Raw genomic sequence first — 112,063 nt, 5'->3', positions numbered from 1 at the left:
ACTTCCCGCCGGGAGAAAACATCGTTCAGGTCTTCCCGCTCGGCATCGGACAGCTGGGGCTGGAAACGCCGGTCACGACCACGCGCGTGAGCCAGAAAATCCCGAATCCTACCTGGACACCCACACCGGGCATCAGAGCACGTTCTCTGGAGCAGGGAATTAAATTACCTCCGGTGGTGCCTGCCGGGCCCAATAACCCCCTGGGACGCTTCGCACTGCGTTTAGGCGTGGGCAATGGGGAATATCTCATCCACGGCACCAGCGCACCGGACAGCGTCGGCCTGCGGGTCAGCTCCGGCTGTATGCGGATGAATGCCCCGGACATCAAAGCCCTGTTCGAACAGGTGCGGGTGGGCACGCGGGTACAGATCATCAATGAACCTGTTAAGTTCTCTGTGGAGCCGGATGGTAAACGCTTTATTGAAGTCCACCGCCCGCTGGCGCAGGCTGAGGGAGAAAACCCGCAGGTCTCGCCCATTACCCATTCCGCAGACTTTGCGACCTTTGTTTCTCAGGCGGGAAGCGATAAGGCGCTGATTGATAAAGCCCTGTCACGCCGCGCCGGGATCCCGGTTATCGTGTCGTCAGGCAGCGGCCCGTCAGCCAGCAATAGCGTGTTGTCGGTGCAGAACAGTCGGGTGTCCGCAGCGGTAGCGGAAGATGAAGGGGAGAAGGTGACGCAGTAGTGGTTTGACGCAGGCAAAAAAAATGGCGCACAATGTGCGCCATTTTATTAACAGGTACTATTACTTACGGTATTTAGTAGCCTGGTTGTCCAGACGCTGGTTAGCGCGAGCTGCGTCGTCTTTAGCAGCCTGAACGTCGGAACGCATTGCGTTCACGTCGTTGCTCAGCTGGTCAACTTTAGCGTTCAGAGTCTGAACGTCAGAAGACAGCTGATCGATTTTAGCGTTGCTGGAGCAACCAGCCAGCAGAGTAGAACCCAGGATTACCGCGCCCAGTACCAGTTTAGTACGATTCATTATTAATACCCTCTAGATTGAGTTAATCTCCATGTAGCGTTACAAGTATTACACAAAGTTTTTTGGGTTGAGAATATTTTTTTGATGGGAATACACCTATTTTTGATCGTTCGCTCAAAGAAGCATCGAATCAGCCCTTTTCAGGCAAAAATCTAAGTAAAAAAAGGCATTTATCATCGGATTCATCTTAGATAATTCGCAATTAAATAGAAAAACCCGATTTGCAATTTGAATGACTTTGGCTAATGCGAGGAATAAAAAAAGCGCCCGGCGGGCGCTTTTTATCAAAATTAATTCGTTCGGGAATTATTACAGCACGTGAACAGATGCGGTATTGGTGGTGCCGCTTGGTACCAGCGCACCAGAAACCATGACCACAACGTCACCTTTCTGTGCCAGACCACGATCAACCAGCTCCAGCGCCACTTCTTTACCCAGACGGTAGAAATCATCCGTAGACGCGATCTCTTTCACCAGGTGAGGGATCACGCCTTTGCTCAGCACCAGCTGACGGGCAGTGGTTTCGTTAGTGGTCAGCGCCAGGATAGTCGCATCCGGGAAGTATTTACGCACCGCGCGAGCAGATTTACCGCCCTGGGTGGCAACCACGATCAGTGGCGCTTCCAGTTTCTCAGCCGTTTCTACTGCACCGCGGCATACTGCTTCGGTGATGCGCAGCTTGCGGCTGTCGTTGTTGTAGTCCAGACGGCTTTTCATAACGCGGTCGGTACGTTCGCAGATGGTGGCCATGATGGACACCGCTTCCAGCGGATATTTACCTTTCGCGGATTCGCCTGACAGCATAACGGCATCAGTACCGTCGAGGATGGCGTTTGCCACGTCGCCTGCTTCTGCGCGGGTTGGGCGTGGGTTTTTGATCATGGAGTCCAGCATCTGCGTTGCGGTGATAACCACTTTACGCGCGCGCACGCATTTCTCGATCATCATCTTCTGCGCGAAGATCACTTCTTCGACCGGGATTTCTACGCCCAGGTCGCCACGTGCAACCATGATGCCGTCAGACGCTTCGAGGATTTCGTCGAAGTTGTTCAGGCCTTCCTGGTTTTCAATTTTGGAGATGATCTGGATCTTCTCGCCGCCGTGGGCTTTCAGGTGCTCACGAATTTCAACCACGTCGGAGCGCTTACGGATGAAGGAGGCAGCAACGAAGTCAACGCCTTGCTCGCAACCGAAAATCAGGTCCTGTTTGTCTTTTTCAGCCAGTGCTGGCAGCGCGATGGAAACGCCCGGCAGGTTAACGCCTTTGTTTTCGCCCAGGTCGCCGTTGTTCAGCACTTTACAGATAACCTTGTTACCTTCGATCGCGGTGACTTCCATACCGATCAGACCATCGTCTACCAGCACGGTGTTACCGACGGACAGATCGCTGGTGAAGCCTTCGTAGGTCACTGCAACGATTTCGCTGTTGCCGACAACAGTTTTGTCGGTGGTGAAGGTGAAGGTCTGGCCCGCTTTCAGAGAGACGTCGTTACCGCCTTCCAGTTTGATGGTACGGATTTCTGGACCTTTGGTATCCAGCAGGATCGCGGCTTTTTTACCGGTCTTGCTCATTACGTTGCGCAAGTTCTGGATACGCTGACCGTGTTCTGCATAATCACCGTGGGAGAAGTTCAGACGCATCACGTTCATGCCGGCGTCCAGCATTTTGGTCAGCATCTCTTCAGATTCGGTTTTCGGGCCGATAGTACAAACAATTTTCGTCTTTTTCATGACAGTCTTAGTCTTTAAGTTGGGAAGGATATGGAAATCTCGCTCCGGGGGCGCACCGCCGCGGAGTCAAACCTGTGTTGCAAAAGAGTATATGACACGCACTAAGGATAGGAGACATCAAATGAGCGTGCAGAAGAAAGTGTGCCTGAGTGACAGCCCAACGAAGGAGTGGAGAAGTTGTACGTTGTTTTTTGTATTCCAAGCGCTGAAACCATTCACCAGGGATTTGGCGCGCATTATACGCTGATTTTAAGATAAAAGGAAAATGGAAACGGTGTTTCAGAAATAATCTGTGCTGTTTCTCATAATATTGTTATCAAGGCGTTAAGCCATGATGACAACTTGTGGCGGCAGGTGATGGACCTGCCGCCATTTGCTTATTTCTGCAGCGCCTGACTGAGGTCGGCAATCAGGTCTTTGGGATCTTCAATCCCGACTGACAGACGGATCAGCTGCGGCACAATGCCGTTTGCCAGGCGTTGCTCCAGCGGAATCGAGGCGTGCGTCATGCTGTAAGGTTGGCTCACCAGACTTTCCACGCCGCCGAGGCTTTCCGCGAGGGTGAACAGCTTCAGGCTGCGTATCACCTCGGTGGCGCGTTGCGCATCGCCTTTGACCACGACAGAAATCATCCCGCCGGGCAGGGCCATCTGCGTACGGGCAAGCTGATATTGCGGATGTGATTCCAGGCCGGGATAGAACACCTTTTCGACCAGAGGATGCTGATCGAGCCATTGCGCAATCGCCAGCGCGTTGGTGCTGTGCTTTTCGACCCTCAACGCAAGCGTGCGAATACCGCGCAGCGTCAGGAAGCTGCTGAACGGATCCAGTACGCCGCCCACCGCGTTTTGCAGATAGCCCAGCTTATCCGCCAGTTCCTTGTTGTCCCCGACAATCGCCAGCCCGGCCACCACGTCAGAATGGCCGTTCAGGTATTTGGTGGCGGAGTGCACCACAATGTCGAAACCCGACTCCAGCGGACGATGGATCACCGGCGACGCGAAGGTGTTATCCGCCACGCTGATGACGTTATGACGACGGGCGATTGCCGCGATGGCCGCCAGATCCGCCAGCTTCAGCAGCGGGTTGGTTGGCGTCTCGACCCACACCATGCGGGTATCCGGGCGAATGGCGGCCTCAAGCCCGGCTAAGTCGTCCGGTTTAACCCAGCTGACCTGCAGGCCGGTGCTGCGCTTGCGCACGTTCTCGATCAGACGGTATGTGCCGCCGTATACGTCATCAATGGCAACGATGTGGCTGTCTTTATCCAGCAGTTCGAGCACCGTGGAGATGGCCGCCAGACCGGAGGCAAAGGCGTAGCCGCGCGTGCCGCCTTCCAGTTCGGCAATCGCCGTTTCCAGCGCATGGCGGGTAGGGTTGCCGCTGCGGGAGTACTCATAGCCGGTATGCTCCCCGGGCGCGGGTTGCGCAAAAGTCGATGTGGCGTAAATCGGCGGCATGACGGCGCCGTGCTGGTCGTTAAACTCGCCGCTGTGGACGCTCAGGGTAGCCAGGTTTTTCATCATCTATTCCTTTATTGCTGAAGACGGTTGCGCCAGGCGGTCAGAACGTCGCTGCGCGTAATCAGACCGAGAAAACGGTCGTTGTCATTAATCACGGCCACCAGACCGCGGTCGAAGATGGCGTTCAGGGCGCTTTCCGGCGCGTGTTTATCAAGGAACTCCACCTGACGCGTCATGGCTGCCGTCACCGGCAGCGCGAAGCGATCGCCGTCGCCGCCGATATGCCGCAGGAGATCCCACTCGTCGATAATGCCCACCACCTTGCCGTTCTCCAGCACCGGCAGCTGGGATATGTCATACAGGCGCATGCGCGCCAGGACGGTGGAGAGCGTGTCGTCCGGGGCAGCGGTGACGGTGGCGCCTTCGTCGTGGCGCAGGGCGATGTAGTCAGAGAGATCGCCGGCCTGGGGGCGCGTGATGAGTCCCTGCTGACGCATCCAGTCATCGTTGAACATCTTCGAGAGATATTTATTGCCGCTGTCGCAGGCGAAGGTCACCACGCGCTTCGGCGCGGTCTGCGCCTGGCAATACTTCAGCGCGGCCGCCAGCAGCGTGCCGCTGGAGGAGCCCGCCAGAATGCCTTCCGTTTTCAGCAGCTCGCGCGCGGTGATAAACGCTTCCCGGTCGGTGATACGCCAGGCGCGATTCACCCCTTCAATGTGGGCCAGCGGCGGAATAAAGTCTTCGCCAATACCCTCAACCAGCCAGGAGCCCGCGTCGTGGTAGCGTCCGGTCTCCACCTGGTCGGCCAGAACGGAACCGGCCGGATCGGCCAGGACAAACTCCGTGTGTGGAGAGTGCTCGGCGAACCATGCCTGCAGGCCGCCCAGCGTGCCGCCTGAGCCGACGCCCACCACGATGGCGTCGATTTTGCCGTCAAGCTGTTCATACAGTTCCGGCGCCGTGGTGGTGCGGTGCGCCAGCGGGTTGGCTTCGTTATTGAACTGGTCGATGTAAAACGCGCCGGGCAGTTCGTTCGCCAGACGCTGGGCGTAATCCTGGTAATAGGCAGGATGGCCCTTGTTGACGTCGGAGCGGGTCAGCACCACCTGGGCACCCAGCGCGCGCAGGTGGAAAATCTTCTCGCGGCTCATTTTGTCCGGCACCACCAGGATCAGCGAGTAGCCTTTCTGGGCGGCGATCAGGGCCAGACCGAGGCCGGTATTGCCCGCCGTGGCCTCAATAATCGTGCCGCCCGGCTGCAGCTGCCCGGTGCGTTCCGCTTCGTTAATCATCGACAGCGCAACGCGATCCTTAATCGAACCGCCCGGATTCTGGTTCTCCAGCTTCAGGAACAGCGAGCAGGGACCGGTATCAAGCTTATGCAGCTGGATCAGCGGGGTACGACCAATCAGTTCAGTGACGGAGTGATAAATCGTCATGATGTTTTCCTTTCTGGATGTCATGACGGGATGATAGGGCGGTGAAATTTTCTCAATAAAGAACCATTCACTGCTCTTTAGATCAGAAAGGAATATAAATGTCATTTTTGGAAGTCAGGACAGCAAGACGTAAAGTTGTCTGGATGTGAGGATGGCTATATTGGCATGAAATGCTGAAAAAATGACCATTTTTCGCGGGCATTCGCCAGCAGATATGCATCCGGCAGATAATCATTGCTGAAATTGGTCTAAATGCATCCCACCCGGTAAATCCGCTGTTTATTTCCGAAAGTTATAACAAATTCTTTTTTGTTCATTTAAAAGCTGATAACGCCTGTTTACTATCGTTTGGACATCCATACTGCTAAACCGCCATGAGCGGCACGGATAACGAATAAGAATGATTGTACTGAGCAATATTTCGAAGGTTTTTGACAACGGAAAGGTGGCACTCACAGCCGTTGATAACGTCAATTTGACGATAGCACAGGGACAGATATACGGGATTATCGGTTACAGCGGGGCAGGTAAAAGCACGCTGATTCGTCTGCTCAACGGCCTGGAAAAACCCAGCGCCGGTAGCGTCACCATTAATGGACAGGACATTTCGGCGGCAAAAGGTGAAGCGCTGCGTCAGGCGCGCCTGAAAATCAGCATGGTGTTTCAGCACTTCAACCTGCTGTGGTCGCGCACGGTAAATGAAAACATTGCTTTCTCGATGCAGATTGCCGGCGTGCCAAAAGCAAAAATCACCGCCCGCGTCGCCGAGCTGGTGGAGCTGGTCGGCCTGAAAGGTCGCGAGCATGCCTACCCGTCTCAGCTCAGTGGCGGCCAGAAACAGCGCGTCGGCATCGCCCGTGCGCTGGCTAACAACCCTGACGTGCTGCTCTGCGATGAAGCCACGTCCGCGCTTGACCCGCAGACCACCGATCAGATCCTCGATCTGCTGCTGGATATTAACCGCCGGTTCAAATTGACCATCGTGCTGATCACGCACGAGATGCACGTGGTGCGCAAAATCTGCGACCGCGTGGCGGTGATGGAGAACGGTAAAGTCGTGGAAGAGGGCGACGTGCTGAGCGTCTTTACCCATCCGCAGCAGCCGATTACGCAGCAGTTTGTCCGTCAGGTGAGCCAGTACGCTGAAGAAGAAACGTTCAATACCGAACTGGCAAACGATCTGGAAGGCACGGTCATCAGACTGACCTTCACCGGGCACAGCACGCATAAGCCGATCGTGGGTGAACTGACCCTGCGCTATGGCCTGCCGTTTAACATCCTGCACGGGAAAATGACGCAAACCGCCCACGGCGTGTTTGGCCAGCTCTGGGTACATGTAGTGGCATCCGATGAACAACTGAACAATATCCTCGCCGACCTGAAGCACAGCGATATTGAAGGCGAGGTGATTAAACATGGCTGAGGATCTCTTTCCGCATCTCAAGTGGGACCAGCTCTGGGCGGCGACGCTGGAGACGCTGTACATGACCGCGCTGTCCGGCGTGGCGACTTTTGTACTGGGTATCGTGCTGGGTCTGGCGCTGTTTTTAACCGCACGCGGCGGGCTGTTCCACAACCGCACGGTCTACAGCGTCATTTCGATTGTGGTGAACGTGTTCCGCTCGATTCCGTTCATCATTCTGATTGTCCTGCTGATCCCGTTCACCAAGACCGTCGTCGGCACCATCCTTGGTGCCAACGCGGCGCTGCCGGCGCTGATTGTGGGTGCCGCACCGTTCTACGCACGCCTGGTGGAGATCGCCCTGCGTGAAGTGGATAAAGGCGTTATAGAAGCAACGCGCTCGATGGGCGCACGACTGAGCACGTTAGTGTTTCGGGTTTTACTGCCGGAATCATCACCTGCACTGGTATCAGGTATTACGGTGACGCTCATTGCGCTGGTGAGCTACAGCGCAATGGCGGGGGTGATTGGCGCCGGTGGGTTGGGAAATCTGGCTTATCTGGAAGGATTCCAGCGCAACCATGGTGACGTCACGCTGGTGGCAACGGTGACCATTTTAATCATCGTTTTCATTATCCAGTTCTGCGGCGATGTCATTACTTCACTGTTAGATAAACGCTAATAAATACACACAGGAACCACATCATGAAAAAGACACTGACACTGATCGCCGCCGCAACCCTGAGCGCCCTGAGCTTCGCTTCCTGGGCTGACACCCTGACCGTGGGCGCATCCAACACGCCGCACGCCGAAATTCTGGAGCAGGCAAAGCCGATTCTGGCGAAGCAGGGGATCGACCTGGAGATTAAACCGTTCCAGGACTACATTCTGCCGAACACCGCGCTGGCGGGTCATGACATCGACGCGAACTATTTCCAGCACATTCCTTACCTGAACAGCGTGCTGAAAGATCATGCGGGCGATAAAGACTACGATTTTGTCAGTGCGGGCGCGATCCACATTGAGCCAATCGGCATCTACTCCAAAAAATACAAGTCGCTGAAAGACCTGCCGGAAGGCGGCAAAATCATCATGCGTGACGCGGTTTCTGAAGAGGGGCGTATTCTCTCTATCTTCGAAAAAGAGGGCGTGATCAAGCTGAAGCCGGGCATCGATAAAGTGACCGCACGCATCAGCGATATCGTCGAGAACCCGAAAAAGCTGAAGTTCACGCCTAACGTTGAAGCGTCTCTGCTGCCGCAGATGTACAACAACAACGAAGGCGACGCGGTGGTGATTAACGCCAACTATGCGATTGACGCGGGTCTGGATCCGGTTCACGACCCGATTGCGGTTGAGAGCGGTGAAAACAACCCGTATGCCAACATCATCACCGTGCATCGCGGTGACGAGAAGAAGAAAGACATCGTCGCGCTGGTGAACGTGCTGCACTCAAAAGAGATTCAGGACTGGATCCGCACCAAGTACAAAGGCGCGGTCATTCCAGTAAACAACTAATTTACTGATTTTACAGATGAAGCCCGGCGAGTCTCTCGCCGGGCTTCTTTTTTGTATCCGGCTGGAGAATCATTTAAGCTCAACGTTTAACAGGCAATGGAGTGATGACGATGGGTAACGTGACCAAAGATGAAGCGCTGTACCAGGAGATGTGCCGGGTGGTCGGGAAGGTGGTGCTTGAGATGCGTGATTTAGGGCAGGAGCCAAAGCATATTGTCATTGCCGGAGTCCTGCGTACCGCGCTGGCGAACCAGCGCGTGAAACGCAGTGAATTGACAACCGAAGCGATGGAAACGGTAGTTAAAGCGCTGGCCGGGTAAAGCGCCAGCGCTTTGCAAGCTGCTCGAGCGAGCAGCAGAGCAGGTAGTAGACCACGCCCGTAAAGATAAAAATGGCCGCCGGGTAGATTTGCACCCGGTTGTTGACCTGTCCCGCCACCGTGGTCAGTTCCGGTACGTTCACGATAAACGCCAGCGACGTATCCTTCAGCAGGCTGATAAAAATCCCCACCAGCGACGGCAGAATGTTCCTCAGCGCCTGCGGCAGCAGCACGCGCCACAGGGTTTGCTGCGTGCTGAATCCCTGTGACAGTGCGGCTTCGTACTGCCCGGACGGTAGCGCATTAAGTCCGGCCAGTACCGAGTGCATTACGGTAGCCGCCGTAAACCAGGCCAGCGCCAGCGTGACGGTCAGCGCCCCCGGCAGATCGCCCCCGGTAATGAGCGGCAGGAGATACCACATCCAGAAAATTACGAAGATGAGCGGGATACCGCGAATCAGCTCTGCCCACAAAAAGAGGGTCTTGCGCACGAGCCCGGTAAAGCGCCAGGCCAGACACGCGAGCACTATCCCACCGGGCAGAGCAATGACGGCGGCCCCAATCGCCATCATCAACGAGAGCAATACGCCCCCCGGTTCACCCGTTGCCGCGCGTCCCCACAGCAGATAATCGAGGTTATCGGTGATGACATTAAGTCCGGCAATCATGTTTTTCACTCCCTGAGGTGGCGACGTTTGGGCGTTTACGTTTCGCTTCAGGTCCAATGCGAACCAGCACCATCCCCATGACCAGGCCGGTCAGCAGATAGAGTGCGGTTCCGAAGGTAAATGCTTCCAGCGCGTGCGCGTTATAGCTCTCAATCTGCCTGACCTGATAGGTCAGCTCGGCGAAGCCAATCCCGCTGGCGAGCGAGGAGAGCTTCATCAGATTAAGGTACTGGCCAACGACCGGCTGCCAGGCGTTGGCCAGCCCCTGCGGCAGCAGGATGTAGCGAAACAGGCGCCACGCGGAGAATCCCTGAGCGAGCGCCGCCTCCCGCTGTCCGGCAGGTACGGAACGTAAGCCCGACTCCACCTCTTCAATTAAAAACGCCGAGGTAAAGACACCCAACCCCCAGGCAGAACATAAAAATTCGGGCGTAAACCACCAGATGTCGCCGGGCAGAATTGACCAGCTGTGATCCGCGTTCACCGCGTCGCGGAACGCCTGCGGTAGACCGTTCCAGGCGGCAAAATACCAGAACAGCAGCTGCACCAGCAGCGGCGTATTGCGAAACAGCGACACCAAGCTGCTAACGACCGCGTTCCCGAGGCGTCCGCCGGAAAGGCGCAGAAGCATAAAGAGCAATGCGAGCAGGCTGGCCAGCATCATCCCGGCAAGCGTTACCCACAGGGTGGTGAGGAATCCGGAGAGTATCCACTGCAGAGGCTGTCCGGTCAGTACCCCCTGCCAGTCGAGCGCGGGCATTACAGATGCTCCTGATGCAGCGGGTTGAGCACCTTTTGCAGGAACCGCTGCGCGCGCGGATGCGAGGGCCGACTGAAAAATTGCGCCGGCGGCGCAATTTCCAGAATTTGCCCCCCGTCGATAAAGACGACTCTGTCGGCAATCTCCCGGGCGAACTGCATCTCATGGGTTACGACAATCATCGTGATCCCGCTGTGGGCGAGGGCTTTCATCACAAACAGCACTTCACCAATCATCTCCGGATCCAGCGCCGAGGTGGGCTCATCGAACAGGATGATTTGCGGTGAAGAGGCCAGGGCACGGGCAATCGCGACGCGCTGCTGCTGCCCGCCGGAAAGCTCTGCCGGGAAATGGTGGGCTTTTTCCAGCATCCCGACCTTCTCCAGCAGGGCCAGCGCGCGCTCCTGGGCAGGCTGTGGCTTCCAGCCGTGAACGTGCTCCAGTGCCAGGGTGATGTTCTGGCTGGCGGTGAGATGGGCGTAAAGATTGAACTGCTGGAACACAAACCCCACGCGGCTACGCAGCTGACGCAGCCCGGTACCGGAGAGCTTTCCGGTAGGCTTGTTATCGACCAGAATCTCCCCGCCGCTAAGGGTTTCAAGCTGGTTGATGAGACGAATCAGGGTGGATTTACCGGAACCCGACGGGCCGAGGATGGCGACCACTTCACCGGGGGTGATGGTGAGATTAATGTCGTTTAAAACCTGATGGTCACCGTAGCGTTTGTCCACATGACGAAACTCGACGCTGGCCTGTTCCAGATGTGAAAAATCCGCGGCACCGGCCGCGGAGTGTGAAAATAAACCTGAGAGCATAATTATCTGGCTTCTATTTTAAAGGCGCGAGGCTGTGGGGCAGGGGTGCCTGGACCAAACCAGACATCGTAGATTTTTGCTGCCTGACCGTTCTTCTCGAGATTAACCAGCTCGTCGTTAACGGCCTTCAGCAGCGCCGTTTCACCTTTCTTCACCCCCACGCCAATCTCTTCTTTGCTCAGCAGATCGGGCAGGATTTTGAAGTTAGCTTTGTCCGGTGCCTGCGCCAGCAGACCGGCCAGAATGGTGCTGTCCTGGGTAATGGCCTGGACGTTGCCATTGCGCAGTGCGGTCAATGCCAGAGGAATGTCGTCATAAGAGAGGACGCGGGACTGCGGGAAACGCTGGTGCAGCGCCTGCTCGCCCGTCGTGCCTTTGACCGCGCCAATGCGCGCCCGGCTATAGTCATCGAGCTTGTCCGGTGATTTCACCGGAACGAGGAACTGCTGGCCGGTGACGAAGTAAGGCGTCGAGAAATCAATCACCTGCGCGCGTTCCGGGGTGATGGTGATATCTGCCACGATCAGGTCTGCTTTCCCGGACTGCAGCAGCGGAATACGGTTGGCCGGATTGGTGGCAACCAGTTCAAGCTTCACGCCGAGCGATTTTGCCAGCGCTTTGGCGAAGTCCACGTCGTAACCCACGATCTCGTGCGTTTTGGCATCAATCGAGCCAAACGGCGGGTTGGCGTCAAACGTGGCCACTTTCACCACCCCTGCGGCCTTAATATCCGCCAGCTGATCGGCCTGTGCCTGCGCTGAAAGCAGGCTCCCCGCCGCCAGTAATCCCAGAACCAGTGTCCGTTTGGTAAACCCTTTCATATTTGCTGCCATAGTCATACGCCATCCCGTTGTTTTTGTTTTACCCCGCTACGCTCCCATAAGCGAAAGCTATCGCCAAATAAGAAATCGTTCTTTGCTTTGAGCAAAAAAGCATTAGTGAACAAGGTGTTAATGAAGCGTGAAAAGAACGGGAGGCTATTTGCAAATCCTGCACATGGACAGTGGATTTTGGTATTTCACCCGCGCGGCATTTGAGTGCTTAACTGAGGTCAGACACGGCGAGAGAGGGTAAGACGATGAAAAAGTGGATCAGCACGTTACGGCGGTTTTTTGCGACCCGACCAGTGAATGCGGAGAACAGCGCGCAACGTGTTCTTGAGTCAATACTGCCTGTCGCCAGCCTATATGGCGTAGACGTTGCCAACATTGACCCGGAGTGGTTCCATGATAAAACGTCACGCTGAACTGCGCCGCACGCGCGAAACGTACTGGAACGAGGTGTGCGTGACGTTTAACGAGTGAAATAAAAAAGCACCGGTTTCCCGGTGCTTTTTTATTAGATCTTGCAGGCGTCGCCGCAGTCGTCGTCGGCGACAATCGCCTGCGCTTTTTTATCCGCGTCGTCCAGACGTTCCGCATTACGCTCTTCTGCTTCATCCAGACCGTTAAAGACTAAATTATCGAGATCAATTTCCATGTTGCACCTGCTCTGTTCAGTTTTCGATACTGGCACAGTATAGGGTAAAAAAAGCCAGCAATGTACCTCGCAGCACATAAGGATAATCCCTGCCATACTCAGTGCTTTATCGCTGAGGAGAGCACATGATTACACTCTGTAAAACCTGCGGAACGGCTTACGATACACAGCCTGAGAAATGCCCGATCTGCGAGGATGAACGCCAGTATGTCCCCAGCACGGGGCAGGCGTGGACCGATCTCGATACCGTCACCGCCACGCATAGCAACAAATGGCAGCAGCTGGAGCCGCGATTGTTTGGGATCAAAACGGTCCCGGCGTTTGCGATCAACCAGCGGGCGCTGCTGCTGCAAACGCCCCACGGCAATATTCTCTGGGACTGTATCGCCAACCTCGACCCCGCAACCAAAACGCTCATTACCGCCCTCGGCGGCATCAGCGCGATTGCGATTTCACATCCGCACTATTACACCACGATGCAGGAGTGGGCTGCGGCGTTTGATGCGCCGGTGTACCTGCACGCCAGCGACAGCGAGTGGGTGATGCGCGACAGCCCGGCCATTCATTTCTGGGAGGGGGATGCGCTGGAGATTTTCCCGTCAGTCACCTTGCTGCGTCTGGGGGGGCATTTTGCCGGGGGAACGGTGCTGCACTGGCAGGAGGGGAACGGGGTACTGCTGGCGGGCGATATTCTGCAGGTCACGCCGGGTAAAGACGCCGTCTCGTTTATGTGGAGCTACCCGAACTATCTTCCACTGCCGGCCCGCACCGTGGCGTCGGTCGTGAATCATCTGGAAGGCAGAACGTTTGAACGTCTGTACGGCGCGTTCGAAGGGCAGAACATCCTCGCTAACGCGGACGAAATTGTGCAGCGCTCGGGCCAGAAATATATTGCTTGTCTGAAGTAAACCACGATGGGTAAACTTTACGAGTGTGATCTCGATCATACCTAAACTAAAACAGATAAAAGAGACATTGCTATGCAACATATCATTGAAGGTTTTCTCAGCTTTCAAAAAGAGATTTTCCCGCAACGTAAAGAACTCTTCCGCAGTTTAGCGTCCAGCCAGAATCCCAAAGCGCTGTTCATCTCATGCTCCGACAGCCGTCTGGTCCCGGAACTTGTCACCCAGCAAGAGCCAGGACAACTCTTTGTCATTCGTAATGCTGGCAACATCGTGCCGCCGTTCGGACCCGAGCCTGGCGGTGTGTCCGCTACCATCGAATACGCCGTCGTGGCGCTGGGCGTCACGGATATCGTGATTTGTGGTCACTCCAACTGTGGCGCGATGAAGGCGATTGCCGATAACGCGAACCTGGAGCCGATGCCTGCCGTGTCACACTGGCTGCGCTATTCCGACGCGGCGAAAGCCGTGGTGGAGAAAAAAACCTGGGATAAGCCGATCGATAAGGTCAATGCGATGGTGCAGGAGAACGTGTTTGCGCAGCTGAGCAACATTAAGACCCATCCTTCCGTCGCGGTGGGCCTGCGTAATAACTCCATTCGACTGCACGGCTGGGTGTACGACATTGAAAGCGGCGAAATCCTCGCCCTGAATAAAGAGACGAAAACCTTCGTTTCGCTGTCGGAAAACCCGGAAGTCTTCTTCGAGTAATCAGCGACAGCAGGGCACGGATGCCCTGTCAGTTTTCAAAATAGGGTAATCTCCGCCGCACCCCCGACGCGGTTTTTTCCGCCGCTTTCGCCATCGCCTCTGCAATCTCTGCACACTCCGCCAGCCCCTGAACGAAGGGACGATCGTGCATCAGCCACGGTATCGCACCGAAGGTGATGCGCCCGCGAACGGTGTCAGGCGCTTTTAAGGTGTAATCCTCGCCGATATCGGGTATCTCATCGCCGGTCGCTTCCAGCTGTTTTCGCAGCGTCGGGAAGGGCAGATCTTTCGTTTTGAGCGGCTTTTGCCCGCGCGCATCAATAAAAACGTCGAAGCGGTAAACGGTCTCTTGTGTGGTTATCACCGTTCGATCGCTGCCAACGTCGAGCGTGTAGTCGTCACCGAGCGCGGCCACGCTGATGATGCCGGCTTCGCGAAGCGCGAGCAGCCTGCGGATAGACTGCGGAGGGATGGCGGCATAGTTGTCGATAAATACCCGAGCCAGCCCCTGTTTGAAGCGTTCAACGTCTCGATCGCTGAGATGGGGAACGATCTCCTGAACCACTTCATGCAGCCGAAGCACGGTATAGCGCCAGGCCACGGTACGGCGTTCGCGTTTATTTTTCTCAACTTCTTTCAGGTTATCTTCCGCCCAGGTAAAGGGTCCGTGCCGTTTACGATCCTCAAACCAGGCCTCACGAAGGGTGTCCGCATTCAGCGTATGCAGAGACATTTTCTCGCTCCACGCAGGGTCAGCGAGCTGAAGCTCTTTGACCATCAGGACAAAGATACGATCGAGCAGGCCATCCGGTCCTTTGGCAATCTCGCTTTCTAACACGCGTTCGGTCAATATCGACAGCGGCTCGTAAGGAATAGGGCAGTAAAAATCGGCTTCCGGCAGAATGCCCGTCCGGGACATCAGGACAATCTTCAGCGCCTCGCTGCCTTTATTTAGCACAAATTTATCATCGCGAAACGCACCGTGCTGCATTACGACCGCCATGGCCGCGTCGAGACCGCTTAACGATGTCCCCATAATACCGACGCGACAGGGCGGAATACTGGCGTCCATCAGACCGGACCACGGGCTGGGGAAGAACGTGCGCGTGGCTTCATCCTCCTCTGGCCAGACGTGGCCGGTGGCGATAACCGCAAGGTCGAAGCGTTCAGGAAAGGCGCTGCCGTTGACGGAAAGCGTAACGCCTTCTTTCGAGGGCACGATATCGGTGACCTGGGCGGATTTATGGACATCAACCTGAAATCCCCGTTTTTCCGCCTCTTTTACGATGGACCGAAAGCTGTCGCGGAAATACTCACCCAGCAGGAGCCGGGGCAGGAACTGTCGGTCATGCAGGCGGGCTTTATCAACCTTAAAGCGTGCCAGATGGGCTTCGCTCTGGCCTTTGAGCCAGTCGAGGTAGGTCATAAAAATGGGCGGGATTTCAATACTTGCGATATTTGCCAGCATCAGACGAGAGTTATCGTCGTCGTTATAGGGCATACCCACGCCCGCTTCATCACTTTGTTCAAAGACGGAGACCGAAAGCGGCTGCGGGTTTTTAAGAAGGGCGTAAAAGGTATAAATCCCTGTTGGGCCGGAACCGATAATGGCGATTTTCTTCATCGACGGTTGTCCTCTCTTTTTTCCATGAGAAAAGCGTAGCAGGAGAACAGTAATGAAAATGAAGGATTAGGAAAATTCAGGCTATCAGAAGAGGATTTGCACCATTTCAGGACTGAAATGGTGCGTCCGAGTGGACTCGAACCACCGACCCCCACCATGTCAAGGTGGTGCTCTAACCAACTGAGCTACGGACGCAGAATGGTGCGTTCAATTGGACTCGAACCAACGACCCCCACCATGTCAAGGTGGTGCTCTAACCAACTGAGCTATGAACGCAACGTGTTGTCGGTGACAACGGGGACGAATATTAGCGGCACAGCACCGAGGTGGCAAGAGGGAAAATGCAATTTTCTCTCTGATTTCACGCGATTGCTGTATTACCGCGCAAAGTGAAGAGAAAGTAGCCGCCGGGTGGCGGCTACTGCGTATTTAACGGGCAGCGCGTTGCAAAATGATCGTTGATGGCTGACGCTGCAGGAAGCGCATGCGCATCATCATCATAATCGCCGCCGACGTCAGGCCGATGATAAAGCCCATCCAGAACCCCGCCGGTCCCATGCGGTCAACCACAAGGTCGGTCAGGGCCAGAATATAACCACACGGCAGACCCAGCACCCAGTAGGCGATGAAAGTGATAAAGAAAATGGAGCGCGTGTCTTTATAACCGCGCAGCACGCCGCTGCCAATCACCTGGATGGAGTCCGAAATCTGGTAAATCGCAGCCAGCAGCATCAGGTGCGATGCCAGCGTAACGACTTCCGGATTGTCGTTATAGAGCAGGGCAATCTGCTCGCGCAGCGCCACGGTGAAAAGCGCTGTGCAAATGGCCATGCAGACGCCGACGCCCAGTCCGGTCCGCGCGGCGGTTTGCGCATCGAGCGTCGAACCTTGTCCCAGGCGGAAGCCCACGCGAATCGTCACTGCCGCGGCCAGCGACATTGGCAGGACGAACATCAGGGAGCTGAAGTTCAGCGCAATCTGGTGCCCGGCCACGTTCACAATGCCCAGCGGGGAGACCAGCAGGGCAACCACGGCAAACAGGGTCACCTCAAAGAACAGCGCAAGGGCAATCGGCAACCCTAACTGCACCAGACGCGTCATGATGCTCCAGTCCGGCGTGCTGAATCTGTTCTCGTTGCGAATGTCTCGCATGGAGCGGGCGTGCTTCACGAAGGTAAGCATCGAGAAGAACATCACCCAGTAAACGGCGGCTGTCGCCACGCCGCAGCCGACGCCGCCCAGTTCCGGCATCCCGAAATGACCGTAGATAAAGACATAGTTAACCGGGATGTTGACCAGCAGCCCGATAAAACCCATCACCATGCCGGGCTTGGTTTTCGCCAGGCCTTCACACTGGTTACGCGCCACCTGGAAAAAGAGGTAGCCCGGCGCGCCCCAGAGCAGCGCGCGCAGATAGCCCACGGCTTTGTCCGCCAGCGCCGGGTCAATATTATGCATAGCGCGAATGATATGGCCCGCGTTCCAGAGCACGACCATGATCAGCACGGAGACAAACCCTGCCAGCCAGAAACCCTGGCGAACCTGATGGGCGATGCGCTCGCGACGGCCTGAGCCATTGAGCTGAGCGATAACAGGCGTGAGCGCGAGCAGCAGACCGTGACCGAACAGGATGGCCGGAAGCCAGATTGACGTGCCGATAGCCACGGCTGCCATGTCGGTGGCGCTGTAGCCACCTGCCATTACCGTATCCACAAATCCCATTGCGGTCTGGGCCACTTGCGCGACGATCACTGGTATAGCCAGTGCCAATAACTGGCGCGCTTCATTCATGTACTTCTGCACGTGAACACCTTTATTTTGTAGTTATTTGAGAGACTAAAAAAGCCGCCGAAACGGGCAGCAAGAAGAAAATGCAGGGGGGTGCCAGCTATTGTAGCGGGCTTTAGCTATTTATCTAGTGAAAAAATCGCCAGAAAATGCGCTCCGCTGGCAACCTGTTTTTCCAACTGTTATTGTGGAGGGATTAAACGGTGTCATCACCGTTCGGAAAAAACAGGAGTTGTAAGCATGTTTACTGGTATTGTGCAGGGCACTGCCAAAGTGGTGTCCATTGATGAAAAACCTAATTTCCGTACTCATGTTGTTGAGCTGCCGGAATATATGCTTGAGGGCATTGAAACCGGTGCGTCGATTGCGCATAACGGCTGCTGCCTGACCGTGACCGAAATTAACGGCAACCAGATTAGCTTTGATTTAATGAAAGAGACGCTGCGGATCACTAACCTGGGCGAGCTGGTGGTAGGCGATACCGTCAACGTTGAGCGCGCGGCGAAGTTCAGCGATGAGATTGGCGGTCACCTGATGTCCGGGCACATCATGACCACTGCCGAAGTGGCGAAAATCGTGACCTCGGAAAATAACCGTCAAATCTGGTTTAAAATGCAGGACCCGTCATTAATGAAATACATCCTCTATAAAGGATTTATTGGCATCGATGGGATTAGCCTGACCGTGGGAGAAGTGACGCCAACGCGTTTTTGCGTGCATTTAATTCCTGAAACGCTGCAGCGCACCACGCTGGGCACCAAAAAACTGGGGCATCGTGTGAATATCGAAATCGATCCGCAAACCCAGGCGGTGGTGGATACGGTGGAGCGCGTGCTGGCAGCAAAAGAAGCCGCAATGATAAAGACCGCAGAAGAAGAATAAAAAATAACCCCGGATAGCCGGGGTTATTTTTTTAGCGTGCGACACGCAGTCCGTGTTCAATCCCTCGGCTGAATACCACCTGCCAGAGCTGAATATCCCGTGCGCGAAACGCCCCCGCGCAGGCATTCAGATAATAGCTAAACATCCGTTTGAATCGTTCTGAATAGTTGTCCGCAATCTCGGGCCAGGCTTTCTGGAAACGTTCATGCCACGCCATTAAGGTGGTGTCGTAGTCCGCGCCAAAGTTATGCCAGTCTTCCATCACGAAATGGGATTCACTGGCGTTGGCGATCTGGCGAACGGACGGTAAACAGCCATTCGGAAAGATGTATTTATTGATCCACGGGTCAACGTTATTGTCGGTCCGCTTAGAGCCGATGGTGTGCAGCAGGAAGAGCCCGTCCGGTTTCAGATTACGATCCACCACCTCAAAGTAGGTATCGTAGTTTTTTGGCCCCACGTGCTCGAACATGCCGACGGAAACGATCCGGTCGAACTGCTCGTTCAGGTCACGGTAGTCCTGCAGCCGGATATCCACATCAAGACCCTGACAGCGCTCTCGCGCCATTTTTTGCTGTTCCGCTGAAATCGTGACGCCCACTACGCTGACGCCATAGTGCTTCGCCATAAAATACGCCAGCCCACCCCAGCCGCAGCCGATATCCAGCACGCGCATGCCGGGCTGTAGCTGCAGCTTCTCGCTAATCAGACGCAGCTTTGCCTGCTGCGCTTCCTCAAGCGTCGACGCGTCTTTCCAGTAGGCGCAGGAGTACTGCATGAACGGGTCCAGCATACGGCTGAACAGGTCATTGCCGAGATCGTAATGCTCTTTGCCGACGATCCACGCGCGTTTTTTACTTTGCAGATTGAACAGTCGGGCAGAGGCGACGCGCAGGGTGTCTTTCAGATTGCGCGGGAGTTGGTTTTCCAGACCGGCACGCAGCACGCTGGCAAAAAAGGTATCCAGACGTTCGCACTCCCACCAGCCGTCCATATAACTTTCTCCCAGGCCTAACGATCCCTCCCGCAATACGCGTTTAAAAAAGTCGGGATGTTTAACCTGAGGATCGGATGGCGATGATCCATTGATAGTGATGCCTGCTCGACCTAACAGTTCACTGACGATCCGGGACCAGTTATCGTCCGGAACGCTGACTTCTTCTATACACGATGAACTCATAGCTTCTCCATCACCCTGATGTGATCAGAACCTTCAAACAGCGTAGACGCTTTTTTTGGTTTGTGAGAAATCTCACGGTAAATACCGCGAGGCTAATATCCGACGTAGAACAGAGGAAGGGAGATAACCCTTGCCGAAATGCCTTCCATGGTAAAACGGGAGCACTCCGGCTCCCGTTAACACTTAATATTTATCGTATTTAATCGAACCAAATTTAGTATAGGCCTCAAAATTTGGTGATTCAATAGAAAATTGTTAGCAACCTAATCACTGAAATGTAACATGATTTCTGGCGCAATCAGGCATGCGAGGTTTCCACCTGAGCGCCGCTATCCTGCTCACGCTGCGCGGAGGCCTGCATGCGATAGCCCATCACCGCCAGCGCAACGGTGACCAGCATCACGCTGGTGGTGGTTAACAGTGGCGTCGCAATCAGCGCCGAGACCACCAGACTTGCCAGGAAGCACAGACCCAGCTGCAGGGTATTTTGCAGCGCGGCGGCGCGGCCTGTCGCCTGCGGGAACGGACGCAACGCCTGTGCCACCACGATCGGGTAAATCGCCCCGTTCGCCACGGCCATCACGCAGAAGGGAATCAAAATTTCAGCCAGGCCCGCGCCCGGAATAAACCCGACGGCCCAGGTACCGATGACGCTCAGCGCATACAGCACCAGCAGCCATGGCAGCATCTGCTGACCTTCCCATTTTTGCAGCGCCGCGCGGCAGCCGTACCCGCCCACCAGGAACGCGATGGTCTGCGGAACATAGCTCAGACCGATGGCCGCCGGGCTGTAGCCCATATCGTGCAGAATAAACGGCGAACCGGTGAGCCACGCGAAGAAGCTGGCCGAACAGGCGGCATAAATCAGGACATTCCCGCGATACGCCTTGGCGCTCAGCAGGGAGGTGAAGGTAATCGGCTTCGCATCCGCATGCGCCTCTTTTTTATGCGCGGGCTTAAGGGCAAACGCCGGCAGCATCAGCACCAGCGTGATGGCAAACAGCGTGGCAAAAATGGCCTGCCAGTCAAAGTGCGCGAGGATCCAGCTGCCCAGCAGCGGAGCCAGGGCAGGGGAAAGACCCACCAGCGGCATAATGGTGGCGAAAATACGGTTTGTGCGGTTAGCCGGATAGTAGTCGGTCACCAGCGCCTGCCAGGTCACCGCCGCAGCACAGACGCCCACGGCCTGAATAAAGCGCAGCACCAGCAGCCAGGTGGCATCGCGCACCCACAGCATCCCCAGGCAGCCCACGGCAAAAATGGCCAGACCCAGCAGCAGTACCGGTTTACGACCAAAGCGATCCGAGAGCGGTCCCCACAGCAGCTGCGCGAAAGCAAAACCGGCAAGGAACAGGCTCAGGCTGGCGCTGATGGCCGCCGCAGGGGTTTGCAGGTCTTCCTGCATCGCGGCAAACGCGGGCAGGTACATGTCGGTGGCCAAAAAGCCCAGCACGCTTAAGCCGCCGAGCCAGACTAAAAATCCTTTCCTGGGTTGCATTCTCTTATTCTCCTGAGGAGGCAGGTGTACGTTGGCGCAGAGTGTAGGGAGTGCAAAGCCGCTTGTGAAACGCTAATATTTGGCGGGTGCATTCAAATTTTTTGCAGGCAGAAAATGTGGTCAGATTATTCTCTTGAAGTGGTCGATGCTGTCGCGCGTAACGGCAGCTTTAGCGGTGCAGCGCAGGAGCTGCACCGCGTCCCTTCGGCCATCAGCTACACGGTGCGTCAGCTGGAGGAGTGGCTGGCGGTTCCGCTGTTTGAGCGGCGCCATCGTGATGTGGAATTAACGCCCGCAGGGGCGTGGTTTTTGAAGGAAGGGCGTTCTGTTATCAAAAAAATGCAGATCACCCGCGAACAGTGTCAGCAGATCGCTAACGGCTGGCGGGGGCATCTTTCCATCGCGGTGGATAACATCGTTAAGCCGGAACGTACCCGGCAGATGATCGTCGATTTCTATCGTCATTTTTCAGATGTCGAGCTGCGGGTCTCGCAGGAGGTGTTCAACGGCGTCTGGGATGCGCTGGCGGACGGCAGGGCAGAGATGGCAATCGGGGCCACGCAGGCGATCCCGGTCGGGGGACGTTACGCCTTTCGCGATATGGGGATGCTGAGCTGGAAGTGCGTGGTGGCAAGCGATCATCCGCTGGCGGCGATGGAGGGGCCGCTCAGCGATGATACGCTGCGCAACTGGCCGTCGCTGGTGCTGGAGGATACCTCCCGTTCATTGCCCAAGCGTATCACCTGGCTTCTGGACAACCAGCGGCGGGTGGTGGCCCCTGACTGGGAATCGTCGGCGACGTGCCTCAGCGCCGGACTGTGCGTCGCGATGGTGCCCGTTCATTTCGCGCGTCCGCGCATCGATACCGGAGAGTGGGTTGAGCTGACGCTGGAGAATCCGTTCCCGGATGCGGCCTGCTGCCTGACCTGGCAGCAAAGTGATGTCTCGCCTGCGATGGCCTGGCTGCTGGATTATCTGGGAGACAGCGAAACGCTAAACCGGGAATGGTTACGGGAGCCAGCGTAGCTGGCCCCGTAAAGCGATTAACGACGGTAATCGCGGAACGGACCGTCCGCAACGGAACGGCGTTCGATAAGACGCGGGTGAACTTCAATGGACTGCGACTCTTCACGTTTGTTGACGATCCTGTCCATCAGCATATTGAAGGCCGTTTCGCCCAGCGAATCTTTCGGCTGGTGAATGGTGGTTAACGCTGGCGTGAAGAAACGCGCGTTACGCACGTTGTCATACCCGATCACGGAAATATCCTGCGGTACACGCAGACCCAGTTCGTCGGCAGCGCAGAGCGCGCCCATTGCCATGATGTCACCCCCGCAGAAAACGGCGGTCGGACGGTGTGGCTGGGAGACGATCTGCTGCATTGCGCGGTAGCCCGACTCCGGCTCAAAGTCACCCTGCACAATCCAGTTTTCCGGCACGTTGATCAGCGCTTCTTCCATCGCTTTCATAAAACCGGCCAGACGGCCCGCGCCGGTGTTGCGCTCCAGCGGACCGGGGATCACGCCAATCTCGCGGTGACCGCGTTCGATCAGATAACGACCGGCCATATAGCCGCCTTCGAAGGCATTATCGATAACGGAATCAGTGAAATCCGCGCGCGCTTCACCCCAGTCCATGACCACCATAGGAATATGGCGATACTCTTCGAGCATCGACAGCACGGATTCCGGGTACTCGGAACACATTACCAGCAGGCCATCAACGCGCTTTTGCGCCATCATCGACAGATAGGCGCGCTGTTTTTCAATGCTGTTCCACGCGTTGCCCAGAATCAGGGTATAACCTTTCTGGAAGCAGTTTTTCTCAACCGCTTCAATGATCTCGGCAAAATAGGCCGCTTCACTGCTGGTGGCCAGCAATCCAATGGACTTGGTGTGATTAACCTTGAGGCTGCGCGCAACCGCACTTGGCGAATAGTGCAGCTCTTTGATCGCTGCCCAGACGGCGTTGCGCGTCTCTTCCGCCACAAAGCGGGTTTTGTTAATTACATGTGATACGGTTGTAGTGGAAACGTTTGCGCGTTTTGCTACGTCTTTAATTGTTGCCATTAAATGTCACTCCAGACCATATCCTAAACTCCTGAAAAACTTGAAGGTAAACGTTTGCCTTCTCTCACCCTTATCACGCAATCTTGAATTGCGGCACGCCGGGAAAACGACACGGGACGTCAGGAGGGGGTCAATGGCCGGTACGCTAATAAATTTAGCGTGGAATTTTGTCCTATCTTGATGAAAAGGGGAAGAGGTAAAGTGTTTATCAGCCTAAATCCAGGAAGATTTTTGACGTAAATTATGCAAAAATGAGCAGGCTCACTTTTCGTGGGGGGATTAAAAGGAGAAAAATTGATGAGTTCCGATCTGAAGTTTTCGCTGTTCACCACCGTTATTGTGCTGGCTCTGATTGTCGCGGCCGGTCTGACGGCTGCGCTGCACTGATTTACGCGGAGGGAGAGCCTTCTCCCTCCCGATCGACCCGATTGTTACTTCTCTGGCAAAAATCTTTTGCCATTTTGTTAACTTCTCATTTTTTGTGATTGATGTCATGCTTTCCGCTTCTTTGTTCTGTGTCACCACATGACACGGCATCCGGAGTTGACGCATGAAAATCAATTTTCCCCTGCTGGCCCTGGCGATTGGCGCTTTTGGGATTGGCACCACTGAATTCTCCCCGATGGGGTTACTGCCCGTCATCGCCCGCGGCGTGGACGTCTCGATCCCTGCGGCAGGGATGTTAATCAGCGCCTATGCTATCGGCGTGATGGTGGGGGCGCCGCTGATGACGCTTCTCCTTTCGCACCGCGCGCGCCGCAATGCGCTGATTTTCCTGATGGCGATTTTCACCCTGGGCAACGTGCTTTCGGCCATTTCGCCGGACTACACCACGCTGATGCTGTCGCGTATTCTGACCAGCCTTAACCACGGCGCGTTCTTCGGGCTGGGATCGGTCGTGGCTGCCAGCGTGGTGCCAAAACATAAGCAGGCCAGCGCCGTAGCAACCATGTTTATGGGGCTAACGATTGCCAACATCGGCGGGGTGCCTGCGGCAACCTGGCTGGGGGAAGCGATCGGCTGGCGGATGTCATTCCTGGCGACGGCCGGGCTGGGCGTGGTCGCGATGGTGGCGCTGTTCTTCTCCCTGCCGAAAGGCAGCGCGGGTGAACGTCCTGACGTGCGCAGAGAGCTGTCGGTGCTGGTGCGCCCGCAGGTGCTCTCCGCGCTGCTCACCACCGTGCTGGGGGCAGGGGCGATGTTTACCCTCTACACCTATATTTCACCGGTATTGCATGACATCACCCACGCAACGCCTCTCTTTGTGACCGCGATGCTGGTGCTGATAGGCGTGGGCTTCTCGATCGGCAACTATCTCGGTGGGAAATTTGCCGACCGTTCCGTAAGCGGCACGCTGAAGGGCTTCTTAACCCTGCTGATTGTCATCATGATTGCCATTCCGTGGCTGGCGCGTAATGAGTTTGGCGCCGCGATCGCGATGGTCGTCTGGGGAGCCGCCACCTTTGCCGTGGTGCCGCCGCTGCAGATGCGCGTGATGCGTGTTGCGCATGAAGCGCCGGGCCTCTCATCGTCGGTCAACATCGGCGCCTTCAACCTGGGCAACGCGCTCGGTGCGGCGGCCGGTGGGGCCGTGATTTCAGGGGGACTGGGGTACAGCTTTGTGCCGGTGATGGGGGCGATTATTGCCGCGCTCGGCCTGCTGCTGGTGATGATGTCGGGTCGTAAACAGCCTGAAGCAGCCTGCGCTGCGGAATAAACCAAAAACGCAGAAGGGCGAACCCTTCTGCGTGTCTCTTACGCGGCGAAGTTCTTCGTCACAAAGTCCCAGTTAACCAGTGCCCAGAAGTGCTCCAGGTAGTTCGGGCGCGCGTTGCGGTAATCAATGTAGTAAGCGTGTTCCCATACGTCCACGGTCATCAGCGGCTTAGCGCTGGTGGTCAGCGGGGTGCCTGCGTTAGAGGTGGACACGATAGCCAGTTTGCCATCCGCCTCTTTAACCAGCCACGTCCAGCCCGAGCCGAAGTTCTTGATGGCTGCATCGGTAAATTTCGCTTTGAAATCCGCGAAGCTGCCAAAGGCGGCGTTGATAGCGGTAGCCAGTTCACCGACAGGTTCACCGCCGGCGTTTGGCGCCAGGCAGTGCCAGTAGAAGGTGTGGTTCCACACCTGAGCCGCGTTGTTGAATACGCCACCCTCTGAGCTGCGGACGATCTCTTCCAGCGTTTTGCCTTCAAAATCGGTGCCCTTGATCAGATTGTTCAGGTTAGTGACGTACGTCTGGTGATGCTTGCCGTAATGATATTCCAGGGTTTCCGCAGAAATATGCGGTGCCAGGGCGTCTTTTGCATACGGTAGTGCAGGTAATTCGAACGACATTGCTTCTCTCCTTATTGTATTTTGCGTTGCCAATAACCACACAGACAACAGGGACAGGATAGCAAATTGAAAGGGTATGCAAAAGAGGAACTTACCCTGCCACGGGTGTGGCAGGGTAGGGGTTAGCGAATGGTTTTCGGCGTCATTACGCGACGTGCGCCGACGTAATGGCGTACCCAGTAGTCTTCACTGAGAGAGGTGATCTGAATATCCTGGCCGCTACGCGGTGACTGGATGAATTTTCCGTTGCCGACATAGACGCCGACGTGGTCAGCCGTGCCGCGACCCTGAGTGCGGAAGAATACCAGATCGCCGTTTTCCAGCTCACCGCGGTCAACCGGTGAGGCATCGCGCAGGTGGTACATCTCATTAGCGGTACGAGGAATGCGGAACTTGACCAGATCTTTATAGGCGTAATAGACGAGGCCGCTGCAGTCAAAGCCGGTACGCGGCGAGCTGCCACCCCAGTGATAGGGTTTGCCAATCTGCCCCATCAGTTTGTTCATCGCGGTTTTTTGCGCTTTCTGTACGCGCACTTTATGCACTTCCGCTATTTTCGTGACCTTCGTGCATTTCGCCTTATGGCCTTTACGCGTGATGCATTTTTCAGTAACAAGGTTAGCGGCGGTTTGCGAAGCTTTACTTTTGGCGGAGTGGGCAGTACGGGAAGGTTTGGTTTTCGTCTTGCTGGAAGCGGTCTGTTTCGTCTGAGCCGGTGTTTTTTTCTTGTCGTTCTTAGCGGTGGTTTTTTTCTTACGTTCTGTGGCTTTCACCAGATGGTTTTTTTGTACAGCAGAATGCCGCGCCTGCTGAGAGGCGTTTGCCACTGGCGTGAAAGTGAGTGAAGTAAACAGTAAAGCACAGAGCGTGATCGAGATTTTATTTATCCGCGCCACTGGGCAGTCCCCTGATTAATGCAGGTCATCAATAATACCCGCGTGTGATTTACAAAGCCCGTCGATTCTAATCTATAAAAAGCCAGAAAGTTAATAGCATTTTTCAATCTACAATCGTGTTTCGTAAGCAAGTGCAAAAAAATTCATCGTTCTGTCGCTCATTTGCCCATTCCCTAAGCAAAACCCTGACCGCCGCAGGGGTAAACACCATTTGCAATGCAACTTTTCCTGACTCGGAGTAGAATGTATAAACGTGACAAAAATGTTATTTTCCGATGCCAGTCTGAACCGCTACAATGTCAGACGAATGCCGTAACAGAAGTTAAAGGAAGCAAGACATGAGCACCACTATTGAAAAAATCCAGCGCCAGATCGCTGAAAACCCGATTCTGCTGTATATGAAAGGTTCTCCAAAGCTGCCAAGCTGCGGCTTCTCCGCGCAAGCGGTTCAGGCGCTGTCTGCCTGTGGTGAGCGTTTTGCTTACGTTGATATCCTGCAGAACCCTGACATCCGCGCTGAACTGCCGAAGTACGCGAACTGGCCGACGTTCCCACAGCTGTGGGTAGACGGTGAACTGGTTGGCGGCTGCGATATCCTGATTGAAATGTATCAGCGCGGCGAACTGCAGCAGCTGATCAAAGAGACGGCAGCGAAGTACAAAACGGAAGAGCCGGACGCAGAGTAATTTTCTGCGCAAATAAAAAAGCGACCAGATAAGGTCGCTTTTTTTTTATTCTTCGCTGTCATCCATCGGCAGCGGCCAGCCGCCCAGACGCTTCCAGCGGTTGACGATCTCACAGAACAGCTCTGCGGTACGCTCCGTGTCATACAGCGCGGAGTGCGCCTGCGTGCCGTCGAACGGAATGCCAGCCGTAATACAGGCCTTTGATAACACCGTTTGTCCCAGCGCCAGGCCGCTCAGCGCGGCGGTGTCGAAGGTCACAAAAGGGTGGAAGGGGTTGCGTTTAAGCGACGCGCGCTCGGCAGCGGCCATGGTAAAGCTGTGATCGAAGGTGGCGTTATGGGCCACCATAATGGCGCGGCTGCAGTTACTTTCTTTCATGCCTTTACGCACCATTTTAAAAATGGCGTGCAGCGCGTCATATTCACTTACTGCACCACGCAGCGGGTTATGCGGATCGATACCGTTAAACGCCAGCGCTTCCGGCTGTAAGTTTGCCCCTTCGAAAGGTTCAACGTGGAAATGCAGCGTGGTGTCCGGTGTAAGCCAGCCCTGTTCATCCATCTTCAGCGTGATGGCGGCAATTTCGAGCAGCGCATCGGTTTTAGCGTTAAATCCGGCTGTTTCTACATCAATGACAACGGGATAAAAACCACGAAAACGGTCGCACAGACCGCTAAATTGAGCGTTATCGGACATCAGGGTCTCTTACATGGGGAAAAAGCAGAGCGCATTATGGCAAATTTTGCGAGGGGATGCAGTAAAACTACGGGCGCACGTTGCGCCCTGAGGGATCAGTTGCCCAGACCGCGACCGGCGTCTTTGGCTTCAATCAGCTCGATTTTGTAACCGTCCGGATCTTCGACAAACGCAATCACGGTGGTGCCACCTTTTACCGGACCCGCTTCGCGCGTGACGTTACCGCCGTTGCTGCGGATGCGCTCACACGCTTCGGCCGCGTTGTCCACTTCCAGCGCGATGTGGCCGTAGGCCGTGCCCAGCTCATAGCTGTCAACGCCCCAGTTGTAGGTCAGCTCGATCACCGCTTCATCCGTTTCCGGGCCGTAACCCACGAACGCCAGCGAGTATTTGTATTCCGGGTTTTCGCTGGTGCGCAGCAGCTTCATGCCCAGGACGTTAGTGTAGAAATCGATAGAACGTTGCAGGTCGCCAACGCGCAGCATGGTGTGAAGTAGGCGCATAATTTCCTCATTAACCAATGAAATAGACTGTCTTTTTGAACAGAAACGATGTTTTAGTATAGCGGCGAAATATCGCCGCTATCAATGAACAATGGCGAGATTACAGAGAAGGGTAGTCGGTGTAGCCTTCCGCGCCGCCGCCGTAGAAGCTTTCCGGACGCTGCGGGTTGAGCGCTGCTTTTTTCTGCAGACGAGCAACCAGGTCCGGGTTGGCGATGTAGTCGCGGCCAAACGCGACAGCATCAATCAGCCCTTTGCCGATCAGGTCTTCGGCTTTCTCCGGGGTATAGGCGCCTGCACCGATGATCACGCCGTGGAAGCGCTCGCGCACTTTCTGACGGAAAGCATCCGTGTAAGGCTTACCGCCGGCCCAGTCAGGCTCGGACATGTGCAGATAAGCGATGCCACGTTTAGCCAGTTCTTCGATCAGGTACAGAGCATCCGCTTCCTCGTTCGGTCCGTTGTCGACGTTCTGGAAAGACCCGATTGGGGAAACGCGAATGCCGATACGGTCCGGGCTCCACTCCTTGCATACCGCATCCACCACTTCCAGCACCAGACGGGCGCGGTTTTCGACGCTTCCGCCGTACTGGTCGGTGCGATGGTTAGACGACGGCGACAGGAACTGGTGCAGCAGATAGCCATGCGCGGAGTGCAGCTCAATCAGGTCAAACCCGGCTTCACGGGCGTTTGCCACGGCCTGGCGGAAGTCGTTAACAATCCCCGGGATTTCGTTCAGCTCCAGCGCACGCGGCATAGAGGTATCCACGCGGATCGCATTGCCGTTTTCATCGCGCAGGGACGTACGGGTATTGGCGCTCAGGGCCGAAGCGGAGACCGGTGCCTGGCCGCCAGGTTGAATGCTGCTGTGAGAGATACGACCGGTATGCCACAGCTGGACCGCAATGCGACCCTCTTCAGCGTGGACGCCCGCGGTGATTTTCTGCCATGCGGCGATCTGTTCCGGGCTGTGAAGACCCGGCGCACCCGCATAACCCTTAGCCTGAGCAGAAATCTGCGTGGCTTCGGTGATAATCAGGCCAGAGCTTGCGCGCTGACGATAGTATTCACCCATCAGTGGGGTTGGGATGTCACCCGGCTCAATGCTGCGCAGACGGGTCAGCGGAGCCATGAACACGCGGTTTGGCGCCGTGACGGCACCTACTTTCAATGGGGTAAACAGTTTTTCAGCTGACATAAAGACTCCTGAGTAGACCAGTCGACTAGTAATAAGGTAAATAAAAAGCGCCCATTATACGTCAGGCGCAGTAATGCTGTTTTTCACATGTGCCAGCGCGCTTTCCAGCGGCACGGCACTGCGCGAAATTTTTGCCTGCAGGTTGGCCCCTAACCAGAGGGAATAGAGCACCTGAGACTGCATCAAGGGGTCGCCGGTAAAGGCCAGCGTTTTTTCGTCGCGGCCTTTTTCCAGCGCCTGAGCCAGCAGGGCGATCACGCCGCGGGCACCTTTATCCATCGCTGTGCGCATATCTTCAGAAAGATCGCACACTTCTGCAGACAGTTTAACGGTCAGACAACCGCTGATAATGCCCTGCTGACAGAACTGGTTCAGCGTTTCCTGATAGTAGTTCAGAACACGATCCCGGTAGTTACCTTCACCCGATGCAAAGTGGGTCGCCAGACGCTGGTGGTAGCCAGCATAATGACGCTCCAGCATCGCTACGCCGAAGGCCTCTTTGGACCGAAAGTAGTGATAAAACGACCCTTTCGGTACCTCAGCGGTTTTTAATAACTCGCTCAACCCCATACCGGTAAACCCGCGATGCATACAAAGTTGCTCGCCGGTCGCCAGTAGATGTTCGCGGGTATCGTGTTCAGTATTTCTGCTCATGGCCGCACTCTAATAGACCGTTCGGTCTAATGCAAGCGAGTTTACTGACGACATGCGCTCAGTATATCCAGCTGCTGTTGATAAACCATTGATTTCACGTCCATCATACCCAGCACGGTCGAGAACAAATTGTCCTGAGAAACCGCATTTTTTGCTGCATGGTCACGCAAACACTGTTCGTTGATGCCAAAGTTTTTCGCGTAATCCGGTGACAGCCAGAACATAAATGGAATATGCGTTTGCTGCTCCGGCGCCAGCATGTACGGTGTACCGTGCAGATAAATACCGCTTTCACCCAGTGATTCACCGTGATCGGAGAGATAAATCAGCGCGGTGTTCATGCTCGCCTGACGGGCTTTCAGCGCATCAATGGTTTTGCTGACCATGCTGTCGGTATACAGGATGGTGTTGTCATAGGTATTCATCAGCGCCTGATGATCGCAATCCTGAATTTCATTGGTGTCGCAGGTTGGGGTGAATTTCCGGAAAGTGTCCGGGTAACGGCGATAGTACGCCGGACCGTGGCTGCCCATCAGGTGGATAACCAGCACCGTGTCCTGCTTCAGACCATCCAGCACGTTGTCCAGACGGTAGAAATTCACATCATCAATACAGGATTTGTCTTTGCAGAATTGATCCAACTGCCACTGCGTCATGTCGGTATGGGGCACGCGATCGCAGGCGCCTTTACAGCCGCCGTCGTTGTCGCGCCACAGCAGGTTGACACCCGCATGCTTGAGCACGTCGAGCAGCCCCTCGCGATGGTGAGCCAGGTCGGCATCGTATTTGCTGCGCGTCATGCCCGAGAACATGCACGGAACGGAAACCGCGGTTTCGGTACCGCATGAGGAAGCCTGCGGGAAGTTAATCACATCCTGCTTTTTCAGCTCCGGGTTCGTTTCACGATCGTAACCATTAAGGGAGTAGTTCGCCGCGCGAGAGGCTTCCCCAACGACCAGTACCAGAACGGTTTTCTTTTGTTGACCGGTAATCAGTGGCCCTTTATGGGCATCTTCACCAATACGCACCAGCGTTTGATCGCCAGCAAACCAGCGCATTTTGCTGTACTTCACCACGGCGCTGACATAGTTCGCCGGGGTGACCATTTTGACGATGCTTTTGTTGTTGCGGAACAGCGACGCGTAGTCTTTATAAAACAGCGCGGCAATCAGGATAATCACCAGCAGAGCGCCGAGCATCGCGGCCACGCGCGTCAGCAGCGCGTACCACCATTTTCCGGTACGAATACGGGTCAACGCCAGCACCACGGAAGGCACGAGGCCAGCGATGACAATCCACAGAATCATCTGCGGGGTCACCAGGGCCGTCGCTTCCTGAGAGTTAGTTTCGAACACGTTCACAATCATGTTCTGATCGATCACCGCGCCGTAGGTGTACATAAAGTAGGTTGCCGCGGCGCATCCGATCGTCAATACAATCAGCAGCGGCTTGCGGATATAGGGGATATTCAGCAGGCTAAAGACAATCACCCAGCCGCAAAACAGCACCAGCGGTACGGACGCGGCAAAGAAGATGTCGTGCAGATGCGCAGGGGCAATAATGGCCCAGCTGCGCTGGATAAACAGCCCGTTGATTAGCGTAAAGAAGAGTGCACAGCCCAGAGTAAATTTAATGTCGTTACATTGTAACTTTTTGATTAACCACATCGATCGATGAACCTGTCATTATCATGATGGGCCGAGTATAAAGAGGGAAGATTAGTGAAACCTTAATGCCACAAATCTGTGGTACAGGCCTTGCACGTGGCGCGTTTAGCGTCTTCACTGTAGGTGAGAGTGGTTATCCGGAGGTGAGTGTGGCAGAGCAGCTGGAGTTTTTCCCCATCCAGAGCCCGTGCCGGGGGATTTGTCAGGTGGATGAACGCGGATATTGCCGCGGGTGCATGCGTACCCGCGATGAGCGTTTTAACTGGCAAAACTTTAGCGACACGCAGAAGCAGGAGGTATTACGCCTCTGCCGTCAGCGTCTTCTGCGCAAAATACGCGCAAACAAAGCCGGTGAGACCGAAGAACCCCAGCAACCTTCACTTTTTTAACACGGTAATTGCGTATACTCATGACATCACGTCCTTGAGGAAAATGTTATGGTTCAGCGAATTACCCTTGCCCCCCAGGGGCCAGAATTCTCCCGTTTTGTGATGGGCTACTGGCGCCTGATGGACTGGAATATGTCCCCCCTCCAGCTGGCGAGCTTTATTGAAGAGCATATCGATCTGGGCGTCACCACGGTCGACCATGCGGATATTTACGGCGGTTACCAGTGCGAGGCCGCGTTCGGCGAGGCGCTCAAGCTGGTCCCGGCACTGCGCGATCGCATGGAGATCGTCACGAAGTGTGGAATTGCCACCACGGCAAAACCAGAACACGCCCTCGGTCATTACATCACTGACAGCGCGCATATCATCAAGAGCGCCGAGCAGTCGCTGGTCAATCTGGCGACCGATCGTATCGATCTGCTGTTAATCCACCGTCCGGACCCGCTGATGGATGCCGATGAGGTGGCGGAAGCCTTCCTGAACCTGCACCAGAGTGGGAAAGTGCGTCACTTCGGCGTTTCTAACTTTACCCCGGCACAGTTTGCGCTGCTTCAGTCTCGTCTGCCGTTTACCCTGGCCACTAACCAGGTTGAGATCTCCCCGGTACACCAGCCGCTGCTGCTGGACGGTACCCTCGACCAGCTGCAACAACTGCGTATTCGCCCGATGGCCTGGTCGTGCCTGGGAGGCGGACGCCTGTTTAATGATGATGAATTCCAGCCGCTGCGCAACGAACTGGACACTATCGCCCGCGAGCTGAACGCGGAGAGCATCGAACAGGTGGTTTATGCCTGGATCCTGCGTCTGCCGTCAAAACCGCTGCCCATTATTGGTTCCGGCAAAATAGAACGCGTGCGTTCTGCACTGGCCGCTGAAGAGCTGCAGATGACCCGCCAGCAGTGGTTCCGCATCCGCAAAGCCGCGCTGGGTTACGACGTGCCATAAACCGCCAGAAGGTGACTTTCCGGTGAAATCTTTGCCCCTGGTATACACTTAAGGGGCAAAAAATAACCAGCGGAGGTCATATGAAGCGTTTTGCTCTGGCAATGGTCGCGCTGGTTGTTTGCGCAGGGGCGCAGGCAGCCAGCGACGAAGTGGAAATGAATCTCGTCACCTCTCAGGGTGTGGGTCAGTCCATCGGTACGGTGAAAATCACGGAAACCGACAAAGGGCTGGAGTTCGCTCCCAACCTCAAAGCACTCCCTCCCGGTGAGCATGGTTTCCATGTTCACGCCAAAGGCAGCTGTCAGCCCGCATTAAAAGAGGGCAAAGCGTCGGCAGCAGAAGCGGCAGGGGGTCACCTCGATCCGCAGCATACCGGCAAGCATGAAGGCCCGGATGGAATGGGGCATTTAGGCGATCTGCCCGTGCTGGTGGTTAATAACGACGGTAAAGCCACCGATCCCGTTGTCGCGCCGCGTCTGAAAAAGCTGGATGAAGTCAAAGGCAAAGCGCTGATGATCCATGTCGGCGGCGACAATATGTCCGATCAGCCTAAACCGCTTGGCGGCGGCGGGGCGCGCTATGCCTGCGGCGTGATCTGATCCCCAATCGTACCCGGCGGTGGGGCCTGCTCCAGCTGCGACAGCGAGCAGTGCAGCCGCCAGATTATCGAGGCCAAATCACGGGCGGCGGGAAGATGATGTCGTGCAAGCGTATCGCAGATCCGCTGCAGTTCATTCAGCGTGGCTGCCAGCGGCCGCTGCTGAACACCGCGCTCGCTCATTACATCGCGCAGCAGGGAAATACACACATCACGAACCTGCGACAGCGGATCGGAACGCGTTTCCCACGCGCGAAGCTGCCAGACCACGTGCGAGCAGTTCAATAGCACCACGCCCCAGCGCAGCAGCCAGCGTCGGGACAGCGCGTCCTGGCTGTTATTCAGCTGGCTGACGTGGTGATACACCAGCGATTCATACTCGTTTTCACCCAGATGCGGTTTACGGCTGAGCTGGTCTACAAACCCCCGGCGTAACTCCCGGATATGCCTGCGGCTCTTGCGGGCATCGGAGCCGGGACGCAACACCGCGAAAGCCAGCCACGCCAGCCCCACGCCAAGGATTTTCGCCAGGTTGTCATTGAGAAAATCGGCGTAATCGTACACCGGCGGATTGGTCACGGAGATAAACGAGCCCATAAAGACAATCAGCTGTCCCCAGAGGCCCGCCTGTTTTGGCATTTGCAGCTTGAGTAGCTGCATGGTGGTCAACAGCGGAAACAGAAACAGCAGGAACTGCCACAGATCGCTTATCTGCACCATCAGGCCAAACTTCACCACAAAACTGAACAATGACAGCAGCACCAGGGTGCGCAGCAGCAGCGTCAGCGAGTTGAACGGCGAGGCCGCGACGGAGTAAAGCACGCAGCTGATGGCGGCAAGCGTCAGGGCCGCCGTACCGGACTCCCACTGCGTGGTGATGCTCCACGCCCCCACCAACATCAGCGCGCAGAAGGTGCGAAAACCGCTCCACAGCGCCTCCAGGTAGTCGGTATGACGGGCGAGAGCCGGGCTCCCGGGCACGTTGAACTCCGTGACCGGCGTGGCATTCTCAACCGCGTTAATCCAGCGGCTGCTGCGCAGGTACAGTCGGCAAAAGTAATTCAGACGCTGCCAGAAGGCGCGATGGCGATAGTCGTATTCATCAACCGGGGCGAGCGGGGCGATGATCTTCGCAACGGTGTAGATGTCCGCATCCGGGCGCGCAAGGGCCGCGAGCAGTGTTTCGATGACGGCACGGGTGTTTTCCGGCGGCGTCGGCCAGTTGAGCAGCATCCGGCGCAGGCTGGAGATGGCGCTGGTCATACGCAGCTGCTGGTGCAGCAAATAGTTTAGCAGGGTGTTCTGACGACGAAAGCGGTAGTGGCTCCAGAACGCCTGAATACGCAACAGATTCATGGTCAGGATCTGCCCAATCACCTTTTCATGCGCGAGGCGGATCTCATCGCTGGTATCCGGTTGCCACAGCAGGCTCGCGTGCTCAAGCAGCCGTGTGTGCATAGTCTTGAGGGCGGTGATAAGCGCGGTGCCGTCGGAGGTGCTGGGGAGGATCATCATCATGAAGCCGCCGCTAAGGATCCCGACAATGACTTCACAGACGCGCGCCTGCGCGATATCCCACAGCTCGGTGGTGTCGAGTACGTTGACGACCGGGAAGGCGATAATGGCGGCGGTATAGCCCGCCAGCTGGAAAGCGTAGGCGACGTTATTGGTAAAATGGGCGCAGGCCCAGGTACAGCACCCCAGCCACGCCGCCATGCTCAGCAGGAACATCCACGGATCGTTCAGCGTATGGCCGGCGATAATTAACGCCGCGGTGGCGCCGAGCAGGCTGCCTGCGATACGGCCAAGGCTTTTACTGATTACCCCGCCGACCGTGGGAAAACTCACCACCGCGGCAGACGTCATCGCCCAGTAGGGTTCATCCAGGTTCAGGTAGTAGGCGACGGTCAGCGCCAGGCACATGGCAATGCCGTTACGCAGCGCGTAGCGCCACTGGGGACGCGTCGCTTTGAACCACGGCGTGTTTTGCCAGGAGAGTGCCGGCAGCTTCATCACCGGTTTCCGATGGAGACAGTACAGGTGGTGCCGGAGACCAGCGTGATGTCCTGCGGTAAATGGTCAAACTCCACGCGAACCGGCACGCGCTGAGCGAGGCGCACCCAGGGTACGTTCGGCTTAATGTCCGGCACCAGGCCGGAATCCGTTTCAACGCTTTGATCGTAAATGGCGCGGCCAATGCTGGATACGTGACCCTGTAACTTTCTCGAGCCGCTGTAAAGCGTAATCGCGGCGGGGGATCCCTCGCGAATATGGCGAAGCTTGGTCTCTTCAAAATAGCCCACGACGTAGAAGGAGTGGCTGTCGACGAGGGCAAAAACCGGCTGGCCGGTAGTGGCGTAGTTACCCACGCGGGCGGAGAGGTTGGTCACCCATCCATCGACCGGTGCCGTAATCACGGTTTGGGTCAGTTGCCACTGCGCCTGCTTCAGCGTCGCCTCCGCCACGTTGACGCTCGCCTGCATGGCCTTAACGTTGATATTCGCGGTGTCTAAATCTTCCGCTGAGATGTAGTTTTGCGACAGGTGACGGCGGCGGTTGGCCTCGTTGTTGGCCTTTGCCAGGTCAGACTGGGCTTTCGCCAGCTGCGCCTCGGCGTTCAGAATCGCAATGTGGTACGGGGTGTCGTCAATTCGGAATAAAACATCTCCCTTTTTGACGAACTGGTTATCCTTAACCAGTAGCGTCGTGATACTTCCTGACACCTGAGGGGTGATGCTGACCTGTTCAGCGCGAACTTTACCGTCACGCGTCCAGGGCGACTGCATATAAAAATTCCACATCCACCAGCCCGCGACCAGCGCGAGGGCGAGAACAAACAGGGTGGAAAAGTACTTTAGCGTTTTCAGAGGCATAGTCACCACACCATCAAGACAGCAAGGCCCAGACATACGGAGAGGGCAAACAGGGAAAGATCCATCAGCATGGGATGCCAGATTTCGCCGGAGTACATCCAGTCGCGAAGCAGACGATGCGCGATGAGCCAGAGAATAAAGCCCACCAGCACGGCCTTAAACAGGGGGGGAAAGTAGACTGACGCACCGAAGATCAGGTCCTGAAGGGGTAACCCCTCTGAGCGATGAAAAAACGTCACGGGCAGAAATCCTTTGCAGTGAACAGAATGCCGCGTTGGCTTGTCATAGTATGATGAAGCATCACAATTCAGTGTAAGTCATACTTTTAAGTTCGATGAATGCAGTATTGCATTTGTTTTGGCAATACAAATGCTGCACACTATTCTAAAATCAGTATAATAACTTAGCAGGCTAATTATAAGGAGATGAAATTGGAATCGCCATTAGGTTCTGATCTGGCAAGGTTGGTACGCGTCTGGCGTGCTCTGATTGACCATCGCCTGAAACCTCTGGAACTCACACAGACGCATTGGGTCACGCTGCACAATATCCATCAGCTGCCGCCCGATCAGTCGCAAATTCAACTGGCAAAAGCGATAGGCATTGAGCAACCGTCGCTGGTGCGCACGCTTGACCAGCTGGAAGAGAAGGGGTTGATCTCGCGGCAAACCTGCGCGAGCGATCGTCGTGCGAAACGGATTAAACTCACCGAAAAAGCGGCGCCTATCATCACGGAAATGGAAGCCGTGATTACCAAGACGCGCGGTGAAATCCTGTCAGGCGTTTCACCGGCGGAGCTGGAAATGCTCATCAGCCTCATTGGGCGTCTTGAGCAAAACATCCATGAACTGCAGTCGCGAGACTGACAAACAATAAGGCCTTGCAGCAGCAAGGCCTTTTTTTACTTAAAGACGACCACACGGTTACGACCCGTCTCCTTTGCTTCATACATCGCCTTGTCGGCACTTTCCACGCACGTTTCTGCGGTTATCGTTGATGACGTTGCCGTAAACACCCCCATACTGATGGTGATGGGCTCCGGCAACTGACCGCCGCTGCTGGTTTTATCAAAGCTGCTTAGCTTCAGGCGTATGCGCTCGGCCACCTGGTACGCGGAGTCTGACGACGTGTTGGCCAGCATCAGCACAAACTCCTCACCGCCGATACGGGCCGCGATGTCCTGCGGGCGCACGGAATCCATTAGCAGGTTGGCGACAAACTGCAGGACTTTATCGCCCTGGAGATGTCCGTAGGTGTCGTTAATACGCTTGAAGCGATCGAGATCGCTGACGATGACGGAAACGGGGCGATTGGGTCTGGCGATATCCAGCGCCTGGTTTAACGATTCATAAAAATAGCTGCGGTTATAAAGGCGCGTGAGCGGGTCGCGGATCGAGTTCTGATAGGACTGCTGATATTTTACGTGCGAGTCGCGATACAGTCTGAAGACATCGTAAAGCAGAACAAAAATAATCAGCAGCGTGGCGACAGTTTCAAATAACCGGGCGCGGTACCAGGAGATATCTTCGGCATGTCCACCCGCTAACAGCATTGAAAGCGTGACGATATAGCAAACGCACAAAAAATTTCCGCCTACCCAGAATAAATTGCGCACGCGCGTGACAAACATCAGCGCTACTAATGTTATCACCCAGAAAACAATTAAAGATATATTAATGCAATGGCTCCAGAGGACCATAAACTGCCGGGTTTCATTATCAACCAGGTCAATGGATAACAAGGGCGAGTGGCTGGAATATATCCAGGCCAGTCCCACTGTACAGGCGGTAAAAAGAGATGCGCCGCTCACAATTGAGAAATGCGCCAGCCGTGAAAGAGGGTAATCGCGCATGGGATAGAGTATTGCTGCCACGATAAACAGCACCGCCATTAAAAAGTGGCGGAACATATAGTAGATCATCGCATCGTTGTAGTTCACGACGTTGAACTGATAGAGATCCAGCCAGGCGGGGAAGCTGGTCAGCGTTCCGACCATCAGCAGTGCGGACCCGGCAAAGGCAAAGGCGATTGCGACCAGATACAATCGTCTTTTGTCACACCAGTATTTCATCGCCATAAAACAGGCAATAAACAGGTGAAACACCAGAAGAAAAATGGTGAGCGTAGGGAATAAAAGCGGTGAAAAGGACGGAACCCATTCAACGAGTTTTAAAAACAGCGCGTGTAATATCCCGATAACAACAAGGCAACCGAGACAGAACGTAATATAACGGCTCGTTAGAGCGCGACGATTCGCAAGCATAGAATTTTTACAAATTATAATGAATAAAGAGAAGGTGGTTGCGAAGAGTCTAATCAATTAGTGCAATAAATACTTTGCGCAGAAACAATATAAGGCGTGATTAATAATGGATGAGGTGAATGTATTTTGTAATTATATTTGTGAGAGTGATATATATTGTAAATGGATGTGGCCCGAGGACCACATCCACTTTTAATTAACGTGGGGAAACGGTCACCTGGCTTCCGTTGCTCGCCAGCACAACGCGCTGGCCTGCAGAGAAGCGGGTGCTGCCCTGTTTCTGAACAACCATGATAGTGCTGCCGTCGTCTTTACGGATTTCCAGCTCTACGCCCTGGGTTTTGTTCATTGCACCCTGAACGCCCTGGCCGGCTACGCCACCCGCAACGGCACCTGCGGCTGTTGCCAGAGAGCGACCCGTGCCGCCGCCGACGGTATTACCCAGGAAACCACCCAGGACGGCACCGCCAATTGCGCCCATCACGTTGTTTTCATCGCCACCCTGAATCTGTACAGGGCGTGCGTTAACAACGGTACCGTAAGTCACGTTCTGAACCTGTTTCGCTTCAGAAGCGCTGTAAACGTCGCCAGAAAGTGAACTGTCATTCACACAGCCAGCCAGAGTTAAACCAATCAGCGAAACGCCCAGTACACGTAAAATCATTTGAATCTCCTGTTCACCAAAAACGCCCGATTGAGGGCATCCGTTATGGCTAAATTATATGGCATAAGGAGCCATAGTTCATATCTTTGCATTAACAATAGGAAAATTGTACTTGAATTTGACTTAACGAGACATAAACAGGTCCGCCTGTGTTACCCGTCTGACATTGTTAAAAAATATTATTGCCGGATGGCAAAGCGGCGCCGTTTATGGTTGAGTGGATATCCTTAGCCCACGCAACGTAAGGAAAGCGCATGAAATCGGGTCGCTACATTGGTGTGATGTCAGGCACCAGTCTGGATGGGGTAGATGTCGTTCTGGCCGCCATTGACGAAAACATGGTGGCACAGCAGGCGAGCCTGACCTGGCCAATCCCCATTTCACTGAAAGAGGATATTCTGAGTATCTGTCAGGGGCAGAAGTTAACCCTCTCCCAGCTTGGACAGCTGGATGTCCGCCTGGGAGCGCTGTTTGCGGATGCGGTGCAGGCTTTGATGCAAAAAGAACATCTTCGCCCGCAGGATGTGGTGGCCATCGGGTGTCACGGACAAACGGTCTGGCATGAGCCCATCGGAGAGGCCCCGCATACTCTGCAAATCGGCGATAACAACCAGATTGTGGCGAAGACGGGCGTGACGGTAGTAGGCGATTTCCGTCGTCGTGACATCGCCCTTGGCGGACAGGGCGCGCCGCTGGTGCCCGCGTTCCATCAGGCGTTACTGGCGCACCCTTCAGAACGGCGCATGGTGCTTAACATTGGTGGGATCGCCAATCTGTCGATGCTTATTCCGGGACAGCCGGTCCGCGGCTACGATACCGGCCCGGGCAATATGCTAATGGATGCCTGGATCTGGCGTCAGTGCGGCCAACCGTATGATAAAAATGCGGAGTGGGCGAGCGGGGGGAAAGTGATTCTTCCGCTGCTGCAGTCGATGCTAAGCGATCCTTATTTTGCCCTTCCGGCCCCTAAGAGCACGGGGCGTGAATACTTCAACCTGGGCTGGCTTGAGCGTCAGCTGGCGCCATTCCCGGCGCTCGCGCCGCAGGATGTCCAGGCGACGCTTGCTGAGCTGACGGCCGTGTCGATCTCCGAACAGGTTCTGCTCAGCGGTGGGTGTGAGCGCCTGCTGGTGTGCGGCGGAGGAAGCCGTAACCCGCTAGTGATGGCGCGTCTTGCCGGGCTGCTGCCGGGTACCGAAGTATCGACGACCGATGAGGCAGGCATCAGCGGTGATGATATGGAGGCGCTGGCCTTCGCATGGCTTGCCTGGCGCACCATTGCCGGACTGCCGGGCAACTTGCCGTCAGTAACCGGTGCGCGTGAAGCGAGCGTCCTTGGGGCGATTTTCCCGGCCAATCCTCGTCATAATCAGAGTTAACTGAAATTCAGCGCGGCGCGTCGTCGTTAGAATGGAACGAAACAGGGGGGCAGCCATGCCCTCCAGGACCAGGAAAGTCTTCGGAATACGCCCATGAAAAAACTTCTTCTTATTGCCGCCCCTTTGTTGCTGTCAGGATGCAGCGTCTATAACCAGTTCCTTGAGCGCATGCAGACCGACACGCTGGAGTATCGCTGCGACGAAAAACCGTTGACCGTGAAGCTGAATAATCCACGTCAGGAGGCCAGCTTTGTTTACGACAATAAATTGCTGACGCTGAAGCAGGGTATGTCGGCCTCCGGCGCACGTTACTCAGACGGTATCTACGTCTTCTGGTCGAAAGGCGACAGCGCCACGGTCTACAAACGCGACCGTATTGTGCTGAACAATTGCCAGCTCGAAAACCCGAAGCGTTGAGATTTTTACAGGGGCGGCGCACAATAGCGCCACCTACTCTCAATGTCAGCTAACGCCATGTCAGATAACGACGAACTGCAGCAAATTGCGCATCTGCGCCGTGAATACACCAAAGGCGGCCTGCGTCGCCAGGATCTTCCCGCTGAACCCCTCGTGCTTTTTGAACGCTGGCTGAAACAGGCCTGCGAAGCGAAACTGGCCGACCCCACGGCCATGGTCGTCGCGACGGTGGATGAAAACGGTCAACCGTATCAGCGCATCGTATTGCTCAAGCATTATGACGAGAAAGGACTGGTGTTCTACACCAACCTTGGCAGTCGCAAAGCGCACCATCTGGAAAACAATCCGCGCATCAGCCTGCTGTTCCCGTGGCATATGCTGGAGCGTCAGGTGATGGTCACCGGCAAAGCGGAACGTCTCTCGACGCTGGAAGTGGTGAAGTATTTCCACAGCCGCCCGCGTGACAGCCAGATTGGCGCCTGGGTATCAAAACAGTCCAGCCGAATTTCCGCCCGCGGCGTGCTGGAAAGTAAATTCCTGGAGCTGAAGCAGAAGTTCCAGCAGGGTGAAATTCCCCTGCCAAGTTTCTGGGGCGGTTTCCGTATCCCGATTGAGCAGATGGAGTTCTGGCAGGGGGGCGAACACCGCCTGCACGACCGCTTTTTATACCAGCGCGACAATGGCGGCTGGAAAATCGACAGACTGGCACCGTAATCCCCGAAATTTGTTGATTTAAGCGCTAGCGCACACCGCGCTTGCGCTTTATTCTATGGTCCTTTCGCATCAGGCGAAAAGTCGTGTACCGGCAAAGGTGCAGTCGTTTATACATGGAGAATTTGATGGCAAGCAGTAACTTGATTAAACAATTGCAAGAGCGGGGCCTCGTGGCCCAGGTGACGGACGAGGAAGCGTTAGCAGAGCGACTGGCGCAAGGCCCGATCGCGCTCTATTGCGGCTTCGATCCCACCGCTGACAGCTTGCATTTGGGGCATCTTGTTCCATTGTTATGCCTGAAACGCTTCCAGATGGCGGGCCATAAGCCTGTTGCCCTGGTGGGTGGCGCGACCGGTCTGATTGGTGACCCAAGCTTTAAAGCCGCTGAGCGTAAACTGAATACCGAAGATACCGTGCAGGAGTGGGTAGATAAGATCCGCAAACAGGTTGCACCGTTCCTCGACTTCAACTGTGGTGATAATGCCGCCATTGCCGCGAACAACTACGACTGGTTTGGCAGCATGAACGTGCTGACCTTCCTGCGTGATATCGGCAAGCACTTCTCTGTTAACCAGATGATTAACAAAGAGGCCGTGAAGCAGCGTCTGAACCGCGACGACCAGGGTATCTCCTTTACCGAGTTCTCCTACAACCTGCTGCAGGGGTATGACTTTGCCTGCCTGAACAAACTGCACGGCGTTTCCCTGCAGATTGGCGGTTCCGATCAGTGGGGTAACATCACCTCCGGTATCGACCTGACCCGTCGCCTGCACCAGAATCAGGTCTTTGGTCTGACCGTTCCGCTGATCACCAAAGCCGACGGCACCAAATTTGGTAAAACCGAAGGCGGCGCGGTGTGGCTCGATCCGAAGAAAACCAGCCCGTACAAGTTCTACCAGTTCTGGATCAACACGGCGGATGCCGATGTTTACCGCTTCCTGAAGTTCTTCACCTTTATGGACATTGAAGAGATCAACGCGCTGGAAGAAGAAGACAAGAACAGCGGTAAAGCACCGCGCGCTCAGTACGTGCTGGCGGACGAAGTGACCAAACTGGTTCACGGTGAAGAAGGTCTGGCCGCGGCAAAACGTATTACCGCAAGCCTGTTCAACGGTACCCTGAGCGATTTGAGCGAAGCGGACTTCGAACAGCTGGCTCAGGACGGTGTGCCGATGGTTGAGATGGAAAAAGGGGCTGACCTGATGCAGGCGCTGGTGGACTCCGAGCTCCAGCCTTCCCGCGGTCAGGCGCGTAAAACCATCGCGTCTAACGCTATCACCATCAACGGTGAGAAGCAGGCCGACCCGGAATACACCTTCGTTGACGGCGATCGTCTGTATGGTCGCTACACGCTGCTGCGTCGCGGCAAGAAAAATTACTGCCTTGTCTGCTGGAAGTAATTAACAGTCTTCAGGGGCGTGGGAAACCACGCCCCTTTTGTTTTTTCAGGGTTTGGTAAGAAAAAAATGAAGAACATCCTCGCCATTCAGTCCCACGTTGTTTTTGGACACGCTGGCAATAGCGCCGCGGAATTCCCGATGCGTCGCCTCGGCGTCAACGTCTGGCCCCTTAATACCGTGCAGTTCTCTAACCACACGCAATACGGCAAATGGACCGGCTGCGTGATGCCGCCTTCGCATCTCACTGAGGTTGTGCAGGGGATTGCCGATATCGACCAGCTCAAACGCTGTGACGCCGTGCTGAGCGGTTACCTCGGCTCAGCGGAGCAGGGGGAGCATATCCTCGGCATCGTGCGCCAGGTGAAAGCCGCAAACCCGTCGGCAAAATACTTCTGCGACCCCGTCATGGGGCATCCGGAGAAAGGCTGTATCGTGGCGCCGGGTGTAGCGGAGTTTCACGTCCGCCACGCGCTGCCCGCCAGCGATATCATTGCGCCAAACCTGGTCGAACTCGAAATTCTCTGCGAGCGTCCGGTTAACAGCGTAGAAGAGGCCGTAAGCGCGTCCCGCGAGCTTATCGCGCTGGGGCCTGACGTTGTGCTGGTAAAACACCTTGCGCGCGCAGGGCTGAGCCAGGACCGTTTTGAGATGCTGCTGGTAACGAAAGATGACGCCTGGCATATCAGCCGTCCGCTGGTGGATTTTGGCCAGCGCCAGCCGGTTGGGGTCGGAGATGTCACCAGCGGTCTGCTGCTGGTGAAATTACTGCAAGGGGCGACAATGCGCGACGCGCTCGAGCACGTTACTGCGGCGGTGTACGAAATCATGATTGCGACGAAAGAGATGCAGGAATATGAACTGCAGGTGGTCGCGGCACAGGATCGTATCGCGAAGCCGGAGCACTATTTCAGCGCTACCCAGCTTTAAACGATGCCGGGTGGCGCTGCGCTTACCCGGCCTACAAAACCCGTAGGCCCGTGCAAGCGAAGCGCCGCCGGGCAATATTAGCTAAGACCTTCCGCTTTCAGCGCCGCAGCCACCGCAGGACGCTCTGTCACGCGTTTCATATACGCTGCAATATGGTCTAACCCTTCCAGGTTAAGCTTAACCGCGCGCGCCCAGCGCAGCACGGTGAACAGGTACGCATCGGCAATCGTGAAGCGCGAACCTGCAATCCACTGATCGTCTTTCAGCGACGCGTTAACGTACTGCAGCTTTTTCTCAAGAAGGGCGCGCAGGGTCGGTTTGAACTCTTCCGGCGTATCCGGGCGGAACAGGGGGGTAAAGCCTTTGTGCAGCTCGGTGGCAATGTAGTTCAGCCATTCCAGCGTCTTATAACGCGAAATGGTACTGACCGGTGCCAGCAGATGGCGATCGGGTACGCTATCGGCCAGGAACTGCATAATCGCCACGCCTTCAGTCAGCAGAGTACCGTCATCCAGCAAGAGCGCCGGAACTTGTCCTTTCGGGTTGATGGCAAGAAAATCATCGCCGTTTTCCAGACGTTTTTTCATCAGGTCAACGCCATCCAGCGTGAAATCTTTGCCGCTCTCGCGCAGGGTGATATGGGAAGCAAGAGAGCACGCACCCGGTTTGTAGAACAGTTTCATCGGTAACTCCTTTTTGCTGAGGTTTCAGCTATGTTAGTGCGCAAACGGATAAAAAAAAAGCCGCTAATGCATTAGCGGCTTCTGGTCAGTCGTTTCTCACGGAAATCACGCGGTAGCGGTGTTTGTCGCTTTAGCGGTCTTGTCGTCGTCCTGAGTCATACGGTTCAGTTTCGGCGCGGTCAGCAGCATCAGAGCGGCAATTACCGCAGTCGCGATACCAATCTGCATGAACACGGTACCGTAGACGTTCAGGGAAAGTAGTGGATCGGTTACATTTTCCGGAACAGCCATCAGGTTAGCAATCTTACCAGCAATGATTGCCGCACCGGCAGTGGTCAGGAACCAGCTACCCATGATGAAGCCCATCAAACGCTGAGGAACCAGCTGCGCAACCATGGCCAGTCCCAGGCCGGAGATCATCAGCTCGCCGATAGACTGCAGCGCGTAGCTCAGGATCAGCCAGTTAACGGAAACGATACCTGCGTCGGACGCAAATTTGGTACCCAGTGGCAGTACCAGGAAGGCACCAGAACACAGCACCATACCCAGCGCAAACTTGTGCGGCATCGGCAGACGGTCACCCATCTTGTTATAGATAGCGGCCAGAATTGGGGAACCAATCATGATCCAGAACGGGTTCAGTGCCTGGAACTGCTCAGGTTCAAACGCGATACCCAGAATGGAGTGCTCTACGTTACGGATGGCGAAGAAGTTCAGTGAAGTTGGCATCTGGCTGTACAGCACGAAGAAGATAATCGCTTCCAGCATCAGAATGAACGCCACAATCATCTTGCGACGGGCCGCACCCTGCATGGCGAATGCTTCTTTTGCAAAGATGACCACGATACCCAGCGCAACCACGCCCAGAACGGCACGTGCGATACCCTGGTTGTGCAGCAGCCAGGTGGCGATGGCCGCGAGGACAACAACGCCCACGATGGTGGCCAGCAGTTTGCCCATATGCACAGGCTCGAAGTCAGGTTTTGAACCGTAGTCTTTAACCCAGCTGCGGCAGAACAGGAAGTTCACCACGGTGATCAACATACCCACGAAGCTCAGTGCAAATGCCACGCTCCAGCCGAATTTCGCCGCGAGCCATGGAGTTGCCAGCATAGAGAAGAACGAACCGATGTTGATGGACATGTAGTACATGGTAAATGCACCGTCCAGGCGCGGATCGTCTTTGTTGTAGCAGGTCGAAAGCAGAGAGGACGGGTTCGCTTTGAACAGACCATTACCGACGGCAATCGTCGCCATACCCATATACACGACAGCGGCATCATGCCCTGACCATGCCACCAGACCATAGCCAATCGCCAGGACAATGGCGCCCAGCATGATGACGCGTTTAGTCCCGAGGACTTTATCGCCCAGCCAGCCGCCAATCGCGACCAGACCGTACACCAGAGCACTGAAGGAAGAGAACAGCGTGATGGAATCGGCTTCGGACATACCCAGCTGTTTTACCAGGTAAACCGCCATGATCCCTTGCAGGCCGTAATAACCAAAACGCTCCCATAACTCGATAGAGAAGATGAGATAGAACGCTTTAGGTTGTTTAAAAGCGTTAAGACTCACGCTTTCATCTGTTGGTTTATTGTTTGCAGTAGACACATATACCTCTTTTTTTACATCCCATATTAATGGGGGTGTTCATAGCGTGATGGCCGTAGTCCATACGCCTTATAGTTATATTGGGAGGAGAAACGGCGGGTAATGTTCACTATCCTGCCCCGTCTGGCAATACGTTTGTAATAATCTGTTACATATATCTGGACTGGTATAATCGTCGGTTCATGCAAATGTTATTCAGCGTTAAATTTCATACGATGAGTAAAGGTAGTTTTTTCGACTGGTAATGACCCGTCCGGATCGGCTTTTGGCGATATGTTCTGCTATTTTTCGCTTTACGCAGTGATATAGCCCATATTCTGAAAAATAGATGGTCTTATCTTCGGTGATGGGAGGTGAGTATCTTGTCAGACAAAGGGTTTAGGCCGATTTTGACAACAAAAATTCAACATGAAGTTATCAGGGTGATCGCGATCACAGATGTATAGAAATTTTTGGCCATGAAAAAAGTATTAACCTGTTTGAGCGTTAAACAACCGAACAAGTGACAGGTCAGAGTAAGCGAAAGACGGACAAGTAACGGCCAAAAGAAGAGCATTCGATAGCCCTTCTTGTAATATGGGATTGGGGCGATCAGGGATACACTTTTTCTTTGTATTCGCAGAGATCTTCAATAATGCATGAGCCGCAGCGAGGCTTGCGGGCAATACAGGTATAACGGCCGTGCAGAATCAGCCAGTGATGGCAATCCACCTTAAATTCTGCCGGAACCACTTTCAGCAGCTTCTCTTCGACCTGCTCGACGTTTTTCCCGGGCGCGAAGTTGGTCCGGTTAGACACGCGAAATATATGCGTATCCACGGCGATAGTGGGCCAGCCAAACGCAGTGTTAAGCACCACGTTTGCGGTCTTACGCCCCACGCCCGGTAAGGCTTCCAGCGCAGCGCGGTCCTCCGGCACTTCGCCTCCGTGCTGTTCCAGCAGGATCCGGCAGGTCTTGATGACGTTCTCGGCTTTGCTGTTAAACAGGCCGATGGTTTTGATATACGACTTCACGCCTTCCACGCCCAGCTCCAGCATGGCCTTCGGCGTATTGGCGACCGGATAGAGCAGGGCAGTGGCTTTATTGACGCTCACGTCGGTCGCCTGTGCAGAAAGCAACACCGCGATCAGCAGCTCAAACGGGGAGGTAAAATTCAGCTCCGTCGTCGGGTGCGGGTTCTCGTCCCGCAGACGGGTCAGGATCGCAATGCGCTTTTCTTTATTCATGAAGCCTTCTCGGGTGTCCCTTCCAGAACGCTACGCTCAGCCGCGCGGCGCTTACGTTTTTCATCAATCAGGTATTTTATCGCCAGCATCATGCCAAGGCCAATAAATGCGCCAGGCGGCAGCATCGCCAGCAGGAATGGCGTATCGGTGTGGAACACTTCAACACGCAGCGCTTTGGCCCAGCCGCCGAGCAGCGCATCTGCGCCGTCAAACAGCGTACCGTTACCGAGGATCTCGCGCAGCGAGCCCAGCACGAACATGGCGCATGTGGCACCCATGCCAATGGAAAACCCATCCAGCGCCGACATGGCGGGGCTGTTTTTCACCGCGAAGGCTTCCGCGCGCCCGACAACGATACAGTTGGTGACGATAAGGGGAATAAAGATCCCGAGCGACTGGTACAGGCCAAACGCGTAGGCGTTAATCAGCATCTGAACGATACTGACCACCGACGCAATGATCATGACGTAAATCGGAATACGAATTTCCGACGGCGTCCAGCGGCGCAGGGCAGAGATGGAGAGGTTGGTCAGGGTCAATACCAGCGTGGTTGCCAGACCCAGACCGAGCGCGTTGGTGGCGGTGGACGTTACCGCCAGCAGTGGGCACATGCCCAGAAGCTGTACCAGCGCGGAGTTGTTCTTCCACAACCCCTGGACAATAACCTCTTTAACCTGGCTCATGATTACTCCTCACAGGCCGGAAGATTGTTGATTTGCGCGGGCAGCGTTTCAGCATACAGCCCGGCTCGTTTTACGGCATTCACCACCGCACGTGGGGTGATGGTCGCCCCGGTGAACTGGTCGAATTCGCCGCCATCTTTCTTCACTGCAAACGCGGTGTCACCTTCGCCATGGATCACTTTACCGGCAAAGTGCAAAATCCAGTCGCTCAGACGGGTTTCAATTTTATCGCCAAGACCCGGCGTTTCATGGTGTTCCGTCACGCGGGTGCCCAGTATGGTGCCGGAGAAATCGCTGCCCACAATCAGCTGAATGGCGCCGGAATAGCCGTCAGGCGCCGTCGCTTCCATCACTGCGCCGACCGGTTTATCCCCTTTGCGGGCGATAAAGAGGCGGTGCGGGCCTTTCCCAAGCTGCGGCGCGTCTACCACAAAGCAGCTTTTTTGCAGGTCATTATCGTAGAAATCGGACGGGATCACCTGATCGAACAGCGCCTTTTGCTGCTTCGAGGCCTGTTCTTCGATTGTCGTTTTGGTCAGCGCATTAACCAGTGCCGTCAGCCCCGTCAGGACCGCGGCGAAGACAGCCAGCGTGACGCCGTGTTTTTGCATCGTTTTTAACATGGCGAAACCCTTAGCGATGACCGTACACGCGTGGACGCGTGTAATAGTCGATGAGCGGAACGGTTATGTTGGCAAGCAGGACGGCAAAGGCCACGCCGTCCGGGTAGCCGCCAAAGCTGCGGATAAGCCATACCAGCAGGCCCGCTAGCGCGCCGAAGATCAGACGTCCACGGTTAGTCGTGGACGCTGTGACCGGATCCGTCAGGATAAAGAAGGCACCCAGCATGGTCGCGCCGGAGAGCAAATGCATCTGCGGGCTGGCCAGTGATTCAGGCGAGAAGACCCAGCCCAGCGTGGCGCAAACCGCCAGCGTCACGAGGAAGCTGACCGGAATATGCCAGCGAATGGCTTTCTGCTGCAGCAGGAAAAGGCCGCCCAGCAGATACGCCAGGTTGACCCACTGCCAGCCTGCACCCGCCAGCATGCCGCTGTAGATCGCGGATTTCATGATCTGCTCAACGCTGTGCCCGGCATGCAGGGATGTTTTAAAGGTATCGAGCGGCGTCGCCTGGCTGATACCGTCCACGCCCATGCGCAGCGCGTTCATATCCGCACCGAGCACCGTATGACCGGTAAAGATCACGTGCAGAGCATCCATAAAGCCCGGAACGGTGGCCGCAATCTCATGCGGAGGCAGCCAGCTGGTCATCTGTACCGGGAAGGAGATCAGCAGCACCACGTAGCCAATCATCGCCGGGTTGAACGGGTTATGGCCGAGCCCGCCGTACAGCTGTTTGGCAATGATCACCGCAAACACGGTACCCAGGACCACCATCCACCATGGGGCGAACGGTGGGATACTGATGGCCAGCAGCAGGCCGGTCAACAGTGCGGAGTTATCGGCAAGAATGCGGGAGACAGCCGCCTTGCGCAGCTTAAGCACAAGCGCTTCCGCCGCTAAGGCGCTGGCACAGCCCAGGATTATCTGGAACAGGGTTCCCCAGCCGAAAAACCAGCACTGAACGGCAATGCCCGGCAGCGCCGCCAGGCAGACCAGCATCATGATGCGCGATGTCTGGCGCTGATTGTGGGTGTAAGGGGAGCTTGCGATTCTGAAAACCATTTAATCCTCGTTAACTGCTTGCTGTGCGGCTTTCTTCGCCTGAACGCGCGCAATGGCGGCGGCGACGGCGGCCTTGCGCGGGTCATCGTTGGCGGCCTGCGGTTGCTCATCCTGCTGCGCCGCTTTACGGGCTTTAGCGCGGGCAATTGCCGCTTCGACGGCGGCTTTACGCGGGTCGACCGGCGCTTCGGGTTCTGCGGTTTGTGTCTGCTGCGCCGTTTTGCGCGCTTTAGCACGGGCAATCGCCGCTTCGACGGCCGCTTTGCGAGGGTCGACGGCTTCCTGCTCGACCACTACATTTTGCTCACCGGCTTTGCGGGCTTTGGCCCGGGCAATCGCTGCCTCAACGGCGGCTTTACGCGGGTCGATCTCCGCCTCTGCCTGGACCGTTTGCGCTTTTTCAGCCTGACGGGCGCGCGCTGCGGCCTTACGTGCTTCACGCGCGGCAATCGCTTCGCTGTTGTCCGGCTTCTCGCCGGCCGGGATCACCACAGGCTGCGCCGCAGTGGCTTTTTTCTCGCGAACGCGCGCCAGTGCGGCGTTAATCGCATCCTGATCTTTCTCGGCAGGCTGAACGGCGGCCTGCTTATGGCGCTCCTGACGGGCGATTTTTTCGCGTTCCAGTCGCGCCTGGCGCGCTTCGAAGCGCGCTTTGGCTTCTGCCGCGCGTTTTTCTTCCATGGAGATGGCATAAATTTCAGCCTTCTCCTGGCGGAAATACTGCACCAGAGGAATGTTGCTAGGGCATACCCAGGCGCAGGCACCGCATTCAATGCAATCTGCCAGGTTATGGGCTTTCGCCTTGTCGTGCAGCTGGCCTTTGCTGTACCAGTAGAGCTGCTGCGGCAGCAGATCCGCCGGGCAGGCGTCGGCGCAGGCGCTGCAGCGGATGCAGCCTTTCTCTTCCTGCTCCTCGCCCATTTCGGTCTGAGAAGGCGCGAGCAGACAGTTGGTGATTTTCACTACCGGAACGTCCAGCCACGGCAGGGTAAAGCCCATCAGCGGGCCGCCCATGATCACCATCTGGTCGCTGCCCGGGCAAAACTCAGCCTGTTCCAGCAGATGACGCACCGGCGTACCCAGACGCGCCCAGACGTTGCCCGGACGAGAAATGGATTCCCCGGTCAGCGTCACCACGCGCTCGGTTAACGGTTCGCCGTCAATCACCGCGCGCTTCACGGCGTAAGCGGTGCCGACGTTTTGCATCAGCACGCCGATATCCGAAGAGCGTCCGCCATGCGGGACCTGCTTGCCGGTGAGAATTTGCGTCAGCTGTTTTGCGCCGCCGGAAGGGTACTTGGTCGGGATAACGCGCAGGCTAATATCGTGACTGCCCGCCAGCACGGCGCGCAGCATTGAAATAGCCTGCGGTTTATTGTCTTCGATACCGATCAGCACTTCCCGCGGCTGCAGAATATGCGCGAGGATGCGGATGCCTTCCACTACCTGGGCGGCGCAGTCCTGCATCAGACGATCGTCGGCGGTGATATACGGCTCGCACTCGGCGGCGTTAATAATCAACGTCTGAATGTTATCACCACCGCCGCGGAGTTTGACACCGGTCGGGAAGCCCGCGCCACCCAGACCAGCAACGCCGAACTGATGAATGCGCTCGATAAGCGCTTCGCGACTGTGGGCGCGGTAATCGCTCCAGCCGTCACGGTCAATCCAGCGGTCTTCGCCGTCGGCTTCAATAATCACGCTCAGCTCTGAGAGCGCGGACGGATGAGCCACCGTATGAGGGGCGATAGCGACCACCTTACCGGAGGTGGGGGCGTGCACCGGCAGCATACGTCCGCGACCAAAGGTCAGCGGCTGACCGCGAAGGACGGTATCACCTTCTTTCACGCACAGCTCACCCTCCGCGCCGATGTGCTGCTTGAGCGGCATAACGAAACGGGTCGCCAGCGGAATTTGACGCAGCGGCGTGCCGTTAGACTGGGTTTTCATCTCCGGTGGATGAATACCGCCGTCAAAGTCCCAAATCTTCTCTTTTCTGAAAGCAGAAAATAACTTAAGCATGTTGTTCCACAGGAATATTGCGAACCGGAATGGCTTGAAGATCCCACTTCCAGCTTTCGGTAGTCGTTTCAACCGGGCGCAGCTCGATACATTGCGTCGGGCAGGGGGCCACGCAGAGGTTACAGCCGGTGCAGAGGTCCGCCACGACGGTGTGCATGGCGCGGGTTGCGCCCACAATGGCGTCAACCGGGCAGGCCTGAATACATTTGGTGCAGCCGATACAGTTGGCTTCGTCGATCACGGCCAGCGCGCGGACCGGCTCCTGCACGTCCGCATCGCCGTCAACAGGCTGCGGGTCAACGTTAAGCAGGGCCGCAATTTTCAACATCACCGCTTCGCCACCGGGCGCACAGCGGTTAATTTTTTCACCCTGAACCCCTACCGCTTCGGCATAGGGGCGGCAGCCGGGATAGCCACACTGCCCGCACTGGCTTTGTGGCAGAAGCTCATCAATTTTTTCTACAACGGGATCGTCCTCTACCGCGAAACGGCGGGAGGCGTAGCCCAGGATAAGGCCAAACACCAACCCCAGAACGCTGATAGAGGCGATGGCAATCCAGATAGCATTCATTACAACTTCACCAGACCACTAAAGCCCATAAAGGCCAGAGACATTAAACCTGCGGTCACCAGCGCAATCGCGTTACCGCGGAAGGGCGCAGGGATATCCGCTGCTGCCAGGCGCTCGCGAATGGAGGCGAACAGCACCATCACCAGAGAGAAACCGACTGCCGCAGAGAAACCATACAGCGCCGACTGCATAAAGTTATGGCCAAGGTTGATGTTCAGCAGCGCTACGCCGAGAACCGCACAGTTGGTGGTGATCAGCGGCAGGAAGATACCCAGCAGGCGATAAAGCGCCGGGCTGGTTTTACGCACCACCATTTCGGTAAATTGCACCACCACCGCGATAACCAGAATAAAGGCCAGCGTACGAAGATAGGTTAATCCCAGCGGGATGAGGATCCAGGTATCGATCCACCACGCGCAGATGGACGCCAGCGTCATCACGAAGGTCGTCGCCAGCCCCATACCCATTGCTGTTTCCAGCTTTTTGGAAACGCCCATAAACGGACACAGGCCAAGGAACTTCACCAGAACGAAGTTGTTAACCAGCACGGTGCCGACAAAGAGCAGTAAGTAATCGGTCATTATTTAGCCTGAAATAAAAAAGCCGCCTATTATCGGACAAACCGACGCAGGCGACAACAGGTTATCTGTAGGGTTATTACGGGTTCACGAAGGTGTTTTTCACCCGCGTCGAACGTTTGAAATAGGGCACCAGCAGCGCCGCAGCCAGCAACGGGAATAGCAGCTGACGAACGGCCAGCGCGTCTGATACGGGCGAAAAGGCAAACGCTTTCACCGCCAGCAGGACCGAAATCAGCAGCCAGATAATGTAGTGCTTAGGCACACTCTTGCGGCGTTTAAAGAAGGCGATGGTCAGCCACAGCGTGTAGTACCACATTCCAATCGCGAAAACGAACGACACAAACCACAAAGCAATATTCAGCACGCTTTGCGACATCAGGGTCTGGATGGCGTGAGGGGTAATCAGTGCGGTGGTATACAGCAGCAGCGCAAGCGATGCGCTTAATAAGGCAACCAGCAGCCATGCCAGTGGGGCGATTAACCAGCCTCCAATGCGTTCTCCAGGCGTTGCGGTCATGAACTCTCCCATAATCTGCGCGAAATGTTGTACAGCCAGTTTGCAGGGCGGAGAGTATATAACATTTCGCGCGGATGGCTACTTTCTTATAAAACGTAACGCCATACAGACTTAGGCACTTCACCGACGTTGAACAAACGACCACCGGAAACCAGCTCCGCGCGGCGATGGTCTGCGGCGCGATACATATTAATGATGTCCTGATTATCCGACAGGGTGTAGTTCAGATGGTCAAACAGTTTTTCCAGGCTCTCAAGCGAATTGATCTTGCGAAATTTTAATAAATAGTCCTGAACTGTCATATTAATAAGTTTCCATATAAAAGTGAGTAATACCAGTTAAGGTAATTCGGTCGAATAATAAACGGATTAATAAAGACGTAAACAGCCCACTCAGGTAATGCGACGAAATTAGGAGTTTTCTTTGCTGAAATTCAGGCATCAGACGATGCCTGGAAGAGAAGGTTAACCGTGTTCACCAGGGCTGGCAATACGAAACTGACATATTATGTCACTCTTTATTGCAGTAACCGGTTACTTGGGTTGGGCGATGGTGACAGGCTCCGGCGGCTGGTAGTTATCGATATGGCTGGCGACGCCCAGCAAAATGACCGAAACTCCAAGGACAATCCATCCCGCTAATTCAATGATTCGATTAATAATTGACGTCATAATGCGTAATTGTACTTTATCCATAAAGACAGGGCGCAAATGTTACAGTGACGTCTCCCTGACGGCAAGCGCTTTGGGAACGGTTCCCTTAAACAAAATCAGTAGGTTAATACTATGTAACAAAAACAACCCGTACAACCTGCTATTTTAAGTCATAGGGCACATTATTAATCTGTGCTCATGCCAGGTTAGCCAGTGTGAAATAAGAATGTCATAAAAGAGGATGGCACTATGAGTGATAATATCCGCGTCGGGCTTATCGGCTACGGGTACGCGAGCAAAACGTTTCATGCGCCTCTGATAGCCGGGACGCCGGGGATGGCGCTGGCGGCGGTATCCAGCAGCGATACCGCTAAAGTCCATGCCGACTGGCCTTCCGTGCCGGTTGTCTCTGAACCTAAACACCTTTTCAACGATCCGAATATTGATTTAATCGTCATCCCCACGCCGAACGACACCCACTTTCCGCTGGCAAAGGCCGCGCTGGAGGCCGGTAAGCACGTAGTGGTCGATAAGCCCTTCACCGTGACGCTGTCACAGGCACGCGAGCTGGATGCGCTGGCAAAGAGTCTGGGCAGGCTGCTGTCGGTGTTCCATAACCGCCGCTGGGACAGCGACTTTCTGACGGTAAAAAGGCTTCTCAGTGAAGGCACGCTAGGGGAGATCCTCTTTTTTGAATCGCACTTTGACCGCTTTCGTCCGCAGGTGAGAAACCGCTGGCGCGAGCAGGCCGGTCCGGGCAGCGGCATCTGGTACGATTTAGCCCCGCATCTGCTGGATCAGGCCGTCAATCTTTTTGGTCTGCCGGTGAGCATGACGGTCGATCTCGCCCAGCTCAGGCCCGGCGCGCAGACAACCGATTACTTCCACGCGGTGCTCAGTTACCCGCAGCGGCGGATTGTGCTGCACGGCACGATGGTCGCGGCCGCAGAATCGGCCCGCTATATCATTCACGGTACGCGCGGGAGCTACGTGAAGTTTGGTCTCGATCCGCAGGAAGACAGGCTTAAAAACGGTGAACGTCTGCCGCAGGAAGACTGGGGCTATGATATGCGCGACGGCGTGGTAACGCGGGTCGAAGGCGAGGAGCTGGTCGAGGAGACCTTGCTGACGATACCGGGTAACTATCCGGCGTATTATGCCGCTATCCGCGATGCGCTGAACGGCACGGGAGAGAATCCGGTTCCTGCCAGCCAGGCGATTCAGATTATGGAGCTGATTGAGTTGGGCATCGAATCTGCCAAACATCGCGCGACGCTCTGCCTGGCATAGTTTTTTAATATTTTGTAGGCCGGGTAAGCGTCAGCGCCACCCGGCAACGGTGTTAACCGCGAGCCACTTTATCTTTCAGCGCCTGTTTCTCAGCAGGCGTCAGGAAGGCAATTTCCAGCCCGTTAATCTGTGCCTGACGGATCTGCTCGCGGTTCAGACCCGCCTGCGGTGCGGCGATGTTGTACTCGTGGATAATATCCACGCCCTGAACCGCCGGGTCATCAGTGTTCAGCGAGGCCAGCACGCCGTGCTCGAGGAACGTTTTTAGCGGATGATGCGCCAGCGTCGCCACGGTGCTGGTCTGAATGTTAGACGTCAGGCACGACTCAATCCCGATACGCTGCTCCGCCAGGAAATCCATCAGGGCGCGATCTTCGACCGCCTTCACGCCGTGACCGATACGCTCGGCGCCTAGCTCGCGGATGGCCTGCCAGATGCTTTCCGGGCCAGCCGCTTCACCCGCATGGACAGTAATGTGCCAGCCGGCATCGCGCGCGCGGTTGAAGTGGGAGAGGAACAGGCTGCCCGGGAAGCCCAGCTCGTCGCCGGCGAGGTCGACGGCGGTGATGGCATCGCGATGGGCCAGCAGCGCTTCCAGCTCCTGCAGGCAGGCGGCTTCACCGAACGTACGGCTCATGATGCCGATCAGGCGGGCCTGAACGTCGAAGGTTTTACACCCTTCGCGCACACCTTCAATGACGGCTTCCACCACGCCTGCAACGGGCAGGTTGTGGGTCATCGCCATATAGCCCGGCGAGAAGCGCAGTTCGACGTAGTGCAAGCCGTTGCGGGCAGCATCTTCGATGTTCTCAAACGCCACGCGGCGGCAGGCATCCAGCGACGCCAGCATCTTCACGCCCCAGTCGAGTTTGCTCAGGAAGCTGACCAGGTCCGGTTCATTAGAGGTCACCTGTACGTGAGGGATCAAGGACTCAAGGGTCTGAGCAGGAAGCGTTAAATTGAACTGGCGGCCAAGATCGAGGATGGTTTGGGCACGAATGTTACCGTCAAGGTGACGATGAATATCAGTTAAAGGCAGGCGTGTATCAATCATGGTCGCACTCTTTTCTGGTTAAAGTGCGCCATATTATAAAAACAAAACGGGGTAAAAAGCTATTTGCGCAAGGGAATATTCCGTTGCGCAAATTGATTACAGGAGCGTGTTAATCCCGGCAATGAGGCGTTGCACGCCTTGTTCCAGCTTGCTGCGCGGGCAGCCCGCATTCAGGCGAACAAAGCCATTTCCTTCTTTACCGTAGGTATATCCCGGCATGATGGCGACTTTTTGCTGCTCGATCAGCACTTTTTGCAGCACCCGATCGTCAATGTTCAGCGGACGCAGATCGATCCAGGCCAGATAAGTCGCTTCGGGCGGCTGCCAGTTCAGTTTCGGAAAAGCGCGGTTTACTTCCTGCGCGATATACAACAAATTCTCTTCCAGATAACCCCGCAGGGCATCCAGCCACGGCTCCCCCTGCTGATAGGCGGCGATATGCGCCGTCAGCGCCAGCACGGAAGGGGAAGAGAGTCCGTCCCGGCCTTTTAGCGCGCTGAGGTAACCGTTACGGCTCTCTTCATCGCCGATCAGGCCGTAAGCCCCCGTCAGCGCCGGAATATTAAAGCTTTTCGAGCCGGAGGTGAGAAGCGCCCATTTGCCGCGCGCCACCGCGTTCCACGGCGTGTGACGATGCTCTCCCCACACCATGTCCATATGGATTTCATCGCTGATAACCGCCACGTCATAGCGTGCGCACAGTTCCGCCATCTGCGTCAGTTCATCCCGCGTCCAGACCTTACCGGTCGGGTTTTGCGGGCTGCACAGCAGCAAAATTTTGTTTTCCGGTTTCGCCAGCGCCGCTTCGAGGGCCGCCATATTGCCCTGCCAGCCTGCAGCCTGCTTTTCCATCTCAACCGTCACAACACGACGCGCGTTACCCTCAATGGCTTTGTAAAACGCATCGTATGCCGGGGTGTGAACCACCACGCCGTCGCCGGGGTTTGACCAGAGGCGAATCAATTCAGAGACCATATAAATGACGGAAGGACCGTAAACGATCGATTCGGTCTCAATCTTGCTGTGAAAGCGCTGCTGGAACCAGTGCGCAACGGCGGCGAGAAACTCATCGTTCTTCCAGCGGCTGTAGCCCAACACGCCGTGATTGATGCGCTGATGCAGCGCGTCGGTAATGCAGGGCGCGGTGGCGAAATCCATATCCGAGATGGTGAAGGGCAGCAGGTCGGCCGCGCCAAAGCGGTCGGCGACGTAGTCCCACTGCGTACACCAGGTGCCGTGTCGATCCACGACGGTAGAGAAATCAAACATGACGTTAATCCTTAAAGTAAAACCCCCTCATGAGAGGGGGCTGAGGCATCAGGCTTCTACTGTTCGCATCAGGGTAGCCAGCTCATCCTTCACCGACTGTACCTGCGGGCCGATAACCACCTGCAAATTGTGCTGATTTAACTGTACCACGCCGATAGCCCGGTTGGCTTTCAGGGCGTTGGTATCCACTTTTGACATATCCGCCACCGACAAACGCAGGCGGGTAATGCAGTTATCCAGCGAGGTAATGTTATCCGCACCGCCCAGCGCCGCCAGAATGGCAGGGGTGTTGTAGCCGGATTTGCCCACGGTACCGGCAACCGCCTGTTCCACGCTGGTGGCCGTATCGGTATCGCGGCCTGGCGTTTTCAGGTTAAAGCGGGTGATGGCGAAGCGGAAGATCCCGTAGTACACCACGAACCAGATTGCCGCCACGACCGGGACCAGATACCACTTGGTGGAGAGGCCATGCAGGATGCCGAACACCACGAAGTCGATGACGTTGCCGTCGGTGTTACCGATAGTGACGCCCAGCACCGCCATCACGGTAAAGCCCAGACCGGTCAGCACAGCGTGAATCAGATACAGCACCGGCGCAACGAACAGGAACAGGAACTCGATTGGCTCGGTGGTACCGCCTACGACGCAGGCGATCACGCCGGAAATCAGCAGCCCTTTAATTTTATGACGGTTTTCCGGGCGTGCGCAGTGGTACATCGCCAGCGCGGCACCCGGCAGGCCGCCGAGGAAGGCAGGCATTTTACCCTGAGACAGGAAGCGGGTGGCGCTTTCGGAGAAGCCGTGGGTGGTCGGGCAGCTCAGCTGCGCCTGGAAGATGGTCAACGCACCGCTCACGTCGTGACCGCACACCTCCATCGTCCCGCCCGCTTCGGTGAAGCGAATCAGGGCCACCAGGATGTGCTGCAGGCCAAACGGCAGGAGCAGACGCTCGCCGGTGCCGAAGATCATCGGACCGAAATCTCCCGCGCCGTTGATGATGCGGCCAATGCCGTTGATGCCCATCGCGAAGACCGGCCAGATCAGCGGAATGATCAGACCAAACAGGCCCATCACCACCAGGGTGATAATCGGCACGAAGCGGGTGCCGCCGAAGAAGGCCAGGGCATCCGGCAGACGGATATTGTGGAAGCGCTCGTGCAGCATCCAGATAATCACACCCGCGATCACCGCCCCGAGGATCCCGGTATCAATAGACTGGATGCCAATCACGCTCTGAATGTTGTTGGCCTTCAGCACGGCAGCGTCGGTGGTCGGCAGTATGCCTTTCGCGGTCAGCCAGAAGTTAACCGCGAGGTTCATCACCGCGTAACCCACAAAACCGGCAAACGCCGCGACGCCTTTATTTTCGCGCGCCAGGCCCAGCGGGATAGCGATACAGAACATGACGGGCAGGAAGCTAAACGCAAAGGAGCCGACTTTACTCATCCAGATAAAGATCGCCTGCAGCACGGGAGTACCGAGGAACGGGATCAGCGTGATGACGTCTTTACTGCTTAGCGAGCTGCCGATCCCGAGCATGATCCCGCAGAACGAGAGGAGTGCCACGGGCAGCATAAAGGTTTTACCCAGTTGCTGGAAAAATTCCCACAGCGATATTTTTTGTGCTGCTTTCGCCGTCATAAAACGACTCCTTTATTGTTAAAATCAGTTTGTCTGCTTCAATGCTGCGAGAAGATAAAACGTTTTATCAAAGTTTAGTGCGCGCTAAATCACATTCTCAGGCTTTGACTGGTAGTATAAAGATAACGTATTGATAAAACGTTTTACCGATCTCATTTCAGGGAGTCACGCTGACACATGGCTGTAGCGAAAAAAATCACCATCAACGATGTCGCGCTTGCGGCGGGCGTTTCCGTCAGCACCGTTTCTCTGGTGCTAAGCGGGAAAGGGCGCATCTCTTCCGCGACCGGCCAGCGGGTGAACGAGGCGGTTGAACAGCTGGGCTTTGTGCGTAACCGTCAGGCGTCGGCGCTGCGCGGCGGGCAAAGCGGGGTGATTGGCCTGATTGTTCGCGATCTGACGTCACCTTTCTATGCGGAGTTAACAGCCGGGTTAACCGAAGCGCTTGAAGCACAGGGGCGGATGGTCTTTCTGCTTCACGGCGGTCGCGAGGCCGATCAGCTGCTTTCCCGGCTCGATATGCTGCTGAACCAGGGGGTGGACGGGGTGATCGTCGCCGGGGCATCGGGCGTGGGCAGCGAACTGTGCGAGCGTGCCGCTGAAAAAGGCGTGCCGCTGGTGTTTGCCTCGCGCGCCAGCTACCTCGACGAAGCCGATACGCTACGCCCGGATAACATGCAGGCCGCGCAAATGCTGACCGAGCATCTTATTCGTCGCGGGCATCAGCGCATTGCCTGGCTGGGCGGTAAAAGCTCGTCCCTGACCCGCGCCGAGCGGGTAGGCGGCTACTGCGCGACGCTGATTAAATACGGCCTGCCGTTCCACAGCGAGTGGGTCGTGGAGTGTGAATCCAGCCAGAAGATGGCGGCGGAAGCGATAGGCGCGCTGCTGCGAAGCAGCCCGACGATCAGCGCCGTGATTTGCTATAACGAGGTGATTGCTATGGGGGCCTGGTTTGGCCTGATCCGCGCCGGGCGTCAGAGCGGCGAGGGCGGGGTGGAAACCTTCTTCGGCCACCAGGTGGCGCTGGGGGCGTTCGCCGACGTCGGGGAAAACGCCCTCGACGACCTGCCGATCGTCTGGGCCACCACCCCAGCGCGGGAGATGGGTTACACCCTGGCGGACAGGATTATGCAGCGCATCGACAATGCAGATGTGCAGGCCGGGCACCAGATTGTGGCGGCGCGGCTGGTGACGGTGAAGTAATCTCCGCTGCACATCGCCCGGCGGCGCTGCGCTTGCACGGGCCTACAAGGTCGATCGTAGGCCAGGTAAGCGTCGCCGCGACCCGACAATAAAAAACCCCTCATGCGAGGGGTTTTGACGTTTACTGCTGCGGTGCCGCCGGTTCGGCTGGCGCTGCCGGTTCAGCCGGTTCCGGCATCCCCAGAGCAGGCATACCGAACATGCCGACGAAGTCTTCCAGCGGCATCTTGTCGCCGTTGAGCGTGACCTGGCCGTTGGCGTACTGCAGGCTGGTGGAAATCGTGTTGTTTTCCACTTTGGTGATGCGGAACATCTGGCCCATTGCCGCCAGACCTTTCACCTGCTGGTTCGCCAGCTTGCCGGCATCTTCATCGCCGTAGCCTTCCAGTTTCGCAATCTGGGTCATAAACTCGGTCGCCATATCCATCGGGATGGTCAGCTTGCTGTCGAGCGACTTCACGCTGCGATCCACTTCCTGCGCCAGCGTCTGCGGTTCAACCGTTGCAGTGGCCGGATCTTTCAGGAACAGGGACAGGTTGAAGCTGGTTTCGCCTTTGCTGTTTTTCCAGCTCAGCGGCGCAACGGTTATTACCGGCTCGCCTTTCAGCAGGATTGGCAGGTTGTTGAACAGCACCGCCATCGCCTGCTGCTGGTACACTTCCGGGTTCTGCTGCAGCGCGGTATCGGTCAGCAGCGCCTGGCTCTCTTTACTGTATTTCTGGCTAAACTCGTGCCACGCCTGGCCGTCGATATTGCCGATCTTCAGCGACAGTTTGCCGGTGCCCAGATCCTGATTCTGTACTTTCAGGCTCTTCAGCGTGTAATCCAGCTGGGTATTGATGCTCTTACCGTCTTTGGAAACGTCGGATTTGCCGTTGACGTCCATGCCTTCCAGCACGGCCATCTCTTTCCCTTCAACCGCAATGGCGACTTTATCGAGAGACAGTTTTTGATCGCCAATACGCTCCTGGAAATCGGTCATTCGGCTGTTGCCGTCGGCTTTCAGGTTGCTGAAGGTGAGCTGAACTTTTTGGTTATATTCGTTCACGGCATTGACCAGGCCGCTCTCCGCTTCACCCGTCAGGGAGAACACGTTCCCGTCGCGGTCAGCATCGAGTTTGAAGTGGCCGCCGCTGAAGGCGACTTTTTCATTCTCTTTCTCGTAGTTCAGCGCTTTCAACGCAATATCGGAACTGGTGTCACCGGCATAGCTAATTCGGGTATTAATGTCGAAAGGCGATTCATTCTTTGCCAGGTCAAACAGCGGTTTGGTGACGTCGTTATTCACCAGCACGGTATGAACGGACGCCATCGACGGGATCAGGTTAAAGGACTTCAGCTGCGCCAGCGGCAGCGGACCGTGGCTCACCACCTCGTCCAGCACCACGCTCTGGCCCGGTTTCAGCCAGCCGTTTTCAGCTCCGGCAACCGGCTTCACCACCAGCTGCATACGGCTGGTAAACACACCGCGGTGATAGTTCTGGTAGCTCAGTTCCAGACCTGCTTCCGGCGCGCTGCGCTTAATCTCTCCGTTAGCCTGCGCCACCATCTCAGCCAGACGGCCTTCCAGCTGTTTCCCGGTAAACCAGGAGGCACCCGTCCAGACCACGCCTAACGCTACAATCACTCCAACCGCTACGACCGATTTTTTCATTGCGACTATCCCTAAAATGAAACCAGGCGGTAAAAACCGCCTGGAGATATTAAGCCTGCAACTAGCTTAGCAAGAGTTGTTAAAAAATTCAGTAAGTGCTTAAAGCTTATTGAAAACGCGCGCGAGGCGACCGGTGCCGCTCACGCTGACCGGGGACTCATTGGCTGCAACGAATGCTGACTCTCCGGGCTTAAGCACCAGACGCTCTTCGCCTTTGTGCAGCGTCGCTTCGCCTTCAACGCAGAACAGAATCGCCGCACTCTCCTGAGCCACCGACGTTTCGGCGCTGCTCAGGTCGTGCAGGGAGAAGGCAAAATCCTCAACCGGGATCGGGAAGTCCAGCTCTGCGCCGTTTTTCACCGGCTGCGTCAGCAGCTCCGCGGCAGGTTTCGCCACAAACTTCACGTTGGCAACCAGCTCAGGAATATCGATGTATTTCGGCGTCAGGCCCGCGCGCAGCACGTTATCGGAGTTGGCCATCACCTCCAGCGCCACGCCCTGCAGGTAGGCGTGCGGGGTTTCCGCGAACAGGAACATTGCCTCGCCCGGGTTCAGCTTCACCACGTTCAGCAGCAGAGGGGAGAACAGGCCGCTGTCGTCCGGGTAGAATTCGGAAATCAGACGGATAGTCTCCCACGGTTCACCTTGCTGGCTGTCCAGGGCGGCTTTCAGCACCGCCAGGGCGTGGGATTTCTCTTCACCCTGCATATTCAGCAGGCTTGCAAACAGCTGGCTCAGCGCGTCGGCGTTCGGGTTTTCGAGGAAATGGGCGATAGCCTTGTTGGCACCCGCGACCGGTTGCAGCAGAGAAATGATCTCCGAAAACTCGCGGAACGCGTTCATCGCCAGGAACGGCGTCAGCGCGAACACCAGTTCCGGCTTGTGGTTAGGATCTTTGTAGTTACGCTCGGCGGCGTCTAACGGGATACCCGCCGCGTTCTCTTTCGCAAAGCCGATTTCAGACGCTTGCTTGTTCGGGTGAACCTGGATGGAGAGCGGCTGGTCTGCGCACAGCACCTTAAACAGGAACGGCAGTTCGCCGAAGCGGCGAGCGACCTTGTCACCCAGCAGCGCGGCTTTATCGGCATCAATCACGTCGCGCAGGCTGCGTACCTGGCCGCTGGCGTCTTCAATTTTTGAGCTGCTCTTCGGGTGCGCGCCCATCCACAGTTCTGCCATCGGCAGGTTGTTCGGGTTCGCGATACCGTAGAGATCCGTTAACGCAGTTTTACTTCCCCAGGCGTAGTTTTGCACTGAGTTAATGAGTTTTTGCATTATCAAGCCCTGATTCAATTGTGGAATTAACTCCGGGTATTAAAGCAATAAACCTCATGGAAGTAACCTGTGGATGTAAAAAGTCGTACTAGTCTCAGTTTTTGTTAAAAAATTGTGTAGGATAAGCTGACTCGCTTTTAAGCCGGGCAGCGGAACATCTGCCCTGAATAAACAGACCGAAGCAGTAAGTGAGAGACCAATGTCGAATAAACCCTTCCATTATCAGGATCCTTTCCCCCTCAGTAAGGATCAGACCGAGTATTACCTGTTAACCCGCGATCACGTCTCCGTTTCTGAGTTTGAAGGACAAGAGATCCTCAAAGTCGATCCGCAGGCGCTGACGCTGCTGGCGCAGCACGCTTTCCACGACGCCTCGTTTATGCTCCGCCCTGCGCACCAGCAGCAGGTGGCCGATATCCTGAGCGACCCGCAGGCCAGCGAAAACGATAAATACGTTGCCCTGCAGTTCCTGCGTAACTCCGATATCGCGGCGAAAGGCATTCTGCCAACCTGTCAGGATACCGGCACGGCGATCATCGTCGGTAAAAAAGGCCAGCGCGTCTGGACCGGCGGCGGTGACGAAGCGGCGCTGGCGCACGGCGTCTACAACACCTACACCGAAGATAACCTGCGCTATTCGCAAAACGCGGCGCTGGACATGTACAAAGAGGTCAACACCGGCACCAACCTGCCTGCACAGATTGACCTCTACAGCGTCGACGGTGATGAGTACAAATTCCTCTGTATCGCCAAAGGCGGCGGTTCAGCCAACAAAACCTATCTCTACCAGGAAACCAAAGCGCTGCTCACCCCGGGCAAGCTGAAGAACTACCTGGTTGAGAAGATGCGCACCCTCGGCACCGCGGCGTGCCCGCCGTACCATATCGCGTTTGTGATTGGCGGTACGTCGGCTGAAAGTACGCTGAAAACCGTCAAGCTGGCCTCAACCAAATACTATGACGGCCTGCCTACCGAAGGTAACGAGCACGGCCAGGCGTTCCGCGACGTACAGCTTGAGCAGGAACTGCTGGAAGAGGCGCGTAACCTGGGTCTCGGCGCCCAGTTTGGCGGCAAATACTTTGCCCACGACGTGCGCGTGATCCGTCTGCCGCGTCACGGTGCCTCCTGTCCGGTCGGTATGGGTGTCTCCTGCTCTGCGGATCGCAACATCAAGGCCAAGATCAACCGCGAAGGCGTGTGGATCGAAAAACTGGAAAACAACCCGGGCAAGTACATTCCGGAAGAGCTGCGTAAAGCGGGTGAGGGTGAAGCGGTTCGCGTTGACCTGAACCGTCCGATGAAAGAAATTCTGGCGCAGCTTTCGCAGTATCCGGTCTCGACCCGTCTCTCCCTGAACGGCACGATTATCGTGGGGCGCGACATCGCGCACGCGAAGCTGAAAGAGCGTCTGGACAATGGCGAAGGGCTGCCGCAGTACATTAAAGATCACCCGATCTACTACGCTGGCCCGGCGAAAACGCCTGAAGGCTACGCCTCTGGCTCGTTAGGCCCAACCACGGCAGGGCGTATGGACTCGTATGTCGACCAGCTGCAGGCCAACGGCGGCAGCATGATCATGCTGGCGAAAGGTAACCGCAGCCAGCAGGTGACGGACGCCTGCCACAAGCACGGCGGCTTCTACCTCGGCAGCATCGGCGGCCCGGCAGCGGTGCTGGCGCAGGGCAGCATCAAGAGCCTGGAGTGCGTGGAATACCCGGAACTGGGTATGGAAGCGATCTGGAAAATTGAAGTGGAGGATTTCCCGGCGTTTATCCTCGTGGATGACAAAGGCAACGACTTCTTCAAGCAGATTCAGTCGTCCCAGTGTTCGGCGTGTGTGAAGTAAGATAAAAAGCCGGGTGGCGCTGCCGCCACCCGACACCAAAAAGAGCGCACAAAGCGCCATAACGTTTCTCAGAAGTCATCAATACTTATCCCTTAAGCATGTGAGCAATCCCTCTTTTGTTATCAAGGAGAAAGTAATGACCACGGTACGCCATGAGAAAGATTCGATGGGCGCCATCGACGTCCCGGCCGACAAGCTATGGGGCGCGCAAACCCAGCGTTCGCTGGAGCATTTCCGTATCTCGACTGAAAAAATGCCCGTCTCGCTGATCCAGGCGCTGGCGCTCACCAAACGTGCAGCTGCGAAAGTGAACCAGGATTTAGGCCTGCTGACGGCAGACAAAGCGACCGCCATCATCAACGCCGCCGACGAAGTGCTGGTGGGTAAGCATCCCGACGAATTCCCCCTCGCCATCTGGCAGACCGGTTCCGGCACCCAAAGCAACATGAACATGAACGAAGTGCTGGCGAACCGGGCAAGCGAACTGCTGGGGGGCGTGCGCGGCATGGAGCGTAAGGTTCATCCGAACGATGACGTCAACAAAAGCCAGAGTTCCAACGACGTCTTCCCGACGGCGATGCACGTGGCGGCGGTGATTGCTATCCGCGAGCAGCTTATTCCGCAGCTCAACGTTCTGAAATCCACGTTCAATGAGAAAGCGCAGGCCTTCCGCGACATCGTTAAAATTGGCCGTACGCACCTGCAGGACGCCACGCCGCTGACGCTCGGCCAGGAGATTTCCGGCTGGGTGGCGATGCTGGAACATAACCTGAAGCATATTGAGTACAGCCTGCCGCACTTGGCGGAGCTGGCGCTCGGCGGGACGGCGGTCGGGACCGGGTTAAACACCCATCCAGAATACGCGGTGCGCGTGGCGGAGGAGCTGGCAAACATCACCGGGCAGCCGTTCGTCACGGCGCCCAACAAGTTCGAAGCGCTGGCGACCTGCGACGCGCTGGTCCACACCCACGGCGCGCTGAAAGGGCTGGCGGCATCATTAATGAAAATCGCCAACGACGTGCGCTGGCTGGCCTCGGGGCCGCGCTGCGGCATTGGTGAAATCAGCATTCCGGAAAATGAGCCGGGCAGCTCCATCATGCCGGGTAAAGTCAACCCGACCCAGTGTGAAGCCATGACCATGCTCTGCTGTCAGGTACTGGGCAACGACGTGGCCGTCAACCTGGGCGGCGCGTCCGGCAACTTCGAGCTGAACGTCTATCGCCCGATGGTGATCCACAACGTTCTGCAATCGATTCGTCTGCTGGCGGACGGGATGGTGAGCTTTAACGAGCACTGTGCGGTAGGGATTGAGCCGAATCGCGAGCGTATCAACCAGTTGCTCAATGAATCCCTGATGCTGGTGACGGCGCTGAATACCCATATCGGCTACGACAAGGCCGCCGAGATCGCTAAAAAAGCGCATAAAGAGGGGCTGACGCTGAAAGCCTCCGCCCTGGCGTTGGGCTATCTGACGGAGGCGGAGTTCGACGCCTGGGTTCGCCCGGAAGCGATGGTCGGTAGCCTGAAATAATCAACCCGCCACATACAGGTGCAGCCGCGGAATAATCAGCTGCAGCGGCTGCGCCTGAGGTCTGTAACGGTGCTGGACATTGTCCGCATCGTAATTCAAAAGCTCACCAATATCCGGCACGATGGCCCCCTGATTGGCATCAAAGAGCGCAATCAGCGGCGTCGGACAGGCATACTGAACCTGTTTTTGCTGACCGGAATACCAGACGCGGGCGATAGGCTGCACCTTCACCGGGCGCTTTATCTTGAGGCGCGTGTCCGCCGGTAGCAAGGCGATGCTGTGGTACTCCTGCTCCAGGCGCTCAATCCACTGTTCACGCGACCACGGTGCGACGGTGCGCGGCGTCTTCAGGCTTTTTTCCAGCTGCGCCAGAATCTCATCTCGGGTGAAGTTTTTAATGATGTGCTTATTCGCCCAGCCGAAGCGCAGCGTAGCGGGGTGACGCAGTACCGTCAGCGTGCGATAGGCATTCAGGGTAATTAACCCAGGAAGCTGACGGTGCACCCATTCAAACCGGGCGGCAGGGGCGAGGCCGGACTCTTCGGTAACGATATTTTCAAATGCCGCTTTCAGGCTGTTGATCTGGGTAATCTGGGCTTCCAGCGCTTCGCGCGTTGTCGCATCGGTTTGCAGGCAAATCACGCCGGGCAGACGCACGGCCGCCTTACTGCTGCGGTTTTCAGACTGCTGCTGGATAAACAGGCGACGATAGTGTTTCAGCGCCAGCTCAAGGGCGGCGCTGCCGATGTGCTGTTCAACCTCGATGGTGTCCAGCGGGTCGTGTTCTGCCCCTTTAGCTACCTCGGGCAGGGTAAAGACGCGCGCGGCCAGCAGACGGCAGGTCTGCAAACGTTCGGTCAGGGTCAGGAGCTCGTGTTCTATTTCCCGAAACGTGCTGTTCAGCCGTTCGAGAAGATCGTAAGTCGCCATAAACACTCTCATTAGTTACAACATACTTATCATATAGCACAGCACGCCGGGTCAGGCCAGCGTGCGGTTTAGGTCAGACAGGAACGGGAAGGGCGATGTTATGGTATACCGGCCAGCTAAAGCAGAAGCGCGCGCCGCCAAGCTCGCTCTCCTCGCAATGCACCGTGCCGCCCATTGCCTGCGCGATAGAGTAGACAATCGCCAGCCCCAGGCCACATCCACCAGTAGCGCGATCGCGGCTGAGGTCGAGGCGGACAAACGGTTCAAACACGGTTTCTCGCGCTTCCGGAGCTATCCCCGGGCCGTCATCCTCCACCGTCAGGCTTGCCTGACTGCCCTGCAAATCCAGCCCAATCTGTAGCGTACTTTCGCTGTAGCGCATGGCGTTGTTCATCAGGTTGTCCAGCACGCGTTCCATCAGGCGCATATCGAGTGCGCCGTAGTCACCTGGCGTGACGCGCGTCAACAGCGTACGCTGCGGGTTCACGCTTTGGACATCGTCAATATGGGTTTGCAGCCACGCGGGCAGATCCGGCGTGCTGAGGTTCAGTTCGTTTTGCGGGCGATCGAGGCGCGCGTAGGTCAGCAGTTCCTCAATCAGCGCCTCAAGCTGGCCAATGTCGCGGTTAAGCGCCTGAGACTCCGCTTCCGTCAGATTTTCGCTCATCTCCAGACGATAGCGCAGGCGCACCAGCGGCGTGCGCAGCTCGTGCGCAATTCCGTCGATCAGCTGCTTCTTACTGGCGATCAGGGCATTGATGTTATCGGCCATCTGGTTAAAGGCCACGCCCAGACGTTCAAAGCTGGAACCGCTGTCGAAGTGAATGCGCTCGGTAAAATGCCCCTCGCCAAAACGCTGCGCAGCGGATTCCAGCTTCAGCATGTCCTGCCAGTGCGGGCGCATCCAGATAAAGACCGGAAACGCGAGCGAGATGGCGATAAAGGCCATCAGCGCCATGTCCAGCAGGCGCATTTGGTGCAGATAATAGAGATAGGGAACCGGGCCGACGGCCAGCACGTAATGGCTGCGCGGGATACGCTGGATAAAGGTGTATTTCTCATCCAGCGCGACGATGTCCCCGTCGCGCAGACGCTGCATGGCGGGTGGGTCCAGCTCAAAATTTTTTAACGGCTCGATGCGTAAATCGAATGACAGATTCAGATCCAGCTCTTTGAGCGTTTTCGCCCAGTCGTGCGGCGGGATCTCTCTCAGCTCGCTGCGCATCAGATAGAGCGAGCTTTTCATCAGGTCGTCCAGCGACTGCCTGCCTGCACGTTCGGCGGTGAATTTATAGACCAGCCCGACCAGCATGGTCATGACCAGGAAGCAGACAAACAGCAAAAGATAAAACTGCACAAACAGCTTTTTCATTAAATATCACCGGGAAATCAAGTAATTAACTACTTTGTTTTTACCTTCAGGGGCACTATAGGGGCATTTGCATATCCGCCAAAGCGCTGATTCAAAAATGATACCTGATCGCTATCGAGAGCATTTATCCACGCAGAGTATACATGGAAGACCATCTCTGCATTCTCATGACCCATCTGATTCGCTATAAAAGCAGGATTAGCACCTGCCGACAACATCCAGCATGCGTATGTATGACGCAACTGATAGGGGCGTCTGCGGCGAATTCCCGATCGTCTTACCGTAATATCCCATAATGACACAATTGAACTGACTGAATAGTACGCAGCTTGCTTGCCTTTCTGAGGTCGAGGCATAAACACAAAGTGCAGCTTTTGCGTTTCCGCTTTACCGAACTCCCGGTGGTGAAAAGTGATTGGTACCTTAGGGGCACTTCCCGTTAGCTCCTTTTGAGCTCGCAAAGCCTCCAGAGCCGGCTCCAGTAACTTTATCGTCCGGTATCCAGCTTCGGTTTTGGGTGGTCCAAACAAACCTTCCTGAGTTAGATTGCGTGCAATCGTAGCTTCACCGGAATTAAGATCGATATCCTCCCAGGCAAGAGCGCAAAGCTCCCCGGGCCGAACGCCGGTATAAGCGAAAAATTGCCACATGTTTTTCTGCTGAGCCGGAGCAGTCTCTTTCAACTGCTCAAACTCATGTCTCAGAAGTGGATCTGGTTTTGTTTGCCCTTTGCGAAGCCTTTTTATCCCGACATATGGTTGATATGAAATGACTTTATTTTTAACCGCATAGTCGAGGATTTGTCGCAGGATGGCCAGATAATAATCTACTGTTCTAACGGCGCGGCCGGTTTTATTTCTCCTCTTTTCGGGAGCATAGTTAGTCTCGCCAGTCAGTAATTCCTTTCTCCAGCCCAGAATGTCGCTGTTGGTGATGGATGTAACCAGCGTTTCAGGGCCGATTAGTTTTGTTAACGTTCTTACAGCTATCCCATAGCTTCTTGTGGCATTGGGGGAGAGATCGATTTTATGGTTTTCATACCAGGTTGATGCAAGTTCGGCGAACGTCGTAATATTTTTAGATGTATAAAACTTTGCTGCTACCTTTGACTCCGGAAACACGCCCCGGTAGTCAAAAGTGCCCAGCTGAATCTCGCTTACAATTTTGGCCCTTAGATTCCCGGCTTTTTTGAGATTCGAAGCATTTATGATCCATCCTTTCAATGTTTCTCGGCATCTAACGCCCTGAAACTTGAAACTAATTCGTATTTTATTGTTGTGGATCTCAACACCCGTTGGCATTGCAGCCATTATGCCTCCTTCACAAACCTGTTAATGTTTGGGATGTTGTACCAGACAAGTCCTCGCTCTTCGGAGCTGCTTCCATCCAATGGGATTCTCTTAAAATGAACACCTTCTACCCAGGAGGTTTGGCGATAGCTTTTAATCTGACGATCTGTAAGGCCTGTCTTCTCTTTTAGTTTTGAAGCAACGCCCCATTCTGAATCGTAAATTACCTGCGACATGGTTCACCTCAGGTAACCGGCATGAGTATAGATATGCCGGTCTTTAGTCGTTGATATTTCAGTTTCAGTTTGCCTGGCCGGGCAGGGAACGAAGTCGGCGCATGCCGGTCATTGCTGTGGCCACGTAGCTTGCCTTGCAGTTGACCACTTCAACCCAGACCTTCACGCCTTCCACTTTCACCGTATAGGTCTCTTTCATCTTGCTGCGCCCATAGTCACCATATCTTTGCAGGTGGGCTGCGAGTGCGATTTCACATGCCTGGCGAGCTAAAGGGGATTGCTTACTGCCTCGATTAATCAGTCGCATTTCTTCTCCTTGAGGGAGGGTTTCCCCTCCCGATCTCGTTAGTCCACGTATTCCGGTTTCATATCCGCCAGGGTGATGCTGAACTGATCGTGTAGTTCCTCTCCTAAATGGCGTTTCACAGATGCCAGCACGCGTTCAGCTTCGCCAAAGCGTTCTGCTGCACCGGGTTCATCTGGAGAAGGCAGGGAGTTGATTACCGCTTCCACCTTGTTGCGAGCATCAACCAGGTAATAACGCTTCACGGCCTTGTTTTTCAGCTCAGTGAACAGGGCAGAACCCAGCGTTGCTTTCACGGTTTCAATATCTGCGCGCAGAGCTTTAGCGCTATCCACATCCTGAGCCGCCTCGATGCGATCACGGAAATCATCAGCAAGTGCATCGATGTTTTGAGCTGATTCCTGAGCCGTTTGAGTGGTAGTGACGTTGTCACCTGAAATGTCTGCAAGGCTAACGTGCTGCGCCGGTGCCGGGTTTACCTCTCGTTCTTCACGGCGGTCATCCAGTTCATCCGGGGTGTAAACGCCCAGAATCACATCCGGGCAGAACAGTCTCGCCCAACGTTTGACGGCCAGGTACGCCAGCTGCTGGCGAGGATCGTCTGCCCACAGGGTAGAGTTTCTGGTGCGGGCCTGAGCCAGCAGCAAATCGAGTTCCCTTGGCTGATCTTCTCCTTTCAGGGTTGCGCGGATAATAATGCCGATCCCGGCTTCGTCAGCCAGGGTCCAGCCTGGGACGCGGTACTCGCCTTTGTCGCCTTTACGGATATGGAATTTCCCAACAACCTTTTCCCATGGCCCGTACCACTCATATTCAAAACGGCTGGCCAGCACGCCGCTGCGTGAAATGACGGCATTAACCAGCTGCGCTTCATACCCGAGCACACCGTTAATCAGGTGCGTCTTCTGCGCCACGGCAAAGGGATTCATCTGCCACTGTGCCGCTTGCATCGCAACTGCCATGCAATCGGCCTGGTTGCCCTGAAGGTGTTTAGGAACGGTGGCAGTGCCCTGCGCCATGATCTGCGCAAATGTACTGATGGCGTTCAGATACTGGGAATCAAACAAAGCCACGTTGGAGTTAATAACGGTGTTCTGGTCAGCAACGGTAACGTTAGTGTTTTGCATAAATCCCCCTTAAGCCTGAGCGCGCAGCGCTTCGAGGCGGCGCATGTCAAAGTCGTTCAGTTCGTCGGTGTAATCATCGATGATCGGAGCTGGCCATTCGCCCGTGTCGAAGCCGGTTGCGATGGCGCGCATAGTTTTGCGGTACTCGAGCATGCCCAGTTCCAGCAGTTCGATGGATGCCTCAATGATGGCGATCCAGTGGTAGTTCTCGTCTTTGTTGACGAAAATCCAGAAGAACTGGTCCAGCGCCGCGGTCTCGCAATACATAGCCGCGCTGAGGTGGTAGTCCCGGTCAATGATTTCCCGGTGCAGCCTGGCGCGCAGGCTTTCCTGCTTCACATTCCACATGCTGATGGTTTTCAGGTCAGCACCGATGCGCACGCCGTCCAGTTCAATCTCGAGGTCAGGGCGTACACGCACTTCCAATCCGGTTTCGTCGTCGAAACCGAAATAGCTCACTTCTACGGCGCGGCTTGGATGTGTCAGCAGCATGCCCGCGGTCGGGTGCGCTAGTAGTGCTGACTGAATTGCCCGCGCTGTGGCCAGTTGCTGGCGGGTAACCAGAATCTTTTCGCCAGGGTTGTCGCGCCAGGCATCCAGCAGTTCGTCGGCGAATATGGCATCGGGCTTAACTGATTTAACCGCCTGGATCATGTCTGCTTTGCTGCCGGAGACTTTCAGCGGCGTCGGTTTCTGCGCTTCTTGCGCCACCAGTTCAGGATTGATGATCGCTAATTGCTCGAGTAGCGCATCACGGCTGCCGCTGGTTTTAACCGGCACGGGCAGGGTGGCGTTGTATTCTTTAATGCACGCCTTCATTGCCGTTGCTGTCTGCTTCTGGCCTTCTTCAATACGCTGGAACTCAGCAGGGAGAACCATATAGCTTTGAGCCGTTTCTTCCAGGCTCGCGCCAAGCGGCACTTGAGCAGGAAGGGATGCGTTATGTTGTTCAAGCAACGCTTTAATCTCGTCAGCGCTTAGCTGCGCCGGCAGGCTGGCGTTGTAAGCTTCGATGAACTCGCGCAGAGTTGCGGTGGTGGTGAAAGCACCCTCAGGGATTTCAGGTTCTACGCTGAACTCTGCTTCGAGGTTTTCCGGCTGCAATGCAAGGGCGTGCACCAGGTTCCCCATATCCAGCACTTTGGAAGCTGTGCGCGGGATGGTTTTAGCCACATGGCGCGCATTGAAATACATCAGGCTGACGCGGGCATCTTTCACCTGGGTTGAGCTGATGCCGTTTGCTGCGTGATAAACATCATTCGGCAGACCTTCGTAGCGGCCAGGCTCGAAGTAAGCCGGGTATTCGATTACTGGCTCTGACTGCTGCTCTTCCGGCGCTATGGTAACTGCTTGCGTATTAGCTGCATCAGCGCCTTCGCCTGGTTGTACCGGATCAGTATTTTCGACTTTCTCTGGCTGAGTCTTTTCCATCTGCACATCGATAGTGGTCTCCGCTGTGTTTTCCGTTTTTTCGACTTCATTTGAGGAGGTATTGATGACCGGGTCGGTATTTCCACCCATCAGGCCATCGATGGAGAACACGCCGCTGCCGAGATTTTCAACCTGCGGTTGTTCAGCTGGGGCTTCAGTCTCAACTACAGGAGTAGGCAACGGCAGTAATTCCACAGCAGAGTTAAATTCAGCCGTCATGGTTTTATTCACGAACTCAAGATGCGCCGCTGGCGTGTGGTGGATGTTCTCTGGTGCGATACGGATCAGATTGAAGATTGCCGCACGGTTCACCGCCAGTATGCCGGGCTGATTACGCAGGATGGCGCTCCATGACTTCCATGGCTCTTCTTTCTTAGCCACGATTTCTTTGGCACGACGTAAAACGCTTGAGGGGATTTCAAAGTGATGGAAATCCATAGGCAGCAGGGCACAGGCGATCTCAAGATCGAGAGTGTCCAGAGTGTGGTGCGCGCCTTCGCCGCGATCCGTTACATAGCCGCCGTCTGCATTGGTACAGGAGTCAGTGCGCTGAACATTACTGATTCGATTACCTGCAGCCCATTCGCGAACGAGAATGCCGCGGTCAATGTAATCGGTCGCCGCCCAGATTCGGGTAAAACGGAGAACCAAAGCGAGTTCGTGACGCTTCTCCTGGCTGAACACTTTGCGAATAGCATCGGTATAGCGCCACAGGTCTTTGGTATCGTAACCCTTAACCTCTTCGCAGTTTTCTGCCGCCAGTAACAGGTTCTGGACATGGCTGTTGTCAGTGTCCATCTCCAGCGCGCTGATACCTTCGTATTTTTCGCGGGTTAAGTGGTGGCGCAGTTCGTCGGCGGTAAACTGAGCGAGTAGCTGCTTGCGGAAGGGCATACGAACGACTGGATAACGTGTGGTTTCGTCATCATTCTCGTCAATCTGAATACCGTTATCAGGCTTGAGATCATGACCAGTTGTAACGTCGGCGTCGCTGGTGCTTTCTGATTTGAGAAGAGCAAGCTTTCCGCTTCTCCACTCTTCAACTAACTGATTGCGGTCACCTGCATCTACTCTCAACCAGTCGGCAATGAAAGCAGCAAGTAGCTTTACTTCGTGCTCTTCATCTGGCGCAAATACCTGCTTGATCGCCTGAACCATTTTCCACTCAGCGTTCAGGCTGATTTCGTCAACTTCAGGGATATCGTTCTTCGCCTGTAGCAGGTTCTGGAGATAGGTGTTGCCTTCATCCAGTGACATTTCGCTGGCAGCCAGCTGCTGCTCTTTGCTGATATGCGTTTGATATTTTTCGCTGGTCAGATGAATGGCATACCGGACAGATGGAGTGCGGTTTTCAAGCGGGACACTCTCGACGGTAGTTTCGACTTTAACGGTCGTTTCCGGTGCGGCAGTGCTGTCCACGTCACCAGTCGACTGAGCACCAGCCTTTGGCAGCCAGGTGCGTCCATTGTCCTGCAGTTCGTAGCGTTTGCACCAGGTGTAATCCACGGTGCTTTCTTCAGGCAGATCGTTGTAAACAGGGAAATCGGTGCGAACAGGTTTGGCGTAATCCTTACCGCGTCCGGTTTCAATACCAGCATCTTCCAGCTCAACATCTAGCTGCAGGTTGGCACGGGCTTCTGATTTAGCAGTGAACCAAATCACTGCGTCTTCTTTGCCAGATTTCTGCGTAGCCTTAACTACATAGAAAAATTCCATGTGAGATCCTCTTTTTTGGATGTAAGATCCCCGGGCCAGAGATAGCGCCCATTGGGTGAACTTTGGTTTTTTAAGTAGTTTTCCGGTGTAACTTTGGTCGGGAGCACCGGACGTACGGGCCGCCTTGCGCGGCTTTTACGTTATGCCTCGTGGGCCATCTGGTCGTACGAAGCACAATGTTCAGAGCAGTATTCTTTATCTTTGCGCGCCAGCTGTGCGCCGTTGCGATAGAGAAGGGTACTTTTGACTACTTTCTCCGGTTTAACTGGCTTGCCGCAGTACCCGCATTTCGTTGAGTTACACATCTGGATTCCCCTTTTGCGCCAGCAGGTAGCACAGGCGGCGAAGAATCACCTCGAAGAAGTTCAGCTTTACAGCCTGCTGCCGTCCTGGTTTGCGTGCGAAATCAATCATTCTCACCCTCGTTTGCCTTATCGCCGGCCAGCGGAACGTTTACACCTGATGCGCGTTAATCTCTCCACCTCATCCGACTCTTCGTATGCCGTCGGCGGCTACTTCGTGGGCGTCCTGCCTTGGTGGTTCGTAGTGCGTCTTGGTAATAGCATATTAAGCCTTGGGCTTAATGCGTGTCAAGCTTTGGGCTAAATCAGGGTTTAAGTTCTAGGCTTAATCGTGATGAGTGCTGTAATTTTAAGGAATGAAAATCCCTACGCTTGGTCGGGATCGAGATGTTCACGATGGGGAAATCATTGTCTGTGGTTAAAGCTGGCGATTTAGGAATACAAAAAACCCGGCGCGAAGGCCGGGTTAGACTCTGGATGTACTTGTTTAGTGGCACTGTAGCCCAAGGTGTGCCGGGTCTACCCGGTCATTCTTCAATTGCGTCGATAATCGACTGGACTACAACGTCTCTAGATTGATCATTAAGACAGTTAATAGCCCATGATGTACATAATGCATGCCATAGAATTTCACCGCCGATATTTAGCGTGTTTGCAGCATAATCAATCCAATCGTGGTGATCTGAGTTGGTCATTGCATTGTTCAGTGCATCAATTGATTCTGACGGTTTTCTACTGATTTTTTCTGATATACCGGGCCAACCAATATCTTGGAGTGCCTCAAAAACAACGATCTCTGGTGCGTCATCGCCAGGCAATATCTTGCATCCTATCGCTTGAGACTGATCACCATCTAAAAATACCACTGAAGAGCGAGGGAACCTTTTATTGGCCGCCATTTGACCTAGGGCCATGCCAACTGATGCACTACCAAATGGTATGATTTTTACTCTAGAAAGAAGCTCCCTTTCTTGCGAGGACGCGATAATTTCTGATACTAATGTTGCTGCAACAACATCTTCAACATAGACATCACACTCAGGGTGATTTTCTTCATCCATTTTAGTCATTGCAAAATCGGGACTAACACCTGTTACCACTGTCCGACCTTCGACACCATTCATCAAATATATTCTAGCTTCAGGAGGAAGCTCGGAAAGAATATATGGGGAGTGTGTTGTTATAATAATCTGTAATTCTCTTTCCCGGGCCACGTGTGCCAAGTCACGCATTAACCGGCGTTGTGCTCTTGGATGAAGGGACGTTTCAATTTCATCAATTAACACGATTCCGTACTTTGGATAATCAGCTGCTAAAAGTTCGGCGGCAGTAATCTCTCCGGCCCCTTGGTGAAAACCAGAGTATCTTGCTTCGCCATTTGATACTACAGTGATAGGCCTTTTTGCATCAGAATTAGTTATCGAAAGCCCTGCTGAGACATAAGACTTCCCCATAATGTTATTGAGTCTATCAAGCTTTTGTTGATCAAACGCATCATGAGCGCCTTCAGTTACACCGCTTTTTAAAAGTTTGGAATAGCCTAGTCTGGCGTTTACTGGTTGTAACCTGCTGAGGTCAACATATTCAACTCTTCTATCAGGCCGTTCAGGGTTTCCTCGCCATCTCGTGGTCTGCTTTCTAATAGATTTAACGAATGAGTTAGCTCCTTCTTTATATGAAAATCGGATATAAGCATTTTCAATTTTTTCGAAGGGAGTATCTGGGAAATAATAGGAGGCATATCTTTTTTTAACATCTTTGTAAACTGAGGCTGCACATTGCAACACCGTGCTTTTACCAGATCCATTTTCACCGACTAGAGCAACAATAGGGAATTGCACGTCAACCCTCTGACCTGACCAGCCACGTATCCCTTGAATTTCAATCCATTCAAGACGTTTAGGCCATGAGTTACCCGTTTTCCACTTGTTAATCAACTTCCTCATTTCTTTAGAAATTGCCATATTGTCCTCTATAATATTTTTATTTAATCCCAGAATAAATTGCGGTGATAACAGTCTTCGTGAATCGAGAAAAAATACTAACTCCGTAAAATCTATAAAACTTAATCCTTCTGGGGTCGGATACGCCCCTTCATATACTTTTCATAAAGCTCATCAAGTTCCTTCAGGCGAAGCGAGAAGATGCGTAGCATATTCTCTCGTTCTTCCTCCGGCAGTTGACGATAGAGCTCCAGCAAACGCTGTTCATCAGCTTTCAGACCATCCTTCTCGCCGACATCCTCACCGAGCAACCACGGCACGGAAACACCCGCTGCGTCAGCAACAGCAAGAGCGGATTTCTTGCTAATCACTCCTTTCTTAAACCAGCCATTAACTGATTGTGGCGTTACCCCAGCTATCCTGGCCATATCGGATTTAGTAATGCCCCGACCATTCAGCTCGGAAAGGCGATCGACAAGTGTCGGATTAAGTACGTTTTTCTCTTTCATGGATAAAAGAATAAGCCTTTTGCTTAAACTTGAAAATGAGTCCTGGACTTGACTTGAGGTTAAGTCTAAGGCTTAATTTCATGTGCAATCTAATAGGAGACGACGATGAACGGGTTAAAAAAAGCCATAGAGTCAGCAGGTACTGCAACAAATCTCGCCAGTATGCTTGGGATTAAGCCAATGTCGGTTAGCCGATGGAAAAACCGTTACCAAGGTGTGGTTCCCGCCGATCGTGTTTTGCAAATTTATACAGCTACAGGTGTAACACCCCACGAACTACGCCCAGATCTCTACCCAAATCCCACTGATGGTTTACCTAAACAGGAGCCTTAATAATGCAAACTTTTTCATTTCAACAGAGTAGCAGAGCTTGCTCTAATCCACTGATATTCCCATGTCATCAAACCGAATCGGCAGAGCGGGATATTGATCATCGAGATATTTGTTCTGCAGTCCGGGCGTGGGCAGCGGCAGAAGGGCGCGTAGCTGTTGCGCTTCAAATCCAAGAAGCGGCGGAAAAACTTCAACTTGATGGTGTGGATTTCTCAGGCCAGGCCGATGTCTGGAACGTGAAGCTGTTCCGCTGGCTCGACAACAAAGAAGACTCCGCATCGTACCGAAAGAACGTCGAACAACTCGTGCCCGCGATCATGTCTGTCTTACCGCTTCGATACCGCGACCGTGTCGTTAAAAACGACTCGTTTGACTACCGCATGGCCAGGTTGGAAAAAGAGGTGAGTGAGGCGAAGCAAGCTCTGATGCTCGATGCACCGAAGAAGGAAAAGCTGAAGGAGTTAGGAGAGGGGATTTTCGAAATGTTCCGTGTCGATCCGGACCTTACTGCGCCGCTGCTGGCGATGGTCACAACCATGTTGGGGGCGATATGAAGACTTCAGAAAAGGCGAAAGCCGTGGTGCTCGAACACCAACGGCTTTCAGGTGCAAAAACGGAGTGTAATTGCGGAGCTAAGTATGTCAAACACAGCTGAAATTATCAATTTCCCCCACAGAACCGAACAACCGGGAGGTCGTATGGCCGACCTGTCGAACGGGTATACCAAGGTCGCTAACGAGATCCAACAGCTCAAGCCTCGTCTGAGAATGTCAGGCCGGGAGTGGCAATGTTTTGAAGCGGTGATCTGGCTTACCTACGGCTGGAACAAGAAACAGGACCGCGTTACGAACACGGTGATCGCCGAGCTTACAGGGCTGAGTGATTCCCACGTTTCTGATGCGCTCAAATCACTTGCAGAACGCAAAATCATCTTCAGTCAGAAGCAGGGCGTGATGAAAACGGTCGGTATAAATACTGACCTTTCTGCCTGGATTTTAGACAAACCGAAAACGGGAAAAATCTTCCCGAAATCGGGAAAAGTGTTACCGAAAACGGGAAAAAGCTTCCCGGAAACGGTAGACACCCAAGACTATAACAAGAACAATATTAAAATATCCTCGTCTCGGAATTCTGACGAATCCCGAAACCAGAAAACTCAAAAGTTTCTCTCACGCCATCCAGAAGCAGCCGCCGGGATATACACCCCTGCAGGTAAATCATGGGGATCCGCTGACGACCTCAAGGCCGCACGCTGGATTTTCGACAGGCTTCTCACCGTCAACGCATCGCTATCTGAACCAAACTGGGCTGAATGGGCAAACACCATCAGGCTTATGCGTGTCCAGGACAAGCGTACTCACTACGAAATCTGTGACTTGTTCCAGTGGGCCAACCTGGATGAGTTCTGGAAAGACAACATCCTGAGTCCCTCGAGTCTTCGCAAACAGTGGGATCAGCTCACCACCAAACGGATGCGTGCAACCGGAACGGCAAAACCTACCCGGGGCGGCATTGACCTGCATAACACCGACTGGATTGACGGGGTGCTGGAATGAAAAACTTTGCCGAGAGCATTCGCAATTTTGACCGGGAACAGGCTCGGCGCGTGGTGCACAACCTTCCTGAGCAGTACACCGAACGCGAACAAACGCAGCAGGTGGCGCAGATTATCAACGGGCTATTCGTACAGCTGGCAGCTGCGTTCCCAGCAAGCCTGGTTAATCGCAGCCAGGAAGAGGTGAATGAGATCCGCCGCCAGTGGGTGCTGGCTTTCAAAGAAAACGGGATAACCAGCATGGAGCAGGTTGAGGCCGGCATGCGAATGGTGCGTCGCCAGGAGCGTCCCTTTCTGCCTTCGCCAGGCCAGTTCATCAAGTGGTGCAGGGAAGGGTGCAGCGTGCTGGGGATCACCACCGCTGACGTAATGGCTGAATACTGGAAGTGGCGCAAGCTGGTGTTCCGTTACCCGAGCAGTGAGCAGTATCCGTGGCCTAAGCCGATTTACTACCACATTTGTCTCGAACTGAGGCGCCGCGGAACCGATGGCCAACTAAGCCATAAAGAACTCGAGCGTGAAGCCAGCGATATTCTGGATATGTGGGAAAAGCGCGTGCTGGCCGGTAAGCCGATTCCGCCTGTACGGCGGGCGTTGGCCGCGCCGGTATCGCCGAAGGGGCCGACACCGGCAGAGCTTTTGAAAGCTAAATATCAGCGGATGAAAGCCGATGGCAGGGCATAGTGAGGAAATGGTTCGTTATGAGCGAGGAGCGAACATTCTTTTTGAAATAGCCCTTCATGCTGGCATTATCCATCAAAACCCTAGCCATTTTTTCTAAAGGAATTCGCATGCTAAAGGTCATTGCCGAAGATTTTATCAAACCCGAATGCGTTGAAACCGTCCTCCCTTTATACCGTGAGCTCATTGCGACAACGAAACGAGAGCCTCTATGTATTGCTTATGATTTGTATCGAGATGAAAAGGATCCGGGGCATTTTATTTTCATTGAGGAATGGCCTGACCGGGCGGCACTCGATGCACATTGCGCCAGTGAGCATTTCACTCGGCTTGTTCCTTTGATTGATCAACACGCGCGTAAAGCAGCGCAGTACATACTAATGGATGGACAGGTGGATCCTGAGAGATAAGTTTAGCTTTTGGCACGAAACGGTCTTCTGACAGACGGAAGGTCCGGTGTGGGCAAACTCATTGAAGCTCAGTTGCTTTATCTCATCATCAGCCGTCTCCTGAAGCATTAGCTGTGTATATTTAAGAGATGCTCATTTTCCCATCTGTACCAGATCAATCTGAATCCAGCTTGATGCTGATCAAGATAGACCGTTTTATGTTCATGAAATAAATAATAATTCTTGATTGCTGGCAAAACATCAGGATAGTAGTGTTGATTATTAGACGATCGGTCAATATTATTTGTACATGACTTAATAACTGAACGGTAAACGCCAAAAAGACGAGGTGAAAGTGTTTAAATCTTTATTAATAAACAAAGCAGATGAACGCTATAGTGCGCAACTTGTTGAAATTGCTGAAAGTGAGCTGCCGCAGGGGGATGTTGAGGTAAATATTGAATATTCCTCCATCAACTACAAAGACGCGCTGGCCATTACGGGCCGTGGCCCAATCGTCCGGCACTTCCCAATGGTGCCAGGCATTGACTTTGCCGGTACGGTGTCCGCCAGTTCACATCCGGAATATCAGCCCGGAGATAAGGTTCTCCTGACAGGCTGGGGTGTAGGGGAAAAACACTGGGGTGGACTGTCTGAAAAAGCACGGGTAAAAGGAGACTGGCTGACGCCGCTGCCGGCTGGCTCAAACAGCAAACACGTAATGGCAATCGGAACAGCAGGTTTTACCGCGATGCTGTGTGTCGACGCACTACTGAATCATGGTATTAAGCCTGAAGATGGTCAGGTACTAGTTACTGGTGCCAGTGGAGGTGTCGGGAGCATTGCGGCCATGATCCTAGCGTCGATGGATTACCGCGTGACCGCGTCTACTGGTCGACCTGAAGAAGCTGCCTGGCTTTATAAAACGGTCGGTGTAGAGGAGATTATTAATCGTTCCGAGCTTGCCTCCCCTGGAAAACCGTTACAAAAAGAACGCTGGGCTGCCGCCATTGATACAGTCGGTAGCCACACACTCTGCAATGCCTGCGCCGGGGTGCGGTATGGCAGTATTGTTGCAGCCTGCGGCATGGCTCAGGGGATGGAATTGATGGGCAATGTGGCTCCGTTTATTCTGCGTGCTGTCACGCTGAAAGGGATTGACAGTGTCATGTTCGCAAAAGAGAAAAGAACAGCGATCTGGCAACAAGCGGTACAGTATTTACCAGAGTCCAGACTGGATAGCCTTACCACCATTTACCCGCTCAGTGACGCTATAAATGTGGCTGAAAAACTTCTGAGTGGAGGAATTCGTGGCCGGGCAGTAATTCAATGTAGCTAATGAGATGGAAGCCAGGCTCGGCCTGGGGGGGATAATTACAATTAGGGGCCGCGGCCCCTTTTTTACTGTTTAACCGTCGTATCCTTAGAGGGTTGATAGCGTACTGAAGTTTTGAAATAGCTCCAAAAATCGTACACAGGCTGGGTTGAACAATAAAGTTTGGCACGCATCACGGCACCCTCCCAACTGCTCCAGAAAATGGCCGCCAGTTGTGTATCGTTCATATCGGAACAGATATCGCCAGAGGATAACGCATCGGAAAGACAGGACGCCACAATTGCCTGCCAGCGTTCAAGTATATCCTGAAGCTGTTTAATAAAGGATAGTGGAAGCCCCGGGCTCTCCTGCATCATATTGCCAACCAGGCAGCCCCGGGTGAAATTGTACTTTTTAATGCCGTCGCAGGCATCGTTGATGAAATTTTCCAGACGTACCATTGGTGGGCTGGATGATCCATGAAGGTGTTTTTTGAGTTTGTGCACAAAGAAACTGTCATAGGCGTTCAGAACTGTCTGGGCATATTCCTCTTTGCTCTTAAAATAGTAATAAAATGAGCCTTTAGGGACACTGGCATTTTTGACAATGGCATCGACTCCCGTCGAAAGAAAACCATTCTGCGTGAGCAGTTCAAGTCCACTGCGGATCAGGTCATTACGGGTATCTGCATAGGTACTTTCTGTTTTTCGTGGCCTTCCTCGTCTGCGAATTTCGCCAGTCATGACTCGTCTCCTGCATTTCATTGACGGAAAAGAATAAGTTATTTTCAATGGGAGCTTCAATAAGTTTATCCCCGACGGGGATGAGGTGGTCTCATATACCTCTTGGGCAGGAGCAGTGCCTGCATAGTAGGCCGTTGAAGTAAACCTGCTAACCCAGTGCAATGACGAATTCGCTTTGTCCGCTTCTAGCGCAAAGCTGGCATCCCAGCCTATTTATGACTGTAAAAGCACCTTCACATGATTTAGCCGCTTCGGGTTATGACGAGGCGCTTGTGTGACATGCTGGAATACCAACTTCGATGTTTCCTGAAAGCCTGATTGCTCAGGCTAAACGACCCTTAGAAATTTCTATGGCGAAATAATCACATAAGTCTTCTCCACTGTGTGTTATAAACGAGTTACAAATCGCCACCACTGGTGGTAAGAGGCATCTCATGAAACTACGCATCACAAGAGCAATCGGCCTCAGCAAGTTCTCCCCACGCTGGATTAAGGTTATCTGTTTACGGTTGACTAAAAACGATATTGAGCGCTCCCTCAACAATCTTCTGGCCACAATTGATGAAACTGAACTCTCTCCGGAGCAAGTCAAAGCATTGAGGGAATGCGTTGACAGAATTAACCTGGCAAGGGGGAAGGGGATGCAGGCTTAGATTTTTTTGAATAAGAATGATTACAAATACACTCCTCACATACATACATCTGAGAATCCGAAATCCAGCACTCCATCCTTTCTGTATCTCTTTTTCGACACAAAAACATGTGTTTAGTCACATTTTTAATTAATAAAATTTAAATTAAATGTAGTGCGAATGGTTGAAAGCGAGACCTTCAAACATGTATTCGATTAAAATTGTGCAGTTTTTACGAATGGAAATCATTAAATAACAGGCGGTTGCGAATTATTTACTTGCTTTATGATTGTGCGTAGCTTATTTCAGAGATAATTCAACTTTTTATAATGCGGTTTGAAACTTGCTGATAATGCAACGCGAATTATATTTATTCATGATTTCTTTCATTAAATCATTTTTTTACAAACCCCAACATATGCAGCAGAACGTCGAGAGGTTTTGATGAAATTGAACATGATAGTGAGGAGCCTTGCCTTGGCAGGTATTCTGGGCTCAGTTAGTTTGCCTCTTTTAGCTGCTGAGCCATCGAAAGAAGCAACAGCACCTACGCAACAAGCTAACAATGCCTTATATAATCAACTTCCTTTCTCCGATAACACTGATTTCACCAATGCCCATAAAGGGTTTATCGCTCCACTTCCTCAGGAAGTCATCAAGGGGGAGCAAGGAAATGTAATCTGGAACCCGCAACAATATTCCTTTATTAAAGAAGGCGATAAAGCCCCCGACACAGTCAACCCCAGTTTATGGCGTCAATCACAGCTGATTAATATTAGCGGTCTCTTTGAGGTCACTGAAGGTGTTTATCAGATCCGAAATCTTGACCTGTCGAATATGACAATCATCGAAGGTAAAGAAGGCATCACCGTTGTTGACCCGCTGGTTTCGGCAGAAACGGCGAAGGTCGGGATGGATCTCTATTTTAAAAATCGCGGCAAGAAACCTGTTGTGGCCATTATTTATACCCATAGCCACGTTGACCACTATGGCGGTGTGCGCGGCGTGGTGGATGAAGCTGATGTTAAAGCCGGTAAAGTGAAGGTCTATGCGCCCGCCGGATTTATGGAAGCGGCCGTTGCCGAGAATATTATGGCGGGTAACGTAATGAGCCGCCGAGCCAGCTATATGTATGGCAACCTGCTTAAGCCAGATGCTAAAGGTCAGGTGGGGGCCGGTCTTGGGACCACCACCTCTGCAGGGACAGTGACGCTGATTGCTCCGACCAATATTATCGAGAAAGATGGCCAGAAAGAAGTTATCGACGGCCTGACCTACGACTTTATGCTCGCGCCGGGGTCTGAAGCGCCTTCAGAAATGCTCTGGTATATCGAAGAGAAAAAACTCATCGAATCAGCTGAGGACGTTACCCACACTTTGCACAACACCTACTCGCTGCGTGGAGCCAAAATCCGCGAGCCGCTGCCGTGGTCGAAATACATCAACCAGGCAATTGTGCGCTGGGGTGACAAAGCTGAAATCATCATGGCACAGCACCACTGGCCGACCTGGGGCAACGAAAACGTTGTCAAACTGCTGAAAAGTCAGCGTGACCTCTATCGCTATATCAACGACCAGACGCTGCGAATGGCGAATGAAGGGCTAACCCGTGATGAAATTGCGGCCAACTTCAAGCTTCCGGACTCACTGGCGCATACCTGGGCAAACCGCGGGTATTACGGTTCAGTCAGCCACGACGTAAAAGCTACCTATGTGCTGTATCTGGGCTGGTTCGACGGCAACCCGGCGACACTTGATGAGCTGCCACCTGAAGAAGGCGCGAAAAAATTCGTAGAGTATATGGGCGGCGCGGATGCAATCCTGAACAAGGCGAAAACCGACTTCGACCAGGGGAACTACCGCTGGGTGGCGCAGGTGGTGAGCAAAGTGGTCTTTGCCGATCCAAACAACCAGGCGGCACGCAACCTGGAAGCTGATGCGCTGGAACAGCTTGGCTATCAGGCTGAATCTGGTCCGTGGCGTAACTTCTACCTGACTGGTGCGCAGGAGTTGCGTAACGGCGTGGTGAAAGGTCCAACGCCGAATACCGCCAGCCCGGATACTGTTCGCGCCATGACGCCAGAGATGTTCTTCGACTACCTTGCCGTACACATCAACGGTCAAAAAGCAGGGGATGCCAAATCGGTGTTTAACATCGATCTGGGCAACGATGGTGGCAAGTACAAGCTCGAGCTGGAGAACGGGGTGCTGAACCACACAGCCAACGCCGAAGCTAAAGATGCCGACGCCACCATCACTCTTAACCGCGACACGCTTAACAAAATTATCCTGAAAGAGGTCACGCTCAAGCAGGCCCAGGACAGCGGTGATGTGAAAATTTCAGGTGATGGGGCGAAACTCGACGCTATGCTCGGGTATATGGATAAATTTGATTTCTGGTTCAATATCGTTACGCCTTAAAACTTTCCCCTGCGGGAGGTCTCTCTCGCAGGGGAATTTATTCCAGTAGTTAGCATTAGTCATGCTGCTATTTAACTGCTCGGTGAAAATTGCTCATTCACAAATCACAGGTAAATATGAACGGGATAAGGTTCGCTCTGCTGATATGTTTTCTCTTTTTCGCCGTCAGTTTAACTTTCGCTGCTGAGCCCCGTCAGGAACCGACGGAGCAGGATCGAGCACGCACGCTTTATATCTTCCACACTCCTATCGTCATGCTGCAGGCCAAGTTTGGTCAGACAACGCCGGAAGAACGAGTTTTACGCATCCACAATACTCTGCGTAATTTCACCCAGGCGGATGTCCGTGAGCCAATAAAAATTGTCCCCGTCACCCGTTATAACCAGCAGGGGAGACTGTTCTTAATGAATGGCAAGCCGCTAATGTTGCTGACGCAGGCAGACCTTGATGAGGGTGATGACCTGACTCTGGATCAAGCCGCGCAACGCGTGCTGGCGCGAATGGAGGCGCAACGCATCTCCCTTCACGATCAATACGATTCCGGTTGGCTTGCACTTTCCACATTGAAAACCACTGTGGGGTTGGCGGGTTATTTACTGCTTTCCTGGGTGGCGTGGCGCTCATGGCGCAGGGTCAAGAACTACTTTCGTCGTCGGATTGCAGAAAATCGTGGATGGATCCCCAAATCCTGGCGGCGTTTCATAGGGGCTGTTGAAGCTCGTTTATATGCCTTGCTGATGATTTTCTTGGGAATCATTGGTTTTTATGTCTGGCTTAGCTGGGCGTTTAGTCTTTTCCCGTGGACCCGGGTTTGGGCAACATCGTTGGGAGACTGGTCCCTGCGTGTTGTTCGTCAGATTTTCTTATCCATTGTCTCAGCTTTGCCGGGGTTGATGATTGTTTTGATAATTTTCATCATCACCGCTTTTATTCTTAAGTTATTGAAAATGACACTCAACCAGGTCGAGGTGGGACGCTTACAGTTCCCCGGTCTGCATCCTGAAACCGTCGGGGCGACCAGGAAACTCCTCTCGGTCGTGGTGTGGTTATTTGCTCTCTCAGCAGCCTATCCGTTTCTTCCTGGCGCAAATTCACTGGCCTTTAAGGGTATAAGTGTCTTCTTTGGTCTCATGCTGACGCTGGGGTCTGCTGGGGTGATGAATCACGCTATGAGTGGCCTGGTGCTGATTTACTCACGCGCCTTGCGCAAAGGAGATGTCATTCGTGTTGCGGATAACGAAGGAAAGGTGAGCGAAATTGGCATGCTCGCCACAAAAATTATAACTCGCGAAAACTATGTAGTGACAGTACCTAATGCTGTCGTAGTGAGTGGAAAGATAACGAACCTCAGTGCCCAAAATAACGACGGCAGTGTCAACTTAACCGTAAGCGTCACCATCGGGTACGACACCCCATGGCGGCAGGTTCATGCCATGCTTGAATTGGCAGCTAAGCGAACAGAATTCGTGGATCTTACGACCGCGCCGCTGGTGCGCCAGTTGGCTCTGATGGACTGGTATATAGCCTATGAGCTTCAGGTCAGGCTAAAAAACGATGTGTCACTGGCCATCGCGCGAAACGCATTGTTCAGTAATATCCAGGATGTATTCAACGAATTCAATGTGCAGATCATGTCGCCCAACTTTGTCATGCAGCCTGAAGGAAGCGTCGTGGTCGCAAAAGAAAACTGGTATCCCGCCCCCGCTGTTGCACCAGAACGCGACAAATAATACTGACCATTAAAGACAGGCAGATGGCATATGAAAAAATCGACGTTATTTTCTCTACTTGCTTTTCTTTCTCCAGCGACACAGGCCAGCGCACTCTATTTTTACGAAATTGGGACTGAAGATACTGCGCTTGCAGGTGCTGGCCAAGCTGCGCGCGCGCAGGACGCCTCTACCATAGTGACTAACGCGGCAGGAATGACGCGGCTACCTGATCATATGTTTACAGGCGGATTACAGGCAATGGATGGAGATATTTCCTATCACCTTGATGATGATAGTGGACGTAAAAATCCTGGCGATATCATGCGGTTTTTTCCAAATGCTAGCGCCTTTTATACACAGAAACTCAATGATGCACTGTATGCCGGGCTGGGGTTATATGGCAATTACGGGCTGGGGATTGATTTTGGTAACTGGGCTGGCGACCGTCTCATAAAAAAGAGCACCATGGTTGCAATGACTTTAAGTCCGTCTTTAGCCTATAAATTAAGCGAACGAGTATCAGTTGGTGGTTCAGTCAATGTCAATTACGGATTCCTTTCTCTCACACGTAATGTCGACAATGAAGATGAAAAACAGAATGATCATGACTGGGCGCTGAGTTATCGTCTGGGCTTATTAATGGAGCTCACCGATAAAACTCGGGCGGGAATCTCCTGGACTAGCAAAACAGACTATGACTTTAATATAGATGCTAAAGCTCGCTTCCCAAACTTACCCAACGTTGAATATGAAATTCCTGTTTCAGCGCAGGTCAGGGCACCTCAGCAGATAATGTTGAGTCTGGTGCATGATTTCAATAAGACATGGTCAATTATGGGTGACCTTGGCTGGCAGGACTGGAGTCAGTTTGGCAGTCCGCAGGTTTCTGTCGCCGGGCAAGATGCAAATCGGAAAAACCGTCTCAAAGATTCCTGGCATACCGCGCTGGGGTTACAGTATCGCCCTACCGAATTATGGCGCATTAACGCCGGTGTGGCTTTTGACAGCACAGTCTATAAATCCCAGAATGACGTGGCACTTTCCTTACCTACAGGTGATGAATGGCGATTTGCAACAGGTGCGCAATATCAAATTACACCACAAAGTAATATTGGTTTTGCAGTATCATACCTAAATATGCAGTCTTCTCGGGTCCAGTCACCGGAGCAATTCAAAGGTAGCTATGATAATCCTTATCTTTGGTTTGCCAGCCTGAACTACAGTTATCAATTTTAAATACTCGCCTCGAAAAGTTTTGATTAGGTCTGCCACCGGTTAGTGCAGGCCTTTTTTCTATTAAAATCGTGGCGATTAGATTAGGGAACTAACTCGGTAGCTCGTAAGTTTAACGTATTGTAATAGCTGTTACTTAGTGTCCAGCTAGCCGCTTTAGCCAGCTCTTCTGCATAGCGTGCTCCTAAAACGTTGCAAAATCCGCAACATAAGTTTATAAATGTACTGTACATGCATACAGTAATTCATTGCGGAGGGAAAAATGAAAATCGAGTTAACCATTGATCGCATGAAGAAACTTCCTGATGGAGCTATACCTGCACTCGAGTCTGAACTGCTCAAAAGGCTCAGCAAGCAGTTTGATAATTGTCAGCTAACGATCAAGCGTGCCAGCAATGATGGGCTGACTGTTTTCGGAGGCGACAAAAAAGAGATCGAACATATCGTGCAGGAGACCTGGGAAAGCGCGGACGAGTGGTTTTATTAATCGCTTGAATTTCACTGGAGCAGTTTCAAAGAGTATCGCTGTTTGCGTTCCCCTGGCTGTTCCCGATTACTGTTTACCGCGTCAATTAGTCGCTATGGGGGAAATAGTGTGTAGTGCAGATGCCTTTAATGCAGATGATCAATGGTACGACGTGGTCAGAAGGGCCGATAAAGCAGTTATCTATAGCTTCCCGGCTGAGGGCAGATATCTGGTTTATCGAGTAAATGGAATAGTTTCGTTACGACCGTTACTTGAAGAGGAAGAAATATTCACTCTCAACGGGTTCATGCAATTTGCAAAACGACTGGGGTACCGAGTTACACCACCGTCTGATATTATTCTTTCATAGGCCTGAACACCCTATACCTGATGCGCCACGGAGAGAACCATGGCGCTAGAATTACAACTTATCAAACACCACTCAGGAATACTGATCCCGGCTACGCCCGAGACCAGCGATATCCTGCAATCAAATACTCGGCTCGGCGATGTTCTTGTTGCCGAGTTCAGGCGGGTACGTAACCCGGCATTCCATCGGCGCTTTTTCGCGCTTCTCAATCTCGGCTTTGAATACTGGGAACCAACCGGCGGGGCTATCTCGAGTAACGAGCGGAAGCTGATCACCGGCTACGCCAGGTTCCTGGCTTCGTATGGTGGGAATGAGGGCGCTCTTATCGATGCTGCTGAGCAGTATCTTGAACAGGTTGCTTACCGGCGCGTAACAAATGGCATTAGCCTGTGCAAATCCTTCGATGCTTACCGTTCATGGGTGATAGTCGAGGCAGGGCACTTTGATGCCATTCAGCTACCTGACGGAACGCTCAAAAAGCATCCTCGTAGCATCTCATTCGCCAACATGGACGAACCGGAATTCCAGCAGCTCTATAAAGCTGCGCTCGATGTTCTATGGCGCTGGGTCTTGTCCCGTTCATTCCGCAGTCGCGATGAGGCTGAAAACGTCGCCGCGCAGCTGCTTGGCTTTGCGGGGGAATGGGGATGAAGAAAACCTGGTTCAACCACACCGATTGCAGTAGCGAACAAGCCGACGAACTGGTTAAGCGTTACAAAGCGCGCGGCGTTCGGGTTGAGCGCAGCCTTAACCCGGATTACGTGACCTGGACTGTCAGTGCACTCCTTCCGACTTCAAATTCACCAGCCCGCCCGGACAGTCGATGGCGAAACCGGATGTGGGAGTGAACGTGAAGACATATCAAATCACTTTGCCCTGGCCGCCGAGCAATAACCGGTATTACCGGCACAACCGCGGGCGTACACACATTAGCGCTGATGGCGTTGCGTACCGTTATACGGTCGCAAGTGTCATTCGAAGCGCCCGACTTAATATCCGCACGGCCGCACCACTCAAAATCCGTATTGAATGTCACATGCCCGACCGCCGGCGCCGCGATCTGGATAACCTGCAGAAGGCAGCTTTTGACGCTTTAACCAGGGCGCGGTTCTGGCTGGATGACTGCCAGGTTGTCGACTATCGCGTTGTGAAAATGCCTGTCGTTAAAGGCGGGAAATTAGTACTCACCATTACCGAGCTGGAGACCGCATGAACCTTGAAAACACCCTCAAATATCACTTCGCCAAATCGACAATGATTAGTCATTCTCCGCGTGCAACGGCGTCAGACTCATTAACCGGGACGGATATTATGGTCGCTATGGGCATGACGCAGGAACGGGCCGCCATGGGTTACAGCGCCTTTCTCGGGAAAATGGGGATCAGCAACAACGACCGGGTGAGGGCGATCGAATTGCTGGCCCACTACGCGCTGACCAAGTGCGACCGGGTTGCTGCACTGCGCAAACTGGGTGCCGGGGTTAAGCCACTGGTGATGCATCAGCTGGCCACCTTCGCGTTCGAGGACTATTCCCGCAGCGCCGCCAGCGTGAAGCAGTGCGATGGCTGCAATGGGGAAGGGTTTATCGACGCTGAGGTTTTCAGCATGAAGTCTCATACTCCGGCAAAAGAGAAGAAGTTCGTGAAGATGTCTTTGCACATGGGCGCGGAGAATATTCGTCCTTCTGAGTATGAGGTGCATAGACAGGTCAGGGAGGTAGCGCGCGTTCTTTGCCCTCGGTGTAAGGGGAAGAAGGTAGTAAGCTGTGCCTGTAAAGATTGTCATGGCCGCGGGAAAGCTGTTAATCAGACTCTTACAGAGCAGCAGGGCGTTCCGGTACTGGCTGATTGCAAGCGCTGCAGTGGGCGAGGGTTTGAGCGAATTCCATCAACTGAGGCTTACGCCGCGGTGTGCCAGATAACGGATGCAATCAGCCTCGACACCTGGAAGAAGTCTGTTAAGCCATTCTACGATCAGCTAATCACCAAGTTTGACATCGAAGAGGCCTGGGCTGATGCGCAGCTGAAGCAGATAACAAAATAGGGCGTTATTTTATCGTGAGCTATTTACTTTTCCCGAATCTGTGGTAATTTTCCTCTAACGATGGGTTATTGCCTTCGTTTAAAGCCCTGCGGTTAACTCCGTGGGGCTTTTTGCTTAATAGCGACTTAAGAATATCTAAAACCATTCAACCCTGCGGTGACTTATAATTTCCCCAACAACGCAGGAGGGAATATGGAAGAAGGTTTCTACTGGATTCAGCACAACGGTAGGATTCAGGTTGCTTACTTCAGCAATGGCGTTACTGAAGACCTTGAGACGGGACTTACTTTTAATGGTATTTGGCATCTGACACAGGGTGACGACATCTGCGACAACGGAGAAGCTGAGGTGATTGAAGGCCCTCTCCCTCTACCATTTAGATGAATATATTCATCTGATTATGCGGCAGATTCTTCATACTGCACATATGCTTCTTAAGCATCCTGCGGAATGGATGTTTCTGAAAGCGTTTTTGTGGTGGATCCCCCTAAGCGGAGGGGCGGTTCAGCAGGACATTTCTCCAGAGTGTCCAACCAGCGCGCGGAAATGAATGCTGTGATCATTTCCACCGGGAGGCACCCGGCACCACTCCCTCAGTTATTGCCAACTTAGCTATTTATGCCTGCTTGTCCGAGCAGGTTTTTTTTTATTTCTCCCTTGTGTTTTGTAAGAGACCTCAGAGCTAAGAAAGGGTGCTAAACCTCAGTACGTGTTTTAGCAAAACGATCCTCGAAACATTACAAGCTCGTCTGAGACAAAAAAGCGCGGAGAACGACATCACTCCTCTCCGCAATAATAATTCCATCTTCTGCCCGATTGTCTTTCTTTTATCCACAAAAGCTAAAGTTATGAGTTAATGTAAATAATAACAGCTTTAAACTATGTGAGCAGTTAATTATTTTTTTGTTTAAATGACTCTCCTTAAGGATTGTTTAATCTATTGCTTTCCTAAGGGAGAAAGAAGCGCCGAAGAGTATCAATCATCATCAGGCTGCCGTATGGCAGCCTTTTTTATTTTTATCAACAGCACCCGCACTTAGCGAGGTGAGAGACCATGAAAATGAATGATTCAGGGAACATCTTCACGCAGTTCTTCGCGTGGGTAGCAGCTCTGGCGTCAGCCATTGGATTTACCACTCAGGATCTGGTGTTCATGTTCTTTGGCGCTGCTGGTCTGCTTATCTCGCTAGCCTCGTACATTAACGGGCGGGTAGATGCAAACCGCAGGCGTAGAGAGGATGAGAAGCGAACAAAAATGGTCAATGACTACCTGAAAGGCGTTGGTGATAAACCCCTTCAAGAGCGTCCTGCCGCTGCAAGCGTGGTCGTTGAGGCATTACAAAAGGAAGGTGAGTGATGGGATCCAGAGCAAAGTTGAGTACTGCAGTTCTGGGGCTGGTACTGGCTGGTGCTCCTGCATCCGTCATTCTCGATCAGTTTCTAAATGAGAAAGAGGGTAACAGCCTCACGGCCTACAAGGATGGCGGCGGTATCTGGACTATTTGCCGCGGCGCAACGATGGTTGATGGTAAACCGGTTGTGCAGGGCATGAAATTGACTCAGGCCAAATGCAATCAGGTGAACGCCATCGAACGCAATAAGGCTCTGGCATGGGTTGACCGCAATATTTCGGTACCGCTAACCGAACCGCAGAAGGCTGGAATCGCATCTTTCTGTCCGTACAACATCGGGCCGGGTGAATGCTTCCCGTCCACGTTCTATAAGCGCATTAATGCTGGTGACCGCCACGGGGCATGCGAGGCAATCCGCTGGTGGATTAAAGACGGTGGTCGCGATTGCAGCATGACTAAAGGTCAGAAGAACGGCTGCTACGGTCAGGTAGAACGGCGAGACCAGGAAAGTGCGCTGGCGTGCTGGGGGATAGACCAGTGAAAATTAATCCGGGTATTATCGGCGTTGTCATTATTGCTGGCCTTTCGGTCGCCCTCGTTAAGAGCTGTTTGGAGGCCAGTAATCTTCAAAGTGAAAACGACGTTCTGCGAAGTGACAATTCTCTGCAAGGGCAGGTTATCGCTACCCAGACATTCAACTTCAATCGATTCAATCAGGTTGCAGAACATGCCAATAGGCTCAACTCCCTGATTGACACCAGCACCGAAGAAACCGTAATCGAATACCGGGAGATTCTCCGCCGTGAAAAAACCTGTGATCTGCCTGTTCCTGCTGACATTGCTGGTGGGCTGCTCAAATACGCGCACCGTTTACGTGCCAGCGCCATGCACACCGATTCCAATGGACCTTACACAGCCGATGATCGTGCCGTTGCCACCAACTCCATGACGTACTGCCAGGTAGTATTGTGGATTAAGCCGCTACTGGCTGTAATTGAAAAGGGCAACAATAATTTCGCTGGCATAAGGCAGATCGAGTTGGAAAGAAAGAATTAGGGATGGCTCGTCCTTGAGCACACGGGTATTCCTGAACGACGGCTTTACCTGACATAGCAAAGCACTATTAAATTGTAGAAAAGACTCAATATTTAACAAGCGAAGCGCAGCATTGTAAAAAAATGCCCTCACAAGGAGGGCTACCAGAGTCTCAGTTTCACTTGCTCTTTTTATGGATGTTTCCCTGGAGTTGGCAAACTCCTCATCAGAGTCTTGAATAGTCTGGCAAGCAGTCCGTAATCAACAAGCATAAGCGGTAGCTATTAGGATGATTCTGAGTTAATCACTTGGGATAGGCAGTAATATGGAATCCTCTAGCTAACTGTAGGGCTGACATAGTAGCCGATAAGGTATAGTGTTGAGATGTCTTTATGGAATGAGGATTAATATGAAAGGTAAAGTGTTTATCGCTGCTATGGCTTTTGTATCTTTCAGTGCTCTTGCCGACGAGGGGCAGTATCTTTCTGATTTCGCCAGTGCAAAAAGCACGTCTAAAAGCTACTCCCAGCTGATTAGTAAAAACAAACTACCTGCATGGGTAAAAAGTGGTGGCACGAGCACGCCATCAACCGAAGTAACAGTTGCGGGCAAAAAGTATATTGCACTGTCAGGGTGTAAACCACACAGTTGTCCAGAACAGAATATTGCTGTTCTCTACTCACCTGATAGCGGTGATATTCATGGTGTGTTTTCTGATTTCAATGCAGAAAAGAATCGTGAGACATTGACCTGGTTAAACGTGGATCCGATTGATTCTAATGCGATGAAAAATGCGCTTTTCAATCGACTGTACGGCAATTAAATAACCCAAGCTTCAAACTGTAATCCACCAGTTTGAAGCTTCAATACACAAATCAATCGCCACACAGTGTGTTTGTCGCTCACATCGCACCCTCATTCCGCTTAACTTTAGCAATGAATTTCTCTGTGATTGATAGACCCGCTATGATTTCCGAGTTCAAGACGGAAGCACCAAATTTGCTTACGAGGTCAAGAAGGGTTTCATATGTCTGGATGAGCTCCATTAGATCGGAAATGACTATTTGGTCATGCTCAGTGTGCAAATTAGACTGAGTAGATGCTTGATGCACTATCCACTCAAGGTTGGTCTTGATTTTCTGTACGTCATCGTAGTTATACATATTTCATAAACTTAAATCCTCATTTCAAGATTTCTTTGAGAAAGATAATTCATAGCTTCAAATACTGAAGCTATGAATGACGTCTAAAATTCATTCAGTTTAGAGGTGACAATGGCTAAGCCGGATTGGGGCGAGCTGCAGAAGCGGTTCCTGTCTGATCACGCTGCTACTGGCATATCCCCTAAGGAATGGTGCGAGGCACATAACCTTAATTATGTAACTGCTCGCCGCTATATCAAGAAAACTGCTGCGCAAAATACAAAAATTTACCCGCGAAAGATAGTGCGCACTGCGCAGAAAGATAAGAGCGCAAATGAGCTGGTGGATATAAAGCTCAGTTCAAAGGTAAAGCGCTTCATCGCTGAATACCTGAAGGACAATAACGCCACAGCCGCCGCTGCACGTGCTGGTTATAGTGACCCAAACTACGGTCGTCAGCTTATAGCGAATCCTAACGTTGCGCAGTCTATTGCGCAGCAGCAAAAAGCCTCCATTGCGCGCACGCTTGGCAGTGCCGATGAGGTTCTTGCGCAGATGTGGCAGCTCGCCACCTTCGATGCAAACCAACTCTCGCAATACCGTCGAGGCGCGTGTCGTTACTGTTGGGGCTTCGGTCACCAGTATCAGTGGCGTGATGCAGTTGAGTTCGAAGAGAAAAGACTCGAGGCTGTTGAGCGTGACAGACGTGAACCCGAAGATTCCGGCGGTTACGGTTACGACCACACCCGAGAGGCCAATCCAGAATGTCCACGCTGCAATGGTGACGGCATTGGCCAGCCTTACTTCCCTGATACACGCAAACTCCCGGCAGCTTCCAGGCTCGCCTATTCAGGTGTGAAGGTCGGCAAAAACGGCGTCGAAATCACAGCCATCAGTCGGGAAAGAATGTTTGAAGCAGTAATGAAGCGCCTTGGCCTGGCTGACAGCGAGTTCGCACAACGTCTGCAGCAGATTGAAATCGAACGCCGGCAGCTTGAGGTCGAGAAACTCCGTAAAGAGCTGGCAGGTGATGGTGAGGACGATGAACCAACTCCAGTGCAGATCAATATCAACGTAGTGGATGCGAGGGCAGACGATGGGGATCAGCCCGACACTTAACATTCCTCAGGCGCGGTTCCTCGCGATGCAGCACAAATTCAAAGCCTACGTTGCCGGGTTCGGTTCCGGTAAGACGTGGGTGGGTTGTGGCGGCATCTGCAAAGGGATGTGGGAGCATCCGAAGATTAACCAAGGTTACTTCGCGCCGACATACCCGCAGATTCGTGACATCTTCTACCCGACGATTGAAGAGGTGGCCTTCGACTGGGGGCTGAGCGTGAAAATCAATGAGGGGAACAAAGAGGTTCACTTCTACGAGGGACGGCGTTATCGCGGGACGACAATCTGCCGCTCGATGGAGAAGCCCGGCTCGATAGTTGGTTTCAAAATCGGTAATGCGATGGTGGATGAGCTGGACGTCATGGCGGCTGCTAAAGCGCAGCAGGCCTGGCGAAAAATCATCGCTCGTATGCGTTACAAGGTTGATGGGCTACGTAATGGCATCGATGTAACGACCACACCGGAAGGTTTCAAGTTCGTCTACCAGCAATTCGTGAAGGCGGTGCGTGAAAAGCCAGAGCTTGCGGCGCTGTATGGACTGATTCAGGCCAGCACGTTCGACAATGCGAAGAATCTACCGCCTGATTACATCCCTTCGCTGCTGAGCTCTTATCCTGATGAACTGATTCAGGCATACCTGCGCGGGAAGTTCACCAACCTCAACAGCGGGACCATTTACCACACGTTCAACCGTAAGCTGAATAACTGTTCTGACGAGATTCAGGACGGGGAGCCGCTGTTCATTGGTATGGACTTCAACGTGGGAAAAATGGCCGCGATTGTTCACGTTAAGCGTAATGGCCTGCCGCGCGCGGTCCGTGAGCTGGTGAAGGTCTACGATACGCCAGCGATGATTAAGCGTATCCAGGAAGAGTTCTGGCGCTACGAGGATGGCCGATACGTTAAAAGCCGGGAGATTTACATCTATCCGGATGCCTCTGGTGACTCACGCAAATCGCAGAACGCCAGCAAGACCGATATTGCTCAGCTCAACGATGCCGGATTCAGCGTCATTGTTGATGATGCCAACCCGCCGGTTAAGGACCGTATCAACTCGATGAACGCCATGTTCTGTAACGCCAACGGCGAACGCCGCTATCTGGTGAACGTCCAGAGCTGCCCGGTTTATACCGAAAGCCTCGAACAGCAAATCTGGGCGGCCAATGGAGAACCGGATAAATCAGCAGATAACGATCACCCCAATGATGCTGGTGGGTACTTCATCGTGAAGGATTATCCGATCGTGAAGCCGGCATACTCAATCACCATGGACACCACTTTCTGATATGGCAAACGACGACATCACCTGGGTTCGACCAGAACACCGGGCGGCTTCTGCTGCCTGGCGGAAATACAGGGACTTTTGCAAAGGGGCTGAGGCAGTAAAAGCGGCGGGTAATAAATATCTGCCGTATCTCGACCCAACCGATAAATCCACACGCAATCGCAAGCGCAATGAGGACTATCTGAGCCGCGCGGTGTTCTATGCGATTGCCGGTAATACGAAGATCGGCATGCTGGGGATGGCGTATAGAAAGGATCCCACTTTTAACGGCCCGGAGAAGATGAAATACCTGTTGGACAATGCTGACGGGGCCGGTACCAGCATCTATCAGCAGTCACAGCTGGTGGCGGAGAACGTGCTGGAGGTTGCGCGAGAGGGCATTTACGTCGATTACGCTGAAGAATCCGACGAAGCAATCATCCTCCGCTACCCGGCAGAGAACATCATCAACTGGCGAACAAAGCGTATCAACGGGCGCGATCAACTGGTGCTGGTGGTCCTGCGCGAATGCGTAGAAGAGCCGGATGGTTACGCTTACAAGGATGAAATCCAGTACCGCGAGCTCGCGCTGGAAGAAGGGAGGTTCATATGCCGCGTATGGCGCCGGGCTGGTGGCACAGCAAGCGGAACCTACACCGTTGACAGTGAGTACCACCCTAAGCCGAAAGGAAAGGACTTCTGGGACGAAATCCCTTTCACCTTTGTCGGTGCTCAGAACAACGATCCCACTATCGATGATTCACCGTTGGCTGCGCTGGTGGAGATAAACCACGGTCATTACCGAAACAGCGCTGACTATGAGGATAGCGTGTGGTTCTGTGGCCAGGTGCAGCCTTATATGACTGGGCTTGATACCAACTGGCGCGATCACCTTGAGAAGACCGGGGTGAAAATTGGTTCCCGTTCACCACTGATGCTTCCCAGAGATGGGTCGTTTGGTTATGCCCAGGCACAGCCGAACATGCTGGCTAAAGAGGCCATGGACAGCAAGCGCGATTACATGGTGCAGCTGGGCGCCCGACTGATTGAGCAGAACGCCACGGCGAAGACGGCAACCCAGGCGAGTGGTGAGCAGACATCATCAACATCGGTGCTCGGTATCTGCGTTTCAAACGTTTCTGAGGCCTATACGCTGGCGCTGGGATGGTGTGCGAAATACCTCGGCATCAAGGGAGAATCGACGAGCTACACCATCAATCAGGAATTCATCGCGAAGGTTGCTGAGTCGGGCATGGTGACGGCAATCGTCAACGCCTGGCAGTCCGGTGCGCTGCGCGACAGCGATATGATTCGAGCACTGCAGAAGCTTGACCTTATCGACCCGGCAGACAGCCCGGACGAAGTGATTGATGCACTTCGCAACCAAGCCCCCACATTGACCGGTGGCTGATATGGCAACAGTAAACGAAAGCTTGCGCGATGAATCAATCGCACATTCCATCTGGTTAAGCCGCTACGCCACCGGCGTGGCAAACCGGATGGTGAAGTTGCTTAACGAGACGGATGCTGACCTGTCGGCACGTCTACTGGATGCGCTGGACAGATTGCCTCCTGAGAGCTTCACCGTTAGCCGTCTGCAGAGTTTACTGGGCAGCGTGCGTGAGCTTAACCATCAGGCCGTAGCCACCATGCAGGCAGGGCTCGAGAGCGAGCTGGTGGCGCTTGCAAAGAACGAAGCCAGTTATCAGCTGAGCCTGTTCGATTCCCTTCTGCCATCACAGGTCCTGTCTCACTATCCTCTGCAGGGCATCACCGCCGATATGGTGTATGCCGCAGCAATGGCGCAGCCCTTTCAGGGGAGGCTGCTGAGTGAGTGGGCGGAGAATCTGGAATCGGACAGGGTGGCGCGGATAGTGAACGCCGTCCGCAGGGGGTATCTTGCCGGCGACACGGTAGAAACAATCGCGCGCAGTGTTCGCGGCCACGCCAATAAAAATTATCGCGACGGCGCGCTGCAGATGAGCAGGGCAAACGCTGCCAGCATCGCTAAAACAGCCGTGAATCATCTGGCTGCCACAGCACGCAACAGCTTCACCAGCGCCAACAGCGATATCGTAAAAGGTAAACAGTGGCTATCTACGCTGGACAATAAAACCAGCCACGACTGCATTATTCGTGACCTGTTGCGTTACACCCTGGATAACAAACCGGTCGGGCATAAGGTGTCTTACCTGCAGGGACCCGGGAAAATTCATTTTTGCTGTCGTTCTACCGAAACCCTGATCCTCAAGTCGTGGCGCGAACTTGGCATCGATATCGATGAGATGGACGAGGGGACTCGAGCTAGCATGGATGGACAGGTACCGGGGAAAACTTCGTATCTGGAATGGCTCGCGCGCCAGCCAGCACAACGCCAGGATCAGGTTCTGGGTGCCGAGCGTGGCCGTTTGTTCCGCGCGGGTGAAATCAACCTGGCTGATATGTTTACTGACAAAGGCGAATGGATATCCCTGGAACGTCTTAAGCAGCTCTCAGGCACAGACAACTAACAACCACATCTTACTTCACGCCCTGGTATCCGCCGGGGCTTTTTTATGGGCGAGGCCCGACAAAATCCCGAGGGGAAAATATGTTAATTCGAAACATGCTTCTGAAATTCTATGCACCAGAAAGCGGCGGAGAGGGCAGCGGTGGCGGTGGTATCGAAATCACCCCTGAAATCCAGAAGCTTATTGATGAGCGTGTGACCAGCGAAGTCACTGGCTTGAAATCAAAAAACTCAGAACTGCTGGGCACCATCAAGCAACAAAAAGAAAACCTGTCTCGCTTTGATGGTATCGATCCTGATGCAGTACGCGGGATCCTCCAGCGTTTTTCCGACGACGAAGAGGCAAAGCTGATTGCCGCAGGAAAAATCGATGAGGTGCTCGATAAGCGCACCGAACGTCTGCGTGCTGACGTTGATAAGCAGATTAAAGCCGCAAATGAACGCGCGGACAAAGCCGAAGCGTTCTCCAACAAATTCCGGGATCGAGTTCTGGGGGATGCAATCCGTGCAGCAGCGTCCAAAGCTGGCGCGCTACCGGAAGCATCTGACGATTTGATTCTGCGTGCCAAAGGCACATTCCAGCTCAACGACGAAGGCGAGGCCGTAGCAGTTGATGCAAATGGCGATGTTCTGTTCGGTAAAGACGGTAAAACCCCACTAAGCCCGCTTGAGTGGGCGGAGTCTCTTAAGGAGACGGCTCCGCATCTGTTCCCACGCGCAGAAGGCACCGGCGCTGGCGGACATAAACCAAACGGCGGTGGCAGCCTGAAACGTTCCGAAATGAGCGCCAGCGACAAAGCGGACTATATCCGCAAGCATGGCCAGCAGGCCTTCCTCAAACTTCCGAAATAAGGGATTAACCCATGTCTACCACTGTTAATAGTGACCTGATCATTTATGACGATCTGGCGCAGACCGCTTTCCTCGAGCGCCGTCAGGACAACCTGGCAATTTTCAACGCGTCCTCCAACGGAGCGATCCTCCTGGATAACGAGCTGATTGAAGGCGACTTCCGCAAGCGTGCCTTCTACAAGGTTGGCGGCTCAATCGAATCGCGTGACGTTAACTCCACCGAAAAGGTGACGGGTAAGAAAATTGGTGCCGGTGAAGCCGTATCCGTCAAAGCGCCGTGGAAATACGGTCCATACGAAACCACGGAAGAGGCCTTTAAACGCCGTGGCCGCTCCGTTGATGAGTTCTCCGAAGTGATCGGCGTTGATGTCGCAGATGCCACGCTGGAAGGCTACGTGAAATACGGCCTGAAAGCGCTGACTGCGGCGATTGGTGCTAACGCCGACATGGTCGTCACCGCCGATATTGAGACCGACGGTAAAAAGACCCTGACGCGCGGCCTGCGCAAATACGGGGACAAGTTTAACCGCGTGGTCCTGTTCGTGATGCACTCTGCCACCTACTTCGACATCGTGGATGAGGCGATTGCCAACAAAATCTACGAAGAAGCGGGCGTGGTGGTTTACGGCGGGCAGCCAGGCACGCTGGGTAAACCTGTGCTGGTGACCGACACCATGGACGCTGATGCGATCCTTGGGCTGGTAGCTGGTGCGGTTACCGTCACCGAGTCTCAGGCGCCGGGCTTCCGTTCCTACGATATCAACGATCAGGAAAACCTTGCGGTTGGCTATCGTGCTGAAGGCGTGGTGAACGTTGATCTGCTGGGCTACAGCTGGGATACCGCCAAAGGTGATAACCCTGACCTGACCGCCATCGGCACTGCGGGCAACTGGAAGAAACACTTCACCAGCAACAAATCAACGGCAGGCGTGCTGATTAAACTGGGATCCGCTGTGGGGGAGTAACGCTGTCAGCGGATAAAACCTCCGCAACTGCTGACAGCACAGACGCGGTAACTGTTTCTCTGAAGTACACGCTGAATGGCTCCGGTGTATCCGGTAAAACCGTCGCGTGGACGTCCTCAGGTGGCACGCTTAGCACGGCCAGTTCTCAAACAGGCTCTGCTGGTGGGGCGACGGTCAAGCTTACCTCCGATACGGCTGGTACTTTCACGGTCACTGGTACTGTTGATGGTATTGCTAAATCGAGTGAGGAAATCACCTTCACCGCACCTGCTGCAGGCTAACCGATGGGGCGTAAGCCCCATTCAACGGATGCTCAGATGATTAATACTGATATCACCGCCGCTGACGTTAACAGTTACGCCAGCGAAGATGAACTGGCGTCATTTGCCGCGCTGAGAGGGATTGAGCTGCCTGAAAAGCTCGCGCCGTTACTGATTAAGGGGATGGACTATCTGGAAGGGCTAGATTGGGTAGGTTCCAAAGCAGACCCTCGACAGCCACTGGCATGGCCACGCGTGAATGTCGTTCTGGATGGACACGACTTCCCTCCCGACCAGGTGCCGCGGCAGGTTATCACCGCACAATGTATGCTGGCTATCGAGGCAATTGATGGCGATTTGCTTTCAAGCGTTCGTGAGGCCGCGGTTAAAACCGAACGTGTCGAAGGTGCCGTAACCATGACCTATGCGGTTGCCGATGGTGAGGTGTTCACACCATCCTACCCGGCGGTAATGGCTATTCTCGGCGACTTGGCTGGTGGGCGTGGATATGCAATCAATGCTTTCGCGGAGCGCGCGTAATGGCCATCAACTATCAGCGAATGCAGGCGACAACGACTCGTATGCTCAAGCAGAACGGCATTGCATACAACGTCACGCGTAAGGGCACGTTAATCGTCATCGGTGGTGTGGAGCATCGTTCCGATGATATCCAGTTCACCGCCACAGGAGTGAAGACGGATTACGCGCCAGCCGAAATTGATGGAACCGTCATTGAAAACGGCGATATTCGGATTGTCTTCACCGCTGAGAAGGAAATTAAAACCGGCGATCTGATCGTCGTGGACGGCGTAAGCTACCGCGTAGTTAAACCTAACCCCGTGAAACCGGGTGCGGTAGTGCTCTGCTACAAATCTCAGTTGAGGACATAGCATGAGCGATAATAAGGCGTTTACGGCTGCCATCAACGCGTTCGTGGACAAAGCCAAAGCGAATCAGGAAGCGGTCGTACGTGCTGTCGGCATTCGGATTCTTAATCAACTGGTGATGATGTCACCTGTCGGCAACCCCGAGCTCTGGGGCATCAACCAGACGGCAGCTTCTTACAATCAGGCGGTATACGACCATAACGAAGCGCAAAAATCGGACCCTGCAAACCTGACTAAAACCGGACGACTTAAGAAGAAGGCTCGACTGGTGGATGGGATGGATATCAAAGCGCCGCCCGGATATACGGGTGGACGGTTTCGGGGCAACTGGCAGGTGTCTTTTGATGCACCGACCACAGATGAAACGGGCCGTGTCGATAAAACCGGAAATCTGACAAAAGCCGCCGGCAATTACACACTGTCGCTGTTCAAAGTCGGGATGAAGGATATTTATTTCTGCAACAACGTCCCTTACGCGTATCGACTGGAGATGGGGCACTCTTCCCAGGCTCCGGGAGGGATGGTACGCATTACTGCTGCTGAGTTTCAGCGATTTTTTGAGGAAGCAGTAAGGGAGGTGACTAAATGATTCCCGATATCGCGGCGGCGCTGGCCGCCAGGCTCGGCGAGTGGGCTGATGCTGAAGGTATCCCGGTTGCCTGGGAAAACGTGCCTTTTACACCGCCGTCTGATGGGCTCTATCTTGCAGTCCATGACATGCCCGCCACGCCGCGTACGCTGGACCTTGGATTGCGCTGCCGCATTTATTCAGGTGTTTACCAGATTAACGTTGTTGCCCCAGCCGGCACAGGCCGTACCGATGTTGTGGCTCTGGCTGACCGCGTGGCTGAATTGTTCCCCGAAGGGCAGGAGATTGAAGGCATGGGTTTTACATGCTGGATAGATCAAACGCCTGGTGTTTTCCGCGGTATCACTACATCTGTCTCTTATACCGTTCCCGTTAGTCTCAATTATCGAGCTGATATCTCCAGCTAATGCTTGCAACCTTCTAAACCTGACCGGCTCTTTGCCGGTTTTCCCGTTTCTAAAGGAGTAACCAATATGGGCTTTGCATTGCCTAACGGCGCTCACGTCTATCTGGCATCGGGTTATGGCCCAGCCATTACTTTCACCGGGGCGACGAACGCCGAAAATATGGTGATCACCGTGAGTGAAGCGGACGCACTCAAGGTGGGTGATATTGTTCATGTGAACTGCAACTGGTCCGGTGTTGATAACGTCATTGCAAAAATTGATGCGATTGCAGAAAGCGCCGTAACCCTTCGCAATATCAATACCACCAACAAGAACAAATATGCCGCTGGTGGCGGTGCCGGTTCGATCCGAAAGGTGCTTGAATGGACCGAGCTGCCGCAAATAACTGAGGTGTCGAAATCTGGTGGCGATCAGAACACCACGCAGATTCAGTTCCTCAGCGATGATCGCCAGCGCAACCTGAATACCTATAAATCCGCAGTCTCCCAGACCTACTCGATCGCGCATGACTCCTCTCTCCCTGTATATCCGCTTCTTCGCCAGTTGGATGAAGACGAAGAGACGGTTGCGGCTTACATGTACGTGCCGAAGGCGAAGGAAAACCGTTACTGGGCGGCCACGGCGTCCTTTGACGATACGCCAACTACTGCAGTTAACGAGGTAGAGACAGTGAGTGTGGTGCTGAACCTGCAGTCACCGGCGATGACGTTCTACAAGGCGACTGACGCTGCCGCCTGACCCGTCAGAGTTTTCACCATTCCATGCCTCCCATCACGGAGGCTTTTTTTCGTTAAGAGGTATCGATGGCGACCAAATTCACCCTTCAGCCCAAACCTACATTCAAGGCCAATGTCTCGATTCCCCGCGCTGGCGATGAGGATGGCGTGCTGACGTTCACGTTCAACCACAAGCCACTTAAAGAACTGGCTGATCTCGAAAAACTCGAAGGTAAAACCGCCACTGATTTTCTGATGGAAATTATTTCTGGCTGGGCGCTCCCCGATGCATTCAACGCGGAGAATCTGTCGGTGCTGCTGGAAAATTATCCGGCTGCAATGAAGGCTATCCCTGAAACCTACTATCGCGAACTGATGGGGCAGCGCGAAAAAAACTGATAGCGGTTGCCTCTGCATTCTATACGCCTGAACCCACAGCGGCAGACCTGGCACCCTATGGGCTTACGCCGGATGACTACGACGATCAATTAATCGACGTCTGGCCAGATGTTTGGCCGTCATTCCTGGTGTTTCAGGCTGTCAGTACGCAGTGGCGCACGGGCATGGGAGGCGCATCAGGGCTTGATTACAACGTGCTGCCCTGGGTAATGCGTCTGCACAACGTCGACGACGAGGCAACCGCGCTTTCGGACATCCGGGTGATGGAAAGTGCTGCGCTAAAAATTATGCATAAAGAGAGGGCGTAATGAGTAACGATATCGCCACGATTTCCCTGCGTGTAAATACCAGTGAGCTGGAGCGCGGTAATCAGGCACTTGATCGCTTTCAGGAGACCGCGTCCGCCGCGGCAGGTAAAGCGGATGACCTTAACAGTACGTTCCGCACCGGTATCGATAACCAAAAGAAAAATAGCGAAAGCCTGAAGCAACAGCGCCAGGAGCTGCAGAACCTGCTGAATAAAATCAGCCCGGTAAACAAGGCGCTGGATGAACTGGACACTATCCAGGAGAGCCTGGCGAAATTTCGCGGTAAAGGGCTGGTGGGAGACGAGGATTTTTCTCGTTACAACAGCGTGCTTGAGACGACGCGTGCAAAACTGGCACAGGTAATGGAGTCTGAAACCGCAGAGGGGCGGGCTCGCATTGAGCAGGCTCAGGCAGCGCAGCGTGCAGCTGCAGCGGGCAAAACCTTTATCGATTCGCTGGAAGAGCAGGTCACAGCAATCGGAAAAACGCGCGTAGAATTGTTAGAGCTAAAAGCAGCCCAACTTGGCGTGTCCGATCGTGCTGCACCGATGATCGCCCGATTGAAAGAGCAGGAGGAAGCGTGGAAGTCAGGAGCGATCAGCGCGGGGCAATACCGCAACGCGATGCGTTATCTACCGATGCAAATGACCGATATCGTGACTTCATTGGCGTCCGGTATGCCGGTTTATATGGTAGCCATTCAGCAGGGCGGCCAGCTGCGCGATTCGTTTGGCGGTGTAGGCAATGCTCTCAAAGCAATGTTGTCGATGGTGACTCCTGCCCGAGTGGCCATTGGTGGCCTGGCCGGTGCCGTTCTGATTGCGGCAAAAACGGGGTCGGACTACTTCACCGCCTACGACGAAATCAACAAGGCCATTATCAGGACTGGCAACATTGCCGGCACGTCAGCGCTCCAGATCATGGCTTCCTCCCAGTCTATTGCTGCCTCTACTGGCGCTACTGTAGGAACCGTTCAGAGTCTGATGACTGAACTGATTAGCATGGGTTCGCTCACACAGCAGCAGCTCGAAAAAGCGGCGGGCTCTACGGCACTTGCAGTTCAAACCGGTATTGTGTCGGCGCAGGACATCACCAAGGCATATCAGGATATTGAAAAGGATCCGGTTAAAGCCCTTCAGAGTCTAAACGAACAATACAACTTCCTGACTGTTTCGCAGCTTAAGCACATTGATGAGCTGGTGAAGCAGAAGGACCAGACTGCTGCAGTTACACAGGCCATGGATTTGTTTGGCGACACAATGGCTGAGCGCGGAGAGCAGGCTTATGACTCGCTGACACCGTTTGGTCGCCTGTGGCTGGATATCAAAGGCTGGGCGTCTGAGGCCATGCAGAGTATCGGTCAGTGGGTAGCTGAGCTGGCATCAAACACTCTGAAGGAATTCAACGCAATTTATTACAGCGTAGCGATCGTTTTCCAGAAGCTGAACCAGATCATTTCATCCTCTATCGCTGCCGCGATTAACCTCGTTCCCGACTGGGCGAAAACAGATACTTTGCAGGGATGGCAGGACTACAACGAACAAATGGCCGGCGCTTATGGCGACAGCGTCTCTCAGCTGAAAAAAGACTGGGATGCCGCTGATATCAGTGCAGGTAAATACCTCGATACGACCAGAAAGATAAGTACCGCAACCACCCAGAAGGATCGTGAAGGAGTCGCTTCTTTTGGTAAAAAGACGCAAACCGGAAAGCAGGGCACTTTATCGGCTGGCGATCGCAGCACGGATGCTGCCCAGGCCGAGCTGCTGGCGCTTCAGGCACAGTTACGCGCGCTGCAGCAGCATAAAGGGCTGAACGACACTATCAGCCAACAGCGCAAAGACCTTTGGACTACGGAAGCGAAATTTCAGGTGCTGGAAGAGGCCTCCCGATCTCGCTCTCTGACAAAGCAGGAGCAATCTCTGCTCGCGAGTAAAGACCTGGTGCTACAGTTAGCGCGGCAGAAAGCCCTGTTGGGTGATCAGATTTCCGCTCAGGAACTGCTGAACAAGCGCATGGATACCTCGCAGAAATACGTCACGCAGATGGCTGAGAAACAGGCCGCATTACTGGGTGGCGCGGGGATGAGTGACCGCCAGGCGCAGCGAGAGCTGGCAAAAAGTCAGCTCGCCGCCGGCTGGAAAAATACTGGTGGTTCGCTGGATGAAGAGGGATACCAGAAACAGCTTAAGGCAGCTAACGATTACTATGATGCTGAGGATCAGCTACGCGGTGACTGGCTGACCGGCGCGAAAAAGGGCTGGGCTGAATTTGAGGACAGCGCGACCAATGTTTGCTCGCAGGTGCAGACGATTACTAGCAATGCCTTCACCGGGATGGCCAGCACCCTGACTGATTTCTTCACCACAGGTAAATCTAACTTCTCAGATTTCCTTTCCACTTTCCTCAAGGGCATCGCCCAGATGCTGACGCAACTGGCTTTGGTTAATGGAATGAAGTCAGCGTTTGGTGGAACCGGTATCGGCGCGTTCTTTGGTTTTTCAGGTGGTGGATTGGTGCCGCGATTCGATAGCGGTGGCTACACCGGTGATGGTGGTAAGTACCAACCGAAAGGCGTAGTTCATGGTGGTGAGTTTGTATTTACGAAGGAAGCGACCAGTGCACTTGGTGTTGGCAATCTCTATGCGCTTATGCGTGGAGCTCAGGGGTATGCAAACGGCGGCTATGTTGGCCATGCCCCGATGTATGGGTTGCAATCTTCGGTAACTGGCGGCGTTACCGTTCAAACGTCCGTGGTCGTTCATAACCAGAATACTCAGCAGCAGGCATCTGGTAACAACGATGCTATTTCTCGCGCTTACAAACAGACCATTGAACAATCTGTTCGTGCTGGAATTGCTAAGGAGTTGCAACCCGGAAGGTTGATTTGGAACGCTATGAAAAGCCGTAGATAAACTGATAGCAGTCCCTTGTTTGAGCCTGCTATCACAAGATTAATTATTTACGGGGCAGATACTTATGGGTTGTATATGTCCCACCCTTGTGTGAGGAGCCTTTCCCGTTGGTGTAATGACCACGAGAACCTTTTGCATAAGTGATCGAGGGCGCCACAAGCGCTAAAGAAAGAGCTGCGATTAGTAGTGTTTTCATGAGAACTCGCTGTGTAGTGAAATTGTGTAATAGCCATTCAAATATACGTAATGAATCGACAATTGGAGATGAAATTTCTTTCAGCGACTAATCGAATTATACCCGCTTCGGCGGGTTTTTTTATACCTGGAGGAAAAGTGACGATCGAAACATTTACCTGGCGAACCCAGATTCAGGCGGGAATGGAAGGGGACTTCACTTACGCAACACGCTCTGCATCTTTCGGAGACGGCTTTGAACAGATCGCCGGTGAAGGCATCAACCCTGAAAAACAGTCATGGCCGATGACCTTAACGGGAAAAAAAGCTGAGATGCTCGATGCGCTGAGTTTTTGCCGCAAGCACATCACAAAATCCTTTATCTGGACGTCTCCTGTTGGCGAAACCGGTTTATACCGGATTGAAGCTGATTCCATTAAAGCCCAGCCGCTATCCAGCAAAGTGATAACCATAAAAGCAACCTTCAAACAGGCATACACACCATGATTACTGAAGATTATCAACGCCTCGAACCGGGTGAAAAAATACGTCTTCTTGAGGTAGACGGTTCTGCGTTTGGTCTGGACGACGTTCTGCGCTTTCACGCTTATAACCTCCCGCATACTGAAGAAGAGATTGCGGCTGCTGGTGGCGACGAATCAAAGTTAAAGGCGAAGAGTATCTGGTGGCAGGGCGAAGAGTATGGTGCCTGGCCATATAAGCTCGAGGGACTGGAAGTTTCAACCGATGGCAGTAGCGCCCAGCCTACGCTCACCGTTGCCAACATTGACAGCTCTATCACTGCACTCTGTCTGGCCTATGACGATATGCTGCAGGCCAAAGTTACGATTCATGACACTTTTGCGCATTACCTGGATGAGCGCAATTTCCCGGATGGAAATCCAACAGCAGATCCCTTGCAGGTGAGAAAGCGGGTTTTCTATATCGACGGTAAAAATAGCGAGCTTCCCGGTGAAAGTATCGAGTTTGTTCTTACCAGCCCGATGGATCTGCAGGGGTTAATGATCCCGACCAGGCAGCTGCATTCCCTTTGCACATGGTGCATCCGGAATAGGTACCGCACCGGCGATGGGTGCGATTATGCCGGCACGCTTTACTTCGACAGAAACAACAATCCGGTAAGCGATCCCTCATTGGATCAATGCAACGGCACGCTCACCGCCTGCAAGCTTCGGTTTGGTGAACACAATGAACTTCCTTTCGGTGGTTTTCCGGGAACATCTTTGATCAGGAGCTAATATGCGTCAGAAAACAATTCAGGCCATCCTGGCGCATGCTGCGAAAGAATATCCCCGCGAATGCTGTGGTGTGATAGCGCAGAAAAGCCGGGTGGAACGCTATTTCCCATGCCGTAATCTGGCTGCTGAACCAACGGAACAGTTTCACCTTTCACCAGAGGATTACGCCGCTGCTGAAGACTGGGGGACGATAACGGGAATCGTACATAGTCACCCTGACGCGACGACCCAACCAAGCGAACTGGACAAGGCTCAATGCGATGCAACGTTGCTGCCCTGGCATATTGTCAGTTGGCCTGAAGGAGACTTTCGTACCATTACTCCCCGAGGTGAATTGCCGTTGCTCGGGCGCCCGTTTGTGCTCGGACACTACGACTGTTGGGGGCTGGTGATGAGCTATTTCCGGCAGGAGCATGATGTCGAACTTCAGGATTACCGTGTTGATTATCCGTGGTGGGAGGACTCCTATCCGGATAATTTCTATCAGGATTGCTGGTACGAATGTGGGTTCCGAGAATTCAGTGGATCACCAATGCCGGGCGATTTGATCATCATGCAGGTGGAATCGAATAAGTGGAACCATTCAGGGATCTTGCTGGAGGGGAACATGCTTCTCCATCATCTTTATGGTCACCTCAGTCAACGTGTGCCATATGGAGGTTACTGGATGGAGAGAACCATGAAAATTGTCAGGCATAAAAGCCTAATCATGCAGGAGGGATAATGTGCGAATCCGTCCGTACCATTCGCCTGTACGGTGTTCTAGGTAGTACGTTTGGCCGCGAATTCCAACTTTCGGTAGCCTCACCAAAAGAAGCCATCCGCGCATTGTGCGTTATCGTGCCAGGCTTCGAGCGTTTTTTGAATACCAGTAAGCAGCGCGGGCTTACTTACGCTGTATTCAGTGGAAAGCGTAACCTGAACGATGATGAACTCTCTATGGATCAGAGTACCGCTGATATCCGTATCGCGCCGGTTATCCTCGGGAGTAAACGTGGTGGAATATTCCAGACCATCTTAGGCGTGGCTTTGGTCGCAGTTGGTGCTGTGGCGTCATACTTTGGCGGTGGTGCTGTTGGCGTTCCTCTAATGCAATTTGGCGCTGCGATGGCCCTTGGCGGTGTCGTTCAAATGCTTTCTCCACAGACAACCGGACTTGCCAGCAAGCAATCGGCAGACAACAAGGCTAGTTATGCCTTTGGTGGAGTAACCAATACGACAGCCCAGGGTAATCCTGTGCCGCTCCTTTACGGCAAACGCCGCATCGGTGGAGCGATCATCTCCGCCGGTATCTATGTTGAAGATCAGCAGTAAGCATGCTGTAATGGGCTTACTTAATATGGGGTAACTTGAGCTTAGATTCAAAAATGAAAAAAATACCTACTCTTTTCCTTTGTACTTCCTTATTTTCAG

121 protein-coding genes, 2 tRNA genes and 1 pseudogene (1 of these 124 cut by a window edge) are annotated in these 112,063 nt (G+C 53.9%); 66 read left to right on the top strand and 58 right to left on the bottom strand.

The genetic code is table 11. The annotated features are described in order from the left end of the window. Positions 1–686, top strand: partial view of a L,D-transpeptidase LdtE gene (gene ldtE, locus AC0TOY_RS11325; RefSeq protein WP_473721845.1) — the 3' portion only. 328 nt of this gene lie to the left of the window's left edge; the window shows 686 of its 1,014 coding nt (coding positions 329–1,014); its start codon lies beyond the left edge, outside the window; its stop codon occupies positions 684–686. Positions 687–746: 60 nt separating this feature from the next. On the opposite strand, the gene lpp is transcribed toward ldtE, so the two are convergent. The 5 genes from lpp to AC0TOY_RS11300 all read right to left on the bottom strand — a co-directional run bounded on the left by lpp (position 747) and on the right by AC0TOY_RS11300 (position 5,619). Further along, positions 747–983 carry a murein lipoprotein Lpp gene (lpp, locus tag AC0TOY_RS11320; protein WP_001082307.1) on the bottom strand — a complete coding sequence of 79 codons (237 nt, stop codon included), beginning with the start codon at positions 981–983 and terminating at the stop codon, positions 747–749. Between the two features lie 309 nt (positions 984–1,292). Further along, positions 1,293–2,714 carry a pyruvate kinase PykF gene (gene pykF / locus AC0TOY_RS11315; protein WP_024909386.1) on the bottom strand — a complete coding sequence of 474 codons (1,422 nt, stop codon included), beginning with the start codon at positions 2,712–2,714 and terminating at the stop codon, positions 1,293–1,295. A gap of 7 nt (positions 2,715–2,721) precedes the next feature. Continuing rightward, positions 2,722–2,916, bottom strand: coding sequence for a protein YnhH (gene ynhH, locus AC0TOY_RS11310; RefSeq protein WP_418721936.1), 195 nt, complete (start codon positions 2,914–2,916; stop codon positions 2,722–2,724). A 175-nt stretch (positions 2,917–3,091) separates the two neighbouring features. Then, on the bottom strand, positions 3,092–4,237 hold the full coding sequence (locus AC0TOY_RS11305) for a trans-sulfuration enzyme family protein (protein WP_420278624.1): 1,146 nt from the start codon (positions 4,235–4,237) through the stop codon (positions 3,092–3,094). Positions 4,238–4,248: 11 nt separating this feature from the next. Next, a complete protein-coding gene (locus tag AC0TOY_RS11300) occupies positions 4,249–5,619 on the bottom strand; it encodes a pyridoxal-phosphate dependent enzyme (protein ID WP_061715427.1) in 1,371 nt (456 codons plus the stop codon). A 400-nt stretch (positions 5,620–6,019) separates the two neighbouring features. Between AC0TOY_RS11300 and AC0TOY_RS11295 the strand changes: the two genes are divergently transcribed. The 4 genes from AC0TOY_RS11295 (at position 6,020) to fumD (ending at position 8,859) form a co-directional block, all read left to right on the top strand. Further along, complete coding sequence (locus AC0TOY_RS11295) at positions 6,020–7,042, top strand: methionine ABC transporter ATP-binding protein (protein ID WP_148769568.1); 1,023 nt, start codon at positions 6,020–6,022, stop codon at positions 7,040–7,042. Continuing rightward, positions 7,035–7,703, top strand: a complete 669-nt coding sequence (locus AC0TOY_RS11290; RefSeq protein WP_024909382.1) for a methionine ABC transporter permease — start codon at positions 7,035–7,037, stop codon at positions 7,701–7,703. Before AC0TOY_RS11295 ends, AC0TOY_RS11290 begins: the two co-directional genes overlap by 8 nt. A gap of 23 nt (positions 7,704–7,726) precedes the next feature. Then, on the top strand, positions 7,727–8,539 hold the full coding sequence (locus tag AC0TOY_RS11285) for a MetQ/NlpA family ABC transporter substrate-binding protein (protein WP_008500616.1): 813 nt from the start codon (positions 7,727–7,729) through the stop codon (positions 8,537–8,539). 110 nt (positions 8,540–8,649) lie between these two features. Next, complete coding sequence (gene fumD / locus AC0TOY_RS11280; RefSeq protein WP_008500615.1) at positions 8,650–8,859, top strand: fumarate hydratase FumD; 210 nt, start codon at positions 8,650–8,652, stop codon at positions 8,857–8,859. Here the strand turns inward: fumD and AC0TOY_RS11275 are convergent. From AC0TOY_RS11275 to AC0TOY_RS11260, 4 genes are read right to left on the bottom strand one after another with little or no spacing between them, the layout of a single operon-like run. After that, the gene (locus AC0TOY_RS11275) at positions 8,840–9,526 is read right to left on the bottom strand and encodes an amino acid ABC transporter permease (RefSeq protein ID WP_024909381.1); all 687 of its coding nucleotides are present in this window, start codon (positions 9,524–9,526) and stop codon (positions 8,840–8,842) included. The genes fumD and AC0TOY_RS11275 overlap by 20 nt on opposite strands. Continuing rightward, the gene (locus tag AC0TOY_RS11270; RefSeq protein WP_473721844.1) at positions 9,510–10,286 is read right to left on the bottom strand and encodes an amino acid ABC transporter permease; all 777 of its coding nucleotides are present in this window, start codon (positions 10,284–10,286) and stop codon (positions 9,510–9,512) included. Before AC0TOY_RS11270 ends, AC0TOY_RS11275 begins: the two co-directional genes overlap by 17 nt. Beyond that, on the bottom strand, positions 10,286–11,101 hold the full coding sequence (locus AC0TOY_RS11265; RefSeq protein ID WP_157189009.1) for an amino acid ABC transporter ATP-binding protein: 816 nt from the start codon (positions 11,099–11,101) through the stop codon (positions 10,286–10,288). The genes AC0TOY_RS11270 and AC0TOY_RS11265 overlap by 1 nt, the downstream gene beginning before the upstream one ends. Positions 11,102–11,103: 2 nt before the next feature. Then, the gene (locus AC0TOY_RS11260; RefSeq protein WP_196243988.1) at positions 11,104–11,934 is read right to left on the bottom strand and encodes an ABC transporter substrate-binding protein; all 831 of its coding nucleotides are present in this window, start codon (positions 11,932–11,934) and stop codon (positions 11,104–11,106) included. Between the two features lie 245 nt (positions 11,935–12,179). On the opposite strand from AC0TOY_RS11260, the gene AC0TOY_RS11255 reads away from it, so the two are divergent. Next, on the top strand, positions 12,180–12,347 hold the full coding sequence (locus AC0TOY_RS11255) for a hypothetical protein (RefSeq protein WP_014831607.1): 168 nt from the start codon (positions 12,180–12,182) through the stop codon (positions 12,345–12,347). 92 nt (positions 12,348–12,439) lie between these two features. Here AC0TOY_RS11255 and AC0TOY_RS11250 read toward each other — a convergent pair whose 3' ends face one another. After that, entirely contained in the window at positions 12,440–12,580 is a 141-nt protein-coding gene (locus tag AC0TOY_RS11250; protein WP_003857665.1) for a hypothetical protein, read from the bottom strand. A gap of 125 nt (positions 12,581–12,705) precedes the next feature. On the opposite strand from AC0TOY_RS11250, the gene AC0TOY_RS11245 reads away from it, so the two are divergent. Both AC0TOY_RS11245 and AC0TOY_RS11240 read left to right on the top strand, forming a co-directional pair. Then, entirely contained in the window at positions 12,706–13,488 is a 783-nt protein-coding gene (locus tag AC0TOY_RS11245) for an MBL fold metallo-hydrolase (RefSeq protein WP_473721843.1), read from the top strand. Positions 13,489–13,560: 72 nt separating this feature from the next. After that, the gene (locus AC0TOY_RS11240; protein WP_024909376.1) at positions 13,561–14,196 is read left to right on the top strand and encodes a carbonic anhydrase; all 636 of its coding nucleotides are present in this window, start codon (positions 13,561–13,563) and stop codon (positions 14,194–14,196) included. A gap of 28 nt (positions 14,197–14,224) precedes the next feature. On the opposite strand, the gene AC0TOY_RS11235 is transcribed toward AC0TOY_RS11240, so the two are convergent. The 4 genes from AC0TOY_RS11235 to mdtK form a co-directional block, all read right to left on the bottom strand. After that, the gene (locus tag AC0TOY_RS11235) at positions 14,225–15,820 is read right to left on the bottom strand and encodes an FAD-NAD(P)-binding protein (RefSeq protein ID WP_473721842.1); all 1,596 of its coding nucleotides are present in this window, start codon (positions 15,818–15,820) and stop codon (positions 14,225–14,227) included. A gap of 118 nt (positions 15,821–15,938) precedes the next feature. After that, positions 15,939–16,015 (bottom strand) — tRNA-Val (locus AC0TOY_RS11230). A gap of 4 nt (positions 16,016–16,019) precedes the next feature. Then, positions 16,020–16,096 (bottom strand) — tRNA-Val (locus tag AC0TOY_RS11225). A gap of 153 nt (positions 16,097–16,249) precedes the next feature. Further along, positions 16,250–17,623 carry an MdtK family multidrug efflux MATE transporter gene (gene mdtK, locus AC0TOY_RS11220; RefSeq protein ID WP_473721841.1) on the bottom strand — a complete coding sequence of 458 codons (1,374 nt, stop codon included), beginning with the start codon at positions 17,621–17,623 and terminating at the stop codon, positions 16,250–16,252. Positions 17,624–17,848: 225 nt separating this feature from the next. Between mdtK and AC0TOY_RS11215 the strand changes: the two genes are divergently transcribed. Beyond that, complete coding sequence (locus AC0TOY_RS11215) at positions 17,849–18,490, top strand: riboflavin synthase subunit alpha (RefSeq protein ID WP_248272181.1); 642 nt, start codon at positions 17,849–17,851, stop codon at positions 18,488–18,490. Between the two features lie 31 nt (positions 18,491–18,521). Here the strand turns inward: AC0TOY_RS11215 and cfa are convergent, their stop codons facing one another. Both cfa and punC read right to left on the bottom strand, forming a co-directional pair. Beyond that, positions 18,522–19,670: a cyclopropane fatty acyl phospholipid synthase gene (cfa, locus tag AC0TOY_RS11210; protein ID WP_061715421.1), complete on the bottom strand. Its 1,149-nt coding sequence runs from the start codon at positions 19,668–19,670 to the stop codon at positions 18,522–18,524. Positions 19,671–19,968: 298 nt separating this feature from the next. After that, complete coding sequence (gene punC / locus AC0TOY_RS11205) at positions 19,969–21,168, bottom strand: purine nucleoside transporter PunC (protein WP_061715420.1); 1,200 nt, start codon at positions 21,166–21,168, stop codon at positions 19,969–19,971. Positions 21,169–21,282: 114 nt separating this feature from the next. Between punC and punR the strand changes: the two genes are divergently transcribed. Further along, entirely contained in the window at positions 21,283–22,194 is a 912-nt protein-coding gene (punR, locus tag AC0TOY_RS11200; protein WP_024909370.1) for a DNA-binding transcriptional activator PunR, read from the top strand. Positions 22,195–22,211: 17 nt separating this feature from the next. Here the strand turns inward: punR and purR are convergent, their stop codons facing one another. Further along, on the bottom strand, positions 22,212–23,237 hold the full coding sequence (purR, locus tag AC0TOY_RS11195; RefSeq protein ID WP_023335431.1) for an HTH-type transcriptional repressor PurR: 1,026 nt from the start codon (positions 23,235–23,237) through the stop codon (positions 22,212–22,214). A 297-nt stretch (positions 23,238–23,534) separates the two neighbouring features. Here purR and cydH point away from each other — a divergent pair, with 297 nt between their 5' ends. After that, positions 23,535–23,624, top strand: coding sequence for a cytochrome bd-I oxidase subunit CydH (cydH, locus tag AC0TOY_RS11190; RefSeq protein WP_020688313.1), 90 nt, complete (start codon positions 23,535–23,537; stop codon positions 23,622–23,624). A gap of 163 nt (positions 23,625–23,787) precedes the next feature. Then, positions 23,788–24,954, top strand: coding sequence for an MFS transporter (locus AC0TOY_RS11185; protein ID WP_061715418.1), 1,167 nt, complete (start codon positions 23,788–23,790; stop codon positions 24,952–24,954). A gap of 38 nt (positions 24,955–24,992) precedes the next feature. On the opposite strand, the gene sodB is transcribed toward AC0TOY_RS11185, so the two are convergent. Continuing rightward, positions 24,993–25,574, bottom strand: a complete 582-nt coding sequence (gene sodB / locus AC0TOY_RS11180) for a superoxide dismutase [Fe] (protein WP_370883833.1) — start codon at positions 25,572–25,574, stop codon at positions 24,993–24,995. Positions 25,575–25,696: 122 nt separating this feature from the next. Next, the gene (locus AC0TOY_RS11175) at positions 25,697–26,470 is read right to left on the bottom strand and encodes a C40 family peptidase (protein ID WP_023311354.1); all 774 of its coding nucleotides are present in this window, start codon (positions 26,468–26,470) and stop codon (positions 25,697–25,699) included. A gap of 338 nt (positions 26,471–26,808) precedes the next feature. On the opposite strand from AC0TOY_RS11175, the gene grxD reads away from it, so the two are divergent. Beyond that, positions 26,809–27,156 (top strand): monothiol glutaredoxin 4, encoded by a 348-nt coding sequence (gene grxD / locus AC0TOY_RS11170; RefSeq protein ID WP_003832760.1) that lies wholly within the window; start codon positions 26,809–26,811, stop codon positions 27,154–27,156. A gap of 45 nt (positions 27,157–27,201) precedes the next feature. Here the strand turns inward: grxD and rnt are convergent, their stop codons facing one another. From rnt to eptA, 5 genes are all read right to left on the bottom strand, one after another. Beyond that, positions 27,202–27,852 carry a ribonuclease T gene (gene rnt / locus AC0TOY_RS11165; protein ID WP_024909368.1) on the bottom strand — a complete coding sequence of 217 codons (651 nt, stop codon included), beginning with the start codon at positions 27,850–27,852 and terminating at the stop codon, positions 27,202–27,204. Between the two features lie 95 nt (positions 27,853–27,947). Beyond that, a complete protein-coding gene (gloA, locus tag AC0TOY_RS11160) occupies positions 27,948–28,355 on the bottom strand; it encodes a lactoylglutathione lyase (protein ID WP_013096923.1) in 408 nt (135 codons plus the stop codon). 100 nt (positions 28,356–28,455) lie between these two features. After that, positions 28,456–29,553 carry an alkene reductase gene (nemA, locus tag AC0TOY_RS11155; RefSeq protein WP_090417244.1) on the bottom strand — a complete coding sequence of 366 codons (1,098 nt, stop codon included), beginning with the start codon at positions 29,551–29,553 and terminating at the stop codon, positions 28,456–28,458. Between the two features lie 54 nt (positions 29,554–29,607). After that, complete coding sequence (locus AC0TOY_RS11150) at positions 29,608–30,207, bottom strand: TetR/AcrR family transcriptional regulator (protein ID WP_024909366.1); 600 nt, start codon at positions 30,205–30,207, stop codon at positions 29,608–29,610. 41 nt (positions 30,208–30,248) lie between these two features. Further along, positions 30,249–31,874, bottom strand: a complete 1,626-nt coding sequence (gene eptA, locus AC0TOY_RS11145) for a phosphoethanolamine transferase EptA (protein WP_370883832.1) — start codon at positions 31,872–31,874, stop codon at positions 30,249–30,251. Positions 31,875–32,023: 149 nt separating this feature from the next. Between eptA and AC0TOY_RS11140 the strand changes: the two genes are divergently transcribed. The 3 genes from AC0TOY_RS11140 (at position 32,024) to sodC (ending at position 33,807) form a co-directional block, all read left to right on the top strand. Then, complete coding sequence (locus AC0TOY_RS11140) at positions 32,024–32,263, top strand: DUF1289 domain-containing protein (protein ID WP_008500587.1); 240 nt, start codon at positions 32,024–32,026, stop codon at positions 32,261–32,263. A gap of 48 nt (positions 32,264–32,311) precedes the next feature. Next, positions 32,312–33,208 (top strand): aldo/keto reductase, encoded by an 897-nt coding sequence (locus AC0TOY_RS11135; RefSeq protein WP_021241132.1) that lies wholly within the window; start codon positions 32,312–32,314, stop codon positions 33,206–33,208. An 80-nt stretch (positions 33,209–33,288) separates the two neighbouring features. Then, entirely contained in the window at positions 33,289–33,807 is a 519-nt protein-coding gene (sodC, locus tag AC0TOY_RS11130; RefSeq protein WP_048030739.1) for a superoxide dismutase [Cu-Zn] SodC, read from the top strand. On the opposite strand, the gene AC0TOY_RS11125 is transcribed toward sodC, so the two are convergent. Genes AC0TOY_RS11125 through AC0TOY_RS11115 form a run of 3 tightly spaced genes read right to left on the bottom strand, consistent with a single transcriptional unit; the run spans position 33,786 to position 36,918 of the window. Beyond that, the gene (locus AC0TOY_RS11125; protein ID WP_061715416.1) at positions 33,786–35,819 is read right to left on the bottom strand and encodes an FUSC family protein; all 2,034 of its coding nucleotides are present in this window, start codon (positions 35,817–35,819) and stop codon (positions 33,786–33,788) included. The two genes, sodC and AC0TOY_RS11125, sit on opposite strands and share 22 nt — an antisense overlap. Next, complete coding sequence (locus AC0TOY_RS11120) at positions 35,819–36,679, bottom strand: efflux RND transporter periplasmic adaptor subunit (RefSeq protein ID WP_473721840.1); 861 nt, start codon at positions 36,677–36,679, stop codon at positions 35,819–35,821. Before AC0TOY_RS11120 ends, AC0TOY_RS11125 begins: the two co-directional genes overlap by 1 nt. A 2-nt stretch (positions 36,680–36,681) precedes the next feature. Beyond that, positions 36,682–36,918 (bottom strand): DUF1656 domain-containing protein, encoded by a 237-nt coding sequence (locus tag AC0TOY_RS11115; protein ID WP_024909360.1) that lies wholly within the window; start codon positions 36,916–36,918, stop codon positions 36,682–36,684. 186 nt (positions 36,919–37,104) lie between these two features. On the opposite strand from AC0TOY_RS11115, the gene slyA reads away from it, so the two are divergent. Next, positions 37,105–37,545 carry a transcriptional regulator SlyA gene (slyA, locus tag AC0TOY_RS11110; RefSeq protein WP_024909359.1) on the top strand — a complete coding sequence of 147 codons (441 nt, stop codon included), beginning with the start codon at positions 37,105–37,107 and terminating at the stop codon, positions 37,543–37,545. A gap of 35 nt (positions 37,546–37,580) precedes the next feature. Here the strand turns inward: slyA and AC0TOY_RS11105 are convergent, their stop codons facing one another. Then, complete coding sequence (locus AC0TOY_RS11105) at positions 37,581–38,942, bottom strand: MASE4 domain-containing protein (RefSeq protein WP_473721839.1); 1,362 nt, start codon at positions 38,940–38,942, stop codon at positions 37,581–37,583. Between the two features lie 196 nt (positions 38,943–39,138). Continuing rightward, on the bottom strand, positions 39,139–39,606 hold the full coding sequence (gene slyB / locus AC0TOY_RS11100) for an outer membrane lipoprotein SlyB (protein ID WP_008500578.1): 468 nt from the start codon (positions 39,604–39,606) through the stop codon (positions 39,139–39,141). A 254-nt stretch (positions 39,607–39,860) separates the two neighbouring features. On the opposite strand from slyB, the gene anmK reads away from it, so the two are divergent. From anmK to pdxY, 5 genes are all read left to right on the top strand, one after another. Beyond that, entirely contained in the window at positions 39,861–40,985 is a 1,125-nt protein-coding gene (gene anmK, locus AC0TOY_RS11095; protein ID WP_157189019.1) for an anhydro-N-acetylmuramic acid kinase, read from the top strand. Positions 40,986–41,078: 93 nt separating this feature from the next. Then, positions 41,079–41,402 carry a C-type lysozyme inhibitor gene (gene mliC, locus AC0TOY_RS11090; RefSeq protein WP_024909356.1) on the top strand — a complete coding sequence of 108 codons (324 nt, stop codon included), beginning with the start codon at positions 41,079–41,081 and terminating at the stop codon, positions 41,400–41,402. A 57-nt stretch (positions 41,403–41,459) separates the two neighbouring features. Next, positions 41,460–42,116, top strand: a complete 657-nt coding sequence (gene pdxH, locus AC0TOY_RS11085) for a pyridoxamine 5'-phosphate oxidase (RefSeq protein WP_028017303.1) — start codon at positions 41,460–41,462, stop codon at positions 42,114–42,116. Between the two features lie 125 nt (positions 42,117–42,241). Next, positions 42,242–43,516, top strand: a complete 1,275-nt coding sequence (gene tyrS, locus AC0TOY_RS11080) for a tyrosine--tRNA ligase (protein ID WP_023335449.1) — start codon at positions 42,242–42,244, stop codon at positions 43,514–43,516. A 66-nt stretch (positions 43,517–43,582) separates the two neighbouring features. Next, positions 43,583–44,443 (top strand): pyridoxal kinase PdxY, encoded by an 861-nt coding sequence (pdxY, locus tag AC0TOY_RS11075; RefSeq protein ID WP_024909354.1) that lies wholly within the window; start codon positions 43,583–43,585, stop codon positions 44,441–44,443. Between the two features lie 77 nt (positions 44,444–44,520). On the opposite strand, the gene gstA is transcribed toward pdxY, so the two are convergent. The 12 genes from gstA to blr all read right to left on the bottom strand — a co-directional run bounded on the left by gstA (position 44,521) and on the right by blr (position 54,686). Then, complete coding sequence (gene gstA / locus AC0TOY_RS11070) at positions 44,521–45,126, bottom strand: glutathione transferase GstA (protein WP_463726827.1); 606 nt, start codon at positions 45,124–45,126, stop codon at positions 44,521–44,523. A gap of 105 nt (positions 45,127–45,231) precedes the next feature. Next, positions 45,232–46,740 carry a dipeptide/tripeptide permease DtpA gene (dtpA, locus tag AC0TOY_RS11065; RefSeq protein ID WP_024909352.1) on the bottom strand — a complete coding sequence of 503 codons (1,509 nt, stop codon included), beginning with the start codon at positions 46,738–46,740 and terminating at the stop codon, positions 45,232–45,234. Between the two features lie 591 nt (positions 46,741–47,331). After that, a complete protein-coding gene (gene nth / locus AC0TOY_RS11060; protein WP_008500570.1) occupies positions 47,332–47,967 on the bottom strand; it encodes an endonuclease III in 636 nt (211 codons plus the stop codon). Then, positions 47,964–48,650, bottom strand: a complete 687-nt coding sequence (locus tag AC0TOY_RS11055; RefSeq protein WP_023617347.1) for an electron transport complex subunit E — start codon at positions 48,648–48,650, stop codon at positions 47,964–47,966. Before AC0TOY_RS11055 ends, nth begins: the two co-directional genes overlap by 4 nt. A gap of 2 nt (positions 48,651–48,652) precedes the next feature. Further along, positions 48,653–49,273 carry an electron transport complex subunit RsxG gene (gene rsxG / locus AC0TOY_RS11050; protein ID WP_473721838.1) on the bottom strand — a complete coding sequence of 207 codons (621 nt, stop codon included), beginning with the start codon at positions 49,271–49,273 and terminating at the stop codon, positions 48,653–48,655. A gap of 10 nt (positions 49,274–49,283) precedes the next feature. After that, entirely contained in the window at positions 49,284–50,336 is a 1,053-nt protein-coding gene (rsxD, locus tag AC0TOY_RS11045) for an electron transport complex subunit RsxD (RefSeq protein ID WP_048991232.1), read from the bottom strand. Next, positions 50,337–52,358, bottom strand: a complete 2,022-nt coding sequence (gene rsxC, locus AC0TOY_RS11040; RefSeq protein WP_061715410.1) for an electron transport complex subunit RsxC — start codon at positions 52,356–52,358, stop codon at positions 50,337–50,339. Beyond that, positions 52,351–52,929 (bottom strand): electron transport complex subunit RsxB, encoded by a 579-nt coding sequence (gene rsxB, locus AC0TOY_RS11035; protein WP_032651039.1) that lies wholly within the window; start codon positions 52,927–52,929, stop codon positions 52,351–52,353. The genes rsxC and rsxB overlap by 8 nt, the downstream gene beginning before the upstream one ends. Beyond that, positions 52,929–53,510 (bottom strand): electron transport complex subunit RsxA, encoded by a 582-nt coding sequence (gene rsxA, locus AC0TOY_RS11030; RefSeq protein WP_008500564.1) that lies wholly within the window; start codon positions 53,508–53,510, stop codon positions 52,929–52,931. Before rsxA ends, rsxB begins: the two co-directional genes overlap by 1 nt. A gap of 76 nt (positions 53,511–53,586) precedes the next feature. After that, a complete protein-coding gene (locus AC0TOY_RS11025) occupies positions 53,587–54,027 on the bottom strand; it encodes a DUF2569 domain-containing protein (RefSeq protein WP_024909347.1) in 441 nt (146 codons plus the stop codon). An 86-nt stretch (positions 54,028–54,113) separates the two neighbouring features. After that, positions 54,114–54,329 carry a transcription modulator YdgT gene (gene ydgT / locus AC0TOY_RS11020; protein ID WP_013096896.1) on the bottom strand — a complete coding sequence of 72 codons (216 nt, stop codon included), beginning with the start codon at positions 54,327–54,329 and terminating at the stop codon, positions 54,114–54,116. 231 nt (positions 54,330–54,560) lie between these two features. Further along, positions 54,561–54,686: a division septum protein Blr gene (gene blr, locus AC0TOY_RS11015; protein WP_169814161.1), complete on the bottom strand. Its 126-nt coding sequence runs from the start codon at positions 54,684–54,686 to the stop codon at positions 54,561–54,563. A gap of 243 nt (positions 54,687–54,929) precedes the next feature. Here blr and AC0TOY_RS11010 point away from each other — a divergent pair, with 243 nt between their 5' ends. Continuing rightward, entirely contained in the window at positions 54,930–55,970 is a 1,041-nt protein-coding gene (locus AC0TOY_RS11010) for an oxidoreductase (RefSeq protein WP_473721837.1), read from the top strand. Between the two features lie 52 nt (positions 55,971–56,022). Here the strand turns inward: AC0TOY_RS11010 and add are convergent, their stop codons facing one another. The 3 genes from add to malX form a co-directional block, all read right to left on the bottom strand. Further along, positions 56,023–57,024, bottom strand: a complete 1,002-nt coding sequence (gene add, locus AC0TOY_RS11005) for an adenosine deaminase (RefSeq protein WP_048991229.1) — start codon at positions 57,022–57,024, stop codon at positions 56,023–56,025. Positions 57,025–57,120: 96 nt separating this feature from the next. Beyond that, on the bottom strand, positions 57,121–58,293 hold the full coding sequence (locus AC0TOY_RS11000) for a MalY/PatB family protein (RefSeq protein WP_248164210.1): 1,173 nt from the start codon (positions 58,291–58,293) through the stop codon (positions 57,121–57,123). Positions 58,294–58,341: 48 nt separating this feature from the next. Beyond that, positions 58,342–59,934, bottom strand: a complete 1,593-nt coding sequence (malX, locus tag AC0TOY_RS10995) for a maltose/glucose-specific PTS transporter subunit IIBC (RefSeq protein WP_063621468.1) — start codon at positions 59,932–59,934, stop codon at positions 58,342–58,344. A 177-nt stretch (positions 59,935–60,111) separates the two neighbouring features. Between malX and AC0TOY_RS10990 the strand changes: the two genes are divergently transcribed. Continuing rightward, positions 60,112–61,140, top strand: a complete 1,029-nt coding sequence (locus tag AC0TOY_RS10990) for a Mal regulon transcriptional regulator MalI (protein WP_473721836.1) — start codon at positions 60,112–60,114, stop codon at positions 61,138–61,140. A 121-nt stretch (positions 61,141–61,261) separates the two neighbouring features. Here the strand turns inward: AC0TOY_RS10990 and AC0TOY_RS10985 are convergent, their stop codons facing one another. Continuing rightward, positions 61,262–62,794 carry a YdgA family protein gene (locus AC0TOY_RS10985; protein WP_473721835.1) on the bottom strand — a complete coding sequence of 511 codons (1,533 nt, stop codon included), beginning with the start codon at positions 62,792–62,794 and terminating at the stop codon, positions 61,262–61,264. A 99-nt stretch (positions 62,795–62,893) separates the two neighbouring features. Then, positions 62,894–64,069 (bottom strand): mannose-6-phosphate isomerase, encoded by a 1,176-nt coding sequence (manA, locus tag AC0TOY_RS10980; RefSeq protein ID WP_473721834.1) that lies wholly within the window; start codon positions 64,067–64,069, stop codon positions 62,894–62,896. A 199-nt stretch (positions 64,070–64,268) separates the two neighbouring features. Between manA and fumA the strand changes: the two genes are divergently transcribed. Beyond that, the gene (gene fumA / locus AC0TOY_RS10975) at positions 64,269–65,915 is read left to right on the top strand and encodes a class I fumarate hydratase FumA (RefSeq protein WP_061715401.1); all 1,647 of its coding nucleotides are present in this window, start codon (positions 64,269–64,271) and stop codon (positions 65,913–65,915) included. 136 nt (positions 65,916–66,051) lie between these two features. Next, the gene (gene fumC / locus AC0TOY_RS10970; RefSeq protein WP_473721833.1) at positions 66,052–67,446 is read left to right on the top strand and encodes a class II fumarate hydratase; all 1,395 of its coding nucleotides are present in this window, start codon (positions 66,052–66,054) and stop codon (positions 67,444–67,446) included. Here the strand turns inward: fumC and tus are convergent, their stop codons facing one another. The 11 genes and pseudogenes from tus to AC0TOY_RS10915 all read right to left on the bottom strand — a co-directional run bounded on the left by tus (position 67,447) and on the right by AC0TOY_RS10915 (position 78,605). Next, positions 67,447–68,376, bottom strand: coding sequence for a DNA replication terminus site-binding protein (gene tus, locus AC0TOY_RS10965; RefSeq protein WP_473721832.1), 930 nt, complete (start codon positions 68,374–68,376; stop codon positions 67,447–67,449). A 73-nt stretch (positions 68,377–68,449) separates the two neighbouring features. Next, on the bottom strand, positions 68,450–69,748 hold the full coding sequence (gene rstB, locus AC0TOY_RS10960; protein ID WP_473721831.1) for a two-component system sensor histidine kinase RstB: 1,299 nt from the start codon (positions 69,746–69,748) through the stop codon (positions 68,450–68,452). Between the two features lie 29 nt (positions 69,749–69,777). Further along, positions 69,778–71,058 carry an Arm DNA-binding domain-containing protein gene (locus AC0TOY_RS10955; RefSeq protein WP_473721830.1) on the bottom strand — a complete coding sequence of 427 codons (1,281 nt, stop codon included), beginning with the start codon at positions 71,056–71,058 and terminating at the stop codon, positions 69,778–69,780. After that, positions 71,058–71,273, bottom strand: a complete 216-nt coding sequence (gene xisR / locus AC0TOY_RS10950; protein WP_047647992.1) for an excisionase family protein — start codon at positions 71,271–71,273, stop codon at positions 71,058–71,060. The genes AC0TOY_RS10955 and xisR overlap by 1 nt, the downstream gene beginning before the upstream one ends. Positions 71,274–71,337: 64 nt before the next feature. Then, on the bottom strand, positions 71,338–71,580 hold the full coding sequence (locus tag AC0TOY_RS10945) for a DUF4060 family protein (RefSeq protein ID WP_343582213.1): 243 nt from the start codon (positions 71,578–71,580) through the stop codon (positions 71,338–71,340). 38 nt (positions 71,581–71,618) lie between these two features. Beyond that, on the bottom strand, positions 71,619–72,704 hold the full coding sequence (locus AC0TOY_RS10940; protein WP_473721829.1) for a RecT family recombinase: 1,086 nt from the start codon (positions 72,702–72,704) through the stop codon (positions 71,619–71,621). Between the two features lie 9 nt (positions 72,705–72,713). Then, positions 72,714–75,851, bottom strand: coding sequence for a RecE family exodeoxyribonuclease (locus AC0TOY_RS10935; RefSeq protein WP_473721828.1), 3,138 nt, complete (start codon positions 75,849–75,851; stop codon positions 72,714–72,716). A 140-nt stretch (positions 75,852–75,991) separates the two neighbouring features. Further along, a complete protein-coding gene (locus AC0TOY_RS10930) occupies positions 75,992–76,156 on the bottom strand; it encodes a YdaE family protein (RefSeq protein ID WP_473721827.1) in 165 nt (54 codons plus the stop codon). Next, a pseudogene (locus AC0TOY_RS10925) lies at positions 76,149–76,304 on the bottom strand (hypothetical protein); the annotation flags it as partial. The pseudogene AC0TOY_RS10925 and the gene AC0TOY_RS10930, both read right to left, overlap by 8 nt. A 376-nt stretch (positions 76,305–76,680) precedes the next feature. Beyond that, positions 76,681–78,117 carry an ATP-dependent nuclease gene (locus AC0TOY_RS10920; RefSeq protein ID WP_076770048.1) on the bottom strand — a complete coding sequence of 479 codons (1,437 nt, stop codon included), beginning with the start codon at positions 78,115–78,117 and terminating at the stop codon, positions 76,681–76,683. A gap of 101 nt (positions 78,118–78,218) precedes the next feature. Further along, positions 78,219–78,605: a helix-turn-helix domain-containing protein gene (locus AC0TOY_RS10915; protein ID WP_054803286.1), complete on the bottom strand. Its 387-nt coding sequence runs from the start codon at positions 78,603–78,605 to the stop codon at positions 78,219–78,221. A 105-nt stretch (positions 78,606–78,710) separates the two neighbouring features. On the opposite strand from AC0TOY_RS10915, the gene AC0TOY_RS10910 reads away from it, so the two are divergent. The 6 genes from AC0TOY_RS10910 to acuI all read left to right on the top strand — a co-directional run bounded on the left by AC0TOY_RS10910 (position 78,711) and on the right by acuI (position 82,902). Continuing rightward, positions 78,711–78,938, top strand: coding sequence for a transcriptional regulator (locus AC0TOY_RS10910; protein WP_076770047.1), 228 nt, complete (start codon positions 78,711–78,713; stop codon positions 78,936–78,938). Positions 78,939–78,940: 2 nt separating this feature from the next. Continuing rightward, positions 78,941–79,492, top strand: a complete 552-nt coding sequence (locus AC0TOY_RS10905; protein ID WP_473721826.1) for a toxin YdaT family protein — start codon at positions 78,941–78,943, stop codon at positions 79,490–79,492. Between the two features lie 84 nt (positions 79,493–79,576). After that, positions 79,577–80,494, top strand: coding sequence for a replication protein (locus AC0TOY_RS10900; protein WP_454070866.1), 918 nt, complete (start codon positions 79,577–79,579; stop codon positions 80,492–80,494). Then, complete coding sequence (locus AC0TOY_RS10895; RefSeq protein ID WP_473721825.1) at positions 80,491–81,177, top strand: replication protein P; 687 nt, start codon at positions 80,491–80,493, stop codon at positions 81,175–81,177. The genes AC0TOY_RS10900 and AC0TOY_RS10895 overlap by 4 nt, the downstream gene beginning before the upstream one ends. 107 nt (positions 81,178–81,284) lie before the next feature. After that, positions 81,285–81,584, top strand: coding sequence for a putative quinol monooxygenase (locus AC0TOY_RS10890; RefSeq protein ID WP_047651449.1), 300 nt, complete (start codon positions 81,285–81,287; stop codon positions 81,582–81,584). A 334-nt stretch (positions 81,585–81,918) separates the two neighbouring features. Then, positions 81,919–82,902 carry an acrylyl-CoA reductase (NADPH) gene (acuI, locus tag AC0TOY_RS10885; RefSeq protein ID WP_047651450.1) on the top strand — a complete coding sequence of 328 codons (984 nt, stop codon included), beginning with the start codon at positions 81,919–81,921 and terminating at the stop codon, positions 82,900–82,902. A 62-nt stretch (positions 82,903–82,964) separates the two neighbouring features. Here acuI and acuR read toward each other — a convergent pair whose 3' ends face one another. Further along, positions 82,965–83,621 carry an acrylate utilization transcriptional regulator AcuR gene (acuR, locus tag AC0TOY_RS10880; RefSeq protein WP_047651451.1) on the bottom strand — a complete coding sequence of 219 codons (657 nt, stop codon included), beginning with the start codon at positions 83,619–83,621 and terminating at the stop codon, positions 82,965–82,967. A gap of 434 nt (positions 83,622–84,055) precedes the next feature. Between acuR and AC0TOY_RS10875 the strand changes: the two genes are divergently transcribed. The 34 genes from AC0TOY_RS10875 (at position 84,056) to AC0TOY_RS10710 (ending at position 111,964) form a co-directional block, all read left to right on the top strand. Then, the gene (locus tag AC0TOY_RS10875; RefSeq protein ID WP_473721824.1) at positions 84,056–84,274 is read left to right on the top strand and encodes a hypothetical protein; all 219 of its coding nucleotides are present in this window, start codon (positions 84,056–84,058) and stop codon (positions 84,272–84,274) included. 423 nt (positions 84,275–84,697) lie between these two features. Beyond that, complete coding sequence (locus AC0TOY_RS10870) at positions 84,698–86,674, top strand: alkyl/aryl-sulfatase (protein WP_473721823.1); 1,977 nt, start codon at positions 84,698–84,700, stop codon at positions 86,672–86,674. Between the two features lie 116 nt (positions 86,675–86,790). Next, on the top strand, positions 86,791–88,404 hold the full coding sequence (locus tag AC0TOY_RS10865; protein ID WP_343582227.1) for a mechanosensitive ion channel family protein: 1,614 nt from the start codon (positions 86,791–86,793) through the stop codon (positions 88,402–88,404). 30 nt (positions 88,405–88,434) lie between these two features. Then, positions 88,435–89,622, top strand: a complete 1,188-nt coding sequence (locus AC0TOY_RS10860; RefSeq protein ID WP_343582228.1) for an OmpP1/FadL family transporter — start codon at positions 88,435–88,437, stop codon at positions 89,620–89,622. A 259-nt stretch (positions 89,623–89,881) separates the two neighbouring features. Further along, entirely contained in the window at positions 89,882–90,106 is a 225-nt protein-coding gene (locus AC0TOY_RS10855; RefSeq protein WP_104950853.1) for a DinI family protein, read from the top strand. Positions 90,107–90,200: 94 nt separating this feature from the next. Continuing rightward, a complete protein-coding gene (locus AC0TOY_RS10850) occupies positions 90,201–90,455 on the top strand; it encodes a hypothetical protein (protein WP_104950854.1) in 255 nt (84 codons plus the stop codon). Positions 90,456–90,494: 39 nt separating this feature from the next. After that, complete coding sequence (locus AC0TOY_RS10845) at positions 90,495–91,106, top strand: DUF1367 family protein (RefSeq protein ID WP_473721822.1); 612 nt, start codon at positions 90,495–90,497, stop codon at positions 91,104–91,106. Next, complete coding sequence (locus tag AC0TOY_RS10840; RefSeq protein WP_343582230.1) at positions 91,097–91,303, top strand: hypothetical protein; 207 nt, start codon at positions 91,097–91,099, stop codon at positions 91,301–91,303. Before AC0TOY_RS10845 ends, AC0TOY_RS10840 begins: the two co-directional genes overlap by 10 nt. 2 nt (positions 91,304–91,305) lie before the next feature. After that, the gene (gene rusA / locus AC0TOY_RS10835) at positions 91,306–91,668 is read left to right on the top strand and encodes a crossover junction endodeoxyribonuclease RusA (RefSeq protein ID WP_343582477.1); all 363 of its coding nucleotides are present in this window, start codon (positions 91,306–91,308) and stop codon (positions 91,666–91,668) included. Further along, positions 91,665–92,498 (top strand): antitermination protein Q, encoded by an 834-nt coding sequence (locus AC0TOY_RS10830; protein WP_343582231.1) that lies wholly within the window; start codon positions 91,665–91,667, stop codon positions 92,496–92,498. Before rusA ends, AC0TOY_RS10830 begins: the two co-directional genes overlap by 4 nt. A 192-nt stretch (positions 92,499–92,690) precedes the next feature. Next, positions 92,691–92,882, top strand: a complete 192-nt coding sequence (locus AC0TOY_RS10825) for a hypothetical protein (RefSeq protein WP_047958756.1) — start codon at positions 92,691–92,693, stop codon at positions 92,880–92,882. A gap of 670 nt (positions 92,883–93,552) precedes the next feature. Further along, positions 93,553–93,855 (top strand): hypothetical protein, encoded by a 303-nt coding sequence (locus AC0TOY_RS10820; RefSeq protein WP_028013330.1) that lies wholly within the window; start codon positions 93,553–93,555, stop codon positions 93,853–93,855. Next, positions 93,855–94,391, top strand: coding sequence for a lysozyme (locus AC0TOY_RS10815; RefSeq protein WP_473721821.1), 537 nt, complete (start codon positions 93,855–93,857; stop codon positions 94,389–94,391). The genes AC0TOY_RS10820 and AC0TOY_RS10815 overlap by 1 nt, the downstream gene beginning before the upstream one ends. After that, on the top strand, positions 94,388–94,906 hold the full coding sequence (locus tag AC0TOY_RS10810) for a hypothetical protein (RefSeq protein WP_101744526.1): 519 nt from the start codon (positions 94,388–94,390) through the stop codon (positions 94,904–94,906). The genes AC0TOY_RS10815 and AC0TOY_RS10810 overlap by 4 nt, the downstream gene beginning before the upstream one ends. A gap of 388 nt (positions 94,907–95,294) precedes the next feature. Next, positions 95,295–95,708, top strand: a complete 414-nt coding sequence (locus AC0TOY_RS10805; RefSeq protein WP_045371016.1) for an Ivy family c-type lysozyme inhibitor — start codon at positions 95,295–95,297, stop codon at positions 95,706–95,708. Between the two features lie 451 nt (positions 95,709–96,159). Then, the gene (locus AC0TOY_RS10800) at positions 96,160–97,146 is read left to right on the top strand and encodes a terminase small subunit (protein WP_473721820.1); all 987 of its coding nucleotides are present in this window, start codon (positions 96,160–96,162) and stop codon (positions 97,144–97,146) included. Continuing rightward, entirely contained in the window at positions 97,124–98,431 is a 1,308-nt protein-coding gene (locus AC0TOY_RS10795) for a terminase large subunit domain-containing protein (protein WP_473721819.1), read from the top strand. The genes AC0TOY_RS10800 and AC0TOY_RS10795 overlap by 23 nt, the downstream gene beginning before the upstream one ends. 1 nt (position 98,432) lies before the next feature. Then, complete coding sequence (locus tag AC0TOY_RS10790) at positions 98,433–99,821, top strand: DUF4055 domain-containing protein (RefSeq protein WP_473721818.1); 1,389 nt, start codon at positions 98,433–98,435, stop codon at positions 99,819–99,821. A 1-nt stretch (position 99,822) separates the two neighbouring features. Further along, the gene (locus AC0TOY_RS10785) at positions 99,823–100,920 is read left to right on the top strand and encodes a phage minor head protein (protein ID WP_473721817.1); all 1,098 of its coding nucleotides are present in this window, start codon (positions 99,823–99,825) and stop codon (positions 100,918–100,920) included. An 80-nt stretch (positions 100,921–101,000) separates the two neighbouring features. Beyond that, positions 101,001–101,771, top strand: a complete 771-nt coding sequence (locus AC0TOY_RS10780; protein ID WP_024907199.1) for a hypothetical protein — start codon at positions 101,001–101,003, stop codon at positions 101,769–101,771. A gap of 11 nt (positions 101,772–101,782) precedes the next feature. After that, positions 101,783–102,736 carry a major capsid protein gene (locus tag AC0TOY_RS10775; protein WP_320737059.1) on the top strand — a complete coding sequence of 318 codons (954 nt, stop codon included), beginning with the start codon at positions 101,783–101,785 and terminating at the stop codon, positions 102,734–102,736. Beyond that, positions 102,718–103,017: an Ig-like domain-containing protein gene (locus AC0TOY_RS10770; protein ID WP_473721905.1), complete on the top strand. Its 300-nt coding sequence runs from the start codon at positions 102,718–102,720 to the stop codon at positions 103,015–103,017. Before AC0TOY_RS10775 ends, AC0TOY_RS10770 begins: the two co-directional genes overlap by 19 nt. A gap of 36 nt (positions 103,018–103,053) precedes the next feature. Continuing rightward, positions 103,054–103,536 (top strand): DnaT-like ssDNA-binding protein, encoded by a 483-nt coding sequence (locus AC0TOY_RS10765; protein ID WP_070531243.1) that lies wholly within the window; start codon positions 103,054–103,056, stop codon positions 103,534–103,536. Further along, positions 103,536–103,886 carry a hypothetical protein gene (locus AC0TOY_RS10760; RefSeq protein WP_473721816.1) on the top strand — a complete coding sequence of 117 codons (351 nt, stop codon included), beginning with the start codon at positions 103,536–103,538 and terminating at the stop codon, positions 103,884–103,886. The genes AC0TOY_RS10765 and AC0TOY_RS10760 overlap by 1 nt, the downstream gene beginning before the upstream one ends. 1 nt (position 103,887) lies before the next feature. Then, on the top strand, positions 103,888–104,472 hold the full coding sequence (locus AC0TOY_RS10755) for a hypothetical protein (RefSeq protein ID WP_070531238.1): 585 nt from the start codon (positions 103,888–103,890) through the stop codon (positions 104,470–104,472). Next, on the top strand, positions 104,469–104,879 hold the full coding sequence (locus AC0TOY_RS10750; RefSeq protein ID WP_227879200.1) for a DUF4128 domain-containing protein: 411 nt from the start codon (positions 104,469–104,471) through the stop codon (positions 104,877–104,879). Before AC0TOY_RS10755 ends, AC0TOY_RS10750 begins: the two co-directional genes overlap by 4 nt. A 66-nt stretch (positions 104,880–104,945) precedes the next feature. Next, positions 104,946–105,617, top strand: a complete 672-nt coding sequence (locus tag AC0TOY_RS10745; RefSeq protein WP_096150918.1) for a phage tail protein — start codon at positions 104,946–104,948, stop codon at positions 105,615–105,617. Positions 105,618–105,682: 65 nt separating this feature from the next. Beyond that, positions 105,683–105,994 carry a phage tail assembly chaperone gene (locus tag AC0TOY_RS10740; RefSeq protein WP_023344275.1) on the top strand — a complete coding sequence of 104 codons (312 nt, stop codon included), beginning with the start codon at positions 105,683–105,685 and terminating at the stop codon, positions 105,992–105,994. Next, positions 105,991–106,302, top strand: coding sequence for a DUF1799 domain-containing protein (locus tag AC0TOY_RS10735; RefSeq protein WP_227879273.1), 312 nt, complete (start codon positions 105,991–105,993; stop codon positions 106,300–106,302). Before AC0TOY_RS10740 ends, AC0TOY_RS10735 begins: the two co-directional genes overlap by 4 nt. Next, complete coding sequence (locus tag AC0TOY_RS10730; RefSeq protein ID WP_473721815.1) at positions 106,302–109,217, top strand: phage tail tape measure protein; 2,916 nt, start codon at positions 106,302–106,304, stop codon at positions 109,215–109,217. Before AC0TOY_RS10735 ends, AC0TOY_RS10730 begins: the two co-directional genes overlap by 1 nt. A gap of 333 nt (positions 109,218–109,550) precedes the next feature. After that, complete coding sequence (locus AC0TOY_RS10725; RefSeq protein WP_473721814.1) at positions 109,551–109,898, top strand: phage tail protein; 348 nt, start codon at positions 109,551–109,553, stop codon at positions 109,896–109,898. Continuing rightward, positions 109,895–110,650, top strand: a complete 756-nt coding sequence (locus tag AC0TOY_RS10720; RefSeq protein WP_473721813.1) for a phage minor tail protein L — start codon at positions 109,895–109,897, stop codon at positions 110,648–110,650. Before AC0TOY_RS10725 ends, AC0TOY_RS10720 begins: the two co-directional genes overlap by 4 nt. 1 nt (position 110,651) lies before the next feature. Continuing rightward, positions 110,652–111,374, top strand: coding sequence for a C40 family peptidase (locus AC0TOY_RS10715; protein ID WP_088205518.1), 723 nt, complete (start codon positions 110,652–110,654; stop codon positions 111,372–111,374). Further along, complete coding sequence (locus AC0TOY_RS10710; RefSeq protein WP_473721812.1) at positions 111,374–111,964, top strand: tail assembly protein; 591 nt, start codon at positions 111,374–111,376, stop codon at positions 111,962–111,964. Before AC0TOY_RS10715 ends, AC0TOY_RS10710 begins: the two co-directional genes overlap by 1 nt. Positions 111,965–112,063 lie beyond the last annotated feature (99 nt).

It is taken from the genome of Enterobacter sp. PL_is379 (genome assembly GCF_055817355.1).
This window is presented reverse-complemented; position numbering and strand designations above follow the sequence as displayed.

Bases quoted from the DNA above. Each gene is read 5' to 3' on its own strand.
- lpp (WP_001082307.1), bottom strand. From the start codon at position 983: ATGAATCGTACTAAACTGGTACTGGGCGCGGTAATCCTGGGTTCTACT.
- pykF (WP_024909386.1), bottom strand. From the start codon at position 2,714: ATGAAAAAGACGAAAATTGTTTGTACTATCGGCCCGAAAACCGAATCT.
- AC0TOY_RS11305 (WP_420278624.1), bottom strand. From the start codon at position 4,237: ATGAAAAACCTGGCTACCCTGAGCGTCCACAGCGGCGAGTTTAACGAC.
- AC0TOY_RS11300 (WP_061715427.1), bottom strand. From the start codon at position 5,619: ATGACGATTTATCACTCCGTCACTGAACTGATTGGTCGTACCCCGCTG.
- AC0TOY_RS11295 (WP_148769568.1), top strand. From the start codon at position 6,020: ATGATTGTACTGAGCAATATTTCGAAGGTTTTTGACAACGGAAAGGTG.
- AC0TOY_RS11290 (WP_024909382.1), top strand. From the start codon at position 7,035: ATGGCTGAGGATCTCTTTCCGCATCTCAAGTGGGACCAGCTCTGGGCG.
- AC0TOY_RS11285 (WP_008500616.1), top strand. From the start codon at position 7,727: ATGAAAAAGACACTGACACTGATCGCCGCCGCAACCCTGAGCGCCCTG.
- fumD (WP_008500615.1), top strand. From the start codon at position 8,650: ATGGGTAACGTGACCAAAGATGAAGCGCTGTACCAGGAGATGTGCCGG.
- AC0TOY_RS11275 (WP_024909381.1), bottom strand. From the start codon at position 9,526: ATGATTGCCGGACTTAATGTCATCACCGATAACCTCGATTATCTGCTG.
- AC0TOY_RS11270 (WP_473721844.1), bottom strand. From the start codon at position 10,286: ATGCCCGCGCTCGACTGGCAGGGGGTACTGACCGGACAGCCTCTGCAG.
- AC0TOY_RS11265 (WP_157189009.1), bottom strand. From the start codon at position 11,101: ATGCTCTCAGGTTTATTTTCACACTCCGCGGCCGGTGCCGCGGATTTT.
- AC0TOY_RS11260 (WP_196243988.1), bottom strand. From the start codon at position 11,934: ATGGCAGCAAATATGAAAGGGTTTACCAAACGGACACTGGTTCTGGGA.
- AC0TOY_RS11255 (WP_014831607.1), top strand. From the start codon at position 12,180: ATGAAAAAGTGGATCAGCACGTTACGGCGGTTTTTTGCGACCCGACCA.
- AC0TOY_RS11250 (WP_003857665.1), bottom strand. From the start codon at position 12,580: ATGGAAATTGATCTCGATAATTTAGTCTTTAACGGTCTGGATGAAGCA.
- AC0TOY_RS11245 (WP_473721843.1), top strand. From the start codon at position 12,706: ATGATTACACTCTGTAAAACCTGCGGAACGGCTTACGATACACAGCCT.
- AC0TOY_RS11240 (WP_024909376.1), top strand. From the start codon at position 13,561: ATGCAACATATCATTGAAGGTTTTCTCAGCTTTCAAAAAGAGATTTTC.
- AC0TOY_RS11235 (WP_473721842.1), bottom strand. From the start codon at position 15,820: ATGAAGAAAATCGCCATTATCGGTTCCGGCCCAACAGGGATTTATACC.
- AC0TOY_RS11215 (WP_248272181.1), top strand. From the start codon at position 17,849: ATGTTTACTGGTATTGTGCAGGGCACTGCCAAAGTGGTGTCCATTGAT.
- cfa (WP_061715421.1), bottom strand. From the start codon at position 19,670: ATGAGTTCATCGTGTATAGAAGAAGTCAGCGTTCCGGACGATAACTGG.
- punC (WP_061715420.1), bottom strand. From the start codon at position 21,168: ATGCAACCCAGGAAAGGATTTTTAGTCTGGCTCGGCGGCTTAAGCGTG.
- punR (WP_024909370.1), top strand. From the start codon at position 21,283: ATGTGGTCAGATTATTCTCTTGAAGTGGTCGATGCTGTCGCGCGTAAC.
- purR (WP_023335431.1), bottom strand. From the start codon at position 23,237: ATGGCAACAATTAAAGACGTAGCAAAACGCGCAAACGTTTCCACTACA.
- cydH (WP_020688313.1), top strand. From the start codon at position 23,535: ATGAGTTCCGATCTGAAGTTTTCGCTGTTCACCACCGTTATTGTGCTG.
- AC0TOY_RS11185 (WP_061715418.1), top strand. From the start codon at position 23,788: ATGAAAATCAATTTTCCCCTGCTGGCCCTGGCGATTGGCGCTTTTGGG.
- sodB (WP_370883833.1), bottom strand. From the start codon at position 25,574: ATGTCGTTCGAATTACCTGCACTACCGTATGCAAAAGACGCCCTGGCA.
- grxD (WP_003832760.1), top strand. From the start codon at position 26,809: ATGAGCACCACTATTGAAAAAATCCAGCGCCAGATCGCTGAAAACCCG.
- rnt (WP_024909368.1), bottom strand. From the start codon at position 27,852: ATGTCCGATAACGCTCAATTTAGCGGTCTGTGCGACCGTTTTCGTGGT.
- gloA (WP_013096923.1), bottom strand. From the start codon at position 28,355: ATGCGCCTACTTCACACCATGCTGCGCGTTGGCGACCTGCAACGTTCT.
- nemA (WP_090417244.1), bottom strand. From the start codon at position 29,553: ATGTCAGCTGAAAAACTGTTTACCCCATTGAAAGTAGGTGCCGTCACG.
- AC0TOY_RS11150 (WP_024909366.1), bottom strand. From the start codon at position 30,207: ATGAGCAGAAATACTGAACACGATACCCGCGAACATCTACTGGCGACC.
- eptA (WP_370883832.1), bottom strand. From the start codon at position 31,874: ATGTGGTTAATCAAAAAGTTACAATGTAACGACATTAAATTTACTCTG.
- AC0TOY_RS11135 (WP_021241132.1), top strand. From the start codon at position 32,312: ATGGTTCAGCGAATTACCCTTGCCCCCCAGGGGCCAGAATTCTCCCGT.
- sodC (WP_048030739.1), top strand. From the start codon at position 33,289: ATGAAGCGTTTTGCTCTGGCAATGGTCGCGCTGGTTGTTTGCGCAGGG.
- AC0TOY_RS11125 (WP_061715416.1), bottom strand. From the start codon at position 35,819: ATGAAGCTGCCGGCACTCTCCTGGCAAAACACGCCGTGGTTCAAAGCG.
- AC0TOY_RS11120 (WP_473721840.1), bottom strand. From the start codon at position 36,679: ATGCCTCTGAAAACGCTAAAGTACTTTTCCACCCTGTTTGTTCTCGCC.
- slyA (WP_024909359.1), top strand. From the start codon at position 37,105: ATGAAATTGGAATCGCCATTAGGTTCTGATCTGGCAAGGTTGGTACGC.
- AC0TOY_RS11105 (WP_473721839.1), bottom strand. From the start codon at position 38,942: ATGCTTGCGAATCGTCGCGCTCTAACGAGCCGTTATATTACGTTCTGT.
- slyB (WP_008500578.1), bottom strand. From the start codon at position 39,606: ATGATTTTACGTGTACTGGGCGTTTCGCTGATTGGTTTAACTCTGGCT.
- anmK (WP_157189019.1), top strand. From the start codon at position 39,861: ATGAAATCGGGTCGCTACATTGGTGTGATGTCAGGCACCAGTCTGGAT.
- mliC (WP_024909356.1), top strand. From the start codon at position 41,079: ATGAAAAAACTTCTTCTTATTGCCGCCCCTTTGTTGCTGTCAGGATGC.
- pdxH (WP_028017303.1), top strand. From the start codon at position 41,460: ATGTCAGATAACGACGAACTGCAGCAAATTGCGCATCTGCGCCGTGAA.
- tyrS (WP_023335449.1), top strand. From the start codon at position 42,242: ATGGCAAGCAGTAACTTGATTAAACAATTGCAAGAGCGGGGCCTCGTG.
- pdxY (WP_024909354.1), top strand. From the start codon at position 43,583: ATGAAGAACATCCTCGCCATTCAGTCCCACGTTGTTTTTGGACACGCT.
- gstA (WP_463726827.1), bottom strand. From the start codon at position 45,126: ATGAAACTGTTCTACAAACCGGGTGCGTGCTCTCTTGCTTCCCATATC.
- nth (WP_008500570.1), bottom strand. From the start codon at position 47,967: ATGAATAAAGAAAAGCGCATTGCGATCCTGACCCGTCTGCGGGACGAG.
- AC0TOY_RS11055 (WP_023617347.1), bottom strand. From the start codon at position 48,650: ATGAGCCAGGTTAAAGAGGTTATTGTCCAGGGGTTGTGGAAGAACAAC.
- rsxG (WP_473721838.1), bottom strand. From the start codon at position 49,273: ATGTTAAAAACGATGCAAAAACACGGCGTCACGCTGGCTGTCTTCGCC.
- rsxD (WP_048991232.1), bottom strand. From the start codon at position 50,336: ATGGTTTTCAGAATCGCAAGCTCCCCTTACACCCACAATCAGCGCCAG.
- rsxC (WP_061715410.1), bottom strand. From the start codon at position 52,358: ATGCTTAAGTTATTTTCTGCTTTCAGAAAAGAGAAGATTTGGGACTTT.
- rsxB (WP_032651039.1), bottom strand. From the start codon at position 52,929: ATGAATGCTATCTGGATTGCCATCGCCTCTATCAGCGTTCTGGGGTTG.
- rsxA (WP_008500564.1), bottom strand. From the start codon at position 53,510: ATGACCGATTACTTACTGCTCTTTGTCGGCACCGTGCTGGTTAACAAC.
- AC0TOY_RS11025 (WP_024909347.1), bottom strand. From the start codon at position 54,027: ATGACCGCAACGCCTGGAGAACGCATTGGAGGCTGGTTAATCGCCCCA.
- ydgT (WP_013096896.1), bottom strand. From the start codon at position 54,329: ATGACAGTTCAGGACTATTTATTAAAATTTCGCAAGATCAATTCGCTT.
- AC0TOY_RS11010 (WP_473721837.1), top strand. From the start codon at position 54,930: ATGAGTGATAATATCCGCGTCGGGCTTATCGGCTACGGGTACGCGAGC.
- add (WP_048991229.1), bottom strand. From the start codon at position 57,024: ATGATTGATACACGCCTGCCTTTAACTGATATTCATCGTCACCTTGAC.
- AC0TOY_RS11000 (WP_248164210.1), bottom strand. From the start codon at position 58,293: ATGTTTGATTTCTCTACCGTCGTGGATCGACACGGCACCTGGTGTACG.
- malX (WP_063621468.1), bottom strand. From the start codon at position 59,934: ATGACGGCGAAAGCAGCACAAAAAATATCGCTGTGGGAATTTTTCCAG.
- AC0TOY_RS10990 (WP_473721836.1), top strand. From the start codon at position 60,112: ATGGCTGTAGCGAAAAAAATCACCATCAACGATGTCGCGCTTGCGGCG.
- AC0TOY_RS10985 (WP_473721835.1), bottom strand. From the start codon at position 62,794: ATGAAAAAATCGGTCGTAGCGGTTGGAGTGATTGTAGCGTTAGGCGTG.
- manA (WP_473721834.1), bottom strand. From the start codon at position 64,069: ATGCAAAAACTCATTAACTCAGTGCAAAACTACGCCTGGGGAAGTAAA.
- fumA (WP_061715401.1), top strand. From the start codon at position 64,269: ATGTCGAATAAACCCTTCCATTATCAGGATCCTTTCCCCCTCAGTAAG.
- fumC (WP_473721833.1), top strand. From the start codon at position 66,052: ATGACCACGGTACGCCATGAGAAAGATTCGATGGGCGCCATCGACGTC.
- tus (WP_473721832.1), bottom strand. From the start codon at position 68,376: ATGGCGACTTACGATCTTCTCGAACGGCTGAACAGCACGTTTCGGGAA.
- rstB (WP_473721831.1), bottom strand. From the start codon at position 69,748: ATGAAAAAGCTGTTTGTGCAGTTTTATCTTTTGCTGTTTGTCTGCTTC.
- AC0TOY_RS10955 (WP_473721830.1), bottom strand. From the start codon at position 71,058: ATGGCTGCAATGCCAACGGGTGTTGAGATCCACAACAATAAAATACGA.
- xisR (WP_047647992.1), bottom strand. From the start codon at position 71,273: ATGTCGCAGGTAATTTACGATTCAGAATGGGGCGTTGCTTCAAAACTA.
- AC0TOY_RS10945 (WP_343582213.1), bottom strand. From the start codon at position 71,580: ATGCGACTGATTAATCGAGGCAGTAAGCAATCCCCTTTAGCTCGCCAG.
- AC0TOY_RS10940 (WP_473721829.1), bottom strand. From the start codon at position 72,704: ATGCAAAACACTAACGTTACCGTTGCTGACCAGAACACCGTTATTAAC.
- AC0TOY_RS10935 (WP_473721828.1), bottom strand. From the start codon at position 75,851: ATGGAATTTTTCTATGTAGTTAAGGCTACGCAGAAATCTGGCAAAGAA.
- AC0TOY_RS10930 (WP_473721827.1), bottom strand. From the start codon at position 76,156: ATGTGTAACTCAACGAAATGCGGGTACTGCGGCAAGCCAGTTAAACCG.
- AC0TOY_RS10920 (WP_076770048.1), bottom strand. From the start codon at position 78,117: ATGGCAATTTCTAAAGAAATGAGGAAGTTGATTAACAAGTGGAAAACG.
- AC0TOY_RS10915 (WP_054803286.1), bottom strand. From the start codon at position 78,605: ATGAAAGAGAAAAACGTACTTAATCCGACACTTGTCGATCGCCTTTCC.
- AC0TOY_RS10910 (WP_076770047.1), top strand. From the start codon at position 78,711: ATGAACGGGTTAAAAAAAGCCATAGAGTCAGCAGGTACTGCAACAAAT.
- AC0TOY_RS10905 (WP_473721826.1), top strand. From the start codon at position 78,941: ATGCAAACTTTTTCATTTCAACAGAGTAGCAGAGCTTGCTCTAATCCA.
- AC0TOY_RS10900 (WP_454070866.1), top strand. From the start codon at position 79,577: ATGTCAAACACAGCTGAAATTATCAATTTCCCCCACAGAACCGAACAA.
- AC0TOY_RS10895 (WP_473721825.1), top strand. From the start codon at position 80,491: ATGAAAAACTTTGCCGAGAGCATTCGCAATTTTGACCGGGAACAGGCT.
- AC0TOY_RS10890 (WP_047651449.1), top strand. From the start codon at position 81,285: ATGCTAAAGGTCATTGCCGAAGATTTTATCAAACCCGAATGCGTTGAA.
- acuR (WP_047651451.1), bottom strand. From the start codon at position 83,621: ATGACTGGCGAAATTCGCAGACGAGGAAGGCCACGAAAAACAGAAAGT.
- AC0TOY_RS10875 (WP_473721824.1), top strand. From the start codon at position 84,056: ATGAAACTACGCATCACAAGAGCAATCGGCCTCAGCAAGTTCTCCCCA.
- AC0TOY_RS10870 (WP_473721823.1), top strand. From the start codon at position 84,698: ATGAAATTGAACATGATAGTGAGGAGCCTTGCCTTGGCAGGTATTCTG.
- AC0TOY_RS10865 (WP_343582227.1), top strand. From the start codon at position 86,791: ATGAACGGGATAAGGTTCGCTCTGCTGATATGTTTTCTCTTTTTCGCC.
- AC0TOY_RS10860 (WP_343582228.1), top strand. From the start codon at position 88,435: ATGAAAAAATCGACGTTATTTTCTCTACTTGCTTTTCTTTCTCCAGCG.
- AC0TOY_RS10855 (WP_104950853.1), top strand. From the start codon at position 89,882: ATGAAAATCGAGTTAACCATTGATCGCATGAAGAAACTTCCTGATGGA.
- AC0TOY_RS10850 (WP_104950854.1), top strand. From the start codon at position 90,201: ATGGGGGAAATAGTGTGTAGTGCAGATGCCTTTAATGCAGATGATCAA.
- AC0TOY_RS10845 (WP_473721822.1), top strand. From the start codon at position 90,495: ATGGCGCTAGAATTACAACTTATCAAACACCACTCAGGAATACTGATC.
- AC0TOY_RS10840 (WP_343582230.1), top strand. From the start codon at position 91,097: ATGGGGATGAAGAAAACCTGGTTCAACCACACCGATTGCAGTAGCGAA.
- AC0TOY_RS10830 (WP_343582231.1), top strand. From the start codon at position 91,665: ATGAACCTTGAAAACACCCTCAAATATCACTTCGCCAAATCGACAATG.
- AC0TOY_RS10825 (WP_047958756.1), top strand. From the start codon at position 92,691: ATGGAAGAAGGTTTCTACTGGATTCAGCACAACGGTAGGATTCAGGTT.
- AC0TOY_RS10820 (WP_028013330.1), top strand. From the start codon at position 93,553: ATGAAAATGAATGATTCAGGGAACATCTTCACGCAGTTCTTCGCGTGG.
- AC0TOY_RS10815 (WP_473721821.1), top strand. From the start codon at position 93,855: ATGGGATCCAGAGCAAAGTTGAGTACTGCAGTTCTGGGGCTGGTACTG.
- AC0TOY_RS10805 (WP_045371016.1), top strand. From the start codon at position 95,295: ATGAAAGGTAAAGTGTTTATCGCTGCTATGGCTTTTGTATCTTTCAGT.
- AC0TOY_RS10800 (WP_473721820.1), top strand. From the start codon at position 96,160: ATGGCTAAGCCGGATTGGGGCGAGCTGCAGAAGCGGTTCCTGTCTGAT.
- AC0TOY_RS10795 (WP_473721819.1), top strand. From the start codon at position 97,124: ATGGGGATCAGCCCGACACTTAACATTCCTCAGGCGCGGTTCCTCGCG.
- AC0TOY_RS10790 (WP_473721818.1), top strand. From the start codon at position 98,433: ATGGCAAACGACGACATCACCTGGGTTCGACCAGAACACCGGGCGGCT.
- AC0TOY_RS10785 (WP_473721817.1), top strand. From the start codon at position 99,823: ATGGCAACAGTAAACGAAAGCTTGCGCGATGAATCAATCGCACATTCC.
- AC0TOY_RS10780 (WP_024907199.1), top strand. From the start codon at position 101,001: ATGTTAATTCGAAACATGCTTCTGAAATTCTATGCACCAGAAAGCGGC.
- AC0TOY_RS10775 (WP_320737059.1), top strand. From the start codon at position 101,783: ATGTCTACCACTGTTAATAGTGACCTGATCATTTATGACGATCTGGCG.
- AC0TOY_RS10765 (WP_070531243.1), top strand. From the start codon at position 103,054: ATGATTAATACTGATATCACCGCCGCTGACGTTAACAGTTACGCCAGC.
- AC0TOY_RS10760 (WP_473721816.1), top strand. From the start codon at position 103,536: ATGGCCATCAACTATCAGCGAATGCAGGCGACAACGACTCGTATGCTC.
- AC0TOY_RS10755 (WP_070531238.1), top strand. From the start codon at position 103,888: ATGAGCGATAATAAGGCGTTTACGGCTGCCATCAACGCGTTCGTGGAC.
- AC0TOY_RS10750 (WP_227879200.1), top strand. From the start codon at position 104,469: ATGATTCCCGATATCGCGGCGGCGCTGGCCGCCAGGCTCGGCGAGTGG.
- AC0TOY_RS10745 (WP_096150918.1), top strand. From the start codon at position 104,946: ATGGGCTTTGCATTGCCTAACGGCGCTCACGTCTATCTGGCATCGGGT.
- AC0TOY_RS10740 (WP_023344275.1), top strand. From the start codon at position 105,683: ATGGCGACCAAATTCACCCTTCAGCCCAAACCTACATTCAAGGCCAAT.
- AC0TOY_RS10730 (WP_473721815.1), top strand. From the start codon at position 106,302: ATGAGTAACGATATCGCCACGATTTCCCTGCGTGTAAATACCAGTGAG.
- AC0TOY_RS10720 (WP_473721813.1), top strand. From the start codon at position 109,895: ATGATTACTGAAGATTATCAACGCCTCGAACCGGGTGAAAAAATACGT.
- AC0TOY_RS10715 (WP_088205518.1), top strand. From the start codon at position 110,652: ATGCGTCAGAAAACAATTCAGGCCATCCTGGCGCATGCTGCGAAAGAA.
- AC0TOY_RS10710 (WP_473721812.1), top strand. From the start codon at position 111,374: ATGTGCGAATCCGTCCGTACCATTCGCCTGTACGGTGTTCTAGGTAGT.